This window comes from Thalassococcus sp., assembly GCF_982780845.1.
The window spans coordinates 287,272-395,432 of record NZ_CEYADA010000002.1 but is presented as its reverse complement, the minus strand read 5'-3'; the positions used below and the strand labels follow the sequence as shown (position 1 = coordinate 395,432).

106 protein-coding genes (1 of these 106 running past the window's edge) are annotated in these 108,161 nt (G+C 58.5%); 47 read left to right on the top strand and 59 right to left on the bottom strand.

Going from position 1 to position 108,161, the window contains the following annotated elements; translation table 11 throughout:
• The coding region (locus tag AC4FIA_RS04060; RefSeq protein ID WP_490364807.1) for an OmpA family protein at positions 1-647 on the top strand (647 nt) is incomplete at its 5' end.
• On the opposite strand, the gene radC is transcribed toward AC4FIA_RS04060, so the two are convergent.
• The 15 genes from radC to AC4FIA_RS03985 form a co-directional block, all read right to left on the bottom strand.
• Positions 644-1,402, bottom strand: a complete 759-nt coding sequence (radC, locus tag AC4FIA_RS04055) for a RadC family protein (RefSeq protein ID WP_490364806.1) — start codon at positions 1,400-1,402, stop codon at positions 644-646. The genes AC4FIA_RS04060 and radC overlap by 4 nt on opposite strands.
• Positions 1,403-1,503: 101 nt before the next feature.
• Positions 1,504-1,848 (bottom strand): hypothetical protein, encoded by a 345-nt coding sequence (locus AC4FIA_RS04050; protein WP_287474290.1) that lies wholly within the window; start codon positions 1,846-1,848, stop codon positions 1,504-1,506.
• A gap of 298 nt (positions 1,849-2,146) precedes the next feature.
• Positions 2,147-2,653 carry a peptide-methionine (S)-S-oxide reductase MsrA gene (gene msrA / locus AC4FIA_RS04045; RefSeq protein WP_103910445.1) on the bottom strand — a complete coding sequence of 169 codons (507 nt, stop codon included), beginning with the start codon at positions 2,651-2,653 and terminating at the stop codon, positions 2,147-2,149.
• The gene (msrB, locus tag AC4FIA_RS04040) at positions 2,653-3,099 is read right to left on the bottom strand and encodes a peptide-methionine (R)-S-oxide reductase MsrB (protein ID WP_473031084.1); all 447 of its coding nucleotides are present in this window, start codon (positions 3,097-3,099) and stop codon (positions 2,653-2,655) included. The genes msrA and msrB overlap by 1 nt, the downstream gene beginning before the upstream one ends.
• 76 nt (positions 3,100-3,175) lie before the next feature.
• Positions 3,176-4,210: a tRNA epoxyqueuosine(34) reductase QueG gene (queG, locus tag AC4FIA_RS04035; RefSeq protein ID WP_490364805.1), complete on the bottom strand. Its 1,035-nt coding sequence runs from the start codon at positions 4,208-4,210 to the stop codon at positions 3,176-3,178.
• Positions 4,211-4,246: 36 nt separating this feature from the next.
• Positions 4,247-4,912 (bottom strand): FtsZ-binding protein FzlA, encoded by a 666-nt coding sequence (gene fzlA, locus AC4FIA_RS04030; RefSeq protein ID WP_490364819.1) that lies wholly within the window; start codon positions 4,910-4,912, stop codon positions 4,247-4,249.
• Positions 4,913-5,012: 100 nt separating this feature from the next.
• Positions 5,013-5,747, bottom strand: a complete 735-nt coding sequence (gene mtgA, locus AC4FIA_RS04025; RefSeq protein WP_490364804.1) for a monofunctional biosynthetic peptidoglycan transglycosylase — start codon at positions 5,745-5,747, stop codon at positions 5,013-5,015.
• 90 nt (positions 5,748-5,837) lie between these two features.
• Positions 5,838-6,113: a putative quinol monooxygenase gene (locus tag AC4FIA_RS04020; protein WP_490364803.1), complete on the bottom strand. Its 276-nt coding sequence runs from the start codon at positions 6,111-6,113 to the stop codon at positions 5,838-5,840.
• Between the two features lie 34 nt (positions 6,114-6,147).
• Positions 6,148-6,510, bottom strand: coding sequence for a hypothetical protein (locus tag AC4FIA_RS04015; RefSeq protein WP_490364802.1), 363 nt, complete (start codon positions 6,508-6,510; stop codon positions 6,148-6,150).
• Positions 6,511-6,538: 28 nt separating this feature from the next.
• Entirely contained in the window at positions 6,539-7,183 is a 645-nt protein-coding gene (locus AC4FIA_RS04010; protein ID WP_490364801.1) for a hypothetical protein, read from the bottom strand.
• A complete protein-coding gene (locus AC4FIA_RS04005) occupies positions 7,184-7,519 on the bottom strand; it encodes a zinc ribbon domain-containing protein (RefSeq protein ID WP_490364800.1) in 336 nt (111 codons plus the stop codon).
• Positions 7,520-7,759: 240 nt separating this feature from the next.
• Positions 7,760-12,298: a glutamate synthase large subunit gene (gene gltB, locus AC4FIA_RS04000; protein WP_490364799.1), complete on the bottom strand. Its 4,539-nt coding sequence runs from the start codon at positions 12,296-12,298 to the stop codon at positions 7,760-7,762.
• A gap of 56 nt (positions 12,299-12,354) precedes the next feature.
• Positions 12,355-13,248, bottom strand: a complete 894-nt coding sequence (locus tag AC4FIA_RS03995; protein WP_490364798.1) for an alpha/beta hydrolase family protein — start codon at positions 13,246-13,248, stop codon at positions 12,355-12,357.
• Positions 13,249-13,250: 2 nt separating this feature from the next.
• Entirely contained in the window at positions 13,251-13,691 is a 441-nt protein-coding gene (locus AC4FIA_RS03990) for a GFA family protein (RefSeq protein WP_490364797.1), read from the bottom strand.
• A 39-nt stretch (positions 13,692-13,730) separates the two neighbouring features.
• Entirely contained in the window at positions 13,731-15,167 is a 1,437-nt protein-coding gene (locus AC4FIA_RS03985; protein ID WP_287474275.1) for an NAD(P)-dependent oxidoreductase, read from the bottom strand.
• A gap of 219 nt (positions 15,168-15,386) precedes the next feature.
• Here AC4FIA_RS03985 and AC4FIA_RS03980 point away from each other — a divergent pair, with 219 nt between their 5' ends.
• A complete protein-coding gene (locus AC4FIA_RS03980; RefSeq protein ID WP_490364796.1) occupies positions 15,387-16,190 on the top strand; it encodes an undecaprenyl-diphosphate phosphatase in 804 nt (267 codons plus the stop codon).
• On the opposite strand, the gene AC4FIA_RS03975 is transcribed toward AC4FIA_RS03980, so the two are convergent.
• Together AC4FIA_RS03975 and AC4FIA_RS03970 are read right to left on the bottom strand one after the other, a co-directional pair.
• Entirely contained in the window at positions 16,181-16,534 is a 354-nt protein-coding gene (locus tag AC4FIA_RS03975) for an antibiotic biosynthesis monooxygenase family protein (protein ID WP_490364795.1), read from the bottom strand. The genes AC4FIA_RS03980 and AC4FIA_RS03975 overlap by 10 nt on opposite strands.
• Positions 16,535-16,682: 148 nt before the next feature.
• Entirely contained in the window at positions 16,683-19,595 is a 2,913-nt protein-coding gene (locus AC4FIA_RS03970; RefSeq protein ID WP_490364794.1) for an error-prone DNA polymerase, read from the bottom strand.
• 185 nt (positions 19,596-19,780) lie between these two features.
• Here AC4FIA_RS03970 and AC4FIA_RS03965 point away from each other — a divergent pair, with 185 nt between their 5' ends.
• The 6 genes from AC4FIA_RS03965 (at position 19,781) to rlmH (ending at position 25,194) form a co-directional block, all read left to right on the top strand.
• Positions 19,781-20,470, top strand: a complete 690-nt coding sequence (locus tag AC4FIA_RS03965) for a putative nucleotide-diphospho-sugar transferase (protein WP_287475178.1) — start codon at positions 19,781-19,783, stop codon at positions 20,468-20,470.
• A 72-nt stretch (positions 20,471-20,542) separates the two neighbouring features.
• Positions 20,543-21,526 carry a deoxyribose-phosphate aldolase gene (gene deoC / locus AC4FIA_RS03960; RefSeq protein ID WP_103910522.1) on the top strand — a complete coding sequence of 328 codons (984 nt, stop codon included), beginning with the start codon at positions 20,543-20,545 and terminating at the stop codon, positions 21,524-21,526.
• A gap of 3 nt (positions 21,527-21,529) precedes the next feature.
• A complete protein-coding gene (locus tag AC4FIA_RS03955) occupies positions 21,530-21,829 on the top strand; it encodes a hypothetical protein (protein ID WP_103910521.1) in 300 nt (99 codons plus the stop codon).
• Positions 21,826-24,159 carry an aldehyde dehydrogenase family protein gene (locus tag AC4FIA_RS03950; RefSeq protein ID WP_490364793.1) on the top strand — a complete coding sequence of 778 codons (2,334 nt, stop codon included), beginning with the start codon at positions 21,826-21,828 and terminating at the stop codon, positions 24,157-24,159. Before AC4FIA_RS03955 ends, AC4FIA_RS03950 begins: the two co-directional genes overlap by 4 nt.
• 162 nt (positions 24,160-24,321) lie before the next feature.
• A complete protein-coding gene (rsfS, locus tag AC4FIA_RS03945) occupies positions 24,322-24,696 on the top strand; it encodes a ribosome silencing factor (RefSeq protein WP_488048798.1) in 375 nt (124 codons plus the stop codon).
• Positions 24,697-24,723: 27 nt separating this feature from the next.
• On the top strand, positions 24,724-25,194 hold the full coding sequence (gene rlmH / locus AC4FIA_RS03940) for a 23S rRNA (pseudouridine(1915)-N(3))-methyltransferase RlmH (RefSeq protein WP_488048799.1): 471 nt from the start codon (positions 24,724-24,726) through the stop codon (positions 25,192-25,194).
• A gap of 55 nt (positions 25,195-25,249) precedes the next feature.
• Here rlmH and AC4FIA_RS03935 read toward each other — a convergent pair whose 3' ends face one another.
• From AC4FIA_RS03935 to uraH, 7 genes are all read right to left on the bottom strand, one after another.
• A complete protein-coding gene (locus AC4FIA_RS03935) occupies positions 25,250-26,044 on the bottom strand; it encodes an SDR family oxidoreductase (RefSeq protein ID WP_490364792.1) in 795 nt (264 codons plus the stop codon).
• A 301-nt stretch (positions 26,045-26,345) separates the two neighbouring features.
• Positions 26,346-27,530 (bottom strand): amino acid aminotransferase, encoded by a 1,185-nt coding sequence (locus tag AC4FIA_RS03930; RefSeq protein ID WP_490364818.1) that lies wholly within the window; start codon positions 27,528-27,530, stop codon positions 26,346-26,348.
• On the bottom strand, positions 27,530-28,387 hold the full coding sequence (sseA, locus tag AC4FIA_RS03925; RefSeq protein ID WP_287475167.1) for a 3-mercaptopyruvate sulfurtransferase: 858 nt from the start codon (positions 28,385-28,387) through the stop codon (positions 27,530-27,532). The genes AC4FIA_RS03930 and sseA overlap by 1 nt, the downstream gene beginning before the upstream one ends.
• Positions 28,388-28,476: 89 nt before the next feature.
• Positions 28,477-28,767 carry a hypothetical protein gene (locus AC4FIA_RS03920; protein WP_103910529.1) on the bottom strand — a complete coding sequence of 97 codons (291 nt, stop codon included), beginning with the start codon at positions 28,765-28,767 and terminating at the stop codon, positions 28,477-28,479.
• 129 nt (positions 28,768-28,896) lie between these two features.
• Positions 28,897-29,370 (bottom strand): SsrA-binding protein SmpB, encoded by a 474-nt coding sequence (gene smpB, locus AC4FIA_RS03915; protein ID WP_103910530.1) that lies wholly within the window; start codon positions 29,368-29,370, stop codon positions 28,897-28,899.
• Positions 29,371-29,435: 65 nt separating this feature from the next.
• The gene (locus tag AC4FIA_RS03910; protein WP_490364791.1) at positions 29,436-31,988 is read right to left on the bottom strand and encodes a cation:proton antiporter; all 2,553 of its coding nucleotides are present in this window, start codon (positions 31,986-31,988) and stop codon (positions 29,436-29,438) included.
• A 70-nt stretch (positions 31,989-32,058) separates the two neighbouring features.
• Positions 32,059-32,418, bottom strand: a complete 360-nt coding sequence (uraH, locus tag AC4FIA_RS03905) for a hydroxyisourate hydrolase (RefSeq protein WP_490364790.1) — start codon at positions 32,416-32,418, stop codon at positions 32,059-32,061.
• Positions 32,419-32,577: 159 nt separating this feature from the next.
• Here uraH and puuE point away from each other — a divergent pair, with 159 nt between their 5' ends.
• From puuE to AC4FIA_RS03885, 4 genes are read left to right on the top strand one after another with little or no spacing between them, the layout of a single operon-like run.
• Positions 32,578-33,993 carry an allantoinase PuuE gene (puuE, locus tag AC4FIA_RS03900; RefSeq protein WP_490364789.1) on the top strand — a complete coding sequence of 472 codons (1,416 nt, stop codon included), beginning with the start codon at positions 32,578-32,580 and terminating at the stop codon, positions 33,991-33,993.
• A complete protein-coding gene (locus AC4FIA_RS03895) occupies positions 33,990-34,805 on the top strand; it encodes a bifunctional allantoicase/(S)-ureidoglycine aminohydrolase (RefSeq protein ID WP_490364788.1) in 816 nt (271 codons plus the stop codon). The genes puuE and AC4FIA_RS03895 overlap by 4 nt, the downstream gene beginning before the upstream one ends.
• A complete protein-coding gene (locus tag AC4FIA_RS03890) occupies positions 34,802-35,308 on the top strand; it encodes an ureidoglycolate lyase (protein ID WP_490364787.1) in 507 nt (168 codons plus the stop codon). The genes AC4FIA_RS03895 and AC4FIA_RS03890 overlap by 4 nt, the downstream gene beginning before the upstream one ends.
• Positions 35,309-35,345: 37 nt before the next feature.
• Positions 35,346-36,704 carry a uracil-xanthine permease family protein gene (locus AC4FIA_RS03885; RefSeq protein WP_490364786.1) on the top strand — a complete coding sequence of 453 codons (1,359 nt, stop codon included), beginning with the start codon at positions 35,346-35,348 and terminating at the stop codon, positions 36,702-36,704.
• Between the two features lie 77 nt (positions 36,705-36,781).
• Here the strand turns inward: AC4FIA_RS03885 and AC4FIA_RS03880 are convergent, their stop codons facing one another.
• The 4 genes from AC4FIA_RS03880 to AC4FIA_RS03865 form a co-directional block, all read right to left on the bottom strand.
• Positions 36,782-37,447, bottom strand: a complete 666-nt coding sequence (locus AC4FIA_RS03880; RefSeq protein ID WP_490364785.1) for a GntR family transcriptional regulator — start codon at positions 37,445-37,447, stop codon at positions 36,782-36,784.
• A 116-nt stretch (positions 37,448-37,563) separates the two neighbouring features.
• A complete protein-coding gene (locus tag AC4FIA_RS03875; protein WP_490364784.1) occupies positions 37,564-38,343 on the bottom strand; it encodes an ATP-binding cassette domain-containing protein in 780 nt (259 codons plus the stop codon).
• Positions 38,340-39,407, bottom strand: coding sequence for an ABC transporter permease (locus AC4FIA_RS03870; protein WP_103910539.1), 1,068 nt, complete (start codon positions 39,405-39,407; stop codon positions 38,340-38,342). The genes AC4FIA_RS03875 and AC4FIA_RS03870 overlap by 4 nt, the downstream gene beginning before the upstream one ends.
• Positions 39,408-39,557: 150 nt before the next feature.
• Entirely contained in the window at positions 39,558-40,595 is a 1,038-nt protein-coding gene (locus AC4FIA_RS03865) for a sugar ABC transporter substrate-binding protein (protein WP_473031104.1), read from the bottom strand.
• A 199-nt stretch (positions 40,596-40,794) separates the two neighbouring features.
• On the opposite strand from AC4FIA_RS03865, the gene AC4FIA_RS03860 reads away from it, so the two are divergent.
• The gene (locus AC4FIA_RS03860) at positions 40,795-42,018 is read left to right on the top strand and encodes an ROK family transcriptional regulator (protein WP_490364783.1); all 1,224 of its coding nucleotides are present in this window, start codon (positions 40,795-40,797) and stop codon (positions 42,016-42,018) included.
• A gap of 122 nt (positions 42,019-42,140) precedes the next feature.
• Here AC4FIA_RS03860 and AC4FIA_RS03855 read toward each other — a convergent pair whose 3' ends face one another.
• Positions 42,141-43,460, bottom strand: coding sequence for an ammonium transporter (locus tag AC4FIA_RS03855; RefSeq protein ID WP_490364782.1), 1,320 nt, complete (start codon positions 43,458-43,460; stop codon positions 42,141-42,143).
• Positions 43,461-43,498: 38 nt separating this feature from the next.
• Positions 43,499-43,837: a P-II family nitrogen regulator gene (locus AC4FIA_RS03850; RefSeq protein WP_103910835.1), complete on the bottom strand. Its 339-nt coding sequence runs from the start codon at positions 43,835-43,837 to the stop codon at positions 43,499-43,501.
• 259 nt (positions 43,838-44,096) lie between these two features.
• Between AC4FIA_RS03850 and AC4FIA_RS03845 the strand changes: the two genes are divergently transcribed.
• Complete coding sequence (locus tag AC4FIA_RS03845; RefSeq protein ID WP_490364781.1) at positions 44,097-46,268, top strand: transglycosylase domain-containing protein; 2,172 nt, start codon at positions 44,097-44,099, stop codon at positions 46,266-46,268.
• 9 nt (positions 46,269-46,277) lie between these two features.
• Here the strand turns inward: AC4FIA_RS03845 and AC4FIA_RS03840 are convergent, their stop codons facing one another.
• The gene (locus tag AC4FIA_RS03840) at positions 46,278-47,171 is read right to left on the bottom strand and encodes a class I SAM-dependent methyltransferase (RefSeq protein ID WP_490364780.1); all 894 of its coding nucleotides are present in this window, start codon (positions 47,169-47,171) and stop codon (positions 46,278-46,280) included.
• Between the two features lie 80 nt (positions 47,172-47,251).
• On the opposite strand from AC4FIA_RS03840, the gene AC4FIA_RS03835 reads away from it, so the two are divergent.
• From AC4FIA_RS03835 to AC4FIA_RS03810, 6 genes are all read left to right on the top strand, one after another.
• Positions 47,252-48,988: a type I secretion system permease/ATPase gene (locus AC4FIA_RS03835; protein ID WP_103910544.1), complete on the top strand. Its 1,737-nt coding sequence runs from the start codon at positions 47,252-47,254 to the stop codon at positions 48,986-48,988.
• Complete coding sequence (locus AC4FIA_RS03830) at positions 48,985-50,289, top strand: HlyD family type I secretion periplasmic adaptor subunit (RefSeq protein ID WP_490364779.1); 1,305 nt, start codon at positions 48,985-48,987, stop codon at positions 50,287-50,289. The genes AC4FIA_RS03835 and AC4FIA_RS03830 overlap by 4 nt, the downstream gene beginning before the upstream one ends.
• A 90-nt stretch (positions 50,290-50,379) precedes the next feature.
• Positions 50,380-50,844 (top strand): RidA family protein, encoded by a 465-nt coding sequence (locus AC4FIA_RS03825; RefSeq protein ID WP_287475140.1) that lies wholly within the window; start codon positions 50,380-50,382, stop codon positions 50,842-50,844.
• Entirely contained in the window at positions 50,844-51,599 is a 756-nt protein-coding gene (locus AC4FIA_RS03820) for a glycerophosphodiester phosphodiesterase family protein (RefSeq protein ID WP_490364778.1), read from the top strand. The genes AC4FIA_RS03825 and AC4FIA_RS03820 overlap by 1 nt, the downstream gene beginning before the upstream one ends.
• Before the next feature lie 43 nt (positions 51,600-51,642).
• Entirely contained in the window at positions 51,643-52,842 is a 1,200-nt protein-coding gene (locus AC4FIA_RS03815; RefSeq protein WP_490364777.1) for a GNAT family N-acetyltransferase, read from the top strand.
• Complete coding sequence (locus AC4FIA_RS03810) at positions 52,839-53,129, top strand: 4a-hydroxytetrahydrobiopterin dehydratase (protein WP_490364776.1); 291 nt, start codon at positions 52,839-52,841, stop codon at positions 53,127-53,129. Before AC4FIA_RS03815 ends, AC4FIA_RS03810 begins: the two co-directional genes overlap by 4 nt.
• A gap of 82 nt (positions 53,130-53,211) precedes the next feature.
• Here the strand turns inward: AC4FIA_RS03810 and AC4FIA_RS03805 are convergent, their stop codons facing one another.
• Positions 53,212-53,700 (bottom strand): peroxiredoxin, encoded by a 489-nt coding sequence (locus tag AC4FIA_RS03805; protein WP_103910550.1) that lies wholly within the window; start codon positions 53,698-53,700, stop codon positions 53,212-53,214.
• Positions 53,701-53,779: 79 nt separating this feature from the next.
• On the opposite strand from AC4FIA_RS03805, the gene AC4FIA_RS03800 reads away from it, so the two are divergent.
• Entirely contained in the window at positions 53,780-54,988 is a 1,209-nt protein-coding gene (locus AC4FIA_RS03800; protein ID WP_490364775.1) for an NAD(P)/FAD-dependent oxidoreductase, read from the top strand.
• On the top strand, positions 54,985-55,542 hold the full coding sequence (gene rsmD / locus AC4FIA_RS03795) for a 16S rRNA (guanine(966)-N(2))-methyltransferase RsmD (RefSeq protein ID WP_490364774.1): 558 nt from the start codon (positions 54,985-54,987) through the stop codon (positions 55,540-55,542). Before AC4FIA_RS03800 ends, rsmD begins: the two co-directional genes overlap by 4 nt.
• Here rsmD and AC4FIA_RS03790 read toward each other — a convergent pair.
• Together AC4FIA_RS03790 and map are read right to left on the bottom strand one after the other, a co-directional pair.
• Positions 55,539-56,717: an MFS transporter gene (locus AC4FIA_RS03790; protein ID WP_490364773.1), complete on the bottom strand. Its 1,179-nt coding sequence runs from the start codon at positions 56,715-56,717 to the stop codon at positions 55,539-55,541. The two genes, rsmD and AC4FIA_RS03790, sit on opposite strands and share 4 nt — an antisense overlap.
• On the bottom strand, positions 56,710-57,519 hold the full coding sequence (map, locus tag AC4FIA_RS03785) for a type I methionyl aminopeptidase (protein ID WP_146064529.1): 810 nt from the start codon (positions 57,517-57,519) through the stop codon (positions 56,710-56,712). Before map ends, AC4FIA_RS03790 begins: the two co-directional genes overlap by 8 nt.
• Positions 57,520-57,712: 193 nt before the next feature.
• Here map and AC4FIA_RS03780 point away from each other — a divergent pair, with 193 nt between their 5' ends.
• A complete protein-coding gene (locus AC4FIA_RS03780) occupies positions 57,713-58,318 on the top strand; it encodes a hypothetical protein (RefSeq protein WP_490364772.1) in 606 nt (201 codons plus the stop codon).
• A gap of 133 nt (positions 58,319-58,451) precedes the next feature.
• Positions 58,452-59,474, top strand: coding sequence for a DUF4238 domain-containing protein (locus AC4FIA_RS03775; protein WP_490364817.1), 1,023 nt, complete (start codon positions 58,452-58,454; stop codon positions 59,472-59,474).
• Positions 59,475-59,557: 83 nt separating this feature from the next.
• On the opposite strand, the gene sfsA is transcribed toward AC4FIA_RS03775, so the two are convergent.
• Positions 59,558-60,259 (bottom strand): DNA/RNA nuclease SfsA, encoded by a 702-nt coding sequence (gene sfsA, locus AC4FIA_RS03770; protein WP_490364771.1) that lies wholly within the window; start codon positions 60,257-60,259, stop codon positions 59,558-59,560.
• Between the two features lie 48 nt (positions 60,260-60,307).
• On the opposite strand from sfsA, the gene AC4FIA_RS03765 reads away from it, so the two are divergent.
• The 5 genes from AC4FIA_RS03765 to AC4FIA_RS03745 all read left to right on the top strand — a co-directional run bounded on the left by AC4FIA_RS03765 (position 60,308) and on the right by AC4FIA_RS03745 (position 64,668).
• Positions 60,308-61,030 (top strand): competence/damage-inducible protein A, encoded by a 723-nt coding sequence (locus tag AC4FIA_RS03765; RefSeq protein ID WP_287475126.1) that lies wholly within the window; start codon positions 60,308-60,310, stop codon positions 61,028-61,030.
• Positions 61,027-61,749, top strand: coding sequence for a GNAT family N-acetyltransferase (locus AC4FIA_RS03760; RefSeq protein WP_490364770.1), 723 nt, complete (start codon positions 61,027-61,029; stop codon positions 61,747-61,749). Before AC4FIA_RS03765 ends, AC4FIA_RS03760 begins: the two co-directional genes overlap by 4 nt.
• 16 nt (positions 61,750-61,765) lie before the next feature.
• Positions 61,766-62,338 carry a peroxidase-related enzyme gene (locus AC4FIA_RS03755; RefSeq protein WP_490364769.1) on the top strand — a complete coding sequence of 191 codons (573 nt, stop codon included), beginning with the start codon at positions 61,766-61,768 and terminating at the stop codon, positions 62,336-62,338.
• Positions 62,322-63,245, top strand: a complete 924-nt coding sequence (locus AC4FIA_RS03750; RefSeq protein WP_490364768.1) for an OmpA family protein — start codon at positions 62,322-62,324, stop codon at positions 63,243-63,245. The genes AC4FIA_RS03755 and AC4FIA_RS03750 overlap by 17 nt, the downstream gene beginning before the upstream one ends.
• A 73-nt stretch (positions 63,246-63,318) precedes the next feature.
• The gene (locus AC4FIA_RS03745; protein ID WP_490364767.1) at positions 63,319-64,668 is read left to right on the top strand and encodes an aminotransferase class III-fold pyridoxal phosphate-dependent enzyme; all 1,350 of its coding nucleotides are present in this window, start codon (positions 63,319-63,321) and stop codon (positions 64,666-64,668) included.
• Positions 64,669-64,745: 77 nt separating this feature from the next.
• On the opposite strand, the gene serA is transcribed toward AC4FIA_RS03745, so the two are convergent.
• Both serA and AC4FIA_RS03735 read right to left on the bottom strand, forming a co-directional pair.
• Positions 64,746-66,341, bottom strand: a complete 1,596-nt coding sequence (serA, locus tag AC4FIA_RS03740; RefSeq protein WP_103910562.1) for a phosphoglycerate dehydrogenase — start codon at positions 66,339-66,341, stop codon at positions 64,746-64,748.
• Positions 66,342-66,422: 81 nt separating this feature from the next.
• Positions 66,423-67,577 (bottom strand): phosphoserine transaminase, encoded by a 1,155-nt coding sequence (locus AC4FIA_RS03735; protein WP_103910563.1) that lies wholly within the window; start codon positions 67,575-67,577, stop codon positions 66,423-66,425.
• A 282-nt stretch (positions 67,578-67,859) separates the two neighbouring features.
• Here AC4FIA_RS03735 and serB point away from each other — a divergent pair, with 282 nt between their 5' ends.
• Entirely contained in the window at positions 67,860-68,732 is an 873-nt protein-coding gene (gene serB / locus AC4FIA_RS03730) for a phosphoserine phosphatase SerB (RefSeq protein ID WP_490364766.1), read from the top strand.
• Positions 68,733-68,735: 3 nt separating this feature from the next.
• Here serB and AC4FIA_RS03725 read toward each other — a convergent pair whose 3' ends face one another.
• Complete coding sequence (locus AC4FIA_RS03725; protein WP_490364765.1) at positions 68,736-69,731, bottom strand: asparaginase; 996 nt, start codon at positions 69,729-69,731, stop codon at positions 68,736-68,738.
• Between the two features lie 170 nt (positions 69,732-69,901).
• Between AC4FIA_RS03725 and AC4FIA_RS03720 the strand changes: the two genes are divergently transcribed.
• Complete coding sequence (locus tag AC4FIA_RS03720) at positions 69,902-70,429, top strand: invasion associated locus B family protein (protein WP_490364764.1); 528 nt, start codon at positions 69,902-69,904, stop codon at positions 70,427-70,429.
• A gap of 138 nt (positions 70,430-70,567) precedes the next feature.
• Positions 70,568-71,746 (top strand): dual-specificity RNA methyltransferase RlmN, encoded by a 1,179-nt coding sequence (gene rlmN, locus AC4FIA_RS03715; protein ID WP_103910567.1) that lies wholly within the window; start codon positions 70,568-70,570, stop codon positions 71,744-71,746.
• Positions 71,747-71,889: 143 nt separating this feature from the next.
• On the opposite strand, the gene AC4FIA_RS03710 is transcribed toward rlmN, so the two are convergent.
• From AC4FIA_RS03710 to dnaK, 5 genes are all read right to left on the bottom strand, one after another.
• Positions 71,890-72,795: a LysR family transcriptional regulator gene (locus tag AC4FIA_RS03710; protein WP_103910568.1), complete on the bottom strand. Its 906-nt coding sequence runs from the start codon at positions 72,793-72,795 to the stop codon at positions 71,890-71,892.
• Positions 72,796-72,987: 192 nt separating this feature from the next.
• On the bottom strand, positions 72,988-73,548 hold the full coding sequence (locus AC4FIA_RS03705) for a type 1 glutamine amidotransferase domain-containing protein (RefSeq protein ID WP_490364763.1): 561 nt from the start codon (positions 73,546-73,548) through the stop codon (positions 72,988-72,990).
• A gap of 120 nt (positions 73,549-73,668) precedes the next feature.
• Complete coding sequence (locus AC4FIA_RS03700; RefSeq protein ID WP_490364762.1) at positions 73,669-75,693, bottom strand: FAD-dependent oxidoreductase; 2,025 nt, start codon at positions 75,691-75,693, stop codon at positions 73,669-73,671.
• A 147-nt stretch (positions 75,694-75,840) separates the two neighbouring features.
• Positions 75,841-76,992 carry a molecular chaperone DnaJ gene (dnaJ, locus tag AC4FIA_RS03695; protein ID WP_103910571.1) on the bottom strand — a complete coding sequence of 384 codons (1,152 nt, stop codon included), beginning with the start codon at positions 76,990-76,992 and terminating at the stop codon, positions 75,841-75,843.
• An 80-nt stretch (positions 76,993-77,072) separates the two neighbouring features.
• Positions 77,073-78,986 (bottom strand): molecular chaperone DnaK, encoded by a 1,914-nt coding sequence (dnaK, locus tag AC4FIA_RS03690; protein ID WP_488048837.1) that lies wholly within the window; start codon positions 78,984-78,986, stop codon positions 77,073-77,075.
• Positions 78,987-79,232: 246 nt separating this feature from the next.
• Between dnaK and AC4FIA_RS03685 the strand changes: the two genes are divergently transcribed.
• Positions 79,233-79,820 (top strand): alpha-ketoglutarate-dependent dioxygenase AlkB family protein, encoded by a 588-nt coding sequence (locus AC4FIA_RS03685; RefSeq protein ID WP_490364816.1) that lies wholly within the window; start codon positions 79,233-79,235, stop codon positions 79,818-79,820.
• A gap of 4 nt (positions 79,821-79,824) precedes the next feature.
• On the opposite strand, the gene AC4FIA_RS03680 is transcribed toward AC4FIA_RS03685, so the two are convergent.
• Entirely contained in the window at positions 79,825-80,655 is an 831-nt protein-coding gene (locus tag AC4FIA_RS03680; RefSeq protein ID WP_287475100.1) for an ABC transporter permease, read from the bottom strand.
• A 96-nt stretch (positions 80,656-80,751) separates the two neighbouring features.
• Between AC4FIA_RS03680 and cysQ the strand changes: the two genes are divergently transcribed.
• The 8 genes from cysQ to AC4FIA_RS03640 all read left to right on the top strand — a co-directional run bounded on the left by cysQ (position 80,752) and on the right by AC4FIA_RS03640 (position 90,217).
• On the top strand, positions 80,752-81,573 hold the full coding sequence (gene cysQ, locus AC4FIA_RS03675; protein WP_490364761.1) for a 3'(2'),5'-bisphosphate nucleotidase CysQ: 822 nt from the start codon (positions 80,752-80,754) through the stop codon (positions 81,571-81,573).
• A 3-nt stretch (positions 81,574-81,576) separates the two neighbouring features.
• Positions 81,577-82,818 (top strand): glycosyltransferase family 2 protein, encoded by a 1,242-nt coding sequence (locus AC4FIA_RS03670; protein WP_490364760.1) that lies wholly within the window; start codon positions 81,577-81,579, stop codon positions 82,816-82,818.
• 124 nt (positions 82,819-82,942) lie between these two features.
• Complete coding sequence (galU, locus tag AC4FIA_RS03665; protein WP_103910577.1) at positions 82,943-83,836, top strand: UTP--glucose-1-phosphate uridylyltransferase GalU; 894 nt, start codon at positions 82,943-82,945, stop codon at positions 83,834-83,836.
• A 4-nt stretch (positions 83,837-83,840) separates the two neighbouring features.
• On the top strand, positions 83,841-84,824 hold the full coding sequence (gene galE, locus AC4FIA_RS03660; RefSeq protein ID WP_490364759.1) for a UDP-glucose 4-epimerase GalE: 984 nt from the start codon (positions 83,841-83,843) through the stop codon (positions 84,822-84,824).
• A gap of 4 nt (positions 84,825-84,828) precedes the next feature.
• Complete coding sequence (locus AC4FIA_RS03655) at positions 84,829-86,022, top strand: glycosyltransferase family 4 protein (protein ID WP_490364758.1); 1,194 nt, start codon at positions 84,829-84,831, stop codon at positions 86,020-86,022.
• A 50-nt stretch (positions 86,023-86,072) separates the two neighbouring features.
• On the top strand, positions 86,073-87,083 hold the full coding sequence (locus AC4FIA_RS03650) for a glycosyltransferase family 2 protein (protein WP_490364757.1): 1,011 nt from the start codon (positions 86,073-86,075) through the stop codon (positions 87,081-87,083).
• Positions 87,080-88,780, top strand: coding sequence for a DUF5927 domain-containing protein (locus tag AC4FIA_RS03645; RefSeq protein ID WP_490364756.1), 1,701 nt, complete (start codon positions 87,080-87,082; stop codon positions 88,778-88,780). Before AC4FIA_RS03650 ends, AC4FIA_RS03645 begins: the two co-directional genes overlap by 4 nt.
• A 6-nt stretch (positions 88,781-88,786) precedes the next feature.
• The gene (locus tag AC4FIA_RS03640; protein ID WP_490364755.1) at positions 88,787-90,217 is read left to right on the top strand and encodes a sulfotransferase family 2 domain-containing protein; all 1,431 of its coding nucleotides are present in this window, start codon (positions 88,787-88,789) and stop codon (positions 90,215-90,217) included.
• Between the two features lie 67 nt (positions 90,218-90,284).
• Here the strand turns inward: AC4FIA_RS03640 and AC4FIA_RS03635 are convergent, their stop codons facing one another.
• From AC4FIA_RS03635 to AC4FIA_RS03610, 6 genes are all read right to left on the bottom strand, one after another.
• On the bottom strand, positions 90,285-90,749 hold the full coding sequence (locus AC4FIA_RS03635; RefSeq protein WP_490364754.1) for a PTS sugar transporter subunit IIA: 465 nt from the start codon (positions 90,747-90,749) through the stop codon (positions 90,285-90,287).
• Positions 90,750-90,800: 51 nt separating this feature from the next.
• Positions 90,801-91,367 (bottom strand): ribosome hibernation-promoting factor, HPF/YfiA family, encoded by a 567-nt coding sequence (gene hpf, locus AC4FIA_RS03630; RefSeq protein WP_103910584.1) that lies wholly within the window; start codon positions 91,365-91,367, stop codon positions 90,801-90,803.
• 244 nt (positions 91,368-91,611) lie between these two features.
• Positions 91,612-92,370, bottom strand: a complete 759-nt coding sequence (gene lptB, locus AC4FIA_RS03625) for an LPS export ABC transporter ATP-binding protein (RefSeq protein ID WP_488048846.1) — start codon at positions 92,368-92,370, stop codon at positions 91,612-91,614.
• The gene (lptA, locus tag AC4FIA_RS03620) at positions 92,370-92,876 is read right to left on the bottom strand and encodes a lipopolysaccharide transport periplasmic protein LptA (protein WP_488048847.1); all 507 of its coding nucleotides are present in this window, start codon (positions 92,874-92,876) and stop codon (positions 92,370-92,372) included. Before lptA ends, lptB begins: the two co-directional genes overlap by 1 nt.
• A gap of 10 nt (positions 92,877-92,886) precedes the next feature.
• Positions 92,887-93,501: an LPS export ABC transporter periplasmic protein LptC gene (lptC, locus tag AC4FIA_RS03615; protein ID WP_490364753.1), complete on the bottom strand. Its 615-nt coding sequence runs from the start codon at positions 93,499-93,501 to the stop codon at positions 92,887-92,889.
• Positions 93,501-94,115: a ribonuclease D gene (locus AC4FIA_RS03610; protein ID WP_490364752.1), complete on the bottom strand. Its 615-nt coding sequence runs from the start codon at positions 94,113-94,115 to the stop codon at positions 93,501-93,503. The genes lptC and AC4FIA_RS03610 overlap by 1 nt, the downstream gene beginning before the upstream one ends.
• Before the next feature lie 930 nt (positions 94,116-95,045).
• Between AC4FIA_RS03610 and AC4FIA_RS03605 the strand changes: the two genes are divergently transcribed.
• Positions 95,046-95,735 (top strand): sugar transferase, encoded by a 690-nt coding sequence (locus AC4FIA_RS03605; protein ID WP_490364751.1) that lies wholly within the window; start codon positions 95,046-95,048, stop codon positions 95,733-95,735.
• A gap of 6 nt (positions 95,736-95,741) precedes the next feature.
• Positions 95,742-96,143, top strand: coding sequence for a VOC family protein (locus AC4FIA_RS03600; RefSeq protein WP_490364750.1), 402 nt, complete (start codon positions 95,742-95,744; stop codon positions 96,141-96,143).
• Here AC4FIA_RS03600 and AC4FIA_RS03595 read toward each other — a convergent pair.
• The 3 genes from AC4FIA_RS03595 to AC4FIA_RS03585 form a co-directional block, all read right to left on the bottom strand.
• Positions 96,134-96,682, bottom strand: a complete 549-nt coding sequence (locus tag AC4FIA_RS03595) for an NADPH-dependent FMN reductase (protein ID WP_490364749.1) — start codon at positions 96,680-96,682, stop codon at positions 96,134-96,136. The two genes, AC4FIA_RS03600 and AC4FIA_RS03595, sit on opposite strands and share 10 nt — an antisense overlap.
• A gap of 100 nt (positions 96,683-96,782) precedes the next feature.
• Positions 96,783-97,451 carry a YiaD family glycine zipper/OmpA-like lipoprotein gene (locus AC4FIA_RS03590; protein WP_103910592.1) on the bottom strand — a complete coding sequence of 223 codons (669 nt, stop codon included), beginning with the start codon at positions 97,449-97,451 and terminating at the stop codon, positions 96,783-96,785.
• Between the two features lie 122 nt (positions 97,452-97,573).
• Positions 97,574-98,410, bottom strand: coding sequence for a methylated-DNA--[protein]-cysteine S-methyltransferase (locus tag AC4FIA_RS03585; protein ID WP_287475073.1), 837 nt, complete (start codon positions 98,408-98,410; stop codon positions 97,574-97,576).
• A 108-nt stretch (positions 98,411-98,518) separates the two neighbouring features.
• On the opposite strand from AC4FIA_RS03585, the gene nth reads away from it, so the two are divergent.
• Positions 98,519-99,163, top strand: coding sequence for an endonuclease III (gene nth, locus AC4FIA_RS03580; RefSeq protein WP_490364748.1), 645 nt, complete (start codon positions 98,519-98,521; stop codon positions 99,161-99,163).
• A complete protein-coding gene (locus tag AC4FIA_RS03575; protein ID WP_490364747.1) occupies positions 99,160-100,149 on the top strand; it encodes an adenosine kinase in 990 nt (329 codons plus the stop codon). Before nth ends, AC4FIA_RS03575 begins: the two co-directional genes overlap by 4 nt.
• A 54-nt stretch (positions 100,150-100,203) precedes the next feature.
• On the opposite strand, the gene AC4FIA_RS03570 is transcribed toward AC4FIA_RS03575, so the two are convergent.
• The 3 genes from AC4FIA_RS03570 to AC4FIA_RS03560 form a co-directional block, all read right to left on the bottom strand.
• Entirely contained in the window at positions 100,204-100,887 is a 684-nt protein-coding gene (locus AC4FIA_RS03570) for an SGNH/GDSL hydrolase family protein (RefSeq protein ID WP_490364746.1), read from the bottom strand.
• Between the two features lie 31 nt (positions 100,888-100,918).
• Entirely contained in the window at positions 100,919-103,735 is a 2,817-nt protein-coding gene (polA, locus tag AC4FIA_RS03565) for a DNA polymerase I (protein ID WP_490364745.1), read from the bottom strand.
• Positions 103,736-103,893: 158 nt separating this feature from the next.
• Positions 103,894-104,073 (bottom strand): zinc-finger domain-containing protein, encoded by a 180-nt coding sequence (locus tag AC4FIA_RS03560; protein ID WP_490364744.1) that lies wholly within the window; start codon positions 104,071-104,073, stop codon positions 103,894-103,896.
• A gap of 75 nt (positions 104,074-104,148) precedes the next feature.
• Between AC4FIA_RS03560 and AC4FIA_RS03555 the strand changes: the two genes are divergently transcribed.
• On the top strand, positions 104,149-105,081 hold the full coding sequence (locus AC4FIA_RS03555; RefSeq protein ID WP_490364743.1) for an ABC transporter ATP-binding protein: 933 nt from the start codon (positions 104,149-104,151) through the stop codon (positions 105,079-105,081).
• 89 nt (positions 105,082-105,170) lie between these two features.
• On the opposite strand, the gene AC4FIA_RS03550 is transcribed toward AC4FIA_RS03555, so the two are convergent.
• Both AC4FIA_RS03550 and AC4FIA_RS03545 read right to left on the bottom strand, forming a co-directional pair.
• Entirely contained in the window at positions 105,171-105,542 is a 372-nt protein-coding gene (locus tag AC4FIA_RS03550; protein WP_473031113.1) for a histidine triad nucleotide-binding protein, read from the bottom strand.
• An 8-nt stretch (positions 105,543-105,550) separates the two neighbouring features.
• The gene (locus tag AC4FIA_RS03545) at positions 105,551-107,128 is read right to left on the bottom strand and encodes a DUF5928 domain-containing protein (RefSeq protein WP_490364742.1); all 1,578 of its coding nucleotides are present in this window, start codon (positions 107,126-107,128) and stop codon (positions 105,551-105,553) included.
• Positions 107,129-107,279: 151 nt separating this feature from the next.
• Here AC4FIA_RS03545 and AC4FIA_RS03540 point away from each other — a divergent pair, with 151 nt between their 5' ends.
• Positions 107,280-108,098 carry a sulfotransferase family protein gene (locus tag AC4FIA_RS03540; protein ID WP_103910600.1) on the top strand — a complete coding sequence of 273 codons (819 nt, stop codon included), beginning with the start codon at positions 107,280-107,282 and terminating at the stop codon, positions 108,096-108,098.
• A gap of 2 nt (positions 108,099-108,100) precedes the next feature.
• Here the strand turns inward: AC4FIA_RS03540 and AC4FIA_RS03535 are convergent, their stop codons facing one another.
• Positions 108,101-108,161: the 3' portion of a hydroxypyruvate isomerase family protein gene (locus tag AC4FIA_RS03535; RefSeq protein WP_490364741.1), read on the bottom strand. 695 nt of this gene lie beyond the right edge of the window; the window shows 61 of its 756 coding nt (coding positions 696-756); its start codon lies off the right edge, out of view; its stop codon occupies positions 108,101-108,103.

Here is a 108,161-nt window from a genome sequence, read left to right as displayed (position 1 = left end):
GCTTTGAATTGCGCGCCACGCGCCGCACCATCAAGACCGAGGATTATCCGCTGACCGCGCCGATGTTCCTGTATCTGCCCGCGCGCCGCTTGCCTGCCTTGGCCCGTGATTTTCTGGCCTACACCCGCAGCGACGCCGCCCAGATCGTCATCCGCCGTGCCGGTTTTGTCGATCAGGCGACCGAGGATATTCCGCTGGACCTACAAGGCGAACGCTTTGCCAATGCGATTAACGTGGCCGAGGGTGAAGAAGGCCTGGCAACGCTGAAACGCATGGTCAATACGCTGTCGCCCTACGCCCGCCTGTCCACGTCGTTCCGGTTTGAACCCGGCTCATCCCGCCTGGATGCGCAATCGCGGTCCAACGTGCGCCGCTTTGCCCGCGACATCGAAGAGGGCGTGTACGATGCGCATGACATCCTGTTTGTAGGCTTTTCCGACGGTGATGGTCCGGCTGGACCCAATCTGAACATTGCCCGCAAACGTGCCGAGGCCGTGCGCGACGCGATCAAGGATGCCGCCGAAGCCGCCGATTTCGACATGCTGACGATGGGTGTTGATGCCTTTGGCGAAGCGATGCCCATGGCCTGCGACAACACCGACTGGGGCCGTCAGGCGAACCGTCGTGTCGAGGTCTGGCTGCGTTAAAGCAGACCTTCGCTGCGAAAACTGATTTCCGTATTGTGCCCGATCACCAGATGATCGTGCAGCGTGATCCCCAACGGGTCCAGCGCCCGTTCGATCTGGGCCGTCATGTCGATATCGCTGCTTGATGGTGTCGGATCGCCCGACGGATGGTTGTGAACAAGGATCAACGCCGAGGCGTTCAGTTCCAACGCCCGTTTGGCGACTTCACGCGGGTATACCGGCACATGATCCACCGTGCCCCGCGCCTGTGCCTCATCCGCGATCAGGATGTTCTTGCGATCCAGATAGAGGATGCGGAATTCTTCGATCCGGTTGTGCGCCATGGCGGTGTGGCAATAGTCGACCAAGGCCTGCCAGCTGCTGATCACCTCTTTCTGCATAACCTTGGCGCGGGCCAGCCGCTGTGCAGCGGCCTCGACGATCTTGAAACTGCAGATCACAGATTGCCCGACGCCCGACACTTCGGACAGCCGGTCAGGTTCGGCTGATATCACCCCGTTAAAATCCCCGAACCGATCCAGCAATTCACGCGCCAGCGGCTTTACATCGCGCCGGGGGATAGCGCTGAACAGCACCAGTTCCAGCAGCTCGTAATCCGGCACAGCGGCAGACCCGCCTGCCATGAACCGTTCTTTCAAACGCTGCCTGTGATCGCGGATGTAGGATGGCAGTTTTCCGTTCACCAAAACCGGCGCGTCTTCGCCCGTGTCGAACAGGGACGGCTGAACATCAGAAAAGGCGCGCGAACTGGACATGGTCCAAATTCTGCGCGCCCATGGTTACCAAGCGGTAAACAAAGAAATACGCCGGCGCGGGAGGGCTACACCGGCGTATTTCGGGAGTATACTCTGTTAGTTCAGTTGCTTGCGTACTGCAGGCCAACAGGCTCGGCCGCAACTGTTACGCCAGCGTCTGTGCGGGCGAATGTATATGTGTGCGTCAGCGTGCCCGGCAGACCAAAGGACACATCGTCACCTTCGGCCAGCGTCATGATCAGACGCGCAGGTGCGGCGTCGGCCATTTGCGGCAGGAAGGTTGCGACAACCTCGTAGCCTGCTTCGGCTTCTGTCCAGTAGACGGACATATCAACGCCGGACTGGTGCAGAGTTGCGCCTGCCATCTCTTTTTCAAGAACGATTTCGTTTGCCAGTACGGGGGCGGCGGTCAGGGCCAAAGCGGCCGCAGCAATCAGAGTTTTCATGGATCATAACCTTTGAATGGGGAGGGACGGACCAAGGCCACGCCATATTTTCTGCATCCCATCCTAAGCAGCATAAAAATGCTGCACCACAGCAAATACCCCATATCCGCTATGCTTTTCTGCTGGGTGGGCTAACCCCACCCCAAAGGGTAAATTTCAATAAGTATCTGAAAATAAACAATTATAATTGATTTTTTCTGCGTACAATTGCATGCTGCATACGCAGCATTCCGCAGCATACCGTATACCAATGCATTCACGAAAAAGCGCCGGAGGATATCCGGCGCTTGGGAAGGGCTTATTCAGCCGCGTCGCGTTTGGGCAGAACCCAGTCGGGGCGCGGGAAATGGCAGGTATAGCCGTTGGGGATACGCTCCAGATAATCCTGATGCTCCGGCTCGGCCTCCCAGAAATCGCTCACGGGCTCGACCTCGGTCACGACCTTGCCCGGCCAGATGCCAGAGGCATCCACATCCGCGATCGTATCCAGCGCAATCTGTTTCTGTTCGTCGTTCACATAGTAGATCGCTGACCGGTACGACATGCCCACGTCATTGCCCTGACGGTTGGGCGTGGTCGGATCGTGGATCTGGAAAAAGAACTCCAACAGCTTGCGGTAGCTGGTCTTGGCGGGATCAAAGATGATCTCGATCCCTTCGGCATGGGTGCCGTGGTTGCGATAGGTCGCGTTGGGCACGTCGCCACCGGTATAGCCGACCCGCGTCTTCTGAACGCCGGGCAGCTTGCGGATCAGATCCTGCATGCCCCAGAAACAGCCACCGGCCAGTACAGCACGTTCAGTCATCAGATATCCTCCACTTGATCGACATATTGGCCATATCCTTCGGCCTCCATGTCTTCTTTGGCGACAAAGCGCAGCGACGCCGAGTTGATGCAGTAGCGAAGACCACCGCGATCTGTCGGCCCGTCAGGAAAGACATGGCCCAGATGGCTGTCGCCGTGTTTGCTGCGCACTTCGGTGCGGATCATGCCGTGGGACATGTCGCGCAATTCCACGATGTTATCAGGTTCAATCGGCTTTACGAAACTGGGCCAGCCGCAGCCGGATTCATATTTCGCCGCCGACGCGAACAGCGGTTCGCCCGACACGATATCCACATAGATACCCGCCTTTTTGTTACTCAGGTATTCCCCCGTCCCCGGACGTTCCGTACCGCTTTCCTGCGTCACGAAATACTGTTCGGGCGTCAGCGTGGCGATCACGTCGGGGTTCTTTTCATACTTGGTCATGGCAGCCTATCAGTTCATCCTCGTGCCCCAATAGATGGGGCTTTGCGCCCAAAATCAAAGGGAAGATTACAGCGCTTCAGCTTTCCGTGAGGCAACCCACCGCCCAACGCGCGGCATCAGCGACGACATGTTCAGGATCATCGACCAGCGATTGCGCGACGGAAAGCAGCGCAGGGTCGTTCGAGTTGCCGATAGCATAAAGCACATTGCGCACGAACCGTCCCCGCCCGATCCGCTTGATGGGCGATCCCGAGAAATGCGCGCGGAACCCTGCATCATCCAGCACAACCAGATCCGCCAGCGCAGGCGCGATCAGGTCCGGGCGGGAATGGTACTTGGCTTCCCGCGCCTCGGCGGCGAATTTGTTCCACGGGCAGGCCGCCAGACAATCGTCACAGCCGTAAATGCGGTTGCCCAACAACGGGCGCAGCGCTTCGTCCACGGGCTCTTTGTGTTCGATGGTCAGATAGGAAATGCAGCGCCGTGCATCCAACTGGTATGGCGCAGGAAAGGCATCGGTCGGGCAGATATCAAGACAGGCACGGCACGACCCGCAATGGTCTACCTCGGGCGCGTCAGCGGGCAGGTCCAGCGTGGTAAACACCGACCCCAGAAAGAACCACGATCCCATCTGACGGCTGACCAGATTGGTGTGCTTGCCCTGCCAGCCCAAACCCGCTGCCTGCCCCAACGGCTTTTCCGGCACAGGGGCGGTGTCGACGAACACCTTCACCTCGCCCCCCGCCTCGGCAATCAACCAACGGGCAAGGCGCTTCAGCTTTTTCTTCAGGACGTCATGGTAATCGCGGTTCTGCGCATAAACGGAAATGCCTGCGCGGTCGGGCATGTTCAAAACATCCAGCGGATCGTGTTCGGGGGTATAGGATTCACCCAGCATGATCACCGATTTCGCATCCGGCCAGAGCACCTGCGGCGCACCGCGCCATTGCACGCGCTCTTCCATCCACGACATGGTGCCATGGCGACCTTCGCTCAGGAAAACGCCCAGCCGGTCAGGCACCTGCGGCACGTCCCAAGGGCGGCACACGCGCGCAAGTCCGAACCCGATATCACGGGCCTCGGCCACAAGTTTTTCCTTAAGATCGGTCACTGACACCCCGATTTCCGAACCGCTAAACGCGGTATATCAGAAATCCAGATCAGCGTAATGCGCAGGCGGCGGGAAGCCGGGCACCTGATCGGCAAGGATCGACCGGAACGCAGGGCGCGATTTGATCTTGGCGTACCAGTCCTTGACCGTGTCCGACCGGTTCCAATCCACGTCCGAGATATAATCCAGCGACGACAGATGCGCAGCAGCCGCAAAATCGGCCAGCGTCATCACATCACCCGCCAACCAGCGGCGGTGATCCAGAAGCCACGCCATGTAATCAAGGTGGTACTTCACAGCCCGCGCACCTGCCTTGACGTTGGTGGAATCCGGAAAGCCCTTTTTCATGACCTTCTTGTTCACACGTTCGTACAGCAGCTTGGACGTGACTTCGTTGTGGAACTTGTCGTCGAACCAGTTCACCAGACGGCGCACTTCATAGCGGCCTTCGGCACTGCGCGGCATCAACGCGGGTTCGGGGTGTTTTTCTTCGATGTACTCACAAATCGGCGTGGATTCCGCCATTGTTTTCCCGTCGAATTTCAGGATCGGCACCTTGGCCGCAGGGTTGCGGCGCAGAAAGTCAGGGCTTTCTTCCCAGTACTTTTCTTCGACCAGCTCAACCTCGATTTTCTTTTCCGCAAGCACCAGACGCACCTTGCGACAGAACGGGGAAAGAGGAACGTGATAAAGCTTGGCCATAGCAGATTGACTGTAATCCATTTCGGTCAGATTTGATCCTCGTATACGCCTTACAATGTCAGTTGCAACTGCTCAAAAGTGGGTAGGCGAAGTTATGACTTTATTCAAAACAGGCAGCGCGACCATCGCGCCGGATGGTTTCCGCTCCGTCCAGAATGGAGGCAGTGCGCTTGCGTGTAAAGGACGACGGGCTGGCCGCTGATCGTCCCTTGGGGTTGGGCAAAATGGCCGCCAGACGCGCCGCTTGGGTGGGCGTCAGGTCTTTGGCGGAGGTGTTGAAATAGCGGCGTGCGGCGGCTTGGACGCCAAAGACGCCTTCGTCGAATTCGGCGACGTTCAGGTATACTTCCAGTATACGCCGCTTGGGCCAGACCGCCTCCATCACGGGTGTGATCAATGCCTCGAGCGCTTTGCGCACGTAAGTCCGGCCATGCCAGAGGAAGGTGTTTTTGACCACCTGCTGGCTGATCGTCGATGCCCCGCGCGCGCCGCCGTCTTCGATGGCGTCACGGATCGCGTTCATGTCAAAACCCCAGTGGTTACAGAAATTCGCATCCTCGGCGGCAACGACAGACCGGAACATCACAGGCGCAATGTCATCCGCATCGGTCCAGATCCGGTCCACACCACCAAGGCGGCTGGATTCCTGCCAGATGTAAATCGTCGTGGGCGGGGCCACGAAACGGTAGAGCACGATCAACAACAGAAACAGAACAGTCGGATAGAACACCAAACGGAACAGCCAGCGCCGCAGCCACTTGATCGGGGACACGCGCGTTTTCTGTTTTGCGGCCTTTGTGCTGGCCGGTTTGGATGCCTTGCGGGTTCTTGCCATGGGCGAAGATATACGTGGGCAAACGCGCCACGGGAAGTATGCGGTTTCACGAAGGGCCGGAACTGAGGCGGCAGGGACGCGGAGCCGCGCCTAGTCCATGCCCTGAACGGTATAGTCCCGCGCAATCCCCTTGGTCGCCCGCCCCCAAGCACTCTGCTCCACGCGGGTCTGATGGAACCGGAAGGCCTCGGGGTCGGTGAATTCTTCGTGCACGGTCCAGATCAGCAGGTCGGGGCTTTGGATGACCTCAAACACCAGACACCCCTCTTCAGCCCGCGTCAGAGCGATATGCTCCTCAATATGCGCTTGGACGATAGCAAGCTCATCTTTGTTTGTGCAGCGTAGGACGCCGTTAAGTGTTACCATGGGTTTGAACGTTTAACCGCTTTTCTGGGGCAAGTTAGGGCTTACCTAGCTGATCCACTTCCTCAAGACTGATGAAAACACGCGATCCTCTAATCTCTACTGTGCCGCGGCCTGTAATTGAGCAAAGATCGTCATAGGCGATCATGAAGCTTGTGTTATTACACTCTGTTTCGATCCTTTCGCGTGCGTCTCGGCCTGCGTCAACAGTCACGCCAAAAGGGTCACGACTTTCATTGTAGAACGTGAAATCATCTTCGGAACTATTATATTTGATCCTACCAGAGAACGTCACTTCCGTTCGATCCATGCTACTCAGGTATCTTTCAAGTGAAATATCTTGTGCTATTGCAGTTCCGGCCCAAAACAGAGCGAAAATCGGCAAGTAAATTTTAAGCATAATATTCTCCGTGTATTTGATCTTAAAGTCACTCTTTCAAAGGTAGCACTGGTTCTAACAATCTAAAATTGAATAAAAACTCAGGGTCCGATATGGCGGCCTGACCCGCATAACTCATTTCCACCAGCGACCCGTTGTAGAGCTCAAAGTCTCCAGAGAAAGTCACTTTGTCACCACGCCTTAAGTTCAATAGTGTATTGTACACTGCAGAATGTGATGACGATATGAGGGTGTCCAAACCATATGACAGGTGAACTCCAGCAAGTAGATTTACACCTCCGATATCAACGCTAATACCGCCTTTTCCCTGAACGCTTTGAACTCCAACTACAATACCCGACCACCCCTGTGGGCTGGCGCTATTGGCAATTTGTCTGTTTCTTGTCTGAATGATTTCCCGCAAAGCGAGCGAATTTGGTGCCGAACTTGCTTGAGAGTGAAATTTCTCAATTTCAGACAAGAAATCTCGTTGTGCCGCAGGAAGCTTCTGTGCCGTTTCGGACTGCCTCTGGGTTGGCAACATCATGCCTATGACCAGAAATGCTGAAACCAGAACTATTGCATAAATAAGCCAGCGGCGAGGGCGGCCCTTTTTACAAATGGTACATTTTTTGTTGCTTTTTAGGTTAGCTTTTCCACACGAGCAAATCCAGTAAGATACGCTTTCAGCCATTTATTTAGGCCGAGTAAGAAGTGACATAATACCTAGAATGACTGCTCCAATCAGCCAGACAAAAACGAGGATCGTAATCCCAAGACCTGTCCCTATGGCCGCTCCAGCAGCTTCGGCCCCGGACATGCCCGCTTGGCTCTCGACTGCAGCTTGAGTACCCCCCCAAATCCACAGCACCATCAGAGCATTGAAAGCCCAAAATGCAAGAAGCACCAATTTGCCAAAAAATCCTCGCTTTGTTTTTCTAAGAACCGCTCCGCACGATGGGCACGAAGTTGCACTAGTGCTGACTTTGTGCCCACAAGTTGGGCATTCAATTATTTTCGGCTTGGCCATTCAAACCTCCTTATAATTTTTCTAATAGAATCTATTATGTATCGTAACTCATGACTGAGGGAAGGGTTTATCTACGCTGACGATGCAAACGAGACCTGCGCCCATAAAACCTTCTAGTATAGATAAAGCATAGCGCTGCGACCTGTCTGCAATCAGTCAGAACCAAGTGCTTAAGAAAACAGTCTGGCACTGAATCATAATCCCACAAACAAAAAGCCCCGCCGGAGCGGGGCTTTGTTTTTATTCGGCGGGGACGGCTTTGTCTTCGATCCCCAGCGGATGCGGGATTTTGTCCAGCATCTCGGTCGGGCAGACCTGAATGAACTTCGCCAGTTCCTCTTCCCAGTGCTGCAGGATGCCAGCGGCCAGACGGCTGCCTGTTTCCGCGTAGTGACGCTCGACCAGATCCTTCAGCTCGGTCTGCCATGCTTCGACGGCCACCGGGCATGTGACGATGGATTCGGTGTTCATCATTTCCACCGACTTGCCATCCGGATCGTAGAGATACGCCATACCACCGGTCATACCGGCACCGAAGTTCGCACCGATCGGACCGAGGATCACCGCTGTACCGCCGGTCATGTATTCACAACCGTTGGAGCCACAGCCTTCGACCACCACTTTGGCGCCCGAGTTACGCACAGCGAAACGTTCGCCCGCGCGGCCTTCGGCAAAGAGGTAACCGTCGGTCGCACCGTAGAGAACGGTGTTGCCGATGATGGTGTTCTTCGCAGCTTCCAGCGGCGAGTTCATCGGCGGACGCACCACAACGGTACCGCCCGACAGACCCTTACCAACATAGTCGTTGGCGTCGCCATAGACTTCGATCTTCAGACCCGGGGCCGCGAAGGCACCCAGCGACTGACCGGCAGAGCCTGTCAGCTTGACGGTCAGGTGATCCGGCTGGAGCGAGTTGCGCATGCCGAACTTGCGGACGATGTGGCTCGAGGTGCGTGTGCCCACGGTGCGGTGCGTGTTCATCACCGCGTAGGACAGTTGCATCTTTTCGCCTTCCTCGAGGAAGCGCGCCGCATCACGGATGATTTCCGCATCCAGCGTGTCATCCACAGCGTTGCGCGGACGGTTCAGGTCATAGACCGTTTCGTCCGAACCATCGACCCGGATCAGAAGCGGGTTCAGATCCAGATCGTCGAGGTGGTCGGAACCACGCGATACCTGGCTAAGCAGGTCCGCACGACCGATCACTTCGTCCAGCGAACGGGCACCGATGGACGCGAGAATTTCGCGCACTTCCTGAGCGTAGAAGGTGATCAGGTTCACGACCTTGTCCGCGTTGCCTGTGAACTTGGCCCGCAGGCTTTCGTCCTGAGTACAGACACCGACGGGGCAGGTGTTCGACTGACACTGGCGTACCATGATACAGCCCATCGCGATCAGGGCGGCGGTGCCGATGCCGTATTCTTCGGCACCCATCATCGCCGCCATGACGATGTCACGACCTGTGCGAAGACCACCATCGGTCCGCAGGGTGACACGCGAGCGCAGGTTGTTCATCGACAGAACCTGATGCGCCTCTGTCAGACCCATTTCCCACGGCAGACCAGCGTATTTGATCGAGGTCGCAGGCGATGCGCCTGTGCCGCCGTTGTGGCCGGACACAAGGATCACGTCCGCCTTCGCCTTGGCAACGCCAGCGGCGATGGTGCCAACGCCCGAGGACGCCACCAGTTTCACGGTGACCTTACAACGCGGGTTGATCTGCTTGAGATCGTAGATCAGCTGCGCAAGGTCCTCGATCGAGTAGATGTCGTGGTGCGGCGGCGGCGAAATCAGGGTCACGCCAGGTGTGGAGTGACGCAGACGCGCGATCAGCTTGGTCACTTTCATGCCGGGCAGCTGACCACCTTCACCGGGCTTCGCGCCCTGTGCGACCTTGATCTCAAGCTCTTCACACTGGTTCAGGTATTCGGCTGTGACACCGAAGCGGCCCGATGCGACCTGTTTGATCTTGGCCGACGGGTTGTCGCCGTTGGGTTCCGGCAGGAAGTGTGCCGGGTCTTCACCACCCTCGCCCGAGTCGGACTTGGCGCCGATGCGGTTCATCGCAACGTTCAGGGTCTTGTGTGCTTCGGGCGACAGGGCGCCCAGCGACATACCCGGAGTGACAAAGCGCTTGCGGATCGACGTGATGCTTTCCACTTCGTTCAGCGGCACAGGTTCGCCCAGCGGCTTGATCGCCAGCAGGTCACGAAGATGGATCGGCGGGTTCGCCTGCATCGCTTTGGAATAAGTTTTCCAAGTCTCGAAAGACGCGCTGTTACAGGCGGCCTGCATCAGGTGCATTGTCTGCGCACCCCATGCGTGGGTTTCACCGGATTTACGGGCTTTGTAGAAGCCACCGATCGGCAGAACGTTCTGACCGGACAAGAAGCCCAGATGGTGGATGTCTTCGGCCTTTTTCTGGATACCGGACACACCGATACCGGAAATACGCGACACCATGCCGGGGAAGTATTCGGCACACATCGCGCGGGACAGACCCACAGCTTCAAAGTTCAGACCACCGCGATAGGACGAGATGACCGAGATACCCATCTTGGACATGATTTTCAGCAGGCCCATGTCGATGGCGTCACGGTAACGCGCAACGGCTTCTGTCAGCGGGCCATCCAGCAGGCCGCGGTTGATACGGTCTGCAAGGCTGTCTTCTGCCAGATAGGGGTTCACAACAGTCGCACCGGCACCGATCAGAACCGCAAAGTAATGCGGGTCCACACATTCCGCCGAACGGACGTTCAGCGAACAGAAGGTACGCAGGCCCTTGCGGGTCAGGTGGCTGTGAACCGCCGAGGTCGCAAGGATCATCGGCATGCCGATTTTCGCAGCAGACGCGTGGTGGTCGGTCAGGGTCAGGTGACCCGCGCCGGAACGCACGGCATCTTCTGCTTCATTGCGGATACGTGCCAGCGCTTCGCGCAGCGCGGACTGACCTGCGCCCACGGGGAACGTACAGTCGATTTCCACGCTTTCCGCGTTGAAGTGCTTTTGCAGCTCTTCGAACTGGGCGTTGCCGACGAACGGGCTTTCCAGAACCAGAATTTCGGTCTGCGCGCTGGATTCATCCAGAACGTTTTTCAGGTTCCCAAAGCGGGTCTTCAGCGACATGACGCGGAATTCGCGCAAGCTGTCGATCGGCGGGTTGGTCACCTGGCTGAAGTTCTGACGGAAGAAGTGCGACAGCGGGCGGTATTTCTTGGACAGAACCGCCGACGGTGTGTCGTCACCCATGGATGCCAGTGCTTCTTTGCCATCCTCGGCCATCGGCACAAGGATCTGCTCGAGCTCTTCTACGGAGTAGCCGGCTGCCAGCTGACGCTTGCGCAGTTCGTCGCCGTCAAACATCGGCTTTTCGTCGACCTTTGCCAGCACGTCGTCCAGATCGTTGATCTTGCCAACCCAGTCGCCGAACGGCTGCGAGGCCGCCAGTTTATTCTTGATGGCAACGTCGTGGTACATTTTGCCTTCGGCCATATCGACCGCCAGCAACTGACCCGGGCCAAGCGCGCCTTTTTCACGCACGGTGGCTTCGTCGACGGGGACCATGCCCGCCTCGGAACCGGCGATCAGCAGGCCGTCGCCTGTCACGACGTAACGCATCGGGCGCAGACCGTTGCGGTCCAGACCCGCGCAGACCCAGCGACCGTCAGTCATGGCCAGAGCGGCAGGGCCGTCCCACGGTTCCATAACCGAGTTGCAGTAGGAATACATGTCACGCCACGCCTGCGGCAGTTCCTCGGCCTGCTTGGACCAGGATTCAGGCACCAGCATGGTTTTCGCCATGGGCGCGTTACGGCCTGCGCGCACCAGAACCTCGAACACAGCGTCCAGAGCGGCCGAGTCGGACGCGCCGTTTGCGATGATCGGTTTGATGTCGCCAGCCATGTCGCCGAATGTCGAAGAGGCCATACGGATTTCGTGGCTCTTCATCCAGTTGACGTTGCCTTTCAGCGTGTTGATCTCACCGTTGTGGGCCAACATGCGGAACGGCTGGGCCAGCCACCACTGCGGGAAGGTGTTTGTGGAATAACGCTGGTGATAGATCGCGAAGGCGGACTCAAAGCGTTCATCCTGAAGGTCGGGATAGAACTCGGCCACGTCCTGCGCCAGCATCATGCCTTTGTAGATGATCGAACGGCAGGACAGCGATGCGATGTACAGCTGACCAACGCCCGCCGCAGCCGCAGCTTTTTCGATGCGACGACGGATGACGTAGAGTTCACGCTCGAATGTTTCTTCGTCCACGCCTTTCGCGTTCGAGATCAGGATCTGCTCGATCTCGGGGCGTGTCGCGTTCGCCTTGTCACCCAGGCAGTCGACGTTCACCGGAACGTGGCGCCAGCCGTAGATGTAGTAACCCATGCGCAGAACTTCGGTTTCCACGATGGTCCGGCAGGTTTCCTGCGCGCCAAAATCTGTACGGGGCAGGAACACCTGACCAACCGCCATCAGCTGGTTCATGCGCGGTGTGTGACCTGTGCGTTCGATCTGGTCGTAGAAGAACGACACGGGGATCTGAACGTGGATACCTGCGCCGTCACCGGTTTTGCCATCAGCATCAACAGCACCGCGGTGCCAGATCGCTTTCAGCGCGGTGATACCCGCTTCGACAACCTTGCGCGACGGTTTGCCATCTACAGAGACAACAAGACCAACGCCGCAGGACGAATGTTCTTCTTCTTCGCTATAAAGACCGTTCTCGGCCATCCATTTGCGCTTTGCCTCTTCGGCGCGCACCCAGTCAGCATCATATTTGGTCATGGCTTCGTCCTCCATGTGGACCGTCGGAAGTGACGGCCGAATTTCAATTCGTAGCTTTAGCTGGCCGCTTTGGTCTTGGTTCTAGACGCAGTGGCCTTTTTCGGTGTCGTGGTCGTGGCCTTCTTGGCCGCGCCCGTTGATGTCTTTTTCGCCGTTTTGACTTTGATCGTCGTGGCCTTTGGCGCTGCCGGTGTTTCAACCACCCTCGGGGACGGGCCCAGTATCGGGTGGTTTTCGGTCGTTCGGCGATAGGCGCCCATCGGTTCCAACAACTGGCGCACGCGGCGGGTCCGGTTGTTCAGACACAGCGAGACGACCTGATCCAAGAGACCCTCACGTTTCAGCCGCTGGGGCACTGCGTGGGTCGTATCGGGCAAGATCGTGTGAACCAGTCCTGCCTGGATCGGAAAACGATCGCGCTGGTATTTGTCGCGGTTATGGTTGCCGTGGATCACGTGGTACGAGGTTTCGTTGACCCAGTGATCATCGACGGACCGGATGCGAAAATCCGAAATCGGATCAACCCAGTTGCGCCAGCGGTGTTCATTGCCCGCGATATCCGGATGCACCGAATGCTGCGGGGCGAGCGACACGACAGTGTCGACCTCCATAAAGTCCGCCAGCACAATCGCTGCGAAGCCGCCCATGGAATGGCCCAGCGTGCAGATCGAGGTGATTCCGCAGCTATCCACGATCTTGGCAGTGTCTTCCAGAATGCGTTCGATGATCCCGTCACCGTTCAGCCAAGTCCGGTTCGGATCGACCACAAACAGCACGTGATTCTGGCCGTTTTCGGTCGCAGAACGCGCAAATTCGTAGGGCGGGATATCTTCGCTATCCTTACCCACACCTGACAGACAGATCACAAGGCGCGAATTGCTGCCTTTGTGCTGATAGGTCAGCAGATCAGGATCGGTGCGCAGGGGCGTGATTTCGAAACGCTCAGCCATGATCACGCCTCACCCAGTGCAGGGAATTTGGCGACGCAATCAGCGCGCGTCAGAACCTTGCGGTCATTTGCAGTGTAGGCGTAGCTGTCTGGCTTGTGATCGATATAGATCTCGGCCCGCATTTCGAAACCGTTCGGATCGTCGAACAGACCCAACGGGATCGCGTAGGTGCCACCCCATTCAGAGCTGTCGTCCGACATCGAAAACCACAGGCCCGAACCGCATTCCGAACACCATGCGCGTTCGGCCCACTCCGAGCTTTGGCGCGTGGCAATCTTGTCCTGACCGGTCCAGTCGATCTGATCTTTAGCAACATCGACTTCGATCAGCGCAGAGCCAGTCCAACGGCGGCACATCTCGCAATGGCAAACGTCAACAGTGGACGGCACGGCCCGCGCGCTGAATCGCACGGCTCCGCATAGGCATCCTCCTGTCCGTTCCATTGACATGGGTGTTCCTTCGTTGGCTGGCGCTGCGGCGGATTACTCCGCCGCGATTGCCGCTGACTTTTCGATATCTGCCAGAACAGCCGCAGCACAGTCGCGACCATCACGGATCGCCCAAACCACCAGCGATGCACCGCGCACGATGTCGCCTACGGCATAGACGCCCTCAAGGCTGGTGCGACCGGATGTGAATTCGGCTTTCACAGTACCCCAACGGGTGACTTCCAGCTCGGGCTGACCCCAAAGCGTTTGCAGCTCTTCGGGTTCAAAACCCAGCGCCTTGATCACCAGATCGGCGGGCTCGTCGTATTCCGCGCCTTCGATCGGCTCGGGGCTTTGACGGCCTGTCGCATCGGGTTGACCCAGACGCATGCGCTGAACGATCACGGATTCGACCGTGTCACCCTTGAAGCCCTTCGGCGCTGTCAGCCATTCGAACTGTACGCCTTCCTCTTCCGCGTTCTCTACTTCGCGGACAGAACCCGGCATGTTCGCACGGTCACGGCGGTACAGACACTTAACGCTTGTCGCACCCTGACGGATCGAGGTCCGAACACAGTCCATCGCGGTGTCGCCACCGCCGATGACAACTACGCGCTTGCCCTTGGCGTTCAGCTCACCGCTTTCGAATTCGGCAACGGTGTCACCAAAGTTCATCGCGCGGTTGGATGCTGTGAGGAAGTCGATCGCCTTCACGATGCCCTTGGCACCGGCGCCCGGACCACCCAGATCGCGGCTTTTGTAAACGCCTGTCGCGATGATGACCGCGTTGTGCGCCTTGCGGATGTCGTCAAACGACATGTCTTCACCGATGTTCACGCCCAGCTTAAAGGTGACGCCACCTTTTTCCAGCTGCTCGATACGGCGCATGACCACGTCTTTTTCCAGTTTGAATCCGGGGATACCGTAAGTCAGCAGGCCGCCTGCGCGGTCGTAACGGTCATAGACAGTCACCTGCAGGCCCGCACGACGCAGCACGTCAGCGGCTGCCAGACCACCCGGGCCCGCACCAATGATGCCAACGCTTTCTTCGCGCTCGGAAACAGGTGCGATGGTTTCAACCCAGCCCTCTTCCCACGCAGTGTCGGTGATGTATTTCTCGACCGAGCCGATGGTCACAGTGCCATGGCCGGATTGTTCGATGACGCAGTTGCCTTCACACAGACGGTCCTGCGGGCAGATACGGCCACAGATTTCCGGGAATGTGTTGGTGGCTTGCGACACCTGATACGCTTCTTGCAGACGACCTTCGGCGGTCAGACGCAGCCAGTCGGGAATGTTGTTGTGCAGCGGGCAATGCGCCTGACAGTAAGGCACGCCACACTGGCTGCAACGCGACGATTGCTCTTTCGCTTTCGCGTCAGCAAACTCTGCATAGATTTCATTGAAATCCTCTTTGCGCTGTGCGGCACCGCGCTTTTCGGGCATATCCCGATCGATCTTTACGAATTTCAACATCGGCTGGTTTGCCATCAGGCCAACTCCCTGAATTGCGGACTAGACGCTCCCTATACTCAAGGGCGCTCTGAAAGAAAAGTCAGCACGACTTACCTAAATAAAGATTTTCTCGCAAGATATATTTGAATTTCTATTGCAGCGCAGCAAATTTAGGTCACAAATCGGACCTATATTAGCGCTTTGCTAAAAAACAAAAGGTTTTATACAGCCGAACATGCCCATCGGAGCCTTTTGATGACCTATGCCCATTTGCTGATTCTCGCGTTGATTCAAGGCATAACCGAGTTTTTGCCGATCTCTTCGTCGGGCCATCTGATCCTGCTGCCGGGCCTGACCGGAATGGAAGATCAGGGCCTCGCGCTGGACGTCGCTGTCCACGTGGGCACACTTTTTGCGGTCATTTTGTACTTCTGGGGCGATGTAAAGCAGGCCCTGATCGGCACGCCGCGCATGCTGATGGGCAAGCTCGACACAGACGGCGCGTTCCTTGCGCTCTGCCTGTTGATCGCAACGATTCCCGTGATCATCGTAGGGCTGGCACTCAAACTGTCGGGCCTGGACGAAGCGATGCGGTCGATCACCGTGATCGGGTGGACGATGCTGATCTTCGGCCTTGTCCTTTATTGGGCAGACCGGACAGGCGCCGAAACCCGCGAAGCAAAGGACTGGACCCTGCGCCACGCCCTGACCATGGGCCTGTGGCAGTGCCTCGCCCTGATCCCCGGCACATCGCGCTCCGGCATCACCATCACCGCAGCCCGGCAACTCGGCTATGAACGCAGCGACGCGGCGCGTCTGGCCATGCTGATGTCGATCCCAACGATTGCAGCCTCTGGCATCCTACTGGGCGCTGACGTGGTTGGTCAGGCCGACATGGCACTTCTGCGCGACGCAGGCATTGCCGCACTCATGGCCTTTGCCGCAGCACTGGCCGCGCTGACCCTGATGATGCGCCTGCTGCGCTCGGTCAGCTTCACACCCTACGTCATCTACCGCGTTATCCTTGGCGCGATCCTGCTCTGGATCGGCTATTCGTGATCATCATGCGCCACACGCGAATCCGTTGGCGCATCATCGCGATCAAACATGCCGTAGTCCCGCAGGACGTGGCACACCTTCAGACGGTAATCGGCAAAAACCCCACCCCGCCCCTTGGCCTGTGCCCCACGATGCGCGGTCAATTGACGCCAACGGTCCACAGCGGCCTCGTCCTCAAAGAACGAAATCGACAACAGCTTGCCCGGGTTGGTCAAGCTCTCGAATCGCTCGACGGAAATAAAGCCCTCAACCTCATGCACCAACGGCCGCATCGCAGCCGCGATATCCAGATACTCCTCCCGCTTGCCATCCGCTGGCTGAACCTCGAAAATAATGGCGATCATGGTCATGTCCTCCCTGCCCCGGCGGCAGTTAGCCAGAAATCCACACAGCAAACCAGCCGCTTTCATCTGTCCACAAATACTCCGGGGGCACGGGGGCAGCGCCCCCGCTCCGGTCGCTTTGGCAAAGCCAAAGCGAAACCAACAGTATTTAAACCACCCGCGCGCCCTGTTCCGGCGTCAATATCGGGCGCAGCAAAGCCACGGGATGACGGCGCAGGGTCAGGCGCAGGGCGACGTAATCCTCAACCACCTGTTCGCCTTCCGTCATCTCGGGCAGATGGGCGGCGGGCTCGACGATGCCGTCGCCCTCCAGATCACCGGCAAAGAGCGGCAGGGGTTTGTCCGCGTCCAGCGCCTTGGCTTCCCACAATGCCTCGCGCCGGTTCAGGCCGATATCGGCGAACACATCCGCTTCGGCCAGACGGACCAGCACCTTGGGTGGCAGGCCCGCGCGGCGCCAGACATCGCGCAAAGCCTGATAGCCGTTGCCCCGCGCCGCCGTCAGCCATGCGGCGTCTTCTTCGCGCAACCCCTTGATCTGCCGGAACCCCAATCGCAGCGCCAGACCGCCCCTGCCGTCAGGCTCCATCACATTGTCCCAGAAACTGGCGTTGATCGACACGGGCAGCACCGTCACGCCATGTTCGCGCGCATCCCGCACGATCTGGGCGGGGGCGTAGAACCCCATGGGCTGGGCATTCAGAAGCGCGCAGGCAAAGATGCCGGGGTGATGGCATTTGATCCACGCACTGGCATAAACTAGAAGCGCGAAACTGGCCGCGTGGCTTTCGGGAAAGCCGTAGGACCCGAACCCTTCGATCTGGGAAAAGCAGCGTTCGGCAAAGTCCTGATCATAGCCGTTCTTGCGCATGCCGCGCAGGAACCTGTCGCGGAATTCACTGACCGATCCGTGTTTTTTGAACGTGGCCAGCGACCGGCGCAAGCGGTCAGCCTCGGACGGGGTAAAGCCCGCGCCGATGATGGCGATCTGCATGGCCTGTTCCTGAAACAGCGGCACGCCCAGCGTTTTGCCCAGCACCTGCCCCAGTGCATCTGACGGGAACGACACCTCTTCCTCGCCATTGCGGCGGCGGATGTAGGGGTGGACCATGTCGCCCTGAATGGGACCGGGCCGGATGATCGCCACCTCAATCACCAGATCATAGAAACAGCGCGGGCGCATGCGCGGCAGAAAGTTCATCTGCGCGCGGCTTTCCACCTGAAACACCCCGATGCTGTCAGCCTTGCAAAGCATGTCGTAGACCGCCGGATCCTCGGGCGGCAGCGTGGCAAGCGTGTGGGTGTCGCCGTGGTGTTGGCGCAGCAGGTCAAAGGCCTTGCGAATACAGGTCAGCATCCCCAGCGACAGCACATCGACCTTCAGGATGCCAAGGCTGTCGATATCGTCTTTGTCCCAGCAGATAACGGTCCGATCCTCCATCGCGGCGTTTTCGATGGGCACAAGTTCATCGAGCCTGCCTTCGGTCACGATGAAGCCGCCAACGTGTTGCGACAGATGACGGGGAAAGCCGATGATCTGATAAATCAGATCCATCGTCTGGATCAGCCTGCGGTCGGTCGGGTCCAACCCGATTTCACGCATCCGCTGGGGTTCCAGCCCCTTGGTCGAGAAAAACCCCCAAAGCTGGGAACTGAGCGCACCGATGGTGTCCTGGCTGAGGCCCATGGCGGCCCCGACCTCGCGAATGGCGCGTTTGCCGCGGTAGTGGATGACGGTCGCGCAGAGGCCCGCGCGGTGGCGGCCGTAGCGGTCATAGATGTGCTGGATCACCTCTTCTCGGCGTTCATGTTCGAAATCCACGTCGATGTCGGGCGGCTCGTCGCGGGCCTCGGACACGAAGCGTTCGAACACCATGGTGCCGATTTCGGGGCTGACGCTGGTGACGCCAAGACAGTAGCAGACCACGGAATTGGCCGCCGAGCCGCGGCCCTGACAGAGGATGCCGCGATCACGGGCAAAGGCCACGATGTCGCGCACGGTCAGGAAATAGGGTTCGTATTTCAGCTTGGCGATCAGGGTCAGTTCGTGTTCCAGCATGGCGCGGACCCGCTCCGGTGCGCCGTAAGGGTAGCGCCACTTCAGCCCAGCGCGGGCAAGGCGCGCCAGCCTGTCGCTGGCGCTTTCGCCTTGGGCCACTTCGGACGGGTATTCGTAGCGCAGGCTGCCCAGATCGAACTGGCATGTGTCGGCCAACGCTTGGGTGCGGGCGATGGCATCGGCGTGGGGCCCAAGGATGCGGCGCATTTCGCCTTCGCTGCGCAGACGTTGTTCACCATTGGCCAGCGCGTTGCGCCCCAGCTGATCGACGCGGCACCCCAGACGCACAGCAGTCAGCACATCCGCCAGCCTGCGCCGCGCGCCGTGGTGCATCAGCGGACGGGCGGTGGCGATGGTGGGGATGTTAAGGTGTTTGGCGAGTTCTGTGTGGGCGGTCAGACGTTGGGCATCCTGCCCGTCATAGACAGGGCCAAGCGCAAGGTGGATTTGTCCGGCAAAGCGGCGCGACAGCCGTTCCGCCTGTGTCAGCCAAGCCCCCGCGCCGCGCGGTGACGTGGTCGCTTGTGGTGACGGATGCAGGATCAGTTGCAGCCCGCCTGCCATGTTCGTCAGGTCATCCAGACGCAGATCGCAGCTGCCTTTTTCCGTTCTCAGCCGTCCTTTCGTGATCAACCGGCAGAGATGCGCCCAGCCTGTCCGGCTGGCCGCCAGCGCGGTCAGCTCGACCCCTTCTCGGAACACCAGCCGTGCGGCCGGGATCAGGCGGGGGACGTTGGTGATATCGATGCCCTGCGGGATATGCCCGTCCGGCGCAGGCGGACCGATGGGGCCATCCACCGCCTCGGCCTCGGTGCGTTCTTTGACTTGTCGCGCGATATCGCGGGCCTTGGTCCATGCCCGCACAATCCCCGCGACTGAGTTCTCATCGGCGATCGCGATGGCGGACAGGCCGGTCAGAGCCGCACGCTCCATATATTCCTCGGGGTGGGAGGCCCCTGTGAGGAAGGTGAAATTCGACGTGATACTGAGTTCGGCAAACATGGGATCAGATCAGGACCAAAAGACGAATCGGGATAGCTCCCATCCATTATGTTCCACTTTTGTTTTCTTTCGAAGAGGAGCTTTGCCGCGCCTGTGCAGGAAACTGCCGCCCCGACACAGCCCATGGGTTTTCCATTGCCTCCAGAGCGGATAGACCAAAGCGCAGGCAGTCAAAGGGACAGATCATGGCCGATACATCCGCCAAACCCACGCGCGGCGTGGTTTACGTGGCCTGGGGCCGTGACCACGTGGATGTGGCGCGCCGCTCTGCCGCCAGTGTGAAGCGGTCCAACCCCGATCTGGGCACCACGATCTGGTGCAAGGACGGCGATGACACCAGCGGCTTTGATCAGGCGTTTTTCATTCCCGAAGGGCTGAAACGCCCCAAAGTGAACGTGCTGGGCGACAGCCCCTATGACGAAACCCTGTTTCTGGACAACGACACGATCATCCGCAGCGATCTGGGCACGATGTTCGATCTGCTGCAGAAATACGAAATGTGCGGCGCGCAGGTGATCCTGTGGCATCGTCCGCGCCACCAGAAAAAGATCGATCTGGACCTGCCCGAGACCTTCCCCGAGATCAACACAGGCGTGTTGCTGTATCGCAAAACCGAAGGCGTGCTGGCGTTGTTCAAGGATTGGGCCGACACCTTTGCCAAATCCGGCATGGGTATCGATCAGCCCAGCTTCCGTGAAGTGCTGTGGCGGTCGGACATCGCGTTTTATGTGCTGCCGACACAATTCAACAAACGGGTGTTCGAGGCCTCAGAACTGATCTGGTCGGATCAGCCGCGCCCGCGTATCCTGCATCTTGAGATTTTGCGGCCCCAGAAGAACCCGATCAAACGCTGGCTGTCGAATCTGATACGTTAGACGTGGCGTCGCTGCTTGTCTTGGCGGGGGCTACATGGCATTTCTTGACCAATTGATAAAAAGGTATCGCCCATGCAGACCATCAGCGCAACCGGCACCCTTCCCCAAACGGTCGAGCCCCGTAACCCCGGAACCGCGCTTGATCTTGATTGGGTCATGCGCGCCACGGCCAACCGGTCGGCGATTGAACGCCGCGCGGCAACCCTGCCTGCGCGCCGGTCGGTCAAAAAGGATCATCAGGCGGCATGGCTGGCCCGTGCTGTGTCCTGCATCGATCTGACGACGCTGGCGGGCGATGACACCGTTGGCCGCGTCCGTCGTTTGTGCGCCAAGGCGAAACAGCCCGTCCGTGCCGATCTGCTTGAGGCGATTGGCCTGCCCGATCTGACCGTCGGTGCCGTTTGCGTTTATCACGACATGATCGCCCCTGCGGTCGAGGCGTTGGACGGCTCCGGTATTCCGGTTGCGGCGGTATCCACCGGCTTCCCTGCCGGTCTGTCGCCGTTTCACCTGCGCGTACAAGAGATCAAGGAAAGCGTCGCCGCAGGTGCCGCCGAGATCGACATCGTGATTTCGCGCCGCCATGTGCTGACCGGGAACTGGCAGGCGCTTTATGACGAAATGCGCACCTTCCGTGATGCCTGCGGAGATGCCCATGTGAAAGCCATCCTTGCCACCGGCGAACTTGGCACCCTGTCGAACGTCGCGAAGGCCAGCCTGATCTGCATGATGGCAGGGGCCGATTTCATCAAAACCTCGACCGGGAAGGAAAGCGTCAACGCGACCTTACCCGTCAGTCTGGTGATGATCCGCGCGATCCGCGATTTCTATGACGCGACGGGATACCGCGTCGGCTACAAACCCGCGGGCGGGATTTCCAAAGCCAAAGACGCAATCACCTATCTGGCGCTGATCAAGGAAGAGTTGGGAGACCGCTGGTTGCGGCCCGATCTGTTCCGTTTTGGTGCATCGTCCCTGTTGGGCGATATCGAACGCCAGATCGAACATCATGTCACCGGTGCCTATTCGGCATCGTGGCGGCACGCGATGGCGTAAGGGATGCAGAATAACCCTTATATCCTTCTGTTCGGCATCTTCTTTGCCATCTGGCTGGGCGCGAAATCGTGGCGGCGCAATCGTCTACGCCGTGCCGTGCGCGATCTACCGACAGCCAGCCGCCGCTTGCTGGGGCCAGAGCCGGATTACCTGCCACCATCACAAGACAGCGCGCCGCCTGAACTGGCGGGCTACCTGCGCCTTCATCGCCGCAGCGGCCAGATCCAGAAGGGCCTTTGGGGCCTTGCCGGACTGTGGCTGGCCTTTGTTATCTTCCTCGTCCTGAGAAAGCAGTTCCTATGACCGTCAAAGATATTTTCGAAAACATGGACTACGGCAGCGCCCCTGAAAGCGCGGGCGATGCGCTGGCTTGGATCACCGATCAGGGCGCACGCTTCGGCCTGTTTATCGACGGTGAATTCACGGCTCCGGGCGACACGTTCGAAACCACCAACCCCGCCACGGGCGAGGTGCTGGCAGACATCACACAGGCCACTGCCGACGACGTGGCCGCCGCCGTGTCAGCCGCCCGCGCCGCACAGCCGGAATGGGAAGCCATCGGCGGCCCTGCCCGCGCGCGGTTCCTTTATGCGCTGGCTCGCCTGCTGCAAAAGCATTCCCGCCTGTTTGCGGTGCTGGAGACGCTGGATAACGGCAAACCGATCCGCGAGGCGCGGGACGTGGATATCGCGCTGGCGCATCGTCATTTCTACTACCACGCGGGCTGCGCCCAGCTGGAAGAAACACAGGCACAGGGCCGCGTGGCCCAAGGCGTTTGCGGCCAGATCATCCCGTGGAACTTCCCCCTGTTGATGCTGGCGTGGAAGGTCGCGCCCGCGCTTGCGATGGGCAACACGGTGGTTCTGAAACCTGCCGAGTGGACATCGCTGACGGCTCTGCTGTTTGCTGATATCTGCCGTCAGGCCGGTCTGCCCAAGGGCGTTGTGAACATCGTCACGGGCGACGGTGCTGTGGGCGAAATGATCGTCACCGCCGACGTCGACAAGATCGCCTTTACCGGCTCAACCGAAGTGGGCCGTAAAATCCGTCAGGCCACCGCGGGCAGCGGTAAATCGCTGACGCTCGAACTGGGCGGAAAGTCCCCCTACATCGTGTTCGAAGACGCCGATCTGGACAGCGCGGTTGAAGGGCTGGTCGATGCGATCTGGTTCAACGGTGGGCAGGTCTGTTGCGCAGGGTCGCGCCTGTTGGTTCAGGAAGGTATCGCGGATCGGTTCTATGCCAAACTGCGCGCCCGTATGGACAAGCTGCGCGTGGGCAACCCGCTGGACAAATCCATCGACGTGGGTGCCATCGTGCACCCTGAGCAACTGGCCCGCATCCGCGCGATGGTCGAGGCCAGCGGCGGCGATATGCACCAGACCGCTGGCGTGCCCGAGGGCTGCTACTATGCCCCCACTCTGATCACCGACCTGTCGAATGCCGACCCGCTGATGCAGGAAGAAATCTTTGGCCCCGTTCTGGTCGCCACCACCTTCCGCACCCCTTCTGAGGCGATCGAGATCGCGAACAACACGCGCTATGGCCTTGCCGCGACGGTCTGGTCGGAAAACATCAACGTCGCGCTGGACGTCGCGCCGAAACTGGCCGCAGGCGTGGTCTGGGTGAACGGCACCAATATGTTCGACGCGGCCGCGCCCTTTGGCGGCATCCGCGAATCCGGCTTTGGCCGCGAAGGTGGGCCCGAGGGGCTGTGGGCCTACACCAAGCCCGCCGAAAAAGGCCCGCTGGTCACGGAAATCGCGGCTTTCGAAGGCGACAGCGCCGAACCGCAGCCGGTGGACCGCACCGCCAAGCACTATATCGGGGGCAAACAGGCGCGTCCCGACGGCGGTTATGCCCGCAACATCTATGACGCGTCCGGCGCGCTGATCGGGCAATCCCCCATCGGCAACCGCAAAGACATCCGCAACGCGGTCGAGGCCGCACGCGGCGCCAAGGGCTGGTCGGTGGCCACCGCGCACAATCGCGCGCAGGTGATCTATTTCCTTGCTGAAAACCTGTCGGCACGCGCAAACGAACTGGCCACAACGATTGACCGCATGACCGGACAGGATACCGGCGCGGATGAGGTTGAGGTCGCCGTGAACCGCCTGTTCCACTACGCCGCATGGTCCGACAAATTCGCAGGCGATGCCCGCGCCGTTCCGATGCGCGGCCTTGCCATGGCCCTGCGCGAACCGGTGGGCGTGATCGGCGCGATTGCCCCCAACGAATTCCCACTGCTGGGTCTTGTGTCTGTCATGGCCCCCGCCATCGCCATGGGCAACCGCACGGTCATCGTCGCGTCCGAGGCCTATCCGCTGATCACGCAGGACCTGACGCAAATCCTTGAAACCTCTGACGTGCCCGCAGGTGCCGTGAACCTGATCACAGGGCCCCATGCAGAGCTGGCCGCGACACTGGCGGATCACGCCGATGTCGATGCGCTCTGGTCCTTTGGTGCCGCGGCCCTAGCGGGCGATATCGAACGCCGCGCCGCTGGCAACCTGAAGCGCACATGGGTCAACCACGGCCACGGTCGCGACTGGTTCGGACCCGATGGCCAATGCCGCAATTTCCTTGAGGAAGCGACCGAGGTCAAAACCGTCTGGGTTCCCTATGGCGCGTAACGCCGCGCCAATACCTCCGGTCATTGAGATTTTGCGAATCCGATGTTATCTTTGCAGTAGGGCCCAGCGCCGGGGCCATACTGGTCGGCGTGTTGACTATAGGAGGACAATGTCCTGTCACTCGACACAAATGCGGCCAATGCCGCAAACGCGGGTCACCCGATGACGGGCGCCACCCATCCTGAACTGACAAGCGAAGCAATCCTTGCCTCGGTTCTTGAGTCCCTGAATGACAACAAGGCGGAAGAGATCGTGCAGATTGACCTGCGCGGCAAAACAGCCATGGGCGATTACATGGTAATCTGCTCGGGCCGCTCGTCCCGTCAGGTTGCTGCCTTGGCCGAAAAGGTCACCGAAGACCTGAAAGCCGACTATGGCGTTCTGTCCAAGATGGAAGGCAAGGAAACAGGCGACTGGGTTCTGATCGACACCGGCGACGTGATTGTCCACGTGTTCCGCCCCGAAGTGCGCGAATTCTATCAGCTTGAGAAGATGTGGCTGCCCGCAGGCGCAACCGGCAAGCCGACAGAACAATAAGCCTGACAGGCTGAACGAGGCAGTGATATGCGCGTAAGCCTATGCGTCGTGGGCCGGCTACGGGCCGGTCCGGAACGCACCCTGATCGACGATTACCTGACACGCTTTGACAAAACCGGACGGGCGCTTGGCCTTGGTCCGGCAAAGATCATTGAGGTCGAGGATAAGAAAGGCGGCGGCATGTCGGCCGAAGCCGATCTGCTGCGCCGCGCGATCCCCAAGGGCGCCACGCTCTGTTGCATGGACGAGAGGGGCGAAGTGATGACCTCGCCCGAGTTTGCCCAACGTCTTGGCCAGTTCCGCGATCAGGGCACACAGGACATGGCCTTTGTCATCGGCGGGGCAGACGGGATTGATCCGTCGCTCAGGGCCGAGGCACGCATGTCATTCAGCTTTGGCAAAATGGTCTGGCCGCACATGCTGGCCCGCGTGATGCTAAGCGAACAGCTGTACCGTGCGGCCTCCATTCTGGCGGGCTCCCCCTATCACAGAGAATGATTTCGCCTCGCTTCGCGAGACGACCGGCTGGGGGCAAGCCCTCAGACCCCCAAGCTCACTGACCAGGCGTTGCCGCTGACCCTGCCAGTATCCCGCCATCAATCGACAGCTCGGCCCCCGTTATATAGGCCGCCTCGTCTGACGCCAGCATCGCAGCCACCGCTGCCACTTCGCTCGCCTCTCCGAACCGTCGCATGGGCGTGTCGGCAACCATAGTGGCCTCTCTCTCGGCCCGATCAGGGCCATCGCCCAACATCGGCTCCCACATGGGCGTCATGATCGCGGCGGGATGGATTGAGTTACACCGGATCCGAAGGCCCTGCCCCGCACAGTACAAAGCGACCGATTTGGTATGATTGCGCACCGCCGCCTTGGACGCAGCATAAGCCGCCGCCATAGGAATGCCCACGATGCCCGAACGGGACGAGATGTTGATGATACTGCCCTGCCCTTTCGCGCGCATGGCGCGAATCCCATAACGACAGCCAAGGAACGTCCCGTCGTTATTCACCGCATGAACCGCCCGCCAATCCGCAAGCGTTGCATGCTCGGGATCATGCGCAGGCGGCGCACCGTCAAACGGCCCCTCGAACCCTGTGATACCGGCGTTGTTCACCAACACATCGATCTGGGGAAACTGCGCTTCAATGCGCGCCCAGTCGTCTTCTGACGACACATCAAGACGGGCAAACACGGCCCCGATGCGATCGGCCAACGCCTGACCGGCCACCGCATCTATGTCCGTCACAATAACACGCGCGCCTTCTTGTTGAAATCTTTCTACAATAGCGGCGCCAATGCCCCGCGCAGCCCCTGTCACAAGGGCGGTTTTATGTTCCAGTCTTTGCATGGAAACTCCGAATATTAAACGTCATGGAAATCGGGCAGAAGGTGCCCGAAGCGCAGGTCTTCCCTCAACAGGAAACCCTGATCAAAAACCGCGCTGATCCATCGTCGTTCACTCCTCTTCGGATACCCGAAGGCTACGCCCCTCAGACCCGATGGTCAAGAAACGCAAAAAGGCCCGCCACACGGACGAGCCCAATTCTTTATCCTGACCCCCTCCAAAGGCACCCACCCGAGGAAAAATCCAAAGGATTTTGACGAGATAAACCAGCGCGCGGCGACAGCCGCGCACCGCTGGATCACGCTTAACAGCCGACGTCGATGATCGCCTTGGCCAGCTTCGGGATTGTCACGTCGTTCAGACCCGCAATGTTGATACGGCTGTCACCGACCATGTAGATGCCATGCTTTTCACGCATCTCTTCCACCTTGTCCGCGCTCACACCCAGACGCGAGAACATGCCGCGGTGCTGTGCCAGGAACCCGAAACGGTCAGAACCGGACAACCTCCGCAGTTCATCCGCCAGCGCTTGACGCAGACGCAGCATGCCCAGACGCACTTCTTCCAGTTCCGCTTCCCAATCCGCGCGCAGGGCCGGATCGTTCAGAACCATCGTCACAAGGCGTGCACCGTGATCCGGCGGGAACGAAAAGTTCTGGCGGTTCAGATAGGACAGCGTGCCCTGGTTCACCTTGAACTTCGCCGGATCGCTGGACACGGCCATCAACAAGCCTGTGCGTTCGCGGTAGATGCCAAAGTTCTTGGAACACGACGCCGCAATCAGCGCCTCGGGGCAGCTGGATGCCACCAGACGGGTTGCAGCCGCATCCGCTTCAAGACCGTCACCAAAGCCCTGATAGGCGATGTCGATCATCGGAACCGCACCGGTTTTGTTCAGCAGGTCCACGACCTCTTGCCACTGGGGCAGTGTCAGGTTCGCACCAGTCGGGTTGTGGCAGCAGCCGTGCAGCAGAACCACGTCACCAGCTTTCACGTTCGCCAGATCGGCCATCATGCCATCAAAGTTCACGCCACCTGTTTCCGCGTCGAAATAGCGGTAGGGCACGTGTTCGATGTTCATGTGCTTCAGGATCGACAGGTGGTTCGGCCAAGTGGGATCGGACACGAAAACACGCGCATTCGGGTTCGCCATCTTGATCAGGTCGAACGCCTGACGCACAGCGCCTGTACCACCCGGCGTCGCCGCAGCAGCAACAGAGCCACGCGCAACCGCGTCACCCAGAACCAGCGACACCATCGCGTCTGCGAAACCCGGATCGCCCGCCAGACCCGTGTAGGACTTCGTCTCTTCCGCTTCCCAAAGCTGCTTTTCCGCCGCTTTAATCGCACGCATGATCGGCGTTTTGCCTTCTGCGTCCTTGTAAACGCCTACACCCAGATCGATCTTGTCGTCCCGCGGATCTTCGCGGTACGCCGCCATCAGGGCGAGGATTTTGTCAGCCGGTTGTTCCTTGAGCTGTTCGAACATCATTGGTCTCCAGTGGCGACGGGCAAGGTGGGGAACTGCCCCCATTCAGACCAGGACCCGTCATAAAGCGAATGATCAGTTTTCCCGAAGCGTTCCATCGCCAGCGACAGGATCGCAGCGGTCACGCCAGAGCCGCAGGTCGTGATTGCCGGTTTCGACAGATCAACACCCGCTTTTTCGAAAATCTCGCGCGTGGCTTCGGGGGATTTCATGGTGCCGTCTGCATTCAGCAGCTCACCAAAGGGCACGTTGCGCGACCCGGGGATATGACCGGACCGCAGGCCTTCGCGCGGTTCGGGCACCTCGCCGCGGAACCGTTCAGCCGCGCGGGCGTCGATGATTTCGTGATCGACCAGTTTGGACGCCGCAGACACCTGCGTGACGTCCTTCACCATGTGGTTCTGGCGGCGGACGGTCATGTGACGGTCGCGGATGATCGGCGGCAGGTCCTCTGTCGGGCGGTCTTCGGCCAGCCATTTCGGCAGGCCACCATCCAGAACAGCAATGTCCATCTGCCCCATCAACCGGAACAGCCACCAAACGCGCGCCGCGGAAAAGATACCGACCGAGTCGTAGACCACGACCTGATGGCCGTCACCCACGCCCATGGCGCGCATACGGCTCATGAACTTTTCCACCGGCGGCACCATGTGCGGCAGCGGCGAACGCAGGTCGCTGATTTCATCAATGTCGAAGAAGCGAGCACCGGGGATGTGGCCTGCGTCATATTCAGCGCGGGCGTCACGATCTGAACCGGGCATATGCCAGCTTGCGTCAAGCAATCTCAGGTCTGGATCCTTGAGATGCGTCGCCAGCCAGTCAGTAGAAACAAGTGTCTTCGGGTCGTCAGCAGCCATGGCAGCCTCCTTGCGTCACGTCGGTGTGTTAGGCAAGCCAGCCGTGGCATGCAAGCGGGACTCGGCCCCGCTTGCACCATTTTGTCGGGTTATTTACTCAAAACATTGCGCAGAAGGCCAACAACGGCCAGACCTGCGCCACCACCAACACCACCCGATAGCACCTGACCGATGATTGCCCCGATATCGAGGCCACCCGCTGCACCTGCAGCACCGGCCAGATCAGGAGCACCCAGTGCGCTCAGGATTGTACCACCCAAACCTCCACCAAGGATGCCCGCGATCGAGTTGATCAGCGTCCCTTGATCGATACCTTTCACTGCGGCACCTGCCGCGTTTCCGCCGACAGCACCGGCGATGAGCGAGATAATCAATTCCATTGTGACAGTCCCCTTCCAATGGCCACTCGGTAATCAACAAGGACTGTATACGCGGCCCGAACGGACACGCGCGACGGGAGAATGCAGACGCAATTCCCCCCAAATATTCCGATAGTCAGATGAAAGGGTTTAGCTGCCCTGTTTCAGCAGGCGCTGCTTCTGGCGGTTCCAGTCGCGCTTGGCGTCGGTGGCGCGTTTGTCGACGTTCTTCTTACCCTTGGCGATGCCGATCTTCAGCTTGGCCACGCCTTTGTGGTTGAAGTACAGAACCAGCGGAACAAGGGTCATGCCCTTGCGCTGCGTATCGCTCCAAAGCCTTGCGAGTTCACGCTTGGACACCAGCAGCTTACGACGGCGGCGGTCTTCGTGGCCGAACATCGCCTGCTCGTAGGGCGCGATGTAGCTGTTGACCAACCACAGTTCGCCGTTATCGACGGTGGCATAGCTTTCGGCGATATTGGCGGAATTCACGCGCAGGGATTTGACCTCGGAGCCTTGCAGGATGATCCCGCATTCGATGTCGTCCTCGATGGCATAGTCGAACCGTGCCCGCCGGTTTTCGGCGATCACTTTGTAGTTCGGGTTTTCTTTCTGCTTAGCCATGGGGCGCTTGGGTATCCGATAGGGTCAGTGCTGTCCATCGCAGATAGGGATCAATGCCCGCCGTATCAATCCGATTCCGCGGGCTTTTCTGCTTTGCCCCGCTTTCGTTGCTTTGCCGCAAGCTCATCCAGATAGGGCACCGAGATGTTCCGTTTTTCCGCGCTTTCGCGCACGGCCTGCTGCACTTTGACCGACCGGCGCAGCAACCGGCGGAAGCGGCGTTCTTCCAGCGTCAGAAGCGTGGAGGGCGCGATGGCCCGCACTTCGGTGCGTGGGGTGGATCTATTCAGCATGGATAGCTGCCCGAACAGTTCGCCCCGCCCAAGACGGTGCGATGTCGCCGCAGCGGTGCGCAACTCGACCGCGCCCGAAGCGATGAAGTACACGCGATCCGGCTGACGCCCGCGCGCAAGGATCAGATCGCCTTCGTTCACATACCGCGTGGTCAAAGCACGGCTAAGCCGCTTCAGCGTCGCCTCGTCCAATTCCCCAAACAGCGGGAACTGGCGGGCCAGATCGGCTTTGCGTACCGCGATGTCCAGCTTGGGGCGTTTGGCGACGGCGTTGAACCGGGTATCGAGCTGGTCTTCGAGATCGGCAAAGACCTCATCGCCGATCAGGCCTTCTTCGTGCAGCTGGGCGTATTCCTGACGTTCCAGCCGCAGGGCGGTGCGGCGGATAAAGCGGCGCTCCAGCTCTTCGGCATAGCCGGGGTACTGAAGGCGTAAACCATCCAGCGCCTGTTCGATCATCTCGCGGCGTCGGTTCAGCAGTTCATGAAGCAGATCCGCCACACGCCGCCCGTGGATACGTCGGATACGCGTGTCGATAAAGCTGTCCAGATCGCGCATCACCAGACCCTGCAACAGCAGAATTTCGAACCTGTCCGCCGTTTGTTGCGCCAATGGCGCGGAAATGCGCAGACGGTTGTAGGCCCACAGTGCCAGACGCAGTCCACCGCCCAAACCCACGCTTTGGCGCGCGGCCTTGCGATAGCCCGTCCGCCCCGACTGACGCGCGGTTTCGGCCAGACGGTCCACATCGGTGACAACGCGGTCTTTCAGACGCGAGGATAGACCACGTTCCGACAGCCTCTCTAACACAAGGTCGCGCTCGGCCCCGGCCAGCGCGATCAGTCCCAGCGTGATGCGGTCACGGTCCTGGATATCGTCGGTATTCTCGGCCCGTCGCACCGCCTTTTCCAGACGTTCGCCAAAGGCCTTGGCCTCGGATCGGGTGGTTTCACGGCTGAGGTTATAGTTCTCGGTGATCTCGGCCACCTGTTCGCGCACGCTTTGCAGCGCGACCGCGATGACCTGTTTCGACAGGGCTGCATCAATCGGCTGAAGCTTATCCAGCCCCAAGCGCCGGATCACAAAGCGCAGGCTGGTGCCCTGAACGACCAAGGTGAACAGCGTGTAGCCTGTGGCCAGCACACCCACCATGCGGCGCGTTTCCGGCGGCACGCGCAGGCTTTCTGTCACGGCCAGCGCCAGCGCCAGCGTAACCGCGCCGCGCAGGCCGCCCCAAAGGATCGCCCCGCGATAGGCGGGTTCCACATGCGGGGACATCCGCAAAACGGTCAACGCGGGCAGGACACCGAACAGGATAAACGCCCGCGCCAAAAGCGCGGCGGCCGCCACGACAAGGATCAGACCAAAGTCCACCAGCGTCACGTCCTCGAGCAATCGAGGGATCAACAGCGCGGCCAGCACAAAGATCATTGCCCCCGCCCAGTGGGCCAGCAAATCCCACGTGTCGCGCATGTTGCGCCAGGCGCTGGTGGTCAGAACCGCAGGGGCCGTGACGTTCACGGTCAGGCCCACCGCTACAACGGCAATCACACCCGATGCGCCAAAGACCTGTTCCGCCAGAATATAGGCAAAGTACGGCAATGCGACCGAGGCCGAGATTTGCGCCAGTTCATAGCGCTGCATGAACGCCATACAGATGACCGCCAGACGCCCCAGAACAATACCAACCGCTGCTCCACCAAGGATCAGGATCGGGAACCGCGCGAGCGCTGAGCCAAGATCAGGGTCCGGCACGCCCCGCATGACAAAGCCCATGAACAGGCCGAAAATCGCGATGGCGGCGGCGTCATTCATCAGGCTTTCGCCTTCGATGATACGGGCCAGACGGCGCGGAGCTGCGATTGAGCGGAAGATCGTCACAACCGCCGACGGATCGGTCGTTGAGATGATCGAGCCCAACAACAAACAGGGGATCAGGGCAATGCCGCTGATCCACGACAGCGAATAACCCACAACGATGGTCGATACGAACACCGCCACAACAGCCAGCGTCAGGATCGGCACCCAGTCATCCGCCATCCGGCGCAGGTTCATGCCCAAAGTGACCTGAAACAGCAGCGTCGGCAGGAATACATACAAGAAGACGTTCGACCGGATCGGCAGGTTCAGGATACCTGTCGCAACAGGGTTCAGGACATCGGTCAGATCGGTACGCAGGAAAAACGCTGCGGCAAGACCGATGATAATCCCCAACCCCGCAAGCATGACGCTGTAGGGCAGGCGCAGACGCGCTGCCAAAGGTTCGGCCAGACCAAGCACGAGGAAAAGGGATGCGATGATCCCGGTAATAACGACGACGTCCATGCGCCTGAATTATCCAACCTGCCCGATAATCGGAATAGACATTCAGTTGCTACTGCCGCTTTTCCGCCGATCAGCTGCCGCGATAGGTGGAATATCCGTAGGGCGACAGCAAAAGCGGCACGTGGTAGTGCGCGTCGGCATTTGACATGCCAAAGCGGATCGGTACCTGATCCAGAAACAGCGGATCATCCCCAGCCTGATCACTGGCGCGCAGATAGTCGCCCGCATGGAACACCAGTTCATACTGACCCGTGGCAAAGTCGCCCGCGGGCAGGATCGGCGCATTGGTGCGCCCGTCGTCATTGGTCACCATCTCTGCCAGCTTTTTGCGGGTGTCACCGTCCGTTTGGAACAGTTCGATCCGCAAACCGGCGGCAGGTGTGCCCTTGGCCGTATCCAAAACATGGGTCGTCAGATATCCTTGGGCCATGAAGTGCTCCTTTTTGCGGCGTTTCACAGGTAGTTTGCCCGACAACGCACCGGTTTGAAGCCCAAATCAAGCTGCCGAAAGACCTTTCGGATTTTCTTGAAAATGCTTCGGTGATTTTCTTGTCTATTGTGCACAGAGTTTCATCCAGAAGGGAACAGAATGAACAGATACCCCCGTGACATGATCGGATATGGCCCCACCCCGCCGGACCCCCAGTGGCCCGATGGCGCGAAGGTCGCGGTACAGTTTGTCCTGAATTACGAAGAAGGCGGCGAAAATTGTGTCCTGCATGGTGATGCAGGGTCCGAGGCCTTTTTGTCCGACATCGCAGGCGCGGCCCCTTGGCCCGGTCAGCGGCACTGGAACATGGAATCGATCTACGAATATGGCGCGCGGGCCGGTTTCTGGCGCCTGCACCGCATGTTCACCGGCGCGGACATTCCCGTGACGATTTATGGCGTGGCGACAGCCTTGGCCCGTTCGCCTGAACAGGTCGAAGCGATGCAAGATGCCGGTTGGGAAATCGCATCACACGGGCTGAAGTGGGTCGAACACAAGGACATGCCCGAAGAAGACGAACGCGCCGCCATTGCCGAGGCCGTGCGCCTGCACACCGAAGTCACTGGCGAACGCCCGCGTGGCTGGTACACGGGCCGCTGTTCGGTCAACACCGTGCGGCTGGTCGCCGAAGAAGGCGGGTTCGACTACATCTCGGACACTTATGACGATGACCTGCCCTACTGGGCGCAGTTCAGCGGGCGCGATCAGTTGATCATCCCCTATACGCTGGAAGCCAACGACATGCGCTTTGCCACAGCGCCGGGGTACATCACGGGCGAACAGTTTTTCAGCTATCTCAAAGATGCGTTCGACACGCTTTATGCCGAAGGTCAGGCTGGCCATCCCGCGATGATGTCGATCGGGCTCCACTGCCGCCTGATTGGACGTCCGGGCAAGGCTGCGGGGCTGCAAAGGTTCATCGAGTACATCAAGGGCTTTGACGATGTCTGGTGCCCGCGCCGCATCGACATTGCCGAACATTGGGCACGGGTGAACCCACCCAAGGCAGGCCTGAAACCATCGCAAATGGCGCAAAGCGATTTCGTCGCGGCCTTTGGCGGGATTTACGAACATTCCCACTGGGTCGCCGAACGTGCCTTTGATCTGGAACTGGGTCCGGCGCATGACCGGCCCGCAGGTCTGGCCAACGCCATGGCCCGCGCCTTCCGGTCGGCCAGCGACGACGAACGCCTGTCGGTTCTGCGTGCGCACCCTGATCTGGCTGGCAAACTGGCCGCTGCCAAACGGTTGACCGAGGCTTCGACCTCGGAACAGGCCAGCGCGGGGTTGGACGCGCTGACCGACGACGAACGCGCGCGGTTCACCGAGTTAAACAACGCCTACACCGACAAACACGGATTTCCGTTCATCATCGCCGTCAGGGACCACGACAAGGCGTCGATCCTTGCGGCGTTTGAACGGCGCATCAACAACGACACGCAGACAGAAATGGCCGAGGCCTGCAAACAGGTCGAACGCATCGCCCGCCTGCGCCTGAACGAGGTTCTTTTATGACCGACTACGCCTTTCCCATGGGCGGCTTGCCCGGGCAAAACCAATCGCCCGAAGGCAAAGCAATTTTCACCACGGCCTACGCCGTGATCCCAGCGGACACGATGCGCGATATCGTGACGTCCTTTTTGCCCGGTTGGGTCCACACGCGGGCTTGGGTTCTGGCGCGCCCGCTGTCGGGCTTTGCCGAAACATTCGCCCAACTGGCCGTCGAACTGGCGCCGGGCGGTGGCAGTAACGATCCAGAGCCTGACAAAGGGGCCGAGGGCGTTCTGTTCATGGCCTTTGGCGAAGCCCGCCTGACCCTTGGTCGTGACAGTTATGAGCTAAAGGCAGGCAGCTATGTCTATCTGCCACCCGCTGCAGTTTGGACGATCTTCAATACCTCTGACGAACCCTGCGGCTTTCACTGGGTGCGCAAGAAATACAAAGAGGTCAAAGGCATCATGGTGCCCGAGGCCCTTGTCACCCACGAAACCGATGTCGAGATCGCCCTGATGCCCGGCACCGAAAAATGGGGCACGCAACGCTTTGCCGACCCATTGGATCTGGGCCACGACATGCACGTGAATATCGTGACGTTCCAACCGGGCGGGCGCATTCCGTTTGCAGAAACCCATGTTATGGAGCACGGGTTGTATGTGCTGGAAGGCACCGCAGAATACCTGCTGAACGACACATGGGTCTCGGTCGGCCCCGGTGATTTCATGTGGCTGCGCGCCTTCTGCCCGCAGGCCTGTATCGCCACCGGCGACGGACCGTTCCGGTATCTTCTGTACAAAGACGTCAACCGCCATCCGGAGCTGACGCTGTGAAGCACATCATCGCACAGCCCCTGACAGCCAAGACCTTCGCCCCCTTCGGCGATGTGCTGGATGCCACTGGAACGGTAGACAAGCTGATCAATCAGGGTCTGTGCGAACGCCACCACGACCGCGCTGCGCTGGATTTCGGGCCGGACGGTCAGGCGGGCATTAGCATTTTCAACGCCAAGGCCCGCAGTCTGCCCTATCAGCTTGATCTGGTAGAACGTCACCCCGAAGGATCACAGGCCTTTCTGCCGATGCACGGCAATCCTTGGCTGGTTATCGTGGCAGAAGGCGGCGATCAGCCCGGCGACATCCACGCCTTTCTGGCCTCGCCCTATCAAGGCATCAATTTTCACCGTGGCACATGGCATGGCGTTCTGACGCCCCTTGCTGACCCCGGACTGTTTGCTGTGGTCGACCGCATCGGCGCCACGCCCAACCTTGAAGAACACTGGCTGGATCAGCCCGTGCTCATCACCGCGCCCGAAGGCGCCCAATCCTGCACGTAGAAGGCAGACCATCTGAAACCAACAAGGGAACAGTAACATGACAGACGCTACATCATCGGGGCTAGGCACACCTGCGCAGTTGTCCGATCCGAACTATACGCCACCACTTGGCAAGGCCGTGCCGCTGGGCATTCAGCACGTTCTGGCGATGTTTGCCTCGAACGTGACGCCCGCGATCATCGTGGCCGGTGCGGCAGGCTTCGGCTTTGGGTCGAACAGCCCTGATTTTCCGAACATGATCTACATGATCCAGATGTCGATGCTGTTTGCCGGTATCGCCACGCTGTTCCAGACCATTGGCATGGGCCCTGTGGGCGCGCGCCTGCCGATTGTTCAGGGCACATCCTTTGCCTTCCTGCCTGTTATGATCCCCGCCGTCGCGGGTCAGGGCGTGGCCGGATTGGCAGGCCTGATGACCGGTGTCGCGATTGGCGGTATCTTCCATTTCATCATCGGTACCTTTGTGGGGCGCATCCGCTTTGCGCTGCCGCCGCTGGTCACCGGCCTGATCGTTTTGATGATCGGTCTGTCGCTGATCAAAGTCGGCATCCAGTATGCCGCCGGTGGTGTGCCGCTGATTGGCAAGCCCGAGTACGGCTCGCTAGCGATGTGGACCCCTGCCTTGGCGGTGATCATCGTCACTTTGGCGCTGAAGTTCTTTACCAAGGGCCTGATGTCCGTCGCCGCCGTTCTGGTTGGCCTGATCGCAGGCTACGTGGTTGCGCTGATGATGGGTCAGGTGAACTTTGGCAACATTGGCCGTGCCGCCATGTTCGCCCCGCCCATGCCCTTCAAATGGGGGATCGAGTTCAACAGCGCGATCATTATCGGCATGTGCTTTATGGCGGTTATCTCGGCCATCGAAACGGTTGGTGATGTGTCCGGTATCTGTAAAGGCGGCGCTGGCCGCGAAGCAACTGACAAGGAAATCGCAGGCGCGACCTATGCGGATGGTCTGGGCACAGCAGTGGCCGGTATATTTGGCGGTCTGCCGAACACATCCTTCAGCCAGAACGTCGGCCTGATTTCGATGACAGGCGTCATGAGCCGCCACGTCGTCACCATCGGTGCGATCTTCCTGATTGTCTGCGGTCTGATCCCGAAAATCGGCGCAATCGTTTCGACCGTTCCGATCAACGTGCTGGGTGGCGGTGTGATCGTCATGTTCGGCATGGTCGCCGCTGCCGGTGTGAACATGCTGTCCGGCGTGAACTGGAACCGTCGGAACATGGTGATCTTTGCGGTGTCGCTTTCCATCGGCCTTGGCCTGCAACTGGAACCCGGCGCGCTTCAGCACCTGCCCAAGACAGCGCAGATACTGCTGACCTCGGGCCTGTTGCCTGCCGCGTTCCTGTCCATCGTTCTGAACCTGATCCTGCCGGAAGAACTGGACTGATCCGCACCCGACCGAACAACAAAAGGCCCCGTACATCACGGGGCCTTTTTTGTGTCTGATGCCGTCGGGCGGAAGGCCTATAGATCAATCGGCAAAGGATCGGGCCGCGCCATGCGATCCAGCACTTCGCCAATCAACTGCCAGCGGATCAGCACCTGTTCGGCTGACGCCTCGGCATCGCCCTTTTCAATCGCGTTGATCAGACGGTTCTGTGTCTGGATCGCTTTGCGCAGTGCCTTGCGATCCTTCTTTTTGTCCGGCGCATAGAAGTCGACGCTGAAACGGGTCACGTCGATCATCAGTCGGGTCAAACACAGGTCAAGGTAGGGGTTCCGCGAAGCGGCCCCCAAGGCCGCGTGAAAGTCATGCGCCGCCAGCGTGGCTGCTTGGGCATCGTCCTGTTCAATCGCCTCGGCCATACGCGCCTGTTGGGCATGCAGCGGGTCAACATCCGTCGGACCACGGAATTCGGCCGCCTGCCGCACAACCGCGTTCAGCAGCATCGGGCCGGTCTGTACAAGGCTACGGAAGCCGTGCAAATCCAGCGCGGCAACGCGCGGACGGCTGTTGTGATCGTTGGTCACATAGCCCACACCAGAGAGGCGTTGAAAAATTTCGCGCAGGGGCGTGCGGGACAGCCCGTATTCCGCGCAGAAACGGGACTCTTCCAGAATTTCATCGGGTTTCAGAGTGCCCAGCAGGATGCGACGTCGCAGATCGTCCTGAGCTTCGATTTTCGACATTGCTACCATAGGGGCAGCATAGGGCCGGAATTTCGATTCGCACTACACTCTTTTGATTTCCGTAGGCGACAAAAAGCCCGCACGGGCGGACCGTGCGGGCTGGGCGTAAAGGGGATTTACGCGGCTTTCGGATGTTCAGGGGGTTCCTGCGCGCCGGTCATAAAGGCCACCGCATCTGACATGCTGTGCTCTTTCGGGTCGATCACGCACAACCGGCGACCCAAACGGTGGACGTGGATGCGGTCGGCGACCTCGAACACGTGGGGCATGTTGTGCGAAATCAGGATGATCGGAATGCCACGCGATTTCACGTCCTGGATCAGTTCCAGAACACGGCGGCTTTCTTTAACCCCCAGCGCGGCGGTCGGTTCGTCCAGAATGATCACCTTGGACCCGAAGGCCGCAGCGCGCGCCACAGCGACGCCCTGACGCTGACCACCGGACAGGGTTTCCACCGCCTGATTGATGTTCTGGATCGTCATCAGACCCAGTTCATTCAGCTTTTCGCGGGCGATTTCCTGCATCTTGGCCTTGTCTAGACGACGGAACAGTTTGCCCATGACGCCGGACTGCACGATCTCGCGGCCCATAAACATGTTGTCGGCAATCGACAAAGCGGGCGACATGGCCAGCGTCTGGTAAACAGTTTCGATCCCTGCTTCGCGGGCGTCGATGGGCGAATGGAAATCGACCTTCTGGCCGTCCAGCTCGACCGAGCCCTCGTCCGGCACGACCGCACCGGACAGCGCCTTGATCAGGGTGGATTTACCGGCACCGTTGTCGCCGATTACGGCAAGGATTTCACCCGGCATCAGGTCAAAGTCACACCGGTCCAGCGCTGTCACTTTGCCATAGCGTTTGGTCAGGCCGCGGGCCTTGAGGATGGGCTGTGTCATGCTGTCACCTTTCTGATCCACTGGTCCACACTGACGGCGGCAATGATCAGCACACCGATAAGAAGATAGGTCCACTGCGGGTCGGCACCGGCCATCCGCAGGCCGAGTTCAAAGACACCCACGATCAGCGCACCAAAGAACGCACCCATGATCGAACCGCGCCCGCCGAACAGCGAGATGCCACCGATCACAACCGCAGTGATCGCCTGAATGTTGCCGATGACACCGGTCGTCGCAGACGGCGAAACCGAACCGTAGCGACCGATCATGACCCAAGCGGCCAGACCGCAGATAAAGCCGACCAACATGTACACGGACATAAGCGTTTTATGGACGTTCACACCCGCGAGTTCCGCTGCCTCGGGGTCATCACCCACGGCATAGACGTGACGCCCCCATGCGGTAGAGCGCAGCATATAAGCCAGCACCAGAACCAGCGCGATCATCAGGATCACACCCAGCGGGAACACCGCGCCGCCGAACTTCAGTTTGTAGCCAAGGAACTGCAGGAAAGCCGCGTCATTGGCGATGTCCTGACTGCGGATCGTTTCATTGTCCGAATACAGGTAGTTGGCCGCCAGAACGATCTGCCACATGCCCAGCGTTACGATGAACGGTGGCAGTTTCACGCGGCTGACCAGCCAGCCGTTCACAGCGCCGATCGCTGTGCCCATGGCCAGACCACAGGCAACAGCCGCCGCAGGAGGCATGCCATAGCGGAAAGAAAACTGGCCCATGATCACGGTGCAGAAGACCGCAATCGCGCCAACCGACAGGTCAATACCTGCCGTCAGAATAATCAAGGCTTGCGCCGCAGCCAGAACACCTACGATCTGCACCTGCTGCAGGATCAACGTCAAAGCAAAGGGCGAAAAGAATTTCGACCCTAACACCAATCCGAAAATACAAATGGCTGCGACCAGAACGATCAGCGGAACCAAAGCGGGATTGACGTGCAGCGTGTGCTGGATTTGACCAACCAGCCCTTTGTGCGTGTCTTCGAAGGATGCAACGTCGGTTGCTGCACCACTCGCGGCTGCTTCAAAATTGTCCGATTGGGACATCAAGCCTCTCCATGTTTTTGAGGTTTAAAACGAGAGAACTAGCAAAAAGTCAGGGGCGGGCCGAACCCGCCCCCGCGCTTTACACTGTTCCGTGCCGGGGGTTTTGGTCAAGGGCGCGGTCCAAACCGCACCCTCACCCCCAAGGAGCGATTAGCCCCAGCAGAGGTCGGTGCCTTCGGCGGTATCGATGCTTTCAACACCTTCCGCAGGTTTGTCTGTGACCAGAGCAACGCCTGTGTCAAAGAAGTCTTTGCCTTCGGTCGCAGCCGGCTTCACGCCGTCCTTGGCCCATGCGGCAATCGCTTCGATGCCTTTGGACGCCATCAGCAGCGGGTACTGCTGGGATGTCGCGCCGATCACACCGTCTTTGACGTTCTGAACGCCCGGGCAACCGCCGTCGACAGACACGATCAGCACGTCGTTTTCACGACCGATGTCTTTCAGCGCTTCGTATGCACCGGCAGCGGCAGGTTCGTTGATGGTGTAGACCACGTTGATTTCAGGGTCTTTCGCCAGCAGGCTTTCCATCGCCTTACGGCCACCTTCTTCGTTACCGGCAGTTACGTCGTTACCAACGATACGCGGATCTGTTTCGTCGCCCCATTTGTTGGGATCGCCCAGATCGATGCCAAAGCCCTGAAGGAAGCCCTGATCGCGCAGAACGCCAACGGTCGGCTGGCTGATCGCAAGGTCCAGCATACCGATTTTCGCGTTTGCCGCGTCGTCACCCAGTGTGGCTGCGGCCCACTGACCGATCAGTTCGCCAGCAAGGAAGTTGTCTGTCGCGAATGTCATGTCAGCCGCGTCGATCGGGTCCAGCGGTGTGTCCAGCGCGATGACCAGCAGGCCTGCGTCGCGCGCTTGCTGTACGGACGGCACGATGCCGGATGTGTCGGACGCTGTCAGCAGGATGCCTTTCGCGCCGTTCGCGATGCATGTCTCGATGGCCTGAACCTGAGTTTCGTTGTCGCCGTCGACTTTGCCCGCGTAAGAGTTCAGTTCGATGCCCAGTTCAGCCGCTTTTGCTTCCGCACCTTCACGCATTTTTACAAAAAACGGATTTGTGTCCGTTTTAGTAATCAGGCACGCGCTGACAGAGTGACCGGCTGCAAACGCAGGGGCCGCCATAGCTGTTGTGATCGCTGCCGCACCCAAGAGTGTCGCAATGCGAGTTGTTTTGAATGTCATGTTCTTCCTCCCATGCAGGCGGATGGTCCGCCCAAATCAATCAAAGGCGAAGAAGGCGCTGATACGCCCGCTTCGTCGGGGTGCAGAAAACACAGAATCACCGGCGACTGTCAATAAATAAATCACTCTTATTTATTATTGACAGCGACGAGCCGCTTGCCCAATGTCACGGCCACTGTGAAGACGTTCGAGGTAAGCCGTGACACCATCCCACAATTCCGAAAAAGACGATCGCGCGGATGGCGTTCTTATCTCGTCAGCACGCGGCACCAACCAAAGCGGGATGCGCGCACGCAATGAACGGCTGGTTCTGACACTGGTCCGCCGCCACACCGCGCTTGCCAAAGCTGAAATCGCCCGCGCCACGGGATTGTCTGCGCAGACCGTGTCCGTGATCATGCGCGAATTGGAAGCGGACGGCCTGCTGGTCAAAGGCGAACCGGTGCGTGGCAAGGTCGGGCAGCCTTCTGTGCCTATGCGTCTTTGCCCTGAAGGTGCGTTTTTCTTCGGTCTCAAGATCGGCCGCCGTAGCGCCGAACTGGTTCTGACCAACTTCCTCGGGGAAGAAATCGAAAGCCGCCAGTCGACCCACCGCTTTCCGAAGTTCGAAGATATTTTGTCCTTTACCATGAAGGGCATAAACGAACTGACCCGCAAAATCCCACCCGAGCATCGCAACCGGATTGCGGGTCTTGGCATCGCGATGCCTTTCCAGATCTGGGACTGGGCGCGCATGATGAACCTTGAACCCAGCGTGGCCAATGCCTGGCGCACCCGCAGTATGCGCGACGAAATCGCGATCAGTCTGCCCTATCCTGTGTTCATGCAAAACGATGCCAGCGCCGCTTGCGGAGCCGAGCTTGTTTTCGGCACACAAGAAGACCTGCCTTCGACGTTTCTGTATTTCTACATCGGCTATTTCATCGGGGGCGGCGTGGTTCTGAACGGCGCGCTGTACACAGGCAAATCCGGCAATGCCGGTGCCATCGGTTCTATGCCCGTGCCCACGGGTTCGGGCAGCGCGCAGCTTATCGATCTGGCGTCGCTTTCGGGAATTGAAGCGATGATCGAGAAGCGCGGGGAAAGCGCCGATTCACTCTGGAAACAGCCCGAAAGCTGGGAGGTCGATTCGACCATTCTGGACGAATGGCTGGCGCAGGCGAGCATGGGAATCGCCCATGCGATCGCGGCATCCGTGTCGGTGATCGACTTTGAACTGGTGATGATTGACGGCTGGATGCCCGAACATCTGCGCACACGACTGGTCGAAGAAACACAGGCAGCCATTTCCAAAGTGAATATCGCAGGCCTGTCCACGCCCCAGATTGTCAGCGGCACCGTGGGGCCCAAGGCCCGCGCCATGGGCGCCGCCAGCCTGCCGCTGTCGGAACGGTTTCTGCTGGAAGGCGCAGCCTTCTACTAAACCCCGCCAGATCCGCACCAAACAAAACCGCCCACATCTGTCGGGCGGTTTTTCGTTTGGCCAACAAAAAAACCCGGGCGCGAACGCCCGGGTCAGTAAGAAACGCTGATTGGAAGGAGTTATCAGCCTTTCGAGAACTCAGGGTACGCTTCCATACCCAGCTCAGCCATGTCGAGACCGTTGATCTCGTCCTCTTCGCTGACACGGATACCTGTGACGGCTTTGAGGATGAACCAAACAACGGCGGAGACGACGAAGGTGAAGACACCGATGGCGATGATGCCAGTGATCTGAGCACCCCAGTTACCTGTGTAGAAGGCAACCGCCAGAGTACCCCAGATACCTGCGATCAGGTGAACCGGGATCGCACCAACAACGTCATCGATCTTCAGCTTGTCCAGCATCGGGACGGCGAAGACAACGATCACACCACCGATACCACCAGTGATCAGCGAGCCGAACAGGGAGGGTGCCAGCGGTTCCGCTGTGATGGATACCAGACCGGCCAGAGCGCCGTTCAGGGTCATTGTGAGGTCAGGCTTTTTGTACAGAACCTGTGTCAGCAGCAGAGCAACTACAGCACCGGCAGCCGCCGCCATGTTTGTGTTGGCGAAGATGCGGGATACGTCTGTTACGTCACCGACTGTGCCCATTGCCAGCTGCGAGCCGCCGTTGAAGCCGAACCAACCCAGCCACAGGATGAATGTACCCAGTGTTGCCAGTGCAAGGTTCGAACCCGGCATCGGAACTGTGCGGCCGTCTTTGTACTTGCCGATACGCGGACCAAGGATCAGAGCACCTGCCAGAGCTGCCCAGCCACCTGCTGCGTGTACCAGTGTGGAACCGGCGAAGTCAGAGAAGCCCAGTTCCGACAACCAGCCGCCACCCCACTGCCAGGACGCTTCGATCGGGTAGATGAAGCCTGTCAGTACGACAACGAAGATCAGGAAGGGCCACAGTTTGATACGCTCGGCCAGAGTACCGGAAACGATCGATGCTGTTGTGGCACAGAACATCAGCTGGAAGAAGAAGTCGGAACCAACGGATGCATAGTCCAGAGCAGCTGCGTCAGCCGCCAGACCTACGGGCTCAAGAACTGTCGGCGAGAACAGCGTGCCTACATAGCCGGAAACCAGCCAGCCGTCGCCCGGGTACATCAGGTTGAAACCAACCAGCCAGTACATGATTGCTGCGATCGAGAAGAGCGCGATGTTTTTTGTCAGCTGCATGGTCACGTTCTTGGAACGCACCAGGCCTGCTTCAAGCATTGCGAAACCGGCTGCCATCCAGAAGACGAGGAAACCGCCCATGAGGAACAGCAGGGTCGTAAAGATATAGGGGTTGATGTCGGGCGCTGCGGCCGCTTCGGCCTCCTGCGCCATACCGAGCGTCGGAAGTGCGGCAAGCGCGACGACCGGGGCCAGTGTTTTCAAAAGCTTCATTGTCCGTTTTCCCTTAGTTTTTTGTGTGCTGGCAGAAATCAGATCGCGTCTGCGTCTGTTTCACCGGTCCGCACACGAACCGCTTGCTGAACGTCCAGCACAAAGATTTTGCCGTCGCCGATTTTGCCGGTCTGAGCTGTCTTGGTGATGGTTTCGACCACTTGGTCGGCCATCGAACCCGCAACTACGATTTCCAGCTTGATTTTCGGCACAAAGTTCACGGCGTATTCCGCGCCACGATAAATCTCTGTGTGTCCCGACTGAGAGCCGAAGCCCTTGATTTCTGTCACCATCATGCCGCGAACGCCGATGGCGGTCAGTGCTTCGCGGACCTCCTCCAGCTTGAACGGCTTGATCGTCGCAATGATCAGTTTCACCTTGTTCCCTTTCCGGTCTTTGGCAGGACGGACCTGCACTTCGCCCTTGCAGCAAAAGAGCGTGAGGGACTGTTTTGAAAGGTGAACTGCCCATTTTCTGGGCCTGTGGACTCGAATAGTTGCACAATTTTTGCACAAATTCAGTTTAATGATGAAAATTTAAGCGCAAATAAAACCCAAACCGACACTTGCAATGGTGCACATTGCTGCCGTCAGCCACTATCTTAGGTGCAAACTAAGACTGGCTGGGCAGAGCAAAATGGCTGATTCACCCCGTGGCAAAGGCAAGCTTGTTGCCGACCGCCGCTATCCGAAAAGAAAATCGGCACCTGCCAGTAAGGCAAAGGCGGCGCCCAAGAAACTCAAAGCGGCCAAAAAGCCCGTCAAAGGCGGAAACATTGTGACGCGCGGCATTCGCGGACTGTTCCGCTGGATATTCCGCGTGATCTGGCTTGTTACCTCGCGGGTTACTGCGGTTGGTCTGATTATCCTCGGGCTTGCTGTGGCGTATTTTTACGCACAACTGCCCGAAGCAAAGGCATTTGTAGACGGTCGCGCACAGGGGTCGGTCACGATGTACGACCGCAACGGGCAGGTTTTTGCATGGCGCGGCGACCAGTTCGGCGGTGCGGTCACCGCAGACTCGGTCTCGCCCCACCTCAAAAACGCGGTCATCGCGACCGAAGACAAACGTTTCTACTGGCATCTGGGCATCAGCCCGCGGGGCATTGCCTCGGCAGTGCGCATCAACCTGCGCGAAGGACGTGGACCGCTTCAGGGGCACGGCGGCTCGACCATCACACAGCAGACCGCGAAACTGCTGTGCCTTGGCGTCGAATACGATCCCGCCGTTTGGGAAACCGAGGCGGAATACGTTGCTGACTGTCGCCGTTCATCGCTGGCCCGTAAGGCCAAAGAGGCGATCTATTCCATGGCGATGGAAGTCAAATACACCAAGGATGAAATCCTTTCGATCTACCTGAACCGCGCCTACATGGGCGCAGGTGCCTACGGCGCAGAAGCAGCATCCCAGCGCTATTTCTCGAAACCTGCGTCGGCGCTAAATGCATCCGAGGCCGCGATCCTTGCAGGCCTTCTGACTGCTCCCAGCACACTGGCACCCACATCAAACCTTGAACGCAGCCGCAACCGTGCCGAAGTCGTCCTTGGCCTGATGGAAGATCAGGGATACCTGACTGCGACCGAAGCCGATGCTGCCCGCGCCAATCCTGCCGTTCTGTCGGATGCCGCCGAACGTTTGCGCGGCGGCTACTTTGCCGACTGGGTGATGGACACCCTTCCGCCTTTTGCAGACGTGTCGTCCCGTCAGGATATCGCGATACAGACAACACTCGATCCGCGCCTGCAACGCGCAGCCGAACAGGCGATGACCGAGATTTTCAGCACAAAGGTCCGCGAAGGATCCAAAGCGCAAGCAGCAATTGTGGTCATGAGTGCCGATGGCGCCGTCCGCGCCATGGTCGGTGGTCGCCAGATCAACGTATCGGGCGTCTTCAACCGCGCGACACAAGCGAAACGCCAGACCGGTTCGGCGTTCAAGCCATTTGTCTATGCCACAGCGCTGGAGCTGGGTCACTCGCCGTACGACTCCGTCGTGGATGAACCGTACTGCATGAACATTCCCGGTTCCGGAGAATGGTGCCCGAAGAACTACACCAACCGTTACGAAGGCAAAGTATCGCTGGTTCTGGCTTTGAAAGAGTCGCTGAACATTCCCGCTGTGAAAGTGTCGGAAAGCGTCGGTCGCGACTTGGTACGCCGTGTTGCGGGGGACTTCGGCATCAACAGCGATCTGATCGATACACCGTCTTTGGCACTTGGCGCGTCCGAGGCTTCGCTTCTGGAAATGACCGGCGCCTACGCGGGTATTTTGAATGGTGGCTCGTCCGTGCGGCCCTATGGCGTCCGCGAACTGCGCATCAAGGGTGATGACGAAGCGATGATCGGCCAGCGTGGCGGGATCGGTGAACGGGTCATTAACGAAACAGCCGCCAAGCAGCTTGTCTTCATGATGGAAAAGGTCGTGTCCGAGGGCACAGGCCAACGCGCCAAACTGCCTGACCGTCAGGCTGCGGGCAAAACGGGCACCACACAGGCCGCGCGGGATGCGTGGTTTGTCGGCTTCACCGCTGATTACGTCGCCGGTGTCTGGATGGGCTATGACGACAACACGCCGCTGACCGGCGTCACCGGTGGCGGTCTGCCAGCAGAAATCTGGCGCGAAACCATGGTGCGTGTGCATGAAGGCGTGCCGCCCAAGCCGCTGCCGATGATCGTGCCGGAACCGCCGCGCGTGGTCGAAACCCAACCCGCGCCGCAGCCTGCCCCGCGTCAGCAACAACAACCACGCCGCAAAGATCCGGTCGAGGGTTTCGTCGAACAGCTGCTTCGCGATATTTTCGGTAACTAAGGCGTAGTATCAGGCCAGTGCGGAGAACACATTGATCCGCGCTGGCACCGAAATACCGGTGTCGCTCACGAATTCGCTGAACGCCTTATCCAGATCATCGAACAACGCGGCGCGCTGTTCCTGCGTAACCTCGCAGTCGCGCAAGAAGCGCCCCACAGGTCCGATATGCGGCACCAACTGCCGCAACGCAGGCCACCCGTCGGGGTGATCCAATGTCAGATCGACCGCCTCGCCCACCGGATCGGCAAAACCGCCCGCTTTCAGAAAGCTTACACCGCGATCGATATCGCGCAGCGACATCGGGCCCGGTGCATCCGGATCGCCATCGGGCAAATCGCCGAAATGCTGCACCGCGATTTTGCGGGCCAGCGAGAACCAAGGGTTAAACGTCGCATCTGCCCAAGTGATGAACACGATGCGGCCACCGGGACGCAGGGCGCTATGCAGGTTGGCAAAGGCCGCCTCGGGATCGTCAAAGAACATCACCCCGAAGCGCGACACGATCAGATCGGCAGCCCCGTCGAAGTCAGCGGTTTGCGCATCCGCCAGATGAAAGCTGACGTTCGACACGCCTTTCTTCTCACGGCGTTCTTCGGCTTTGGTCAAAAGAGGCTCGGAAATATCATAGCCCGACACAGCCCCTGACGGCCCAACCAGTTCCGCCAGCGCAAACGAAGACGTGCCCGCCCCGCAGCCGATATCGATCACCGTTTCACCGGCCTCGGGCGCGGCGCAATCCAGAAGCTTTTCCAGAACCGAATGATGCATGATGTCCAGATCGCGGTAGAACCGCACCCAGTTCGCACCGGGTTTGTCGTTCCAGAATTGGCGTTGGCTTTCGTTCGCTTCGGTCACTGTGATCCCCCGAATATGCCCGAACCTCTGAAAGTTGTTCTTGGGCATTCTGCATTCATCCTTTAACGAATGTGTCTATAAAGAATTTCAGTATGTAAACATGTCCCGATTTTTGGGCGGAGCCTTTTATGACCAAACTCAGCGAAACCACAGGGGCCGAGGAACTGCGCCAGGCGCGCCGTGAAAGCCGTGGGCTGTATTGGGCGGTGGGTATTTTCAGTGTCTTTGTGAACCTGCTGATGCTGACGGGCCCGCTTTATATGTTGCAGGTCTATGACCGCGTTCTGGGGTCACGGTCAGTCGAAACGCTGGTGGCTTTGTCGGCGGTGGTTCTGTTCCTCTATGCGATGATGGGCCTGCTGGACTATGTGCGCGGTCGGATCATGGCGCGGGTGGCCGCGCGGTTCCAATCCCGTCTGGATACACGCGTGTTTGACGCCGTGATGCGACGCTCTGCTGTGCGCCCTGATGCGTTGGCTGCAACCGGCCTGCGTGATCTGGAATCTGTGCAGCGCCTGATGTCATCCCCCGTGATCGGTGCCCTGTTCGATCTGCCATGGACGCCTGTGTTCCTGTTCGGGATTATGCTGTTCCATCCGTGGCTGGGATACCTTGCCATGTCCGGCGGTGCCGTTCTGATCGCGATCACACTGTTCAATCAGTGGCTCAGCCGGAAACCTACATTGGCGTCCCAACGCGCGGGCCACGCGGCAGATAAAACCGCCGAAGATATTCGCGCCGAGGCCGAGATGGTGCAGGCCTTGGGCATGCGCGATCAGGCGTTTGGGCGTTGGCAAACCGCCCGCGACACTTCGCTTGAGGCGCATATCGCGACCACTGATGTGACCGGCGGCTTTACCGTCATGACCAAAACATTCCGCATGATCCTGCAATCGGCAATGCTGGGTCTGGGGGCCTATCTGGTTCTGCAAAACGAACTGACCGCTGGTGCGATGATCGCGGGGTCAATCCTGTTGGGCCGTGCGCTGGCACCGATCGAACTGATCGTCGGGCAGTGGCCTATGGTCGAACGGGCGCGCAAAGGGTGGGACAACCTTGCCACCTTGCTGACCGAACATCCCGTCGAACAGTTGAAGACACAGCTTCCCGACCCGCGCGCGATTCTGAACGTTCAACAACTGACCATCGTGCCGCCGGGCGACCAGCAGGCGGCGCTGCGCATGGTCAGTTTCCAACTGAACCAAGGGCAGGCTTTGGGCGTGATCGGGCCGTCTGGTGCGGGAAAATCCACGCTGGCTCGCGCCCTGACGGGCATCTGGCATCCGGCGGGTGGCAAAATCCGTCTGGATGGCGCGACGCTGGATCAGTATGGCGTCGAACGGCTGGGCCGCCACATCGGGTACTTGCCCCAGCGCGTGACGCTGTTCGAAGGCACAGTCGCCGAAAACATCGCCCGCCTTCAGCCCGACGCCGACCCAGCCAAGATTGTCGAAGCCGCCAAAAAAGCCGCGGCGCACGACATGATCTTGAAGCTGCCCGAAGGCTATGACACCCGCATCAGCGCGACAGGCGGTCGTCTTTCCGGCGGGCAGATGCAGCGGATCGGTCTGGCCCGCGCGCTTTATGGTGATCCGGTACTTCTGGTTCTGGATGAGCCGAACTCGAACCTCGACAACGAAGGATCCGAGGCTGTGAACGCCGCGATCCGCGATTTCAAAAACACCGGACGCGCCGTGCTGGTCATGGCCCACCGCCCCGCCGCCATTCAGGAATGCGATCTGCTGCTGATGCTGGAAGGCGGGCAGCGCACGGCCTTTGGCCCGCGCGATGAGGTGCTGAAATCGGTGGTTTCGAATTACCAGCAACTCACAGGCGCCAAGAAAGCGCCGGGGGGCGTACGATGACCGACAAGAAACGCTATTCCGTCCGTGGATTTACGATGCTGGGTCTGTTGGGTCTGGCCATTCTGGTCGGCGGCTTCGGCACATGGGCCGCGATCACCAACATCTCGGGCGCGATCATTGCGCCGGGCCAGATCGTGGTCGACCGCAATCGTCAAATCGTTCAGCACCCTGATGGCGGTGTGGTGTCTGAAATTCTGATCGATGAGGGCGACACCGTTGTGGCCGATCAGGTTCTGCTGCGGCTCGATCCGACATTGCTACAATCGCGCCTGTCGATTGTCGAAAGCCAGTACTTTGAAATCATCGCACGGCGCGCACGGCTGCAGGCGGAACGTGACGGGCTGGAACAGATTTCCTTTCCTGAAGAATTGCTGACCGAGGCCGAAACTTCGGCCGAGGTGGCCGAACAGATCGAAGGCCAGCGCAGCCTGTTCGTGGCCCGCAAAGCATCGGACGCGCGCGAGTTGGAGCAGCTTCAGAAACGGGCTGACCAGATTGCCGACCAGATCGTTGGCATCGACGCCCAACAAGCGGCGCTGAACGAACAACTTGAACTGATCGAAAGCGAGTTGGTCGATCAGCAATCGCTGTTGGACAAAGGATTGGCGCAAGCCAGCCGTGTTCTGGCGCTGAAGCGCGAGAAATCGAACCTGATGGGCACCGTCGGTGAACTGACCGCACAAAAGGCCCAATCCGAAGGACGGATTACCGAACTGGACCTTGAAGCGATCAAGCTGGAAACCCAGCGCCGAGAAGAGGCGATAAGCGAAATCCGTGACCTTCAGGTCAATGAACGGGAAATGGCCGAAGAACGCCGCGCGCTTCGTGAACAGCTTGACCGGCTGGACATCCGCGCGCCCGTGTCGGGCGTGATCTATGGCCTGACGGTCTTTACGCCCCGTTCGGTCATCCGCGCGGCTGATCCGGTGCTGTTTCTAGTCCCGCAAGATCGCCCCCTGATCATCGAGGCCCGCGTCGACCCGATCCACATCGACCAGATCCGACTGGGGCAAGAGGTGCTTTTGCGCTTCTCGGCTTTGGACCAACGCAGCACACCGGAACTGGTGGGGCAGGTCACTCAGGTTTCTGCCGACGCGTTTCAGGATGATAACACCGGCCTCAACTTCTACATGGCTGAAGTGACGCTCTCCGAGGGCGAAATCGACCGCCTGCCAGAGGGTGTGACCCTGATCCCTGGCATGCCTGTCGAAAGCTTCCTGCGGACAGAAGATCGCACGCCCTTGGCCTATTTTGTCAAACCGCTGTCAGATTACTTTGCTAAGGCGTTCCGCGAAAGCTGACCCGCTGTCGTGATTGCGCCGAAAAGCGATCTTTCGCTGCGCGCGACAACGGCGTAGCGTGGCCGCAAAGCAAACACCTAAGGACACGACATGACACAAGATGCCCTGACAAAACTGGCCGAACTTGGCCTGACCCTGCCTGACGCCCCCGCACCTGCGGCGAACTACGTGCCGTTCGTCAAATCGGGCAACCAGCTGTTCGTTTCCGGCCAGATTTCCAACGGCCCCGACGGGCTGATTACAGGCAAACTTGGCGCGGACATGTCGGTCGAAGAGGGCGCTGCCGCCGCACAATCCTGCGCACTTAGCCTGATCGCCCAGCTGAACGCCGCCGTCGATGGCGATCTGAGCCGTCTGGTCCGCGTCGTCAAACTGGTGGGCTTTGTGAACTCGACCGCCGATTTCACGGACCAGCCCAAGGTCATCAACGGCGCGTCAGATCTGATGGTTGCGGTCTTCGGCGATGCTGGCCGCCACGCGCGCTCTGCCGTTTCTGCCGCATCCCTGCCCCTTGGCGTCGCGGTCGAAATCGAAGCGATTTTCGAGATCAACTGATGAAAACCCTGCCCGCCTCGTTTCTGGCCGCTCCGATTGCCCATCGCGCCTATCATGACATCCATGACGGACGTCCTGAAAACAGCCGCGCCGCAATCCGCGCGGCCATCGCGGCGGGCTTCGGAATCGAGATTGATCTGCAACTTTCCAAAGACGGTCAGGCCATGGTTTTCCACGACTATGACCTGCGCCGCCTGACACCCGAACAAGGTGCCGTGCGCCAGCGGACAGCGGCAGAATTGCAGGCCATTCCTCTGCTGCACGGTGACGAAGGCATTCCGACCCTGACCGAGGTGTTGGACATCGTCGCCGGCAAGGTCCCCCTGCTGATCGAAATTAAGGATCAAGATGGCGGTATGGGCCCCAACGTAGGCCCCTTGGATCAGGCCACCGCCGACGCGCTAATGGGCTACACAGGCCCCGTCGCCGTTATGTCGTTCAACCCGCATAGCATCGCCGAAATGGCCCGCCTTGCGCCTGACGTGCCGCGCGGCCTGACCACCAGCGCCTATGACCCGAACGATTGGAAAACGCTGAAACAGTCCACCTGCGACACGCTGCGCGATATCCCCGATCTGGAGCGTACCGGATCGTGCTTTATCAGCCACGAAGCCGCCGACCTGCCCCGCCCGCGCGTGGCCGAGATCAAGGCGCAAGGTCTGCCGATCCTGTGCTGGACAATCAGATCGCCGGAACAAGAGGCAGAGGCGCGGAAAATCGCGGATAATGTCACCTTCGAGGGCTACGCCGCTTGAAGCGCCGCCGCGGAACACCAGATACTTTGGTGCACGAGGGCCCATGACTGACATCACCGAAGATACAACTTTAACCATCAACGCGCTGTCGTCACTGGACCAGATCGACGCCGCCACATGGGATGCCTGCGCCTGCCCCGAGGCCGCAGATGGTGGCCGTCCGGTTGACCCGTTCACGACCTACCGCTTTCTGAAAGCGCTGGAAGACAGCGGATCCGTGGGGCCCGAAACGGGCTGGGATTCGCGCTATCTGACGGCTGAAATTGGCGGTCAGGTGATCGCGGTCGCGCCCCTTTACGGCAAATCCCATTCACAGGGCGAATACATCTTCGATCACAACTGGGCCCATGCCTATGAACAGGCGGGCGGGCGGTATTATCCGAAACTGCAAATGGCAGTGCCCTTCACCCCCGCCACAGGCCGCCGGTTTCTGACCCGCCCGGGCTATGACACCGTTGGCATGTCCGCCTTGGTTCAGGGGGCTGTCGAACTGGCCACACAGAACCATGTCTCTTCGCTGCACATCACCTTCTGCACCGAGGCCGAGGCGATCGCAGGCGGCAAAATGGGCCTGATGCGCCGCATCACCCAGCAGTTCCACTGGCTGAACGACAACTACGCCAGTTTCGACGATTTCCTGACCAGCCTGTCGTCGCGCAAGCGCAAAACCATCCGCAAGGAACGACGCACCGCGCAGGACTTCGGAGGAGAGATCGTCACCCTGATCGGCGACGATATCCAACCCGAAGATTGGGACAGCTTCTGGCAGTTCTATCAGGACACCGGCGCGCGCAAATGGGGCTCGCCCTATCTGACACGGGCGTTTTTTGATATCATCCACGACACAATGCGCGACGACATCGCCTTGGTCATGGCGCGGCGCGACGGGCAGAACGTGGCAGGCGCCATGAACCTGATCGGGCGCGATACGCTCTACGGACGATACTGGGGATGTATCGAAGATCATCCCTGCCTACACTTCGAAGCGTGCTATTATCAGGCAATTGATCTGGCGATTCAGCTGGGCCTGAAACGGGTCGAGGCCGGCGCGCAGGGCGAACACAAACTGGCCCGCGGCTATCTGCCTGCCGAAACCCATTCGCTGCACTGGGTCGCCGATGCCGGATTTGCCAACGCCATCGACCGCTATCTGGCCGAAGAACGCCGCGCGGTCAGCCACGACATAGAAGTCCTGACAAGCTATGGCCCGTTCCGGAAAACCGAAATCGAGGAACAACAATGATCGAAAAACTGAGCGAGACCGCCCGAAAGACGATGCTGGAACCCCTGTTCGACACAGGCTGGGCCATGGTCGATGGTCGCGACGCGATCAGCAAGACCTATACGTTTGAAACCTTCGTCGACGCGTTCGGCTGGATGACCCGCGCCGCACTGTGGGCCGAAAAATGGAACCATCACCCCGAATGGTTCAACGTCTACAACAAGGTCACTGTCACCCTGTCGACCCATGACGTAGACGGCCTGTCATCGCTTGATGCGAAACTCGCCCGCAAAATGGACAGCCTGTAGTTTGGGTATTTTCTGTCCCCAAATACCTTGGGGGAATTGGCCGCAGGCCAAGGGGGCAAAGCCCCCTCGCCCCTAGCCAGAATCACATCGCTTCCAGCAGTGTCTCACCAGCAGAAATGCTGCACTCGCCCGCCGCTTCTTCTTCGTTCAGGATGGTCACGACACCATCTTCAACCAGCATCGAGAAACGCTTGCAGCGGTCATAAAAACCAACCGGCGGTGCGGTGAATTCCATGCCGATCGCTTTGGTGAACGATGCATCGCCATCCGCCAGCATTGTCAGGCCCGCGTCTTCTGCGCCTGTGTTTTCCGCCCATGCCTTCATGACAAACGGGTCGTTCACGGCCACACAGATGATTTCATCCACGCCTTTTTCAGCAAACGCATCTTTGGTGCGGATAAAGCTGGGAACATGCGCCGCCGAACAGGTGCGGGTGAACGCGCCCGGAAGACCGAACAGAACAACCTTCCGTCCTTTCAGCTTTTCGGCCAGATCGACCGTCGCCGGACCCTCGTCGCCCATGACCAGAAATGTTGCATTCGGCAGTGTATCGCCTTTTTTGATAGCCATTACGCTCTTCCCAAATTTGCGTTTCGTTCTCTGCCAGATATAGGGTGCCCCAAGCAAAAACCAGTAAGGGTTCGAAAAGATGACAAAGGTCGTTGTTGTAGGTGCCGGACAAGCCGGCGCTTCGGTGGTTGCAAAGCTTCGCAACAAGGGGTTCGAAGGGGCGATCACCATGATCGGCGAAGAACCCGCCGTGCCGTATCAGCGCCCGCCGTTGTCCAAGGCCTACCTGCTGGGCGAGATGGAACTGGATCGTCTGTATCTGCGCCCCGAAAGCTTTTATGCGGACAACAACATCGACCTGATCCTGTCCAACAAAGTTCAGGCAATCGACCCTGCGGCAAAGACCGTCACAGTGGATGGCAAGACCGTGGATTATGACGAACTGGTGCTGACCACAGGGTCCTATCCCCGTCGCTTGCCCGCTTCGATTGGCGGCGATCTGGACGGTGTGTTCACGGTTCGCGGTCTGGCCGATGTAGATGCCATGCAGCCGCGTTTTACCGAAGGCGCCAAGGTGCTGATCGTCGGCGGTGGTTATATCGGGCTTGAGGCCGCAGCCGTCGCTGCCAAACTGGGTCTGGACGTCACGCTTGTCGAAATGTCCGACCGCATCCTGCAGCGCGTCGCAGCCAAGGAAACATCCGACTATTTCCGCAAGCTGCACACAGATCACGGCGTCAAAATTCTGGAAAGCACCGGCCTGAACCGCCTGACAGGTGAAGGTCATGTATCCGGTGCGGAACTTAGTGACGGCACCACGCTGGACGTGGATTTCGTGATTGTTGGTGTGGGGATCGTGCCCGCCACCGAACTGGCCGAGGCCGCAGGCCTTGAGATCGACAACGGCATCAAGATCGACAGCTTTGGCCGCACGTCCGATCCGCACATCTGGTCGGCAGGCGACTGCGCGTCCTTCCCCTACAAAGGCGACCGCCTGCGTCTGGAAAGTGTGGGCAACGCGATTGATCAGGGCGAAATCGTTGCTGAAAATATTATGGGCGCGGAAACGCCCTATACCGCCAAGCCGTGGTTCTGGTCGGACCAGTATGACTGCAAACTGCAGATCGCGGGCCTGAACGCGGGCTATGACCGTATCGTAACGCGCCAAGGGGCCGATGGATCGGTGTCCTACTGGTACTACAAGGGCGAAACGCTGCTGGCGCTGGACGCGATGAATGACCCTCGCGCCTATATGGTCGGCAAACGCCTGATCGAAAACGGCAAGTCGCCCAACCCGACGCTGATCGCCGACCCTGCCCAAGACCTCAAGCCGCTGCTCAAAGCGTGAGGATCATTGCAGGCACCCATCGCGGTCGCGCCCTGACCTCTGTGGGCAAGGGCGATCCGGGCGCACATCTGCGCCCGACCACCGACCGCGTCCGCGAAAGCCTGTTCAACATGCTGGCGGGTGGCCGTTTCGGCGACCCGTTTGATGGCGCGCAGGTGCTGGACCTGTTCGCAGGAACCGGCGCTTTGGGGCTAGAGGCGCTGTCGCGCGGGGCCGATCACGTGACCTTTGTCGACGACGGGCGCAAGGCCGGTCAACTGGTGCGCGCGAATATCAAGCTGTTGGGCGTGGGCGGGCAAACAACCGTGCTGGGCACCAACGCCACACGTCTGCCAGCCGCGACCACCCCCGCCACGCTGGTCTTTCTGGATCCGCCCTACGGCAAATCACTGGGGGAAAAGGCGTTGGCGTCGGCGCGTAACGCTAGCTGGATCGCGCCCGAAGCCCTGATCGTCTGGGAAGAATCCGCCCCAATGGACGCGCCCGAGGGCTTCGATTTTCTGGAACACCGCAAATACGGCGACACACATGTGACGCTAATGGAAGCGGTCTAAACCTCGCGCCCTGCCAGCTTGGCTGCGCGATGTGTCCAGAGCACGTGGCCCAAGGCCCCCAGTGCTCCGATCCCGCCTGCGATGCCCAACGCCAGAAGACCGAATTGTTCAAGCATCAGCCCGCCCACCGCCGCGCCAGAAGCCGTACCGACATAGATCGCGGCGGCGTTCAGGGCAAAGACCACGCTGGCCTCTTCCGGTGCTAGGGCCAGCAGGCGTATTTGCTGGGATGCCATAAAGGCCCAGCAGGACATGGACCAGAAGAACACCACGGCGAACAGTCCGAGCTTGGCAAAGGGCAACGCGGAAAACAGCGGCATCAGGACGATCAGCGCAAGGCATAGGATCACCAGCGTTTTGACAGCACCCAAGGCATCAGCCATCTGCCCGCCCAACTGGTTTCCTGTCACGGCGGCGATGCCGAAGATCAGCAGAACCAACGTGATCCCGTCACGGCCAAAGCCCATCGTGTCTGTCAGCAGCGGAGACAGGTAGGTGTAGATGATGTAGATCGGGCCAAGGAAAGCGGCGGTGAACAGAACCACCGCGATCAACAGCCCGTCCTTCAAAACCCGCCCCAGATCACGCAGCGACACGGGCTGAAGGCTTAGGCCCCTAGGCACACGCAGCCACACAACCACCAAGGCGATCAGAGCCAGCACAAGCACCATGACAAAGGCCATCCGCCAGCCGAATGTATAAGCCACCCAACTGCCCGCAGGCACGCCGAACACCTGCGCCAATGACAGGCCGAAGACCACATTTGCCAAGGCCCGCCCACGCACAGCCGCAGGTGACACCGCAGCCGTCACAGCCGCAGCGACAGGCGTGAACATCCCCGCGCCAGCCGCCGCCAAAGCGCGCGAGGCATAAAGTGTCGGCAAGTTCGGGGCAAAGGCACATCCCGCAGCGCCCAGCGCAAACATCCCCATGCCCAGCGCCAGAACGCGCCTGCGCCCGATGGCACCGGTTGCCGAAACCAGAAGCGGGGACAGGATTGCATAGGAAATGGCGTAAAACGTCATCAACCACCCCGCCGCCGCGCGCGAGATGGTGAAGGCGTCGGCCACCGGATCGATTAAACCGACCACGATGAACGCGCCCATGCCGATAACAAAGTTGCAGGCCGACAGCGCCCAGATCAGATCGGTGGGCGCCGAGGTATCCTTAGCCATAGGTGGGGTGGAACTTGCCTGCCGGTGACAGGGTAAAGATATCCACGCCATCCGCCGTCACACCGACGGAATGTTCGAACTGCGCCGAAAGGGATTTGTCGCGTGTGACCGCTGTCCAGTCGTCTGCCAGAACCTTGGTTTCGGGGCGTCCCAGATTGACCATCGGCTCGATTGTAAAGAACATGCCTTCTTCCAGCACAGCACCGGTACCGGCGCGGCCATAGTGCAGAACGTTCGGCGGGGCGTGGAACACACGGCCAAGACCGTGGCCGCAGAAATCCCGCACCACAGACATGCGCTGCGCTTCGACATAGGTCTGGATCGCGTTGCCGATGTCGCCGAATGTGTTGCCGGGTTTGACCATTTCGATCCCCAGCATCAGCGCATCATGGGTGACCTGAATAAGCCGTTCGGTTTTGCGCGACAGCTTGCCTGCCACATACATGCGGCTTGTGTCGCCATACCAGCCATCGACAATCACGGTGACGTCGATGTTCAGGATATCGCCATCCTTCAGTTTTTTATCGCCGGGGATGCCGTGGCAGACCACGTGGTTCACGCTGATACAGGTCGCGTGCTGATAGCCCTTATAGCCGATCGTCGCCGAAATCGCGTTTTCTTCCTCGATCCGGTTGCGGATGAAGTCATCAATCGCGCCAGTGGTCTGGCCCGGAAAGACATGCTCGGCAACTTCGTCCAACAACTGCGCTGCCAGACGACCGGCCTTGTGCATGCCGTCATAATCGCTTGCGTCGTAAATGCGGATGCCTTCGCGGGTCAGGCGGCCTCTTGCTTCGTTCAAAACGGGACTCCCGTAGCTTCGTTGCCCGTTATGTAATGCCGTTTTCGCCAAGAGGCCAGAGTAACGCCGCGGTGCGGCTAATTTCGAAGGCGTTGGCACCTAAGCGAAGGATGCAGGCAGCCACATGAGTATTGACCAATCCAACGGGACGTCCGACCATCTACCCTAGATTGAAAACAAAGGTTTTGGACTGTTGATTTACAAATTACTCGGCGTGATTTTCGGTGCCTCGGTGGCGGCAACTTTCTTCATTTGGAAAAGCCAGCAAGTCGACCAATCGTTAGAGCAAGACTTCGTCGAACTGTTCGAACGCTGCCGGACATCCATCGAAACCGGCCAGCCTTTTGACAGCACCGGATTAGAGGAAACCGAGGTTCGGAAAAATAGTCAGCAAAACTTCGGCATGTCGTCAGAGCAAGTCGCGTGGGCCCTGCCCGGTTCTGAATTTCAAGTTCTTTTAACCGCATGGGTTGGCCGAAATAACGTCACTCGGCATCTCTGCGACATTAGGCTTCAAGACGAACTTCGCCTTCTGAGCCCCGTTGAACAAGGGCTTCTGATGCGCCAATTCGCCATTCTTCAAGTCAAATACGTCGGCGCCAGAACACATAAACTCGACCCGCACATTGTTGTTTTGCCACCGTCATTATTTGACACTTTTTTGCTCGCTGAACGCAATCCAAGAGGATGTTCGGTGATCAATACGATCAGTATCGGGACTGATGGCTATTTCTTTTCCGCAGGCAGCGGCGAGCAGGCTACGAAAGAATGCGAGACCGAGAAGGCTGAGTTGGACTAGTCGCAGAGGCTCAAAAGAGAGCGTTTGCAAGTGACAAAAGTAATTTGACGTAAGTTATCAAAGGCCGAACCCGTTGTTTGACCGAACTTTCACACCCATCTGCTACAAGATTTCGCCAGAGGAGTAACAAGAGATAGCCGGCAAGAAACATCATCACGTTTGGCAAATGCTACAGCGCGGTTTCGCAACGGAACGCGGCAAGGACCATCAAGTCTGGGTATACAGCAAAGACCAACCTCCACGGCAAACTGTCACCAGAAAATTTGGAATGGAAAAATTTTTCTACGGCCCAGAAAACTCGCAAGCCGATAGAAATATTACGCGCTACGAGAACGATAACCAGAGTACAATTCAACAACTCAGACTACTGCCGAATGGTGAGAAAGTAGATAATGAGTTCTCGGCCACGTTAATTTCTCACCTAGAAGTCAGAAGCGCTTTTTTACGCGAAGAAATGGTGACCAGTTTTAAAAAGGGAATGTCTGGGCTGGGAAGCATTTTGCAAAAACCAGATCAGCTCCGCACTTTGTATAAAAAGTACCTAGAAGCGAACCCCGAGGAACTAGAGGCCTTTCTTCGCAGAAATTTCATTCCTGACAATAAAAAGGCACAGGCAAAAAGACTGATCGATGCAGCCTTGGATAACATGTCTGATGAAGCAATTTTGGCCTCAATGGGCCCTGCCGCGTCTATGCTCCGCGCACTCACTCAGACGATATCAGAGGTTGCAAAAGATGCTCAAAATCGAGTTCTAGCAGAAAATGCTTCCGGCCATGTTCGGATGAACCTGTATCGTAACTTCACGTATCGCATTTTTCGGCCAAATAGCGGCCAACTGATTTTACCCGACACAACACTTTGCTTCACCAAAGTTGGCGGAGCGGCGCCATTTGCACAAGAACGCGATACATTGGAGGGAGTAGTCTTACCTCTTTCTTCTTCGGTCGCGATAGTTGGGAGCAAGTCAGAGGAGACATCGTTTAATTTGAAGACTCTCAACCGACTACTTGCAGCTTGCTCCTTCAAGTCTTTCATAGCGAAAAACGATGAAAAAGAATTCCGATCATTGAGCGGTAGAATTGGAAAGTATGCGAAGTTGATTGATGATAAAGTCCTTGATTTTACTGTGGAAGATTTAGATTTGAGCCAAAAATAAAGCCCCACGATCCCAGTCAAGTGACAGCACATGTGCTGAAGTCGTTTGTTTCTCTCTCATTTCAAACAGATTGCAAAAATGATCTACACAAACGGCAACTTCCGACCCAGCGTGATCTGCTCTGGTGTGATCTGGCAATCGTAGGCGATGACCTCGACGCCCTGTTTGGAGGCCTCGGCAAACGCCTGTGCGTAGGCAGGGTCAATGTCAGCGGCCAGTCCGACGCGGTCGGCGTCTGTGCGTTGCACCAGATAGAGCATCACCGCCCGTGCACCTGCCTGAGACATCTGCGCCAGTTCCACCAGATGTTTGGTCCCGCGTTTGGTCACGCTGTCGGGAAACTCGGCCAGACCGGTGTGGCGCATGAGGGTGACTGATTTGACCTCGACATAGGTGTCGGGCTGATCCGCGCCTTGCAGCAGAAAATCGATCCGGCTGTTTTCGCCGTATTTCTGTTCGGGCCTGACCGTGTCGAACTGCGTCAACCCCTCGACCAGCCGGCCCTGAATGGCGGCTTTCAGCATGCGGTTCGGCACGGCGGTGTCCACGCCTGTGAATGCGCCGCTATCGTGTTCTACCAGCTTCCACGCCCATTTCAGTTTGCGCTTGGGATCGTCGTTCGGCTCCAGCCAGACGCGCAGCCCTTCGTCCGCCAGACCCATCATCGATCCGGGGTTGGCGCAATGGGCCGTGACCTGTCGCCCGTCTTCAAGACGGACATCTGCCAGAAAGCGTTTATAGCGACGTATCAGCCGGGCGGGGACGAGAGGGGTTTGAAAGCGCATGGTGCCGCCCTATAGCTTGTCCCGAAGACAACGCCAAGGAGTGCCGCCATGTCCAACCCTACAGCCGCAATGCTGGTAATCGGTGACGAAATCCTGTCGGGCCGGACCCGCGATGCGAACATGCACTATCTGGCGGGCGAAATGACCAAGATGGGCATCGACCTGAAAGAGGTGCGCGTGGTCAGCGATGATCGTGATGCGATCATCCGTGCCGTGAATGATCTGCGCGGTGGGTATGACTCGGTCTTTACCAGCGGCGGTATTGGCCCGACCCATGACGACATCACCGCCGATTGCGTGGCGGCGGCCTTTGGTGTGCATATCGACGTGCGTGATGATGCCCGTGCGCTTTTGGCCGCCTTCTATGAACAAACAGGCCGCGAGTTGAACGAGGCACGGCTGCGTATGGCGCGTATTCCGGACGGCGCGACGCTGATCGACAATCCGGTTTCTGTGGCACCGGGCTTCAAGCTTGAGAATGTCTATGTCATGGCCGGTGTGCCATCCGTGTTTCAGGCCATGCTGGCCAGCATCACGCCCACGCTGACCGGTGGTGCGCCGCTGTTGACCCAGTCCATTCGCATCGAACGCGGCGAAGGCGATATCGCGGCCCCCTTGGGCAAACTGGCCGAAGAGTTCTCGGACCTCAGCTTTGGGTCCTACCCCTTCCAACACAATGGTGTGCATGGTGCGAATATCGTGATCCGTGGTACCGATGGCGCACGCGTTGAGGCGGCAGCGATCCGAGTGGCAGGACTATTTGACGAATGACCAAACCCGATATCCAGAAACTGTATGATGTGACCGAGGCCACATGGCCGCCCGCTGCGCGCTTTGATCTGGGGCCTGTCACGCTCCGCGATGGTGCGGGCGGTGGCAAACGTGTGTCGGCGGCGACGGCACAAGATGGCTGGTCTGCTGACGATCTGGACGCCGCAGAGGCACGGATGAATGAGATGGGGCAGCAGCCGCTTTTCATGATCCGCGAAGGTCAGGATGATCTGGACGCCGCGCTGGATGCCATGGGCTATAAGGTCATTGATCCCGTCTATGCCCGCATGTGTCATGTGTCGAACCTGACAGATCTGCCGATCCCGCGTGTCACGGCCTTTGCCATTTGGGAACCCTTGGCCATCATGCGTGATATCTGGGCCGAAGGCGGTATCGGAGCGGAACGGCTGGCCGTGATGGACCGTGCCTGCGATCCCAAGACCGGTATTCTGGGCCGCGTCGATGACAAGCCCGCCGCCACCGCCTTTGCCGCGATCCATGACGGGGTCGCCACGGTCCATGCAGTGGAAACCCGCGTTGCGCACCGCCGTAAGGGCATGGGCAAATGGGTCATGCGTCAGGCCGCGCATTGGGCGGCGGCCAATGGGGCCGACTGGATCGCGATCCTTGTGACCACCGGCAACGAAAGTGCAAATGCGCTGTATGAATCCTTGGGTATGGAGATCGTCGGCAAGTATCACTACCGTATCAAAGCCTAATAGGAGGATCGGCAGCATGACCAAATCAGATCAAGTCACCGCACTGGACCTGCCCATGGTCGACCCGCTGCCGCCGGAAACCCAACGCTATTTCGACATTTGTCAGGAAAAGCTTGGGATGATCCCGAATGTTCTGAAGGCCCACGCCTTTGACATCGACAAGCTGAACGCCTTTACCGCTTTGTACAACGACCTGATGCTGGGCGACTCTGGCCTGAGCAAGCTTGAACGCGAAATGATCGCGGTCTGCGTCAGCAGCATCAACAAATGCTTTTATTGCCTGACGGCGCATGGGGCGGCTGTGCGCCAGCTGTCTGGCGATCCGAAACTGGGCGAAGCGCTGGTGATGAACTGGCGGGCGGCTGATTTGTCTGATCGGCAGGTCGCGATGCTGACATTCGCCGAAAAGGTCACCAAAGCATCCCATGAAGTGGTCGAAGCCGACCGTCAGGCGCTGCGCGATGCTGGTTTCAGTGATCGCGACATTTGGGATATCGCCAACGTGACCGGCTTTTACAACATGTCGAACCGTGCGGCCTCTGCCGTCGATATGCGGCCTAATGACGAATACCATGCGCAGTACCGTTAAATCGGCGCTCACTGCATTTTTGTTGCTGGCGGGTCTGCCTGCCGCAGCGCTGGATCTGGAACTGCCGATCAGCGCACAGTTGTCCGTCGCGACATCAGACCCGCTTTCCAGCTACCGCCTGCCCGTCGGCAAATGGACCGAGGAAACGGGCGTGCCCGTGAAGGTCTATGAAGGGGCGATTGAACGTCAGGCATGGCGTTTGGCGGGCAACAGCGCGACCACCCTGCAAATGATGGATCCGTTGCGCGACGATCTGACGGACGCCGGATACGAGATCGTGTTTCAATGCGCCAATCAGGGCTGCGGCGGGTTCGATTTCCGCTTTGATATCGAGGTGCTGCCCGCGCCCTCGATGCATGTGAACCTGATCGACTACCGGTTCCTGTCTGCCGAACACCCGACCGAAGGCGCGATCAGCATCCTGACCAGCCGCAACCAAGCCGCAGGTTTCATCCAGATCATCCGCGCGGGCGGCACGCAAAAGCAATCTGTGAATGTCGAAACCACGGCCCTTCCCGCCGAGGTGGCGACAGGCGATATTATCGGATCGCTCGAAACGCTAGGCCACGTCGTTCTAAGCGATATGCGGTTCAAGGCGGGTTCATCCGAGCTGGCCGATCAGGTTCCGTCTCTGGATCAACTGGCCGCCTATCTGAAGACGCGGCCTGACCGTATGATCGTCTTTGTCGGGCACACGGATGCCACCGGATCGCTTGCCGCCAATCAGGCGCTTTCCCTGCGCCGCGCGGCGTCTGCGGTGGACTATCTGCAAGATCGCCATGGCATCACCAGCGCCCAGATTTCTGCGGACGGGGTCGGGTATCTGTCGCCCATCGCGACCAATCTGACCGAAGAAGGCCGCATCAAAAATCGCCGCGTCGAGGCTGTTCTGATCTCGACCGAATGATTTCTCTTTTGTCGTCGCGGCGACTCTGGCAAAGTGCGATCCAAATTTGATCAAATTATGGATCGAGATCGCCATGAAAGACGAAAACTTCCTGAAGGAAAACAATGCGCGCCATCTTTGGCACCCCATGGGTCACCCCGGTGATGCGCAACAAAACCCGCCCAAGATCATCACGGGTGCGGAAGGTGTGAAGATCACTGATATCGACGGCCATTCCGTTGTGGATGCCGTGGGCGGCCTGTGGTGCGTGAACCTTGGCTATTCTAACGACGTGGTGAAAGAGGCGATCTCGAAACAGCTGTACGATCTGCCCTACTATTCGGCCTTTGCGGGGTCGACGAACCCACCAGCGATCGAAGCCAGCCATGCGGTGCGCGAATTCTTTGAAGAAGACGGAATGGCGCGGGTGTTCTTCACCTCGGGCGGCTCGGATTCTGTCGAAACCTGCCTGCGTCTGGCGAGGCAGTATCATCGCCTGCGCGGCGAACCGACACGGACTAAATTTCTGTCGCTGAAAAAGGGCTATCACGGCACGCACTTTGGCGGCGCTTCTGTAAACGGCAACAACCGGTTCCGCCTGAACTATGAACCGCTGCTGCCCGGCTGCCACCACCTGCCCGCGCCCTACCCCTATCGCAACCCGTTCAATGAAACGGACCCAGCAAAACTGGCGCAGAACATCGCCGCCGTGCTTGAAGATGAAATCGCCTTCCAAGGTGCGGAAAACATCGCCGCCCTGATCATGGAGCCGATCCTTGGCGCCGGCGGTGTGATCGTGCCCGACGAGACCTTTATGCCGCTGATGCGCGAGATCTGTGATCGCCACGGCATCCTGCTGATCTCGGACGAGGTCATCACCGGTTTTGGCCGCACAGGCGACTGGTCCGGTGCGCGTCACTGGGGTGTGAAGCCGGATATGATGAGCACGGCCAAAGGCATCACATCGGGCTACTTCCCTGTGGGTGCCGCGCTGTTCAGCGACAAAGTGGCCGAGGTGTTTGAAAGCGCCGGTGCCGATGGCGCAATCTTTACCGGCTACACCTATTCCGCCCATCCGGTGGGTGCCGCTGCGGTGATCGCGACGCTGTCCGAAACCAAACGCCTGAGCACTGCCGCCAACGCAGGCCCGCGTGGCACACAGCTGTACGAAGGTGTTCAGAAACTGGCCGAGAAATACGACATCATCGGCGATGTGCGCGGTGGCCACGGGTTGATGACGGGAATCGAGATCGTGTCGGACAAAGCGGCGAAAACGCCGATGGATGCCGCCACGATGAAGCGTATCCACGAAACCACCTATCAGGCAGGCGCGATGGTGCGTCTGGGGATGCACAACATCCTGATGTCGCCGCCGCTGACCATTACAGAAGACGAAGTGAACGTCATCCTGTCGGCGCTTGATGCGGGCTTTGCTGCCGCCTGATCCGACGGTTCAGACAAAAGAAAAGGGCATCGCGAACCTGTCGCGATGCCCTTTTTGATTTCTAGCGTTGCCCGCGATTAGGCGACGTCGAATGCCAGCGGCTTGACCTGGTTGAACAGGCCGGTTGCTTCCAGCTTGCCCAGAACTTCGCCCGGGACCGGTGCGTCAACGTACAGCAGAGCAATCGCTTCGCCCTTCACGGCCGCACGGCCAAGGGTGAAGTTCGCGATGTTGACGTCGTTGGTGCCCAGCGTCTGGCCCAGCGTACCGATGATGCCCGGAACGTCTTCGTTTGTGGTGTACAGCATGTGTGCGCCGACCTCGGCATCGATGTTGATGCCTTTGATCTGGATAAAGCGCGGCTTGCCATCCGAGAAGACAGTACCGGCGATCGAACGTTCACGTGTGTCGGTGACAACGGTCACTTTGATATAGCCGTCAAACGCGCCCGACTTTGCCTGATTGGTGGTCGAGATTTTGATGCCACGCTCTTTCGCGATGACCGGCGCGGAAACCATGTTCACGTCGGGGTTCGCGCGCTTCATTATGCCAGCCACAACCGAGCAGTTCAGCGCAGCAAGGTTCATCTCGGACACGGAACCGTCGTACAGGATGTTGATCGCCTTGACCGGCTCGTCTGTCATCTGGCCGATGAAGCTGCCCAGATGGTCAGACAGTTTGATCCACGGGCCCATGACCTTGGCTTCTTCCGCTGTCACGGACGGCATGTTCAGAGCGTTCTCAACGGCGCCTGTCAGCAGGTAGTTGGACATCTGGTCAGCAACCTGAAGCGCCACGTTTTCCTGCGCTTCTGTTGTCGCGGCACCAAGGTGCGGTGTGCAGACAACGTTCGGCAGGTTGAACAGTGGGTTTTCTTTTGCAGGCTCGACCGAGAACACGTCGAACGCTGCACCAGCCACGTGGCCGGATTTCAGCAGTTCTGCCAGTGCTTCTTCGTCAACCAGACCACCGCGGGCACAGTTGATAATGCGCACGCCTTTTTTGGTCTTGGCCAGGTTTTCCTTGGACAGGATGTTGCGTGTCGTGTCTGTCAGCGGAACGTGCAGCGTGATGAAGTCAGCGCGCGCCAGCAGGTCTTCCAGTTCGACCTTCTCGACACCCATTTTCTGGGCTTTCTCTTCGCTCAGGAAAGGGTCGTATGCTGCAACTTTCATCTTCAGGCCACGGGCGCGGTCACAGACGATACCACCGATGTTACCGGCACCGATGACGCCCAGTGTCTTGCCTGTCAGCTCGACACCCATGAACTTGGACTTTTCCCATTTGCCAGCGTGTGTGGATGCGGACGCTTCGGGGATCTGACGCGCAACAGCGAACATCATCGCGATGGCGTGCTCGGCTGTTGTGATCATGTTGCCGAACGGCGTGTTCATGACGATCACACCTTTTTTCGACGCGGCTTCACGGTCGACGTTGTCGACACCGATACCGGCGCGGCCGATGACTTTCAGGTTTGTCGCCGCTTCAAGGATCTTGTCGGTGACTTTGGTGGCGGAACGGATCGCCAGACCGTCGTACTGACCGATCACTTCAGCCAACTTGTCCTTGTCTTTGCCAAGGTCGGGCTGGAAATCAACGTCGATGCCACGATCGCGGAAGATCTGAACGGCGGCTTCGGACAGTTTGTCGGAAATAAGAACTTTGGGGGCCATGTCTCTTGGTCCTTTGGATGTATCTCTGGGTCACGGGCGCGCGTCAGGCGCACCCGCTGATATGTCAGGAAAGTAGTCGGATCAGGCCGCTTCGGTCTGGGCTTCGATCTCGGCGTGGAAGGCCCATTCAAGCCACGGCAGCATGGCCGCAACGTCAGACTGTTCCACAGTACCACCGCACCAGATGCGCAGACCGGCAGGCGCGTCACGATATGCGCCGATGTCCAGTGCAACACCTTCCGCTTCCAGACGCTTGGCTACGGCCTTGGCAAAGGCTGCGCCGTCCTGAATGCGGTCGTCGGTGAACTTCAGGCAGACCGATGTGTTCGAACGTGTCGCCGGATCTTCGGCAAGGTTCGCGATCCAGTCGTTCGCATCGCAGAAATCCCAAACGGTTTTCGCGTTTGCATCCGCGCGGGCCATCAGACCTTTCAGGCCGCCTTCGGCGCGTGCCCAGTCCAGAGCGACAAGGTAATCTTCAACCGCCAGCATAGAGGGCGTGTTGATTGTCGCGCCTTCAAAGATACCGTCGATCAGCTTGCCGCCTTTGGTCAGGCGGAAGATTTTCGGCAGGGGCCATGCGGGTGTGTAGCTTTCCAGACGTTCAACAGCGCGGGGGCTGAGAACCAGAATGCCATGCGCCGCTTCGCCGCCCAGAACCTTCTGCCAAGAGAAGGTGGTCACATCCAGCTTGTCCCACGGCAGGTCCTGCGCGAAGGCGGCGGATGTTGCGTCACAGATCGTCAGACCTTCGCGGTCAGCGGGGATCACGTCGCCGTTTGCAACGCGGACGCCCGATGTTGTGCCGTTCCATGTGAACACAACGTCTGTGTTGTAATCAATGGACGCCATATCGACGATCTTGCCGTAGTCGGCTTCCAGAACGTCAGCGTCGATTTTCAGCTGCTTGACCACGTCGCTGACCCAGCCAGAGCCGAAGCTTTCCCATGCGACCATGGTTGCTTTGCGTGCACCCAGAAGCGACCACATAGCCATTTCAACCGCGCCGGTGTCGGACGCAGGAACGATGCCGATTTTGTAGTCTGCAGGGATGCCCAGAATTTCGCGCGTGCCTTCGATGGCCGCTTTCAGCTTGTCCTTGCCGACTTTCGCACGGTGCGAACGGCCAAGTGCCGCGTCCTGCAGCAATTCGAGCTTGAATGTGGGGATTTTGGCGCAGGGGCCAGAGGAGAAACGCGGATTAGCCGGCCGCGTTGCCGGAGTGGTCAGTGCCATGTTGTGATACCCTCACAGATATATGCCCTTCGTTGGGGAAGGGTGTCCCACCGCCGAACCTATTGCGTTGCTTGAAATCGCGCAATGGGGATTCTGCACCTTGTGACCGCCTGTCGCATTTTTTTCATGAATGGTCGGTTCCGATAGGAAACTTCGGATTTTGGCGGGGCTGGACGCTTTCATGTCAGGCAGGCCCATAGTCCCAGTGAACCCTTCCGTTCCGCCCGCGCATTGCGTATGTCCCCCGTCAAAACCCCTGTTCGACTGCGTGAAAGAGACGCCATGTATACCGTCACCCTTTTGACCAACCCCGAAACCCCCGCCCTGCAACCCGCCGCCGCAGATGCGCTGCGCAATGCGTGGGGCGGTGGCGATATCCAGTGGTTGGCCGCGGATGAGGCCTGCGCCTTTAACATCGCAGAAATCCCCGAAAACCGCTGGCAGGTGTGGGAAGACATGCAGGCGCTGAAAACCGATATGGTGATCCAGCCCACAGCCACACGCCGCAAAAAGATGCTGCTGGCGGATATGGATTCGACCATGATCCAGCAGGAATGCATCGACGAGCTGGCAGAAGAGGCCGGCGTCGGCGCGCATGTCAAAGACATCACCGCCCGCGCCATGAACGGCGAGTTGGATTTTGAAGGTGCGCTGACGGAACGCGTGGCGCTGCTCAAAGGTCTACCGGAAAGCGTCATTGATCAGGTCCTGCAAACACGCATCACTCTGATGCCGGGTGGCAAGACACTGCTGGCGACCATGAAAGCAAACGGTGGCTATGCGGCGCTGGTGTCGGGCGGGTTTACAGCCTTCACATCCAAAGTTGCGGCGGAACTGGGCTTTGACGAAAACCGCGCCAACACGCTTATCGCCGAAAACGGCACCCTGACTGGCGAGGTCGGCCGCCCGATCCTTGGCCGCGAAGCCAAAGTGTCGGCGCTGGAAGAGATCAGCAAACGTTTGGGCATATCCGAAGCAGACGTCCTCGCCGTGGGTGACGGTGCCAACGATCTGGGTATGCTCGGCCGCGCAGGCACTGGCGTTGCCCTGCACGCGAAACCCTCGGTGCAGGCGCAGTGCGATGTGCGCGTGAATTTCGGCGATCTGACCGCCCTGCTGTACCTGCAGGGCTATGCCAAATCCGAATTCGTCTAAGGCTTAGGCCATCAAACCCGGCGCGGGGCGAATCTGCCCCGTGACCAAACCGGCGCGGTTCTTGATGTCTGGGTTCAGGAAGCGTTTTACGTCGGGATGATCCGCATCCAGCGCGCCCATGCGCACCAGAACCGCCGCAATCGCGCATTCCGCACCGCGTGTCGCGCCATCCACACATTTCACCGCCACACCAATCCCGCGCTGCGGCAGGATCGCGATGAAATAACCTTCGGCCCCTGTTTTCAGCGCAACCGGTTCCTTGGCCGCTTGCATCAGAAGGGTGCAAGCGCGACCTTGGCCCGCGACAAGCATCGGATGCGCGATCATCGCCTCGGTCAGTTGCGCAGCAGCACGGCTTAGCGAATCGTCACGGGACGCGGCAGTAGCAAAGAACGCCATCGCGCGCGCCATACCGGCCATCGACGTCCCGAAATTCGGCGCAGAACAGCCATCGATCCCGTAACCGGGGCTGGGCATTCCCGTGGCAGATTCGAACATCTCTTTCGCGATTTGCTGGACGGGATGATCCGGTTCCACATACTCGGAGCCACCACCAAGATACTTGTTCAGCGTCAGAAAGCCCGAGTGTTTGCCGGAACAGTTGTTGTGACACTGATTAGGGCATTCACCGTCGCGGATCATCTGAAGCTTCAGCTCTTTATCGCGCGACACCTCGGGCCCACAGCGCAGATCGCTTTCGGACAGGCCGATATGATCCAGCCACGCCATAACCGCGTTGGCGTGCAACGGCGCGCCCTGATGGCTGGCACAGGCCAATGCCAGATGTTCGCTGTTCAGCCCGAATGCCCGCGCAGCCCCTGTCGCCACCAAAGGCAGCGCCTGCATCATCTTGGCCGAGGACCGAGGCAGAATGATTGCTTCGGGATCGCCCCAGGCTTCGATGATTCCCGACTGGTCTGACACCACGATATGGCCGTTGTGCAGGGACTCGGCGATAGGTCCACGCCAGACTTCTGCGATGGGTGCGGGCACAGGCATACTGTTAATCCTTGGACAGTGGCGAATATCTGCCAACAGGGGTTTTCGCTACGTGAAAAAACGCGCTACAATCGCGCTCATCACATTGGGTTGACGTGGCAACATAAGCTTGGACAAAACAAACGCAACCCGCCTTCATTGGGGCATGAGGATCGCTGGAGAGTGGATAAATGAATTCTTGGACGACACGCGTCATCAGCAGCGCAGTACTTCTTGCGGCCGCGAATATGGCCGCTGCTCAGCAGGAAAGCACAAACCGGGTTAACGCGATCACCGCTTGGTCGGTGTTCGAAGAAAAAGACCCGCGCGAATGCTGGGCCGTTTCGACCTACAAGGAAAGCGTCAACACCAAGAACGGCAATGTCGTCGCGGTGACACGGGGCGATATTCAGTTGATGGTGTTCTACCGTCCTGACGCCGGCGTGAACGGTCAGGTTGCTTTCACAGGTGGCTATCCTTTTGCCGAAGGGTCAACCGTGAACGTAAATGTAAGCGGGACAGAGTTCGAACTCTTTACCGAAGGTCAGTGGGCATGGCCCGCAACCCCGCAAGACGACGTGAAACTGGTCACCGCAATGAAACGCGGTGCCGATGCGGTTCTGACGGCACGGTCGTCGCGCGGCACCCAGACCAAAGACACGTTTTCGCTGATCGGCTTTACCGCAGCTGTCGAGGACGCCGCGAAACGCTGCCAATAAGCGAAGCTTTCGCACTGAAAACACGCAAGGCCAGAGGCAACTCTGGCCTTTCTCCGTTGAAAACGGACCGGAACGCTTTTCTTTTGGATTCCGTTTCGCTTTCCTATATGAGGCAGGACTTCTGAACAGGAGCCGACCATGAGCGCATCTGCACCGATCACACAGGACCTCGTGACAATCCCCCGCAAAATGCCGGAGGGACCGACCAATATCGTCGGTCTGACACGTGACACCTTGCGCACCGCTTTGATCGAAGCGGGCACAGCCGAAAAGCAGGTCAAGATGCGCGTCAATCAGATCTGGCAGTGGATTTATCACTGGGGTGTCCGTGATTTCATGGACATGACCAACCTTGCCAAAGACTACCGCCAACTTCTGGCTGATAACTTTGTGATCGAGCTCCCCGAGATCGTGTCGAAACAGGTCTCGGCTGACGGCACACGCAAATATCTGGTCAAAATCGCGGGCGGCCACGAGGTTGAAGTCGTCTACATCCCCGAAGCCGATCGCGGCACGCTTTGCATTTCGTCGCAAGTGGGATGCACGCTGACCTGTTCGTTCTGCCACACAGGCACCCAGAAACTGGTGCGCAACCTGACCGCTGGTGAAATCGTCGGTCAGATCATGCTGGCGCGTGACGATCTGGGCGAATGGCCCAAACCCGGCGAGAAGAAAGACGAAACACGTCTGCTGTCCAACATCGTTCTGATGGGCATGGGCGAACCGCTTTATAATTTCGAAAACGTCCGCGACGCGATGAAAATCGCTATGGACCCCGAAGGCATTTCCCTGTCCCGCCGCCGCATCACCCTGTCGACCAGCGGCGTGGTTCCCGAAATCGCCCGCTGCGCCGAAGAAATCGGCTGCCTGATGGCCGTCAGCTTCCACGCCACCACAGATGAGGTCCGTAACAAGCTGGTCCCCATCAACAAGCGCTGGAACATCGAAGAACTGCTGAACGCCCTGCGCGAATACCCGCGCCTGTCGAACTCGGAACGGATCACCTTTGAATACGTGATGCTGAAAGACGTGAACGACACGGATGCCGATGCACGTCGTCTGGTCAAACTGATCCAAGGCATCCCTGCCAAGATAAACCTGATCCCGTTCAACGAATGGCCCGGGGCCCCCTATGAACGCTCGGACTGGAGCCGGATCGAGGCATTTGCCGACATCATCTACAAAGCCGGCTACGCCTCGCCCATCCGTACCCCGCGCGGCGAAGACATCATGGCCGCCTGCGGTCAGTTGAAATCGGCCACCGAACGCGCCCGCAAATCACGCCGCGAAATCGAGGCCGAAACAGCGCAACGCTAGTCCAGCGCGCCTGCCCGAGGACGAAGGCCAAAGGCCTGAGGACGAGACAGGCCTGCGCGCGCGACAGCGCGCTCAATCAAATAAAAAACCCCGCCACGGATACCGCGGCGGGGGCAGTCAGCCCAGGAACGGGCAGGGAATGCTTACCAGTCTTTCGGGCCTTTATCGGCGAACTGGTGGACAAGAAAATCAATGAAAGCGCGCACTTTGGGCTGGGTGAAACGACCCGGCGGGTAGACCGCGTAGATGCCCTGCGTGTCGATCGGCAGATCGGGGATCGCATCTTCGACCAGTCCCTGCTCCATCGCATCCGCATAAAGAAACGACGGCAGGTAGGCGATGCCAAGACCAGCGATACACGCGTTCAACAGCGACTGACCGTCATTCACCGACAACCAGCCAGCGGTACGCACCTGACGCTTTTCACCGGACGGGGCCGTGACCTTCCAGACATTGCCAGAAGACTGGTTCGAATAGTGCAGAAGCTTGTGTTCGTTCAGATCGTCGATCCGTGTCGGACGGCCGAATTTCTCGAAATACGACGGGGCCGCGATCATCCGTTTGGTGGTTTCCGTCAGCTTACGTGCCCGCAGCGTGGAATCTTCCAGCTCACCAATCCGCACGGCCATATCAAAGCCTTCCGAGATCAGTTCGACATAGCGGTTGTTAAGAACCATGTTTACCGTGATGTCCGGGAACTCGGCCAAGAAATCACCCAGAACAGGGCTTAGGTGGTTTACCCCGAAATCCGTTGCCACGCTGATGCGCAGCAGGCCGGATGGCGCAGATTGCATGGATGTGACCAGCGCATCCGCCTCACCCGCATCATTCAGAACGCGTCGTGCGCGGTCATAGTAGGCCAAGCCGATTTCGGTCGGCGATACGCGGCGTGTGGTCCGGTTCAGCAAACGCGCGCCCAACCGTGCCTCAAGCGATGAGACATGTTTCGAGACGGCGGATTTCGAAATCCCCATCTTCTTGGCTGCGTCCGTGAAGCCGCCCTGATCCACCACCGTGGCAAAGGCCTCCATCTCAGTCAGGCGATCCATGCACTGGCTCCTTGAAAACTCTCGTGTCCATGGTTGTATGCCCCCCAATCTGGGCACAAACTTGGCGTCACGCAGACAATTAGTAGGTTTTTGGCCGAGTGTTCCAAAGCTGGAAACAGAGTTAACCGCACGAAAAAGCCCCCGCCAAACCGGGCGAGGGCCTTGTTTTACTGGCTTTTCTAGACCTGAACCTCACGCGGCGACGCGGTAATGCGTGCCTTCTTCGATCTCTTCGATAATTTTCGCGACGAAATCCGGCAGGTCATCTGGGTTGCGGCTGGTGACAATGCCACGGTCTGCGACAGCGGATTGATCGATAACCTTCGCACCCGCATTGGCAATGTCGGTGCGCAGCGACGGATAGGACGTCGCTTCAAGCCCGCGCAGCACGTCGGCCTCTGCCAACAGCCACGGCGCGTGGCAGATCGCGGCAATCACTTTGCCCTGATCGAAGAACCCTTTGATCAGCGTGATCGCATCCTTATCGCGGCGCAGGATATCAGGGTTGATCAGACCACCGGGCAGTACCAGCGCGTCATAATCCATCGCGGACACTTTGTTCAGCGCGGTATCCACGTTGACCGTGTCGGACCAGTCGCTGCCTTTCCAACCACGGATGGCTTTACCGTCAGTCGAGGCGACATGCACCTCGGCCCCTGCTTTGGCCAGTTCATCGCGGGGGACTTCCAGTTCGGATTGTTCAAAGCCGTTGGTGGCAATGATCAGAATCTTTGCATCTTGAATACGGGGCATTGTGGCCTCCTTTGCGTTTCGCGTTGCGTTCACAAACCAAACGAAGGCCCCCGTGGGGATGTTCCATAAAAAAAGGCCGCCAGCTGGAATGCGTCGGCGGCCTTTGTTGTCTGTTCCCGATTAAAGCGAGGCTGCCAATCGCGTGCCCTGATCAATCGCGCGTTTCGCGTCCAGTTCCGCCGCCACATCCGCGCCGCCGATCACATGAGGGGTCACACCCTTTTCGATCAACGCGTCGGCAAGGCTGCGTTCGCTCAGCTGACCCGCGCACAGGACAACGGTGTCACAGGCGATCACCTCGGGACGTTCACGCGCTTCGCCATAGCTGATGTGCAGCCCTTCAGCGTCGATCTTTTCATAGTTCACACCGGCCTTCATCTGTACCGCTTTCATCTGAAGCCCTGCGCGGTGAATCCAGCCCGTGGTCTTACCCAGACGCTTGCCCGGTTTTTCTGCCTTGCGTTGCAACAGCGTGACCTCGCGCACCGGCGCATCGGGTTGCGGGCCTTCGGGGGCCAGCCCCGAACGTGCCTCGGACGGGTCGGTGACGCCCCATTCCTTCATCCACTCGGGCAGGTTTGTGGTCGGGCTGTCGTCGGTCACAAGGTATTCGGAGATATCAAAGCCGATGCCGCCTGCGCCGATCACGGCGACGCGTTTGCCAACCTCGGCCCCGTCGCGCAGCACATCGATGTAGGAAAGAACGTTCGGTCCGTCCTGACCCGGAATTTGCGGATCGCGGGGGATGACGCCGGTGGCTATGACCACCTCGTCAAAGCCCGCCAGATCGTCAGAGCCAACCGCTTGACCCAGTTTCAACTCCACACCCGACTGTTCCACCATTGTGCCGAACCAGTCGACCAGACCGTAGAATTCTTCCTTGCCCGGAACACGTTTCGCCATGTTCAACTGGCCGCCCAGCTTGTCGGCCTTATCAAACAGCGTCACCTTGTGACCACGCTGTGCCGCCGCGATGGCGGTGGACAGACCTGCAGGGCCAGCGCCAACAACCGCCACAGTTTTAGGCGTGTCGGTCGGTTTCAGAACCAGTTCCGTTTCATAGCCCGCACGCGGGTTCACCAGACAGGACGACACCTTGCCCATGAAGGTGTGATCAAGGCACGCTTGGTTACAGGCGATACAGGGGGCGATTTCGGCCGCACGCCCCTCGGCCGCTTTGGCCACGAAATCCGGATCGGCAAGGAACGGACGCGCCATCGACACCATATCGGCGCAGCCGGTGGACAGCACCTCTTCTGCGACCTCGGGGCTGTTGATGCGGTTGGATGTGATGATCGGGATACCGACCTTACCCATCAGCTTTTTCGTGACCCACGCAAAGGCCGCACGCGGGACCGATGTGGCAATCGTCGGAATGCGCGCTTCGTGCCAGCCGATACCGGTGTTCAGGATCGTGGCGCCGGCCTTTTCAATCTCTTGCGCCAATTGGACGACCTCGTCGTGGGTGGACCCATTTGGCACCAGATCGATCATGGAAATCCGGTAGATGACGATAAAGTCTGGCCCAACCGCTTCGCGCACGCGCCGGACGATTTCGATAGGCAGGCGCATCCGGTTTTCATAGCTGCCGCCCCAGCGGTCGGTCCGTTTGTTCGTATGTTCCACCAGAAACTGGTTGATGAAGTAGCCTTCCGACCCCATCACCTCGACCCCGTCATAGCCTGCCTCGCGGGCGCGGGCGGCGGCAGTGACGATATCGGCGATCTGCTTTTCGATGCCTTCTTCGTCCAGTTCAATCGGCGGGAAGGGCGAGATCGGGGATTTGATGGCAGACGGCGCCACACATTTCGGCCCATAGGCATAACGACCCGCGTGCAGGATTTGCATCGCGATTTTGCCGCCTGCGTCATGCACGCGGTCTGTCACCATCTTGTGGTTGGCAATGTCTTCATCCGTGAAGAGACCCGCCGCACCAGGAAATACGCCGCCTTCGCGGTTCGGTGCCATGCCGCCCGTCACCATCAGCGACACGCCACCACGGGCGCGTTCCGCATAGAATTCGGCAACGCGGTTCCAGTCGCCGGTTTCTTCCAGATTGGTGTGCATCGATCCCATCAACACGCGGTTTTTCAGCGTGGTAAATCCCAGATCGAGCGGTGCAAACATATGCGGATATTGGGTCATGAAAGGCCTCCCTTAATTGGGATCAGAGTTTCCACGCCCTGCCCCGATTGTCGATCTCAACGTGACGTCATGGGCGGTTGCGTCAAGCAAATGAAAAGGCCCCGCAGTTTCCTGCGAGGCCTTAATAAGGTGTCGATGTCGGGCCGATCAGCCCTTCATGCTGTCCCAAAACCCCTTCACCGATTTGAAGAAGCTTTTGGATTCGGGGTTGTTGTCTTCGCTCAGGTCTTCGAACTCGCGCAGAAGTTCCTTCTGGCGCGATGTCAGATTGACCGGCGTTTCAACGGCCAGTTCGATCAGCATATCGCCAACGGATGCACCGCGCAGACCGGGCATACCTTTGCCACGCAGACGCATCTGACGGCCTGATTGGCTGCCTGCCGGAATCTTCACGCGGCTGCGGCCACCGTCGATGGTCGGGACTTCGATATCACCGCCCAGCGCAGCAGATGCCATGGACACCGGCACACGACAGAACAGCGTTTCGCCTTCGCGTTCGAACAGCTTGTGACGTTCAACCTCGATAAAGATGTACAGATCACCCGGAGGACCGCCGCGCATCCCCGCCTCGCCTTCGCCAGCCAGACGGATACGCGTGCCTGTTTCCACACCTTTGGGAATGTTCACAGACAGGGTGCGTTCCTTTTCGACCCGACCGGCACCGCTACAGGTTTTGCAGGGGTTCTTGATGATCTGGCCAAGGCCGGAACAGGTCGGACAGGTGCGTTCGACGGTAAAGAAGCCTTGGGTCGCGCGGACCTTGCCCATGCCCGAACAGGTCGGACAGGTCTGGGGTTCAGCACCACCTTCGGAGCCCGAGCCATCACAGGACCCACACTGAACCGACGCCGGAACAGTGATGGATTTCTGCATCCCCGAAAACGCATCTTCCAAAGAAATGCGCAGGTTATACCGCAGATCGGCACCGCGTGTTGCGCGGTTGCGACCACCGCCACCACGTCCGCCACCCATGAAATCGCCGAACAGGTCGTCGAAGACATCGGAAAAGGCCGAGGCAAAGTCACCGTTGCCGCCCATGCCGCCACCGGGACGCGGGCCGCCGCCCATGCCGCCTTCGAATGCGGCATGACCATAACGGTCGTAGGCCGCCTTTTTATCGGCGTCCTTCAGAACCTCGTAGGCTTCGTTCGCCTCTTTGAACTGGGACTCAGCGTCGGGATTGTCAGCGTTGCGGTCGGGGTGAAGTTCTTTCGCTTTGGTGCGATAGGCCTTCTTGATCTCGTCCGCGGAAGCGCCCTTGGAGATGCCCAGTACATCGTAATAGTCACGTTTGGACATTGTGCCCTCCTTTCGTGCGGAACGCTAAGGGGCCGGTCCGGTGCCCGGACCGGCCCCTTGTGTTAGGTTCCGCCTTGATCTCAGCCGCGATTACGGTCGTCGCCAAGATCTTCGAAGTCGGCATCAACGATAGTGTCGTCATCGCCTTGCGCTGCGTCTGCTGCTGCAGGCTCGGGTTCACCGTCTTCCTGCTGCGATTTGTAGATCGCTTCGCCCAACTTCATGGCCGCTTCTGTCACGTTCTGGATGCCGCTGCGGATTTTGTCCGCGTTGTCAGTTTCCAGTTCGTCTTTCAGAGCCGCGATAGCCAGTTCGATCGCTTCGATGGTTGTCGGATCGACCTTGTCGGAATGCTCTTCCATCGACTTCTCTGTCGAGTGGATGAGGCTTTCCGCCTGGTTTTTCGCCTCGACCAGATCGCGACGTGCCTTGTCGGCATCCGCGTTGGCTTCGGCGTCCTTGACCATTTGATCGATGTCCTCGTCGGACAGACCGCCCGAGGCCTGGATCGTGATCTGCTGTTCCTTGCCGGTGCCTTTGTCTTTCGCACCAACCGACACGATACCGTTGGCGTCGATGTCGAAGGTCACTTCGATCTGCGGCATGCCGCGCGGTGCCGGCGGGATGTTTTCAAGGTTGAACTGGCCCAACATCTTGTTGTCGGCAGCCATTTCACGTTCGCCCTGGAATACGCGGATCGTCACAGCGTTCTGGTTGTCTTCCGCAGTCGAGAAGATCTGGGATTTCTTCGTCGGGATTGTTGTGTTGCGGTCGATCAGACGTGTGAACACGCCACCCAGCGTTTCGATACCCAGCGACAGCGGTGTAACGTCCAGAAGAACAACGTCTTTCACGTCACCCTGCAGAACGCCGGCCTGAATGGCCGCACCCATGGCAACAACCTCATCAGGGTTCACACCCTTATGCGGCTCTTTGCCGAAGAACTTGGTCACTTCGTCGATAACCTTGGGCATACGTGTCTGACCACCAACAAGAACGATCTCGTCGATGTCGGATGTGGACAGGCCCGCATCTTTGAGGGCTGCCTGACACGGCTTCAAGGATGCCTTGATCAGATCGCCAACCAGGCTTTCCAGCTTGGCACGGGTCAGTTTCATAACCATGTGCAGCGGCTGGCCGTTCGAACCCATCGAGATGAACGGCTGGTTGATTTCTGTCTGGCTGGAAGAAGACAGTTCGATCTTCGCTTTTTCTGCCGCTTCCTTCAGACGCTGAAGCGCCATCTTGTCCTGCGTCAGGTCGACCGAGTGCTCTTTCTTGAACTCGTCTGCCAGGTAGTTGACGATACGCATGTCAAAGTCTTCACCACCAAGGAACGTGTCACCGTTGGTGGATTTCACTTCGAACAGACCGTCGTCGATTTCCAGAATGGTGACGTCGAATGTACCACCACCAAGGTCATAAACGGCGATTGTGCGCGTTTCTTTTTTGTCCAGACCGTAGGCCAGAGCAGCAGCTGTCGGTTCGTTGATGATCCGCAGCACTTCCAGACCGGCGATTTTACCGGCGTCTTTGGTGGCCTGACGCTGTGCGTCGTTAAAGTACGCAGGAACAGTGATAACCGCCTGTGTCACTTCTTCGCCCAGATAGCTTTCTGCGGTCTCTTTCATCTTTTGCAGGATGAAGGCCGAGATTTGCGACGGGGAATATGTTTCGCCACGGGCGCGTACCCAAGCGTCACCGTTGCCGCCGTCGACAACTTCGAACGGCATGTTCTTTTTGTCTTTGGCCAGGTCCGCGTCGTCGAACCGGCGGCCGATCAGACGCTTGACGCCAAATACTGTGTTTTCGGGGTTTGTAACCGCCTGGCGTTTCGCCGGCTGGCCTACAAGGCGTTCATCTTCTGCGAACGCGACGATGGACGGGGTTGTCCGTGCGCCTTCTGCGTTTTCGATAACGCGCGGCTGCGAACCATCCATGATGGCGACGCAGCTGTTAGTGGTGCCGAGGTCGATACCAATCACTTTGCCCATTTTTGATCCCTTTCTTCAGGCGATGCATTGGCCCTGACCCGCTGCTGCGGCACCAAGGCCCATGGTTATTTAAGGAATGACGTCCTCCTGACGTGCTCAGGATTCCGTGATCGAGAAGTATATAGGAGCCGACAAATACGCCTGCAACCGCGTTGGGTAGGCAGAATTGGCAAAAAATCTAAACTAATCCCAAAGAAATGCATTTTGTGGGCTCGAACCGTGGAAAAAACGCCAAAACCGCACCTCATTCGTGATATCGCGCTGTATCCAGCCTATCTGAATCGCTCGGAGCAAGAGGATTTGGTGGCGGATTTACGCGACATCCTGAAGGTCGCGCCTTTGTTTCAGCCGATCACACCACGTGGACAGAAGATGTCGGTGCGCATGTCGGCTGCCGGACGGTTCGGCTGGATATCGGACAGGTCCGGCTATCGCTATAGCCCGACACATCCCGACGGCACGCCCTGGCCGGACATTCCAGACAGCATTCTGAACATCTGGAACACGGTTTCCGGATGCGATCGGATGCCGGAATGCTGTTTGATCAACTGGTACGGCGAAGGAGCCCGTATGGGAATGCATCAGGATCGCGATGAAGCGGACTTCGGCGCGCCGGTCCTGTCGATTTCGCTGGGCGATGACGGGTTGTTTCGCATGGGCAACGACACCCGCGGCGGCAAGACCCAGTCATACTGGCTGAAATCGGGCGACGTTGTGGTCATGGGCGGGGCCGCGCGCCTGCGTTATCACGGCGTGGATCGCATTCGTTTCGGCTCATCCACATTGCTGCCCAAAGGCGGGCGCATCAACCTGACTTTGCGGGTGGTCAGTTAGGCCGTTAGCGGCGCGCGAACCAGGATGCGGATACGTGCTTGCGTGTAAAAAACTCGCCCATTAACCCGATCATCATGAATATGAGCGTGAACCACAGCGCATATTCCCAGCTCGAATTGCGCGGAAAGTAATTGATGAAAGCATAGCCGCGCGCCTGATCGATGGTGTGGAACAACGGGTTCCAATCAAACAAAGCCAGCATTTGAGGGGTCAGCGAGTTCGCGACAAACATCTTACCTGACGCAATCATATTTGCCCGCTGATAGATCGTGCGCAGAACGCCCACAGGCGTCGGATACCACGGGGATGCAGCCAGAAAGACCAAACCAACCGCACCGCCCGACAACCACGCCAAAAGCAGCATTCCAAAGGCCTGAATTGGGTTGTGGATTTGCCCGATCACACCGGGTGCGAATAGCATGTCGTAGAAGAACAGGATCAGCAGCAAGCTGGAAACCTGAATATAAAGCGTCGACAACATCCGCGACATGATCGAAATCGCCGTGTTCATCGGCGCGTGCAGCATCATACCGCTGGTCGGCCCTTCGGCGCCTGCAACAGCAGCAACCGATTTGGTGTGGGTCATGAACAGGAAGATGCCCGACATGATATACACCATGAAATCACCGCGAATGGCGGCCGCGCGCATACCAAGAAGCTGGAAGAACATGAAGAACGCGAGCGTAAAGATCACCGACTGCAGGATGTTCGTGAACAGCGCCATAAAGGCGTTGCCGTGCTTGGACCGCACGGACTGCACCGCGTTCAGATATGTCAGCTCTAAGATATTAAGAGCCGAACCGAACTTGGTAGTCGGGACATTCTTTTCAAACATCAGCGCCTGCTCCGATTTAGCGGGTTAAGTTTTCTTGCTGTTCCCGCTATGCCCGATCATAAGTGACCAAACACTTCTAAGCAATGAACGCACCAAATGTGCCAAGGGAAGGGCAAGAGTTTGAATTATTCTGACCTAACCACGATTTTTCGCCGTCTCGCGTTGGAAGCGGGCGATAAAATCATGGAAATTTACGAGTCCGACGATTTCGAGGTTAAATCGAAGTCTGATGAAAGCCCCGTCACCGTCGCTGACGAAGCCGCCGATGCACTGATCTCGGCCGGTCTGCGCGAGGCGTTTCCCGACGTCGCATTGGTCACAGAAGAACAAGCCGATAGCCATGATCAGGACGTGTCCACCTTCCTGATTGTCGACCCGCTGGACGGCACCAAGGAATTCATCAACCGCCGTGGCGATTTCACCGTCAACATCGCGCTGGTTGAAAACGGCATTCCGACGCGAGGTGTCGTTTATGCCCCTGCCCGCAACCGCATGTTCTTTACCGACAGCGTCGGCAACGCGGTCGAGGAAATGGGCCCGTTCGACAAAGACACCGTGGGCGAAACGAAAAAGATCAGCGTCACCAACCCCAACAATGACGAACTGATGGTTGTCGCGTCGAAATCGCATCGCGATCAGGCGACCGATGACTACATCAACAAATACAACGTCAAAGACATGAAAAGCGCGGGTTCCTCGCTGAAGTTCTGTCTGGTTGCAACGGGCGAGGCAGACATCTATCCGCGCGTCGGTCGCACGATGGAGTGGGACACCGCCGCAGGCCACGCCGTTCTGGCGGGTGCCGGTGGCCGCGTTGTGCGTTTTGACGACCACACACCGCTGGTCTACGGCAAAGCGGGTTTCGCGAACCCGTTCTTTATCGCCTACGCGCCGGGCGTTGATCTGAAAGAAGCGTAAGCCATGACATGCCTCCCGGTCAGCGTTGTCATCGTGAGCCGGGAGCGCCCAGACGCGCTTGATCGTTGCCTGACGGGCATTTCCCAACTTGATTACCCTGACCTTGAGGTCGTCGTTGTCGCCTGCCCCGCAGGCATGACGCGCATTCGCACGCGCTTTGACGCCCGACGCATCAAGACGGTTCCCTTCGACAAGCCGAATATCTCGGAAGCACGTAACTTGGGCATCGCCGCCGCCGCAGGCGAGGTCATCGCCTTTATCGACGACGATGCAGTGCCCGAACCCCTGTGGCTTCGATATCTGATGCCTGCCTTCAATGACGCCGAGGTGATGGCGGCAGGCGGCTATGTTGTCGGGCGCAACGGGATTTCGTTGCAATGGGGTGCGCGCAGCGTGGATCACGGCGGGCACACCGCCCCCATCAAAGTGGCTGATAATGCCATCACCGTACTGCACCCGACGGCCCAGCGCGCAATCAAGACCGAAGGCACCAACATGGCAGTGCGCCGCGATGTTCTGGCGTCCTTCGGCGGGTTCGATCCGGCCTTCCGCTTTTACATGGATGAAACCGACCTGAACCTGCGACTGGCCCGCGAAGGGCTGGCCACGGCCATCGTCCCACAGGCGCGCGTGCACCACGGTTTCGCCCCCAGCATCCGGCGGCGGGCCGACCGCACGCCAAAGGATCTGACGGAAATCGGGGCCTCTTATGCGGTTTTTCTGCGCAAACATTGCCAAAAAAATCAGCATGATGCTCAAATTGCCACTTTTATCAGCAACCAAAGGCAACGTTTACTAAGGCTGATGCAGTCAGGCCAACTGGATCCTTTAGACGTCCAACATCTGCTCAAAGGGCTGAAATCGGGGATCGCACAAGGCAGCGAACGACCGCTAACCAATCAGCCCTCGCTACCGAAACCAAGTACAGGTTTTTTGCCCTACCCGACCAAAACCGGCACGCGGCATATCCTGATCTCGGGGCGGCGTCATCAGCGCGCGGCCCTTCTGGACAAGGCCAGAACTGTTTTGAAGACGGGTGACATCCCTGTCGTCCTGTGCCTGTCGCACACCGCACTGTACCATCATCTGCGCTATCTGCCCGAGGGCATCTGGCTGCAAACAGGTGGCTTGTTCGGCCGCTCGGACCGCGCCGCTCCGCTTGTGCAAATGACAAGACTGCAACCGCGCGCCAAGGCCGAGAGGAGAAGAATGAACCAATCGTGGAATCTTTCCCCTGCCCTGTGATGCAGAACTTGCACTACACGACACAAATAAGGCCCATTGTGCAGACAAGGTTGCACGGAGTGTGTTAAACCGAGTGCAAAAGGCGATGTAGGCCTAAGCCATCGCCTGTAACGAGGAGCAGACTATGAAGCATAAGGTGTCCAAGGCAATTTTTCCGGTGGCGGGTATGGGGACACGTTTCCTGCCAGCGACCAAATCTGTGCCTAAGGAGATCATGACACTGGTGGACCGCCCGCTGGTGCAATACGCCATCGACGAAGCCCGCGCCGCTGGCATTAAGGAATTCATCTTTGTGACCTCGCGCGGCAAAGGCGCGCTTGAGGATTACTTCGACCACGCCCCGCAGCTGGAACAAGAGCTGAAGAAAAAGGGCAAGACCGAGCTTCTGGAAACGTTGAAGTCCACCAACATGGACTCCGGTGCCATCGCTTACATCCGCCAGCACAAGGCGCTTGGCCTTGGTCACGCCGTCTGGTGTGCGCGCCGTCTGATCGGGAACGAACCCTTTGCGGTTATGCTGCCCGACGACGTTATCGCGGCGGAAAAGCCCTGCTTGCAGCAGATGGTAGAGGCATACGAGGAAACCGGCGGCAACATGGTCGCCGCGATGGAAGTTCCGCGCGATAAAACATCGGCCTACGGTATTCTGGACGTTAACGAAGACATGGGTTCTTTGGTCAGCGTCAAAGGCATGGTCGAGAAGCCCAAGGTCGAAGACGCACCTTCCAACCTTGCGGTTATCGGTCGTTACATCCTGTCGCCCACCATTCTGAAAAACCTGAACAAAATGAAGTCCGGTGCCGGCGGAGAAATCCAGCTGACCGACGCGATTGCGCAGGAGATCGGTGGTAAAGAAGGCGTTCACGGCCTGCGCTTCCGCGGTCAGCGTTTTGACTGTGGTTCCAAGGCTGGCTTCCTGCAGGCAACTGTGGCCTTCGGTCTGGCACGCGACGATCTGAAAGACGATCTGCGCCGCTACATCAACGAGATTGCTGCGGTCGATAAAGCGGCGGAGTAAACCAGTGACAAAGATTCTGGTGACAGGCGGAGCGGGCTATATCGGCTCGCACGCCTGTAAGCTTTTGCGGGCGGCGGGTTTCACCCCTGTGACTTTCGACAACTTTTCGACCGGCTGGAAACAGGCGGTCAAATTCGGACCTGTGTTCGAAGGCGACCTGTTGGATCCCGACGCGCTGAAGCGGTGTTTCGAAGAACATAAACCAGTCGCAGTCATGCATTTTGCCGCGCTCAGTCAAGTGGGCGAGGCGATGTCAAAGCCCGGCCTTTACTGGCGGAATAATGTCTCGGGTTCGCTGAACCTGATCGAAGCCGCCGTCGAAGCAGGCTGCATGAACTTTGTCTTCTCATCGACCTGTGCAACCTATGGCGATCAGGACAACGTTGTGCTGGACGAAAACTCGGTCCAGATGCCGCTGAACGCGTATGGCGCGTCCAAGCGTGCGATCGAAGATATCCTGCGCGATTTTGAAGCGGCCCACGGGCTGCGCCACATCATCTTCCGCTATTTCAACGTCGCAGGTGCCGACCCCGAGGCCGAGGTGGGCGAATTCCACCGCCCCGAAACGCACCTGATCCCCGTGATGCTGGAAGCCATCGAAGGCAAGCGTGACGCGCTGACGATCTACGGTACCGACTATGACACCCCCGACGGCACCTGCATCCGCGACTATGTCCATGTTTGCGATCTGGTCGAGGCGCATATTCTGGGTCTGAAATGGCTGTTGGACGATAAAGAAAGCCGTGTGTTCAACCTTGGAACGGGCGACGGATTCTCGGTTCGCGAAGTCATCGATGCCTCGCGCAGCGTGACCAACCGTGACGTGCCGCACACCACAGGCCCCCGCCGCGCGGGTGACGCGGTGAAACTGGTGTCGGGATCCGAACGCGCGATCAAAGAACTGGGTTGGTCGCCGAAGCGGTCGAACATGCGGGACATGATCGAAGATGCGTGGCGCTGGCAACAGCACGGCGAATACACGGAATAACACTGTGACACCCCCTGCCCGCCTTCTTGACCTGACCCGCCTGACCAGCCGCGCAGGCCGTCCGATGACGGGTGTCGACAGGGTCGAGTTTGCCTATCTGACCTATGGGCTGACGGACGACGTGCCGCTCTATGGTTTGATCCGCACGTCGGTGGGCTATATCCTGCTGGATCAGGAAGGCTGCCGTGAATTCCGCATCCGCCTGATGACCAACGACTGGGACCAGCCCGGCCTACTGTCCCGACTGGCGCGGCGCGGCGATCCGGCCCGCGCAGGGGTCGAGGCGACGCTGCGCAAAATGGCGCGTGGACGTACGGTAAAATCCCGTCTGGGCAAGCTGTTAAAACGCCACCTGATGCCCGGTACGCATTACATCAACACCGGCCACACCATGCTGGATGCGCACACGGTTAAAGGGCTCCGGCAGGTTCTGGACCTGAAAATCGCTTTTCTGGTGCACGACACGATCCCGCTTGATTACCCGCAGTATCAACGTGCCTGCACGGTCGAAACATTCCGCGTTTTGCTATCACGCGCCGCGGATAACGCCGATTTGCTGATCGCGAACTCCCAACAGACCGCCCGCGATATTGCGCGGCATTGCCCCAGTGCACCGCCTGTCGTTGTGGCCCATCTTGGCGTGCAAATCCCGCGCTGCGGCACCCCGCCTGAGGGGCCTTGGAATGCGGACAATTATTTTGTCACCCTCGGCACGATCGAGCCGCGCAAGAACCACGCGCTGTTGCTAGATGTCTGGGAAGATTTAGGCGACGACGCCCCTGACCTGCTGATCATCGGATCGCGCGGCTGGGAAAACCGCGAAACGCTGGCGCGGCTGGATGCAAAGCCGCCGCATATCCACGTGCTCAGCGGTTTGAACGACGATCAGGTCTTTGGGCTGATGAAAAATGCCCGCGCGCTGCTGTTTCCAAGCCACGCAGAAGGCTTTGGCCTACCACCTGTAGAAGCAGCGGCACTGGGCCTACCCGTAATAGTCAACGAACTGCCGATCTATCACGAAGTCCTTGGCGACAAAGCCATTTACGCTGACATCGGCGACCGTTATCTTTGGCGGCAATATATAGAACGGCTTGCCCAGTCGGGTGAGGCTCAGATTGACGGCCTGATTGATCACACCATCCAATTTGTTCCGCCAAATTGGGAAGATCATTTCAAGGTCGTCTTTACGCATATCTGATAGGGCCGTTGTAAAGGGCATGGTCATTCGACGATGCAGGAGGTTGGTAGTTGGGCGTCTGGCGGTCCTACAGATTACGATTGCAAAGACGGCGCTGGTTGATCCGCGCCTTTCGCAAACGTCGTGACCTGCGGGCCATTTCCAACCGCACCGACCAAATCCGCAAATCCGATCTGCTGCTGTTTTCGACCATGCGGAACGAAGGCATCCGCCTGCCTTACTTCCTGAACTACTACCGCGACATGGGGATCAACCACTTTCTGTTTGTCGACAATGACTCGACCGACGGATCGCTGGATTACCTTGCGCGGCAGCCGGATGTGTCTGTCTGGCATTCCAAGGCCAGCTATAAACGGTCCCGTTTCGGCGTGGATTGGCTGAACTGGCTTCAGATGAAATACGGGCACGAACACTGGTGTCTGACCGTCGATCCCGATGAATTCTTTCTGTACCCGTTCTGCGACACGCGCCCCTTGCGCGCGTTGACCGACTGGCTGGATGCGTCCTCAATCAAATCCTTTGGCGCGATGCTGTTGGATATGTACCCCAAGGGCCGTATCGACGCGCAACCCTATGAGGCTGGCCAGAACCCGCTGGAAATCGCGTCGTGGTTCGATCCCGGCAACTACATGATCCAGAAGAACCCGCAGTACGGGAACCTGTGGATTCAGGGCGGCCCTCGCACACGCATGTTCTTTCCGGACGAGCCGGAGCGCTCGCCTGCGCTGAACAAAATTCCGCTGGTCAAATGGAACCGGCGCTATGCATTTGTCAGTTCGACCCACACGCTTTTGCCGCGCGGTCTGAACCTTGTTTATGACGAATGGGGTGGCGAAAAGGCATCTGGCGTTCTGCTGCACACCAAATTCCTTGATACGTTTTCGACCAAGGCGCAGGAAGAACTGGAACGCCGCCAGCATTATGCGGGGTCCAAGGAATACATCGCTTACGCCGACGGGCTTCAGGACAATCCTGACCTATGGTGCAAGTGGTCCGAAAAATACATCAACTGGCGCCAGCTTGAGATTCTGGGCCTTATGTCCAAGGGGAACTGGGCATGAGCGTCGGGATCATCATGCTGGTGCACACCGCGCTGGGACGCGCGGAACAGGTCGCTCGCCACTGGGCCAAGGCCGGTTGCCCCGTTGTGATCCACGTCGACGCCAAAGTGCCGCGCAAGGCCTATACAGATTTCGTTGAACGCCTGTCGGACATTGACGATCTGGCCTTTTCGCTGCGCCACCGCTGCGAATGGGGATCGTGGGGGCTGGTCGCCGCCAGTCAGGACGCGTCCGAGCTGATGCTGTCCAAATTCCCTGATGTGCGCCACGTCTATCTGTCGTCAGGGTCGTGCCTACCCCTGCGTCCCGTTGAGGAACTGATCGACTATCTGGCCGAACGCCCGCGCGTGGACTTTATCGAAAGCGCCACGACCGCTGACGTGCCGTGGACAGTGGGCGGTCTGGACGAAGAACGCTTTACCATGCGGTTCCCGTTTTCGTGGCGCAACAACCGCTATCTGTTCGACAAATTCGTCGATCTACAACGTGCCGTTGGCTACCGCCGGCGCATCCCGCGCGGCATCGTTCCGCATATGGGAAGCCAGTGGTGGTGCCTGACCCGTCAGACCCTGTCGGCGATCCTTCAGGACCCGCGCCGCCACGTCTATGATCGGTATTTCCGCCATGTGTGGATTCCGGACGAAAGCTATTTCCAGACGCTGTCGCGGCTCTATTCGACCACGATCGAAAGCCGGTCGCTGACCCTGTCCAAGTTCGACTTCCAAGGCAAACCGCACATCTTTTACGACGACCACCTTCAGCTTCTGCGGCGGTCGGACTGTTTCGTTGCGCGGAAAATCTGGCCCCATGCGGAACGGCTTTATAATGCGTTCCTTGGAGATGCCGAGGCGCAGGCCAGCCGGACCGAACCGAACCCCGGAAAAATCGACCGCATCTTTGCCAAAGCGGTGGACCGCCGAACGCGCGGCCGTCCGGGCCTATACATGCAAAGCCGTTTTCCGAACTGGGGTTGGGAAAACGGACTGACGGCAGGCAAGTATTCTGTTTTCCAAGGGTTCAGCGAACTTTTCACCGATTTCGAACCTTGGCTGGCGCGCGCGACGGGTACCCAGGTTCATGGCCATCTGTTCGGGCCGGACGCCACCAACTTTGCCAACGGGCAAAGCGTGATCAACGGTGCTTTATCGGACAGCGCTGCCATTCGTGACTATAACCCGAGGTCCTTCCTGACGAACCTGATCTGGAACACCCGTGGCGAACGGCAGTGTTTCCAGTACGGGCCGACGGACACGCCCGAAATCAACGAACACTTCGCCCGCGACCCGAACGCACAGATTTCCGTGATCTCGGGCGCGTGGGCTGTGCCGCTGTTCAAATCCAACCGCAACTTCGGCGAAATCCGCGCCGAGGCGGCGCAGCTTCAGAAAATCGAAGCCAAGATGCTGGATGAACTGCGCTCGCCCGATGCCAAGGCGCGTATCCGCATCTGGACCATGGCCGAATTTATCGAGGCCCCGATGGAGCCCCTACAGGTCATCATCGACGAGATCGGGCAGAAATCCGTTCGCCGCCTGTCCGAGGCGCCGAGAATGGAAAACCTTGCGGGCTTTGGCCAGTTTTTGCAGAATTTGAAGAACCAGGGGATGCACCCCTATCTGATGGGGGATTTCCCCGTGGATCCGCCACAACGCCATGGCGCAAGCCGTGCGCGCAGACCGTATCTAGTTAAGAAATAACGTTTTATGACGCAGCGCTTCGACTATTTTGTGGTCTTCGCCGAAATGCGGACCGGCTCGAATTTCTTGGAAACGAACATCAACGCCTTTCCGGCCCTGACGTGTTACGGCGAGGCGTTCAATCCGCATTTCATCGGCTATCCGAACAGCACCGAAATCCTTGGCGTCACGCAAGAAGACCGTGAAAAAGATCCGCTGCGCCTGTTGGCCCAGATCGCCAAGGCCAGCCATGGGTTTGGGGGCTTTCGCTATTTCCACGATCATGACCCGCGCATTCTGGATGCGATGCTGGCGGACCACCGCTGTGCCAAGATCGTCCTGACGCGCAACCCGATCGACAGCTATGTCAGCTGGAAAATCGCCCAGGCCACCGGCCAGTGGAAGCTGACCAACCTGAAAAAGCGTCGCGAAGAAAAGGCTGTGTTCGACCGCCGCGAATTCGAAGAACATCTGACCGCGCTGCAGGAATTCCAGATCACGCTTCAGAACCGGCTTCAGGTGACCGGACAGACGGCGTTTTACGTCGCCTACGAAGACCTGCAAAGCGTTGAGGTCATGAACGGCATGGCCGCATGGCTGGGCATTCCGGACCGACTGGAAGAACTGGACAAGTCCCTGAAACGCCAGAACCCTCAGCCCATCGCGGACAAGGTTGAAAACTTTGACGACATGGAACGCGCGCTGGTGCGTCTGGATCGGTTCAACCTGACCCGCACCCCGAATTTCGAACCCCGCCGCGGACCGGTTGTGCCCAGTTACATTGCCGGAGCTAAAACGCCTTTGCTGTATATGCCACTGCGTTCAGGGCCCGAGGATGCGGTCAAGACATGGCTGGCCGTGCTGGATGGCGTCAGCGAGGCGGAACTTGTCGGCGACTTCAGCCAGAAAACCCTGCGGCAGTGGAAAAACGCCAACCCGCAGAACCGCAGCTTTACAGTGGTGCGCCACCCACTCGCCCGCGCCCATGCCGCCTTTTGCGAGAAGATCGTATCAACAGGCAAAGGCAGCTTTGCGCAAATCCGCCGCAATCTGAACAAGCACTATAACCTTGGCCTGCCGGACGACATTTCGCCCGAAACCTATGGCGTCGAAGACCACCGCACGGCGTTCCACGGCTTCTTGCGGTTCATCAAGGCCAACCTGTCCGGCCAGACCAGCATCCGTACCGATGGGCATTGGGCGACGCAAAGCCTGACGCTGACAAGCATGGGTGAATTTGCCCTGCCCGACCTGATCGTTCGCGAACACGAGATGGAAACCTATTTGCCCGCATTGGCAATGCAGGCTGGCAACGACGCGCCCGTTGATCCGGTATCCGCCGCGAAAGACGTGCCTTTTACGCTGTCCGACATCTATGACGACACGATGGAACATCTGTGCCGCGACGCCTACGGGCGCGATTACACGATGTTCGGCTATCAGGACTGGTCGGAATAACCGCCACGTTTGACAAAAGAAAAACCCCGCCGGAAACCGACGGGGTCTTTTGATGTTTCAGGTCAGCTTAAGCCGCTTGAACCGACTGCGCTTCGGTCAGGATGGTGAACAACTTGTTCGCATCCGGATTTGACCGCAGCTTGGTGCAGAAGGTGTTGTCACGCAGCGTGCGCGACACAAGCGCCAAGGCCTTCAGGTGTTCAACACCCGCATCTTCGGGCGCGAACAGAGCAAAGACCAGATCGACCGGTTGGCGGTCTACCGCCTCAAAGTCGATTGGCTTATCCAACAGAATGAACAGACCTTTGACCTCGTCCAGGTCCGGAACCCGCGCGTGCGGCAAGGCGACGCCGTGGCCCACACCAGTGGGGCCAAGGCTTTCGCGTTCCATCAACGCCTCGACAGTCATCGAAGCGTTGAACCCATAGGCCGAGGCCGCAAGATCGGCAATGTCATGCATCAGCCGTTTCTTACTTGATACCGCACCGACGATTTTGACTGCGTCAGGCGTTAAAAGATCCATGAAATTCATTTGCAGATTGCTCTTGCTTATCCGATCAGGCCGGCCAGTTCATGGCGTGACTTATGGGTCAATCCATCCGATGTTCCCGTCTTCACGGCGATAGACAACGTTCACGCCGTCTTTCTTTTCGTTCCGGAAGACAAGTACCGGCGCGCCGGCAAGCTCCATTTGCATGACCGCTTCACCTACAGAAAGGGAAGGGATCTTGGTTTCCATTTCAGCCACGATGATCGGTTGAAGCGTATCCGGTTCAACGGCCTCATCGGCCTCTGTCGTTCCGGCGAGGATATACGAGGAGGCTCCGAAAAGTTCAACCGGAGTCGTCCGTTCCTTATGATGATCTTTCAATCTGCGCTTATAGCGGCGCAGTTGTTTGTCCATTTTCTCAACACATGCCTCGAATGCAGCATAAATTTCATTCTCATGTGCCTTGGCTGTACAGGTCAGGCCGGTGGACAGGTGAACAGTGGTTTCGCAGACGTACTCATGCCCGCTTTTTGAAAAAATGACGGTTCCGTCAGTGGGACGGCCAGCGTACTTTTCGATGACAGAGCCCAGTTCGGTTTTGACGTGCGTCTGAAGAGCTTCGCCAACATCGATCTGCTTTCCCGTAATCTGATAGCGCATGGAAGTGTCCTTCTTATTATGTCTGCACAGGCGAACAGGACGGACCAAACCGGTCCGGTTTTTTACGCCAGGCAGAGGTGGTAAGGGCGGGCGGATTTTGGTTGATCGACTTGGCCCCTTGAACAAGGGGGAGCCGATTTCCAACCTGGATCGTGCATCGCCATACTTAATATGAAAGCATGCCGCGCCCGACTGTCAATCGAATCCTATAGAAAACTATCTAATGCTCGCGGAAACGGGCGATTCAGCCGAAACGAAAGCTGTCACCCAGATATACACGGCGCACGTTTTCGTTCTGAACCACTTCGTCCGGCGTGCCGGACATCAGAACCTTACCGTCATGAAGGATGTAGGCGCGATCCACCAGCTCAAGCGTTTCGCGCACGTTGTGGTCGGTGATCAGAACGCCGATGCCCCGGTTTTTCAGATCAGACACCAGATGGCGGATATCCCCGACCGAAATCGGGTCGACGCCGGCAAAAGGTTCGTCCAGCAGAAGGTACTTGGGATCAGCCGCCAGACAGCGTGCGATTTCGACACGACGACGCTCACCACCCGACAGCGCAAGCGCGGGCGCGCGGCGCAGGTGTTCGATGGAAAATTCGCTTAACAGTTCTTCCAGACGCTCGCGACGCTTGCGCGCATCTTTCTGCGAGATGTCCAAAATGGCCGCGATGTTCGCCTCGACCGTCAGGCCACGAAAGATCGACATTTCCTGCGGCAGATAGCCGATCCCAAGACGCGCACGGCGATACATGGGCAGGAAGGTGACATCTTTACCGTCAATGGTGACCTGCCCGCCTTCGGGGTTCACCAGACCGGCAATGGCATAAAAGCTGGTTGTTTTGCCCGAACCGTTAGGGCCAAGCAGTGCCACAACCTCGCCCGGCTGCACTTCCATGCTGACGTCACGGATCACCACGCGCTTGCGATAGCTTTTGCGCAAGTGCGAAATGACCAATCCACCTTGGCCTTTGGTGACTGTCAGCTTGGGTGCCGTCATTACTGGCCTTCGCCCTCTTCGGCGTTCGAACTGGGCTGGATGATCGACCGGACACGCCCATCCATCTGGGCCGTGCCATCCTTGAGGTAAACGGTCATACGATCCGACGACAGCGCGTTGTCCCCTTGGGTCAAAAGCACGTTGCCGATCATGACCACGACATTGTCTTGCAGGTTATAGTCGGCGCGATCCGCTTCTGCGGCTTCCTCGCCGCTGACCAGCGTGACGCCGCCTGTGGCCTCAAGCCGGTCGATCTGACCTGCGCCCTTGGCGTAAACCACCAACACGCGGGGGGCCGCCAGACGCATCTCGCCCTGACCGATCACAACGTTGCCAGTATATAAAGCCGTGCCGTCGCTTTGGTTGACCGACAGGTTATCAGCGCTGACTTCGATCGGCAGAGACGAGTCCTGCTGCACTGACCCAAAGGCCACGTTTGCCCCTTGGGCAAAAGCCGCACCACCTGTCAGGCAAAGTGCGGAAATCAAAAGAAGTCTTTTCAACATACGGCAGCACTCAATCGCTTTGGGGTTCGTATATCATCTTGACGCCATCAGTGAAAAGCAATTGCACGTCATCCCCGCCACTTTCCGCCTGATCTGTGATCACCATGCGACCGGCGGTCAGCGTGCCCTCAGGCGCGGTGGCGGTGACAGCGCCTTCACTTTCGGCAGAGATCCGGTTTGTGGCGGCCTTCAGCGTGTCGGTTTCGATGGTGTAGCCCGTAGAACTGATAATCCGCACGCCCCCGCGCAAGGTTGCAGTGCTGGCTTCATTATCCAACGCAGCATCCGGCGACGACAGATTGATGCGCGACCCGTCTGTCATATCCATCTGGGCTGCGAAATCGCTGGCGACTAATCCATCGGCCGCATCAGGATCGGGCCGCGTTGTCGCGGCGCGCAGCGTTAACAATGCGCCATCGTCCATCGTGGCGGAATAGGTCGCGTTGCTGGCTTGCTCGGATTCCTTTTCTTCAAGGATCGCGCGCGTGCGGATAGGAAGATCTTCGGTCGGGTCGCTTTTCTTGGAGAACAGAAAGATCGTCGACAACAGTCCCAAGGCCACAAGTGGCAACAGGATTTTCATCCACGCGACAACCCGCGAATATGTGCCCTCTGCCCGTGCCATCAAGAATGAGCAAAGATATCCGTGTCCGGCCAACCCGCCAAATCAAGCTTGGCGCGGGTGGGCAGAAACTCAAAACAGGCATCGGCCAGGTCCTTGCGACCTTCGCGGATCAGCATCTCATCCATCTTTTCGCGCAAGCGATGAAGATGCAGAACATCCGATGCCGCGTAATCCAGTTGCGCGTTGGTCAGTTCGTCCGCGCCCCAATCGCTGGATTGTTGCTGCTTCGAGATGTCGACACCCAGCTGTTCCTGCAAAAGGTTCTTCAGACCGTGGCGGTCAGTATAGGTGCGCACCAACCGGCTGGCGATCTTGGTGCAATAAACCGGCGCGGCCAATGCCCCGAACGCATTATACATAGCTGCGATATCGAAACGGCCATAATGGAACAGCTTCAATACGTTTGAATCTTCCAGAAGCCGCGCAAGGTTTGGCGCACTGGACTGACCTTTGGCGATCTGAACCATATGGGCGTTTCCATCACCGCCCGACAGCTGCACAACACACAGCCGGTCGCGATGTGGATGCAATCCCATCGTTTCGCAATCAATGGCAACGGTGTCGCCCAAGTCCAGATCATCGGGCAGGTCGCCTTGATATAGAGAATTGGCCATGCGTTCGCCCTTAAGTGCTCAGTTCGATGTATCGGACATAGACAGCCCGCCCGCGCGAGGCAACTCACCTAGGAAAACCTTCGCCGATATCGGGGGATTCAGCGGATGATTCGGGCGAATCCCGCCTTAATTCGGTCCAATTTCAGGGGTGGTATCGAAAGACACACCACATTATCGCCCGATTTGTAACATTTCGTGAGCACTTTCCTACAGCTTTCGCGTGTCGGCTTTTTTACCCGAAACACGAAACCGGCAGGTATTGGGTCAAGGAGAATCAATGAGCAACTAAAGTCACTTTGATTATACAAGAACTTTTAAAAACATCACTCACATTGAATATAAATTCGTTCAAAAAAGACAAAAGAAAGACCACTTTTGATATAAAATAACCCAATTGAGAAACAATCGCGATTAATTCCGAAATTGTTTTTAAATGCAGCCCAATAGCGCCGCCCTGAACAGGTGAAAAATCGCACTTTTTAGGGGGAATTTGCTGACTTTTTCCCCCATTTTGTTACCCGACTGCATCCCCACATACAAAACGCACCAGTGGCCAGACGACCGTCCGCGCGGAATTAAGGGGTTAATATGAGAACCGCGCGCAAGTTTTGCATAAAAATGCGATACAACTCAAAAGTGCATGTAAAACTGCCCCGTTGACTAAAATCTGCCACAAATGCATATCGAAAGAGTATCCAATGTCTTTCGGACGGCGGATGCGAACAAAAGCGCCTGGGGGCTGGTGCTGAAATTACGGGGTTAAGTTCGGTCTGCGCGTCGCTGCCTGCTTTGTGTAACGATCATCCCAGCATTCGCCTTGGCGGAAGCACTCAAGAGCCTCGGTTTCAGGTTTTTGGGCACGGGACACGTTTGTGTACAGTTAGCGATTGATCGTTCGGAACTCCACTAGTGGGTTTTCGGAGGGTCTTCATGACCATGCACTTGTACCAGTCGGTTAAGTCTAACGAGTTCGAAAGTTTAGTGGCTGGCGCCCTTGATGGTGCCCGTACGAGTTCTGTTTATCGTGGCGTCGCGAAACGCGCCCTGGACATTATGCTTGTCTTGCTCGCAACCCTCCCTGCTTTGATGATTGCTCTGCCGTTTGTACTTCTCGTCGCTCTGGATGGGCGGTCTCCGTTTTATCGTCAGCGCCGTGTCGGCAGAAACGGCGCTGTCTTCAACATGTGGAAACTGCGCAGCATGGTCCCGAACGCGGATCAGATGCTGGAAGGGTACCTTGCGGCCAATCCCGCAGCCCGTTCCGAATGGGATCTGACGCAGAAACTGCGCCACGACCCGCGCATTACCAAAGTTGGCCACCTCATCCGCAAAACGTCCATCGACGAACTGCCGCAGCTGTGGAACGTCCTTAAGGGCGATATGTCCATCGTTGGCCCGCGTCCGATGATGGTAGACCAGCAGAAAATCTATCCCGGCACGGCCTATTACGCGCTGCGCCCCGGCATCACCGGTTTCTGGCAGACTTCGGTTCGTAACGAATCCAGCTTTGCCGACCGCGCGCAGTTTGATACCGATTACTTGCGCCAGATGTCCTTCCTGACCGATTTCCGCGTCATGCTGCGTACTATGCGCGTCGTGGTTAACGGAACAGGCTGCTAAGAACGCATGACATCACCGCAGATCAAGTCGCTTGATCATCTGGTTCTGACGGTCGCGGATATCTCCGCGACCATTGCGTTTTATTGCGATGCCTTGGGAATGACCCATCATGAATTTCGCGGCGCAGACGACGTCCTGCGCCACGCGCTGGTGTTCGGGTCGCAAAAGATCAACTTGCATCAGGCAGGGGCCGAGTTTGAACCCAAGGCCAACCGCCCGACACCCGGCAGCTCCGACCTGTGCCTGTTGTCAGATGCGGCTCTGGACGACTGGATCGCCCATCTGTCGGCTTGCGGTGTAGCGATAGAAGAGGGCCCAGTGGCCCGTACAGGCGCTGTGGGGCCGCTTAGGTCCATTTACCTGCGCGACCCCGATGCAAACCTGATCGAGATATCAAATCAGCTCTGACGCGCTTCTGCGAGTTCGCGAAGCTGGCCCATCAGTTCACCCAGAAACTTGTGCGTGCCGTCGTTGGTCAGCTTGCCGTTTTCATCAAACTGCTGACCGGATTGACCCAGCATGATCTCGGGGCCCGGAATGACATGAGGACGAAACGGGTTCAGGCACAGACGCAGCATGGATTGCGCACGGGCCCCACCCTGCACACCAGCCGCCGCTGACATCACCGCCACCGGACGACCTGACCACGGCTGCGTTTTGGTCCGACTCAGCCAATCCAGCGCGTTTTTCAAAGATCCGGAAATGCCTTTGTTGTATTCGGGCGTGGTCACGATCACCGCATCAGCCGAGCGAAGCAATTCGTCCGCTTTCAAGACGGCCTCGGGGATGCCTTCGGCTTCGACATCGCCGTTATAAACCGGCCAGTCGATATTCATTTCCTCGAAATCGGCCGGCCCGAAATGTTCGACCGCTGCCATCATCAGCATTCGGTTTGTCGATGCCTTGCGCAGAGATCCGCAAATTCCAACCAGTTTCAGCTCAGCCATGTGGTGATCCCGTCCTTCGTACTCGGTATTGTCGTTTTGTCGAAAAAGAAGGCGCCACAGCAAGCTGCAGCGCCTTTGCTTGCACTAAAATTGTGTCAGATCAGGTTGTTGGCAAGATCACAATTTCAACACGACGGTTCTGCGCGCGACCTTCCGGTGTCAGGTTCGACGCGATCGGTGCGTCTTCGCCACGACCGATGGTCTGGATACGGCCAGACGACACGCCGTTCGAAATCAGGATACCGGCAACGGCCTGCGCGCGGCGCTGCGACAGATCAAAGTTGTAACCTGCGTCACCCACGTTGTCGGTGTGGCCGACGACCTGAACGGTGCTGTTCGGGTACTGCAGAAGGTTGTTGGACAGCGCAGCCAGATCGCCTTGCAGCACGGGGCTGACGGATGTGGAATCTGTTGCAAACAGGATGTCCTGCGGCAGGGTCACGATCAGACGGTCACCTGTGTTGCGGATGATGACGTCGTCGTTTGCCATCTGCTGGCGCAGCGCCGCTTCTTGCTTGTCCAGTTCATTGCCGATCAGCGCGCCTGCGCCTGCACCGATTGCGGCACCTACGATAGCGTTGTTGCGGCGTTCTTCAGCGTCGTTGCCAGCGATCACGCCAGCCAGTGCACCCACACCAGCGCCAATCAGGGCGCCTTGCTGTGTGTTACGACGTGTGTTGTCGGGGCTGTTCATCACGGCCGGATCACAGGCGGTCAACGCCATAAGCGCGGCTGTGGACAACAGGATATTTCTGCTCGTACGGATCATTTGGGTCCCTCGTGTGTTGGTCATCCCAGAGTGAGTTCAACGCAGCTTATACGAGGTTCGTTCCGTCCATCCCAAGAAAACATCCTGTGAATAGGCAGCATTTTGCCAATAAGTTGATTTACTCACCCATCCTCGCGCGCACCTTCCCATGCCAGAATCGCGCGTTTGACAGGAAGCCCCCAGTGATAGCCGCCCAAGCCACCCGATTTACGCAGGGCACGGTGGCACGGGATCAGATAGCTGATCGGGTTCCGACCGACGGCTGTTCCCACGGCACGGACGGCTTTGGGGTTGCCAATCGCCTCGGCAATCTCGGAGTAGGTGGTCACATATCCCGACGGGATTTGCATCAACGCCTCCCACACCTTGATCTGGAACGGCGCGCCGATCAGCACCAAAGGCACCTCGCCCGGACCGGTGCCAAAGGCGGTCTGCGTCCATTGCGCCAGTTTCTCGGGGGCCTCGACAAACCGTGCCGCAGGCCAGCGCGATGTCATATCGCGCATCGCCTCGTCCTCACCGCTTTCAGCCGAAAACGCGATGCCGCAGATGCCTTTGTCTGTACCCATCACCAAGGCGGGACCAAAGGGGCTATCAAACCAGCCCCAGTGAATCTCGCGCCCCTCTGCGCCTGTGGCGTATTCACCGGGGCTCATGGCTTCCCATCGCAGGAACATGTCGTGCAGGCGGCCTGTGCCGGACAGCCCTGTCGCATGGGCCGTTTCCAGCGTGGTGAACCGATCCCGCAGCAGCGCCTTGGCATGACCAAGGGTCAGATACTGGCTGAACCGTTTCGGGCTGACACCAGCCCACTGGGTGAACACACGCTGGAAATGCGCAGGGCTCATGTCCATAGCCGCGGCCAGTTCCTCAAGCGTGGCGGTTGGACCCATCTGATCCACAAGGTCGATGGCGCGGCGCATGATCTGGAAATGATAGCCTTCGGTCTGCACGTTCATCGGGGGCCTCGGTCAAATCAGGGTAGCTTGGCCACACCTTAGCGTCAGGACGCCGCGTCCCGCGACCCGAATGTTGCGCAATGTGCCCGCAGCCGTCATTAACGCGCCATGGCAAAGCAGCTTGATTATCATACGATCCGCGAAATCTTTACCCGCTTCCAAGCGGCCGAGGCGGAACCCAAAGGCGAATTGAACCACGTCAACGCCTACACGCTTGTCGTGGCGGTCGCGCTGTCAGCGCAGGCCACCGATGCGGGCGTGAACAAAGCGACCGAAAAACTTTTCCAGATCGCGGACACGCCGGAAAAGATGCTGGCGCTGGGCGAAGAGGGCGTAATCGAACACATCAAGACGATCGGGCTTTACCGCAACAAGGCCAAGAACGTCATCAAGCTGTCCAAAATTCTGGTCGAAGAATACGGCAGCGAAGTTCCCAATTCCCGCGCCGCGCTGGAAAGCCTGCCAGGTGTGGGCCGCAAGACTGCGAACGTTGTGCTGAACATGTGGTGGCACTATCCGGCGCAGGCGGTGGATACCCACATCTTCCGCGTCGGCAACCGGACAGGCATCTGCCTCGGCAAAGACGTGGTCGCCGTAGAACGCGCCATCGAAGACCACATCCCCGTCGATTTCCAACAACACGCACACCACTGGCTGATCTTGCACGGACGCTATATCTGCGTGGCCCGAAAACCCAAATGCGCGGCCTGTCATATCCGCGACCTCTGTCAGTTCGAGGACAAAACCGAATGAAAAAGTACCAAGTCGTCGGCATCGGCAACGCCGTTGTAGACGTGATCACCCGCGCCGAAGACAGCTTTCTGGATCACATGGGGATCGAGAAAGGCATCATGCAACTGGTCGAACGCGAACGTGCCGAAGTGCTGTACGGCGCGATGGACGACCGTGTTCAGGCACCCGGTGGATCGGTTGCGAATACGCTCGCGGGTCTGGGCAATCTGGGCCTGCGCACCGCGTTTATCGGCCGTGTCAAAGACGACGCGCTGGGCCGTTTTTATGCGCAGGCCATGGCCGATGACGGCACCGATTTCGTGAACGCGCCTGTGGCAGGTGACGAACTGCCCACATCGCGATCCATGATCTTTGTATCACCCGATGGCGAACGGTCGATGAACACATACCTTGGCATCTCGTCCGAGGTCGGCCCCGATGACGTATCCGAGGACGTCGCAGGCGAGGCCGAGATCGTGTTTCTGGAAGGCTACCTGTTCGACAAGGACAAGGGCAAAGAAGCGTTTGTCAAAACCGCCCGAACCTGCCGCGCGGCGGGTGGTAAGGCTGGCATTTCCCTGTCCGACCCCTTCTGCGTCGACCGCCATCGCGATGACTTTCTGACGTTGATCGAAAACGAACTGGATTTCGTGATCGGCAACGAGGCCGAGATTCGTGGCCTGTTCGGCAATGAGGATTTGGAATCCGATTTGGCCGCTGTCGCCGCGATCTGCCCGATTGTTGTCTGCACACGTTCCGGTGACGGCGTCAGCATCATCCGCGACGGCCAGCGCACCGACGTTCCAGTTCAGAAAACCGTGCCTGTGGATGCCACAGGCGCAGGTGACCAGTTTGCTGCTGGCTTCCTGTACGGCTTGGTGACAGGCGCGGATATGGACGCTGCGGGCCGCATGGGCTGCGCCGCTGCCGCCGAAGTTATCAGCCACATGGGCCCCCGCCCCGAGGTCAGCCTGCCCGAGTTGTTCAAGACCAACGGCCTGATCTGAAACCTGAAGACATGACTAGAAACCGGCGCCAACCAGCGCCGGTTTTTTTGTGCCTTACTGACGCTCGGTCCGGACGATGATTTCGGCGATACGGCGGGCGATTTCCTGACTGGTCTTCGTCGCCGGATGCACCAAATCATTCGCGAAATAGCTTGCATCGCCTTCCGGAACCAAGCCCTGCAAAGACAAATAGTTCAGGCGTCCCGATTGCTGCGAAAACAGATCAATCCGCGCCTCAAGCGCATCGCCCCACGTCTTGCACGCCTCGATCGGGGTGTCGATGCCGGGGCTGCGCAGGTAGCCCACATAGATCACGCGCGATCCGTTATTGTGTATGGCGCTCAGTAACTTGGGGATTTCGCCACGCTTACCGTCGGCCGAAATCAGGCGATCCAGCTTGCCCTTGCAGGACTTGCTGCACCCACAGCCCAGCCACAGATCGTTGCCACCACCGTTCAGCACCACCCAGTCCCAATGACCGGGTTTGTACTGGCGCGGAATAGAAAAGCCCAAAGCCCCCGTCAGCGGCAGGCGATAGATCATCCACGCGCCAAGCTTGGAGTTATCTTCGACCTCGGTTTTCAGATAGCGTTCAAGGTAACGCCCGACCGAGCGGCCCTTGATCTTGTGCACCGCCATCAGGGAATCGCCCATCACCAACACTTTGCGCTCTTGCGCCAGCGAACTGGTCGCTGACAGCAAAACGCTTATGCAAAGTGCCAATAAAAAACGGGCCATGTATACTGCCTTGTTTAACGTGGTCAGCCGATCAATGCGCCTCGGCCCAGTTCGCCCCCTGACCGGCATCAACAACCAGCGGCACATCCAGTTTTACAACGGGATCAGCGGCGTTTTCCATGACGTCGCGGGCCGTGGTGATCAATTCGTCGACAGCGCCCTCTTCGACCTCGAACAACAGTTCGTCGTGCACCTGAAGCAGCATGGTCGCGGGCAATTTCGCAATCGCATCCGGCATACGGATCATCGCGCGGCGGATGATGTCGGCGGCGGTGCCCTGAATGGGCGCGTTGATTGCGGCACGTTTGGCAAAGCCTGCTCGCGGGCCTTTGGCGGCGATCTCGGGCGTGTGGATCACACGACCGAACAGGGTTTCCACGCGGCTGTGTTTCTTGGCGAATTCGGTGGTTTCGTCCATGTAGGTCCGGATGCCCGGGAAGCGCTCAAAATACCGGTCGATAAAGCCCTGCGCCTCGGCCCGTGGGATGCGCAGGTTCCGCGCAAGGCCAAAGCCCGAGATACCGTAAATCACACCGAAGTTGATCGCCTTGGCCTGACGGCGCACGTCTGGCGTCATTTCGTCCAAGGGCACGTTGAACATTTCAGACGCAGTTGCTGCGTGAATGTCCTGCCCTTCGCGGAACGCCTGTTTCAGCGCATCAATGCCCGCGATATGCGCCAGAATGCGCAGTTCGATCTGGCTGTAGTCCAACGACACCAGCACCTTACCCTGTTCGGCAATGAACGCCTCGCGGATGCGGCGGCCTTCTTCGGTCCGGACGGGGATGTTTTGCAGGTTCGGATCGGTCGAGGCCAATCGCCCCGTGTTCGCACCCGCGATAGAATAGGACGTGTGCACGCGGCCCGTTTCGGCGTTGATGTGTTCCTGCAGCGCGTCGGTGTAGGTCGATTTCAGCTTGGACAGCTGACGCCAGTCCAGAACGCGGCGCGGCAGCTCGTGTTCGGTCGCCAGATCCTCAAGCACATCAGCGCCGGTGGCATAGGCGCCGGTCTTGCCCTTTTTGCCACCCTCGAAACCCATCTTGTCGAACAGAATTTCGCCAAGCTGCTTGGGCGATCCGACGTTAAACGGCTGACCCGCCATTTCATGGATTTCGGCCTCAAGCCCCGCCATTTTCTGCGAAAACGCGTTGGACATGCGCGACAGTGTATCGCGATCCACCTTGATGCCCGCGCGCTCCATATCCGCCAGAACCGGCACCAAGGGACGCTCCATGCCTTCATAGACACGGGTAACTTTCGCTTGATGCAGTTGCGGTTTGAAAATCTGCCACAGGCGCAGGGTGATATCTGCATCCTCGGCCGCGTATTTCGTCGCCTCATCAATCGGGACCAGATCAAAGGTGATCTGGCTTTTGCCCGAACCGATGACCTCTTTGATCGGGATCGGCGAATGGGACAAATAACGTTCCGACAGCGCGTCCATGCCATGGCTGTGCAGACCCGCGTTCATCGCATAAGACAGCAGCATGGTGTCATCAATCGGTGCGATATCAATGCCATAGCGCGCCAGTACCTTGGCGTCGTATTTCATGTTCTGGCCGATTTTCATCACAGCCGGATCTTCCAGCAGCGGTTTCAGCAGCGCCAGCGCGTCGTCCAGTTTGATCTGCCCTTCGGCCAATTCGGCCCCACTGAACAGATCATCACCCCCTTGGCTGCGATGCCCAAGCGGGATGTAGGCCGCCTTTCCCGCCTCGACCGACAAAGACACACCCACCAGTTCCGCCGTCATTTCGTTCAGGCTGGTGGTTTCAGTGTCGACCGCCACATAGCCAAGCTCATGCGCCTGCGCGATCCACGTCTTCAATGCCTCGACATCGCGCACACAATCGTAGCTGGCCGGTTCAAACGGGATATCCGCCACCGACGGGCCATTGTCCGCAGGCGGATTCGCACCCTGCGGCGTGGTGTCGGGAATAACGGGCGCATCAACTCCGAAGGCATCCGCAATCCGCTTGGTCAGCGTGCGGAACTCCATCTCTTTCAAAAAGCCCAGCAGTGTTTCGGGGTCAGGATCGGTGTGCTCCAGATCATCCAGCGTGAAATCCAGCGGCGTTTCGCAATCCAGCTGCACCAGCTTTTTCGACAGTTCGATCTGATCGCGCTTTTCGATCAGGGTCTGACGGCGCTTGGGCTGTTTGATCTCTTCCGCGCGGTCCAACAGTTCTTCCAACGTGCCAAACTCACCCAGCAACTGAGCCGCCGTTTTCACACCGATCCCCGGCGCGCCCGGCACGTTATCGACGGAATCGCCCGCCAGCGCCTGAACATCGACCACGCGTTCGGGATACACGCCGAATTTCTCGAACACGCCATCGCGGTCAATCACACGGTTCTTCATGGCGTCGTACATGACAACACCATCGCCTACCAACTGCATCAGGTCCTTGTCCGAACTGACGATGGTCACAGACCCGCCCGCCTCACGCGCCTGACAGGCCAGCGTGCCGATGATGTCGTCAGCCTCGTAGCCCTCAAGCTCTTTGCAGGCGATATTGAACGCCTCGGTCGCGCGGCGTGTCAGCGGGATTTGCGGGCGCAGATCTTCGGGCATCGCTTCGCGGTTGGCTTTATACTGGTCGTACAGATCGTTGCGGAAGGTATGGCTGCCTTTGTCGAAGATCACCGCAATATGCGTCGGCGCATCCTTGCCCGAGTTATTTTCGACATAGCGCTGCAACATGTTGCAAAAGCCGGACACGGCCCCAATCGGCAAACCGTCGGATTTGCGGGTCAGCGGCGGCAGGGCGTGATAGGCGCGAAAGATGAAAGCCGATCCATCAATCAGATGCAGATGCGATCCCTTGCCAAATCCCGTGCTCATGCCGTCGTCTCCATAATCAGCGTCATCAGGTTTCTGACATGTTCCGAAGGATGCCGCCAGCAAGTCTTTTGCAGACTACAGTCACAAACAGCCGAAACAGCAAAAGCCGCCAAACCGCAGGCTCGGCAGCGTTCAGATCAATCTACAGAAAGAATGGATCAGGCTTTGTCGGCGTGATCTTTGTGGACAAAGCGGGCATCGCAATAGCCGCACTCGACCCAGCCCTGATCTTGGGGGATCTGCAGCCACACACGGGGATGACCCAAAGCACCCTCGCCGCCATCACAGGCAACACGATAGGTATCGACGATTTTAGTTTCAGGCGCGTCCTGGCTCATTGCGTGGATTCCCCTCGGGTCTTCTTTGCACTAAATGCCTTATGAGCAAATCTTACGAAGGGGGCAAGTCAGAGCATGAGCAATGATGCAATCCGTATCCAAGGGTTACGCAAAACCTACAAAGCCCAAGGCAACGCCCCAGCCAAAGACGCGCTAAAGGGGATCGACCTGACAATCCCCGAAGGCAGCGTGTTCGGCCTGCTCGGCCCGAATGGCGCCGGCAAGTCCACCTTGATCAACATTCTGGCAGGTCTGGTAAAGAAAACAGCCGGTCAGGTGGAAATCTGGGGTTTCGATCAGGATAAAAACCCGCGCCAGTCCCGCGCGTCGATCGGTGTGATGCCACAAGAGCTGAACCTCGACCCGTTTTTCACCCCGCGCGGCGCGCTGGAAGTGCAGGCAGGCCTCTACGGCGTGCCGAAATCCCAACGCCGGTCCGATGAAATCCTGAAAATGGTTGGGCTAGAGGATAAGGCCCACGCCTACGCCCGCACCCTGTCCGGCGGCATGCGCCGCAGACTGCTGCTGGGTAAGGCGCTGGTTCATCACCCCCATATCCTTGTTCTGGATGAACCCACCGCAGGCGTGGACATCGAACTTCGGCAAATGCTCTGGGAAAACGTGCGCAAGCTGAACCGCGAACGGGGGATGACGATCATCCTGACAACGCACTACCTCGAAGAAGCAGAAGAAATGTGCGACGAGATCGCGATCATCAATCAAGGCAGCCTGATCGCCCGTGACAGCACGAAAAACCTTCTGGGCCAACTCGACAGCCGCACCATCGTGATCGACCCGTCCGAGCGGCCAGACACACTACCAGACGTCGACCACGTCCGGATCGAAACGCGCGAAGACGGCACTCTGGCCTTCCACTACCGCGCCAGCGACATCAGCGCCGATGACGTTCTGGATGCCGTACGCAACGCAGGCATCCGCATCCGCGATGTGCGAACAGAACAACCCGATCTGGAAGATGTGTTCCTGAAACTTACGCGCGCAGCATAAGCCAAGCAGACAAACCCGAGCCCCTGCCAAAGCAGGGGCGAGATAAACCTGCGCGTGGCCCAAAGGGCCGCGCACAATTGGATCAGGATTTAGCTGGCAGGCGCCAACATACGGCCAAGATTGCGACCCGCCAGAATGTGCACATGCAAATGCGGCACTTCCTGCACACCGTTCTTGCCTGCGTTTGCAATCAGGCGGAAACCGTCCGCCTCGACACCTTCCATTTTGCAAACCTCACCGACCGCACGCACGTAATCGACGATTTCCGCGTCCGACGCTGTCTGCGCAAAGTGATCGAAGCACACGTAAGGCCCCTTGGGGATCACCAGAACATGGGTCGGCGCCTGCGGGTACAGATCGCGGAACGCAAGGCTGTGTTCGGTTTCCAGAACCGTGGTGTTCGGAATTTCCCCGCGCAGGATTTTCGCAAAGATATTCTGATCGTCGTAGCTATAGGCCATGTCTGTCCTCAGTCAGCAAATAGGTAAGGGCTGCGCGCAATTTCGATCGCCTGATCATGCGGCACAGTCAAAAACGCCTCCAGCGTTTCTGCATTGGCCTCGGGCGTCTCGATTTCACGGATACGCATGTAGTGTTCGAACTCGGCATCCCTGATCCGGTCGGATTCATGCAAGATGTCGTTGCGAATTGTCGGCAACAAACGGTTCAGCGTTTCCTGCGGCGTCTGATCCCCCGCAAGGCCCACGCGCATCGCATGCCCGATCATGTATTCGTCACTGAACTGGCATTCGATTTCCAGCACGCGCGTTGTGGCGCGGTCGCGGCAGAAATCTTCCAACAGGTCGAGGTTGCCGGGATCGATACAAACCACCAGCTTGTCCGTGTCATAATAGTCAAACAACATCCGCATCAGCGCGCGTCTGTGACGGTGTCGTTTGCCCAATGTCGTTTGAATACCACCCAGATCAGGCAGGGCCGTCTGTTCTTCGTTGAACAGGTATTCGATGCACGGGATGTTGGTCATCTGCCGGATGCGATCCAGCAGACGTTTGGCGACGTGCCACTTCTTGCAAACCACGATCAGCAATTCACGCTCGCGCCCAAGCGAGCTTTCGGTTTCCCAGAACCGTGGCGCAAACCGGCGTCCGATCCGGCCCTTGCCGGACAGGAACTTGAACAACGACCGGCCTTCGTTCGAAATCTGAAAACTGACGCCTTCGGTCGAATAAAGAACCCCCAACCGCCGTTTCATATCCCGCGCGGCGGGGCTGATTTTACGGGCAAACAGGAAATCCTGACTGAGCAGCATGTCGTAGTGGTCGTTATAGAACACCACCGGCATCCCGTAGTCGGTGAACATCAGGAACGTCAGCGTCCGACACTCGATTTCCTTTTCCGGCACCAGATGGCGCACCAGCGTTTGGAAGAATGTCTCGTCGGGAATCCACGTCGTACGGAAGAACCGCATCACATCGGGGCGCTTTTTGGTGAAATCCAGAATCCACTCGACCGTGCGACGACGCAGGCACCACCACTGGCTGCCGATCATGATCTCAAGGTCATCAGGCACTTTGCGCGTCAGACCCAGACGTTTCTGGAACTCAAACATCCCGTAGAAAAGTTTTTTCTGGGTCCGTTCGTTAAAGAAGTGGCGATAGATCAGACGTTCTTCTTTCCAGCCGGTCTTGATCCAGTCGGATTTGAAGTAATCATAGCTTTCGATGTAATCGACTTCGCGCTTGTCGAGAAACTCGTGCGCATATTCCGCCGACTTGATTGCCATGCAATCGCCGGACAGCATGTAGAAATGCGTGGCCCGCGGGAATGCGTCTACTGCCGCTTCAACAGCATACAAAGTCGCCTGAACAAGGCTCCATTCCCCCCACCCGCAGCGGATGCGTTTTTTCGAGAATGTGACATTTGGGTTATCTTTCAGCGCACTACGGATTTTATCGTAGGCCGCTTTCGGCGCGCTGGCGTCAAAGTGGATCGACATATAATCGCCCACAGCGGTAAGGCTGAGCGCCTGTCGAATGATGGCGTCAGGGTCTTTGTGACACAGCAGAATGAACGCGATTTTTGCCATTCCAGATACTGACTGCCCTATTTTCGCCCGATTTTGTAACTTGATACGCGCAAACTAAGATTGAATGAACCTCGGTTCTTTGCTTTTTTGGCCCAATAATGCCAGTTGTTGCAAGCAGCAGGCCAAAAAGAGCAGTTTCTGGAGTGATGATATGGGCTTCCCCGGTACATGGATGACCGAGAGCGAAAGCGTGGTCTACCGCGTGGTTCCCAAATGTGCGTGTTCGACCATCGGTCAGATCATGTATTATTCGGACCACGGCGAATTCTTTGACGGTGACATCCACGACGCCCAGACAGGTCTGCACAAATGGGCCCGCGAAGAAAGTCAGGCCGCGATCCGCGCCAATGTCAAAACCCGTTCGTCCTATGCCTTTACCTGCGTCCGAAACCCCTACACGCGCATCCTGTCGTCGTTTTTCGACAAAATCTGCGGCATCCAGCGGAACGGCAAACGCTATCGCGGCAACCTTGTGCCCCTTCTGATCCAGAAATACGGGATCGAGGTTGGCGGCGATGACGGCAAGCAGGACTTCGACCAGATCCAGTCCTTCCGTCGCTTCCTTTTGTTCGCGCGCGACACAATCCGCTGGCGTCGTCCAATGGATCCAGACATTCACTGGTCCGCCATGTCCGGCCATGTATCGACGTTCATCGTCAACGGCGGCCGCTATAATAAAATTTTCTGGACCGAAGCATTTAACGACGGGATGCAAGAGGTGCTGGACAACATCGAAACCAAACACCCGGTGGTTCTGGCCGATATCCCGCGCTTTAACGAAAGCGAAGGCCACGGCCCCAAACGCGCCCATCCGGTCGAGGATTACTTCGACGATCTGTCGATGCATCTGGTCTATGAAATCTACAAACGGGATTTCGACCTGTTCAAATACGATTTCGAAAATCCGGGCAACAAGATGCCTATTGCCGAGATCGATCTGGACGAGGTGCACGCCAAGCTTGGCGACTGACCCTAACCTGTGATCTGCCGTGCCTTGGCCAGCCAGTCGCGATCATCCGCTGTCGCAGGTATG

Coding starts and splice junctions, on each gene's coding strand:
- fzlA (WP_490364819.1), bottom strand. CDS start 4,912: ATGGCCAAGCTTTATCACGTTCCTCTTTCCCCGTTCTGTCGCAAGGTG.
- sfsA (WP_490364771.1), bottom strand. CDS start 60,259: ATGCGCTTTCAAACCCCTCTCGTCCCCGCCCGGCTGATACGTCGCTAT.
- AC4FIA_RS04005 (WP_490364800.1), bottom strand. CDS start 7,519: ATGGCCAAGCCGAAAATAATTGAATGCCCAACTTGTGGGCACAAAGTC.
- dnaJ (WP_103910571.1), bottom strand. CDS start 76,992: ATGTCCAAACGTGACTATTACGATGTACTGGGCATCTCCAAGGGCGCT.
- AC4FIA_RS04020 (WP_490364803.1), bottom strand. CDS start 6,113: ATGGTAACACTTAACGGCGTCCTACGCTGCACAAACAAAGATGAGCTT.
- AC4FIA_RS03610 (WP_490364752.1), bottom strand. CDS start 94,115: ATGGCCAATTCTCTATATCAAGGCGACCTGCCCGATGATCTGGACTTG.
- serB (WP_490364766.1), top strand. CDS start 67,860: ATGTATACCGTCACCCTTTTGACCAACCCCGAAACCCCCGCCCTGCAA.
- AC4FIA_RS03840 (WP_490364780.1), bottom strand. CDS start 47,171: ATGCCCAAGAACAACTTTCAGAGGTTCGGGCATATTCGGGGGATCACA.
- AC4FIA_RS03540 (WP_103910600.1), top strand. CDS start 107,280: ATGGGCTTCCCCGGTACATGGATGACCGAGAGCGAAAGCGTGGTCTAC.
- lptB (WP_488048846.1), bottom strand. CDS start 92,370: ATGACGGCACCCAAGCTGACAGTCACCAAAGGCCAAGGTGGATTGGTC.
- AC4FIA_RS03710 (WP_103910568.1), bottom strand. CDS start 72,795: ATGGATCGCCTGACTGAGATGGAGGCCTTTGCCACGGTGGTGGATCAG.
- nth (WP_490364748.1), top strand. CDS start 98,519: ATGGCAAAGCAGCTTGATTATCATACGATCCGCGAAATCTTTACCCGC.
- AC4FIA_RS03545 (WP_490364742.1), bottom strand. CDS start 107,128: ATGGCAAAAATCGCGTTCATTCTGCTGTGTCACAAAGACCCTGACGCC.
- rlmN (WP_103910567.1), top strand. CDS start 70,568: ATGAGCGCATCTGCACCGATCACACAGGACCTCGTGACAATCCCCCGC.
- rlmH (WP_488048799.1), top strand. CDS start 24,724: ATGCGCGTAAGCCTATGCGTCGTGGGCCGGCTACGGGCCGGTCCGGAA.
- hpf (WP_103910584.1), bottom strand. CDS start 91,367: ATGCGCTATCAGATTACGGGAAAGCAGATCGATGTTGGCGAAGCTCTT.
- AC4FIA_RS03870 (WP_103910539.1), bottom strand. CDS start 39,407: ATGTCCCAATCGGACAATTTTGAAGCAGCCGCGAGTGGTGCAGCAACC.
- AC4FIA_RS03825 (WP_287475140.1), top strand. CDS start 50,380: ATGACACAAGATGCCCTGACAAAACTGGCCGAACTTGGCCTGACCCTG.
- AC4FIA_RS03875 (WP_490364784.1), bottom strand. CDS start 38,343: ATGACACAGCCCATCCTCAAGGCCCGCGGCCTGACCAAACGCTATGGC.
- AC4FIA_RS03790 (WP_490364773.1), bottom strand. CDS start 56,717: ATGGCTAAGGATACCTCGGCGCCCACCGATCTGATCTGGGCGCTGTCG.
- AC4FIA_RS03830 (WP_490364779.1), top strand. CDS start 48,985: ATGACCGACAAGAAACGCTATTCCGTCCGTGGATTTACGATGCTGGGT.
- AC4FIA_RS03670 (WP_490364760.1), top strand. CDS start 81,577: ATGACATGCCTCCCGGTCAGCGTTGTCATCGTGAGCCGGGAGCGCCCA.
- AC4FIA_RS03640 (WP_490364755.1), top strand. CDS start 88,787: ATGACGCAGCGCTTCGACTATTTTGTGGTCTTCGCCGAAATGCGGACC.
- AC4FIA_RS03970 (WP_490364794.1), bottom strand. CDS start 19,595: ATGTTTGCCGAACTCAGTATCACGTCGAATTTCACCTTCCTCACAGGG.
- AC4FIA_RS03820 (WP_490364778.1), top strand. CDS start 50,844: ATGAAAACCCTGCCCGCCTCGTTTCTGGCCGCTCCGATTGCCCATCGC.
- AC4FIA_RS03595 (WP_490364749.1), bottom strand. CDS start 96,682: ATGGCTGAGCTGAAACTGGTTGGAATTTGCGGATCTCTGCGCAAGGCA.
- sseA (WP_287475167.1), bottom strand. CDS start 28,387: ATGGCTGCTGACGACCCGAAGACACTTGTTTCTACTGACTGGCTGGCG.
- AC4FIA_RS03585 (WP_287475073.1), bottom strand. CDS start 98,410: ATGAACGTGCAGACCGAAGGCTATCATTTCCAGATCATGCGCCGCGCC.
- AC4FIA_RS03555 (WP_490364743.1), top strand. CDS start 104,149: ATGAGCAATGATGCAATCCGTATCCAAGGGTTACGCAAAACCTACAAA.
- AC4FIA_RS03605 (WP_490364751.1), top strand. CDS start 95,046: ATGACCATGCACTTGTACCAGTCGGTTAAGTCTAACGAGTTCGAAAGT.
- AC4FIA_RS04010 (WP_490364801.1), bottom strand. CDS start 7,183: ATGGCTGAAAGCGTATCTTACTGGATTTGCTCGTGTGGAAAAGCTAAC.
- AC4FIA_RS04015 (WP_490364802.1), bottom strand. CDS start 6,510: ATGCTTAAAATTTACTTGCCGATTTTCGCTCTGTTTTGGGCCGGAACT.
- AC4FIA_RS03560 (WP_490364744.1), bottom strand. CDS start 104,073: ATGAGCCAGGACGCGCCTGAAACTAAAATCGTCGATACCTATCGTGTT.
- uraH (WP_490364790.1), bottom strand. CDS start 32,418: ATGGCCCAAGGATATCTGACGACCCATGTTTTGGATACGGCCAAGGGC.
- puuE (WP_490364789.1), top strand. CDS start 32,578: ATGAACAGATACCCCCGTGACATGATCGGATATGGCCCCACCCCGCCG.
- radC (WP_490364806.1), bottom strand. CDS start 1,402: ATGTCCAGTTCGCGCGCCTTTTCTGATGTTCAGCCGTCCCTGTTCGAC.
- AC4FIA_RS03980 (WP_490364796.1), top strand. CDS start 15,387: ATGACCTATGCCCATTTGCTGATTCTCGCGTTGATTCAAGGCATAACC.
- AC4FIA_RS03995 (WP_490364798.1), bottom strand. CDS start 13,248: ATGGCTGAGCGTTTCGAAATCACGCCCCTGCGCACCGATCCTGATCTG.
- AC4FIA_RS03765 (WP_287475126.1), top strand. CDS start 60,308: ATGTCCAACCCTACAGCCGCAATGCTGGTAATCGGTGACGAAATCCTG.
- deoC (WP_103910522.1), top strand. CDS start 20,543: ATGCAGACCATCAGCGCAACCGGCACCCTTCCCCAAACGGTCGAGCCC.
- msrB (WP_473031084.1), bottom strand. CDS start 3,099: ATGACCAAGTATGAAAAGAACCCCGACGTGATCGCCACGCTGACGCCC.
- AC4FIA_RS03720 (WP_490364764.1), top strand. CDS start 69,902: ATGAATTCTTGGACGACACGCGTCATCAGCAGCGCAGTACTTCTTGCG.
- AC4FIA_RS03570 (WP_490364746.1), bottom strand. CDS start 100,887: ATGGCCCGTTTTTTATTGGCACTTTGCATAAGCGTTTTGCTGTCAGCG.
- AC4FIA_RS03930 (WP_490364818.1), bottom strand. CDS start 27,530: ATGTTCGAACAGCTCAAGGAACAACCGGCTGACAAAATCCTCGCCCTG.
- AC4FIA_RS03955 (WP_103910521.1), top strand. CDS start 21,530: ATGCAGAATAACCCTTATATCCTTCTGTTCGGCATCTTCTTTGCCATC.
- gltB (WP_490364799.1), bottom strand. CDS start 12,298: ATGACCAAATATGATGCTGACTGGGTGCGCGCCGAAGAGGCAAAGCGC.
- AC4FIA_RS03815 (WP_490364777.1), top strand. CDS start 51,643: ATGACTGACATCACCGAAGATACAACTTTAACCATCAACGCGCTGTCG.
- mtgA (WP_490364804.1), bottom strand. CDS start 5,747: ATGGCAAGAACCCGCAAGGCATCCAAACCGGCCAGCACAAAGGCCGCA.
- AC4FIA_RS03895 (WP_490364788.1), top strand. CDS start 33,990: ATGACCGACTACGCCTTTCCCATGGGCGGCTTGCCCGGGCAAAACCAA.
- AC4FIA_RS03965 (WP_287475178.1), top strand. CDS start 19,781: ATGGCCGATACATCCGCCAAACCCACGCGCGGCGTGGTTTACGTGGCC.
- galU (WP_103910577.1), top strand. CDS start 82,943: ATGAAGCATAAGGTGTCCAAGGCAATTTTTCCGGTGGCGGGTATGGGG.
- AC4FIA_RS03810 (WP_490364776.1), top strand. CDS start 52,839: ATGATCGAAAAACTGAGCGAGACCGCCCGAAAGACGATGCTGGAACCC.
- AC4FIA_RS03750 (WP_490364768.1), top strand. CDS start 62,322: ATGCGCAGTACCGTTAAATCGGCGCTCACTGCATTTTTGTTGCTGGCG.
- AC4FIA_RS03755 (WP_490364769.1), top strand. CDS start 61,766: ATGACCAAATCAGATCAAGTCACCGCACTGGACCTGCCCATGGTCGAC.
- AC4FIA_RS03885 (WP_490364786.1), top strand. CDS start 35,346: ATGACAGACGCTACATCATCGGGGCTAGGCACACCTGCGCAGTTGTCC.
- AC4FIA_RS03700 (WP_490364762.1), bottom strand. CDS start 75,693: ATGACCCAATATCCGCATATGTTTGCACCGCTCGATCTGGGATTTACC.
- AC4FIA_RS03735 (WP_103910563.1), bottom strand. CDS start 67,577: ATGGCACTGACCACTCCGGCAACGCGGCCGGCTAATCCGCGTTTCTCC.
- polA (WP_490364745.1), bottom strand. CDS start 103,735: ATGAGCACGGGATTTGGCAAGGGATCGCATCTGCATCTGATTGATGGA.
- AC4FIA_RS03635 (WP_490364754.1), bottom strand. CDS start 90,749: ATGAATTTCATGGATCTTTTAACGCCTGACGCAGTCAAAATCGTCGGT.
- AC4FIA_RS03760 (WP_490364770.1), top strand. CDS start 61,027: ATGACCAAACCCGATATCCAGAAACTGTATGATGTGACCGAGGCCACA.
- smpB (WP_103910530.1), bottom strand. CDS start 29,370: ATGGCTAAGCAGAAAGAAAACCCGAACTACAAAGTGATCGCCGAAAAC.
- AC4FIA_RS03845 (WP_490364781.1), top strand. CDS start 44,097: ATGGCTGATTCACCCCGTGGCAAAGGCAAGCTTGTTGCCGACCGCCGC.
- AC4FIA_RS03990 (WP_490364797.1), bottom strand. CDS start 13,691: ATGGAACGGACAGGAGGATGCCTATGCGGAGCCGTGCGATTCAGCGCG.
- AC4FIA_RS03855 (WP_490364782.1), bottom strand. CDS start 43,460: ATGAAGCTTTTGAAAACACTGGCCCCGGTCGTCGCGCTTGCCGCACTT.
- lptC (WP_490364753.1), bottom strand. CDS start 93,501: ATGGCACGGGCAGAGGGCACATATTCGCGGGTTGTCGCGTGGATGAAA.
- lptA (WP_488048847.1), bottom strand. CDS start 92,876: ATGTTGAAAAGACTTCTTTTGATTTCCGCACTTTGCCTGACAGGTGGT.
- AC4FIA_RS03835 (WP_103910544.1), top strand. CDS start 47,252: ATGACCAAACTCAGCGAAACCACAGGGGCCGAGGAACTGCGCCAGGCG.
- AC4FIA_RS03705 (WP_490364763.1), bottom strand. CDS start 73,548: ATGCCCCGTATTCAAGATGCAAAGATTCTGATCATTGCCACCAACGGC.
- AC4FIA_RS03920 (WP_103910529.1), bottom strand. CDS start 28,767: ATGGAATTGATTATCTCGCTCATCGCCGGTGCTGTCGGCGGAAACGCG.
- AC4FIA_RS03600 (WP_490364750.1), top strand. CDS start 95,742: ATGACATCACCGCAGATCAAGTCGCTTGATCATCTGGTTCTGACGGTC.
- AC4FIA_RS03935 (WP_490364792.1), bottom strand. CDS start 26,044: ATGCAAAGACTGGAACATAAAACCGCCCTTGTGACAGGGGCTGCGCGG.
- AC4FIA_RS03645 (WP_490364756.1), top strand. CDS start 87,080: ATGAGCGTCGGGATCATCATGCTGGTGCACACCGCGCTGGGACGCGCG.
- AC4FIA_RS03805 (WP_103910550.1), bottom strand. CDS start 53,700: ATGGCTATCAAAAAAGGCGATACACTGCCGAATGCAACATTTCTGGTC.
- AC4FIA_RS03800 (WP_490364775.1), top strand. CDS start 53,780: ATGACAAAGGTCGTTGTTGTAGGTGCCGGACAAGCCGGCGCTTCGGTG.
- AC4FIA_RS03745 (WP_490364767.1), top strand. CDS start 63,319: ATGAAAGACGAAAACTTCCTGAAGGAAAACAATGCGCGCCATCTTTGG.
- AC4FIA_RS03550 (WP_473031113.1), bottom strand. CDS start 105,542: ATGGCCTATAGCTACGACGATCAGAATATCTTTGCGAAAATCCTGCGC.
- AC4FIA_RS03575 (WP_490364747.1), top strand. CDS start 99,160: ATGAAAAAGTACCAAGTCGTCGGCATCGGCAACGCCGTTGTAGACGTG.
- AC4FIA_RS03950 (WP_490364793.1), top strand. CDS start 21,826: ATGACCGTCAAAGATATTTTCGAAAACATGGACTACGGCAGCGCCCCT.
- AC4FIA_RS03590 (WP_103910592.1), bottom strand. CDS start 97,451: ATGATCCGTACGAGCAGAAATATCCTGTTGTCCACAGCCGCGCTTATG.
- serA (WP_103910562.1), bottom strand. CDS start 66,341: ATGGCCCCCAAAGTTCTTATTTCCGACAAACTGTCCGAAGCCGCCGTT.
- dnaK (WP_488048837.1), bottom strand. CDS start 78,986: ATGGGCAAAGTGATTGGTATCGACCTCGGCACCACTAACAGCTGCGTC.
- AC4FIA_RS04050 (WP_287474290.1), bottom strand. CDS start 1,848: ATGAAAACTCTGATTGCTGCGGCCGCTTTGGCCCTGACCGCCGCCCCC.
- AC4FIA_RS03680 (WP_287475100.1), bottom strand. CDS start 80,655: ATGTTTGAAAAGAATGTCCCGACTACCAAGTTCGGTTCGGCTCTTAAT.
- AC4FIA_RS03865 (WP_473031104.1), bottom strand. CDS start 40,595: ATGACATTCAAAACAACTCGCATTGCGACACTCTTGGGTGCGGCAGCG.
- rsfS (WP_488048798.1), top strand. CDS start 24,322: ATGACGGGCGCCACCCATCCTGAACTGACAAGCGAAGCAATCCTTGCC.
- AC4FIA_RS03725 (WP_490364765.1), bottom strand. CDS start 69,731: ATGCCTGTGCCCGCACCCATCGCAGAAGTCTGGCGTGGACCTATCGCC.
- msrA (WP_103910445.1), bottom strand. CDS start 2,653: ATGACTGAACGTGCTGTACTGGCCGGTGGCTGTTTCTGGGGCATGCAG.
- AC4FIA_RS03880 (WP_490364785.1), bottom strand. CDS start 37,447: ATGTCGAAAATCGAAGCTCAGGACGATCTGCGACGTCGCATCCTGCTG.
- cysQ (WP_490364761.1), top strand. CDS start 80,752: ATGTGCCAAGGGAAGGGCAAGAGTTTGAATTATTCTGACCTAACCACG.
- AC4FIA_RS03910 (WP_490364791.1), bottom strand. CDS start 31,988: ATGGACGTCGTCGTTATTACCGGGATCATCGCATCCCTTTTCCTCGTG.
- AC4FIA_RS03985 (WP_287474275.1), bottom strand. CDS start 15,167: ATGGCAAACCAGCCGATGTTGAAATTCGTAAAGATCGATCGGGATATG.
- AC4FIA_RS03975 (WP_490364795.1), bottom strand. CDS start 16,534: ATGATCGCCATTATTTTCGAGGTTCAGCCAGCGGATGGCAAGCGGGAG.